The organism is Peptoclostridium litorale DSM 5388 (genome assembly GCF_900141635.1).
In the GTDB taxonomy this organism is placed as follows: Bacteria; Bacillota; Clostridia; order Peptostreptococcales; family Peptostreptococcaceae; genus Peptoclostridium; species Peptoclostridium litorale.
Genome location: NZ_FSRH01000005.1, coordinates 1 through 115,343 on the forward strand (window position 1 = coordinate 1; position 115,343 = coordinate 115,343).

The 115,343-nt window shown below is 41.3% G+C and carries 114 protein-coding genes and 1 riboswitch (1 of these 115 running past the window's edge); of the genes, 106 read left to right on the forward strand and 8 right to left on the reverse strand.

Going from position 1 to position 115,343, the window contains the following annotated elements; genetic code table 11:
• The 12 genes from BUQ87_RS05750 to BUQ87_RS05805 all read left to right on the forward strand — a co-directional run.
• On the forward strand, window positions 1-515 hold a 515-nt coding region (locus BUQ87_RS05750; protein WP_159434271.1), incomplete at its 5' end, for an NAD(P)/FAD-dependent oxidoreductase.
• 100 nt (window positions 516-615) lie between these two features.
• Window positions 616-933 carry a thioredoxin TrxA gene (trxA, locus tag BUQ87_RS05755; RefSeq protein WP_074210054.1) on the forward strand — a complete coding sequence of 106 codons (318 nt, stop codon included), beginning with the start codon at window positions 616-618 and terminating at the stop codon, window positions 931-933.
• A gap of 174 nt (window positions 934-1,107) precedes the next feature.
• Window positions 1,108-2,745 (forward strand): methyl-accepting chemotaxis protein, encoded by a 1,638-nt coding sequence (locus tag BUQ87_RS05760; RefSeq protein ID WP_052636167.1) that lies wholly within the window; start codon window positions 1,108-1,110, stop codon window positions 2,743-2,745.
• A 120-nt stretch (window positions 2,746-2,865) separates the two neighbouring features.
• A complete protein-coding gene (locus BUQ87_RS05765; protein WP_038265826.1) occupies window positions 2,866-3,954 on the forward strand; it encodes an HD-GYP domain-containing protein in 1,089 nt (362 codons plus the stop codon).
• A 200-nt stretch (window positions 3,955-4,154) separates the two neighbouring features.
• Window positions 4,155-5,405 (forward strand): UDP-N-acetylglucosamine 1-carboxyvinyltransferase, encoded by a 1,251-nt coding sequence (murA, locus tag BUQ87_RS05770; protein ID WP_038265828.1) that lies wholly within the window; start codon window positions 4,155-4,157, stop codon window positions 5,403-5,405.
• 331 nt (window positions 5,406-5,736) lie between these two features.
• Window positions 5,737-6,762 (forward strand): rod shape-determining protein, encoded by a 1,026-nt coding sequence (gene mreB / locus BUQ87_RS05775; RefSeq protein ID WP_038265830.1) that lies wholly within the window; start codon window positions 5,737-5,739, stop codon window positions 6,760-6,762.
• A gap of 132 nt (window positions 6,763-6,894) precedes the next feature.
• On the forward strand, window positions 6,895-7,965 hold the full coding sequence (locus BUQ87_RS05780; protein ID WP_038265834.1) for a flagellar hook-basal body protein: 1,071 nt from the start codon (window positions 6,895-6,897) through the stop codon (window positions 7,963-7,965).
• Window positions 7,966-7,993: 28 nt separating this feature from the next.
• Window positions 7,994-8,791 (forward strand): flagellar basal-body rod protein FlgG, encoded by a 798-nt coding sequence (flgG, locus tag BUQ87_RS05785; RefSeq protein WP_038265836.1) that lies wholly within the window; start codon window positions 7,994-7,996, stop codon window positions 8,789-8,791.
• Between the two features lie 28 nt (window positions 8,792-8,819).
• The gene (locus BUQ87_RS05790; RefSeq protein WP_038265838.1) at window positions 8,820-9,140 is read left to right on the forward strand and encodes a rod-binding protein; all 321 of its coding nucleotides are present in this window, start codon (window positions 8,820-8,822) and stop codon (window positions 9,138-9,140) included.
• A gap of 18 nt (window positions 9,141-9,158) precedes the next feature.
• Window positions 9,159-9,587: a 3-hydroxyacyl-ACP dehydratase FabZ gene (fabZ, locus tag BUQ87_RS05795; RefSeq protein WP_038265841.1), complete on the forward strand. Its 429-nt coding sequence runs from the start codon at window positions 9,159-9,161 to the stop codon at window positions 9,585-9,587.
• Window positions 9,588-9,706: 119 nt separating this feature from the next.
• Complete coding sequence (locus tag BUQ87_RS05800; RefSeq protein ID WP_159434272.1) at window positions 9,707-11,746, forward strand: phosphodiester glycosidase family protein; 2,040 nt, start codon at window positions 9,707-9,709, stop codon at window positions 11,744-11,746.
• Window positions 11,743-12,462: a tRNA 2-thiocytidine biosynthesis TtcA family protein gene (locus BUQ87_RS05805; RefSeq protein WP_242943786.1), complete on the forward strand. Its 720-nt coding sequence runs from the start codon at window positions 11,743-11,745 to the stop codon at window positions 12,460-12,462. The genes BUQ87_RS05800 and BUQ87_RS05805 overlap by 4 nt, the downstream gene beginning before the upstream one ends.
• 160 nt (window positions 12,463-12,622) lie before the next feature.
• Here the strand turns inward: BUQ87_RS05805 and metK are convergent, their stop codons facing one another.
• Together metK and BUQ87_RS05815 are read right to left on the reverse strand one after the other, a co-directional pair.
• Window positions 12,623-13,819 carry a methionine adenosyltransferase gene (gene metK, locus BUQ87_RS05810; protein ID WP_038265850.1) on the reverse strand — a complete coding sequence of 399 codons (1,197 nt, stop codon included), beginning with the start codon at window positions 13,817-13,819 and terminating at the stop codon, window positions 12,623-12,625.
• A gap of 110 nt (window positions 13,820-13,929) precedes the next feature.
• Window positions 13,930-14,035: riboswitch (SAM riboswitch) on the reverse strand.
• Window positions 14,036-14,190: 155 nt separating this feature from the next.
• Complete coding sequence (locus BUQ87_RS05815; RefSeq protein ID WP_038265853.1) at window positions 14,191-14,652, reverse strand: COG2426 family protein; 462 nt, start codon at window positions 14,650-14,652, stop codon at window positions 14,191-14,193.
• Between the two features lie 302 nt (window positions 14,653-14,954).
• Between BUQ87_RS05815 and BUQ87_RS05820 the strand changes: the two genes are divergently transcribed.
• The gene (locus BUQ87_RS05820; protein WP_038265856.1) at window positions 14,955-16,643 is read left to right on the forward strand and encodes a phospho-sugar mutase; all 1,689 of its coding nucleotides are present in this window, start codon (window positions 14,955-14,957) and stop codon (window positions 16,641-16,643) included.
• 68 nt (window positions 16,644-16,711) lie between these two features.
• Here BUQ87_RS05820 and BUQ87_RS15815 read toward each other — a convergent pair whose 3' ends face one another.
• Window positions 16,712-16,930, reverse strand: coding sequence for an aspartyl-phosphate phosphatase Spo0E family protein (locus BUQ87_RS15815; RefSeq protein WP_038265858.1), 219 nt, complete (start codon window positions 16,928-16,930; stop codon window positions 16,712-16,714).
• A 369-nt stretch (window positions 16,931-17,299) separates the two neighbouring features.
• Here BUQ87_RS15815 and recD2 point away from each other — a divergent pair, with 369 nt between their 5' ends.
• The 84 genes from recD2 to BUQ87_RS06240 all read left to right on the forward strand — a co-directional run bounded on the left by recD2 (window position 17,300) and on the right by BUQ87_RS06240 (window position 98,186).
• Window positions 17,300-19,531: an SF1B family DNA helicase RecD2 gene (gene recD2 / locus BUQ87_RS05830; RefSeq protein WP_038265862.1), complete on the forward strand. Its 2,232-nt coding sequence runs from the start codon at window positions 17,300-17,302 to the stop codon at window positions 19,529-19,531.
• 3 nt (window positions 19,532-19,534) lie between these two features.
• Window positions 19,535-20,278, forward strand: coding sequence for a ComF family protein (locus BUQ87_RS05835; RefSeq protein WP_038265864.1), 744 nt, complete (start codon window positions 19,535-19,537; stop codon window positions 20,276-20,278).
• A gap of 15 nt (window positions 20,279-20,293) precedes the next feature.
• On the forward strand, window positions 20,294-20,719 hold the full coding sequence (locus tag BUQ87_RS05840) for a hypothetical protein (RefSeq protein WP_038265868.1): 426 nt from the start codon (window positions 20,294-20,296) through the stop codon (window positions 20,717-20,719).
• A 68-nt stretch (window positions 20,720-20,787) separates the two neighbouring features.
• Window positions 20,788-21,072, forward strand: coding sequence for a flagellar biosynthesis anti-sigma factor FlgM (gene flgM / locus BUQ87_RS05845; RefSeq protein WP_038265871.1), 285 nt, complete (start codon window positions 20,788-20,790; stop codon window positions 21,070-21,072).
• On the forward strand, window positions 21,073-21,561 hold the full coding sequence (locus tag BUQ87_RS05850; protein WP_038265874.1) for a flagellar protein FlgN: 489 nt from the start codon (window positions 21,073-21,075) through the stop codon (window positions 21,559-21,561).
• Window positions 21,562-21,703: 142 nt separating this feature from the next.
• Complete coding sequence (flgK, locus tag BUQ87_RS05855) at window positions 21,704-23,365, forward strand: flagellar hook-associated protein FlgK (protein ID WP_038265876.1); 1,662 nt, start codon at window positions 21,704-21,706, stop codon at window positions 23,363-23,365.
• Between the two features lie 41 nt (window positions 23,366-23,406).
• Window positions 23,407-24,495, forward strand: coding sequence for a flagellar hook-associated protein FlgL (gene flgL / locus BUQ87_RS05860; RefSeq protein WP_038265879.1), 1,089 nt, complete (start codon window positions 23,407-23,409; stop codon window positions 24,493-24,495).
• Window positions 24,496-24,654: 159 nt separating this feature from the next.
• On the forward strand, window positions 24,655-25,080 hold the full coding sequence (fliW, locus tag BUQ87_RS05865; protein ID WP_038265883.1) for a flagellar assembly protein FliW: 426 nt from the start codon (window positions 24,655-24,657) through the stop codon (window positions 25,078-25,080).
• A 1-nt stretch (window position 25,081) separates the two neighbouring features.
• Window positions 25,082-25,306 carry a carbon storage regulator CsrA gene (csrA, locus tag BUQ87_RS05870; RefSeq protein ID WP_038265886.1) on the forward strand — a complete coding sequence of 75 codons (225 nt, stop codon included), beginning with the start codon at window positions 25,082-25,084 and terminating at the stop codon, window positions 25,304-25,306.
• 11 nt (window positions 25,307-25,317) lie between these two features.
• Entirely contained in the window at window positions 25,318-25,452 is a 135-nt protein-coding gene (locus BUQ87_RS15650) for a hypothetical protein (RefSeq protein ID WP_278309038.1), read from the forward strand.
• A gap of 165 nt (window positions 25,453-25,617) precedes the next feature.
• A complete protein-coding gene (locus BUQ87_RS15655; protein ID WP_038265888.1) occupies window positions 25,618-27,234 on the forward strand; it encodes a flagellin N-terminal helical domain-containing protein in 1,617 nt (538 codons plus the stop codon).
• 81 nt (window positions 27,235-27,315) lie between these two features.
• Entirely contained in the window at window positions 27,316-27,546 is a 231-nt protein-coding gene (locus BUQ87_RS05880) for a hypothetical protein (RefSeq protein ID WP_038265890.1), read from the forward strand.
• A gap of 19 nt (window positions 27,547-27,565) precedes the next feature.
• Window positions 27,566-29,407, forward strand: coding sequence for a motility associated factor glycosyltransferase family protein (locus BUQ87_RS05885; protein ID WP_038265892.1), 1,842 nt, complete (start codon window positions 27,566-27,568; stop codon window positions 29,405-29,407).
• A gap of 69 nt (window positions 29,408-29,476) precedes the next feature.
• Entirely contained in the window at window positions 29,477-30,145 is a 669-nt protein-coding gene (locus BUQ87_RS05890) for an SGNH/GDSL hydrolase family protein (protein WP_159434274.1), read from the forward strand.
• Window positions 30,146-30,181: 36 nt separating this feature from the next.
• Complete coding sequence (gene neuB / locus BUQ87_RS05895; protein ID WP_038265896.1) at window positions 30,182-31,180, forward strand: N-acetylneuraminate synthase; 999 nt, start codon at window positions 30,182-30,184, stop codon at window positions 31,178-31,180.
• The gene (gene neuC / locus BUQ87_RS05900) at window positions 31,177-32,346 is read left to right on the forward strand and encodes a UDP-N-acetylglucosamine 2-epimerase (protein ID WP_038265899.1); all 1,170 of its coding nucleotides are present in this window, start codon (window positions 31,177-31,179) and stop codon (window positions 32,344-32,346) included. The genes neuB and neuC overlap by 4 nt, the downstream gene beginning before the upstream one ends.
• A 68-nt stretch (window positions 32,347-32,414) precedes the next feature.
• Window positions 32,415-33,116, forward strand: a complete 702-nt coding sequence (locus BUQ87_RS05905; protein WP_038265902.1) for an acylneuraminate cytidylyltransferase family protein — start codon at window positions 32,415-32,417, stop codon at window positions 33,114-33,116.
• 17 nt (window positions 33,117-33,133) lie between these two features.
• Window positions 33,134-33,781 carry an acetyltransferase gene (locus tag BUQ87_RS05910; protein ID WP_038265904.1) on the forward strand — a complete coding sequence of 216 codons (648 nt, stop codon included), beginning with the start codon at window positions 33,134-33,136 and terminating at the stop codon, window positions 33,779-33,781.
• 52 nt (window positions 33,782-33,833) lie between these two features.
• On the forward strand, window positions 33,834-34,907 hold the full coding sequence (locus BUQ87_RS05915) for a nucleotidyltransferase family protein (RefSeq protein ID WP_038265908.1): 1,074 nt from the start codon (window positions 33,834-33,836) through the stop codon (window positions 34,905-34,907).
• On the forward strand, window positions 34,907-35,899 hold the full coding sequence (locus BUQ87_RS05920) for an NAD-dependent 4,6-dehydratase LegB (protein ID WP_038265912.1): 993 nt from the start codon (window positions 34,907-34,909) through the stop codon (window positions 35,897-35,899). Before BUQ87_RS05915 ends, BUQ87_RS05920 begins: the two co-directional genes overlap by 1 nt.
• Window positions 35,900-35,952: 53 nt before the next feature.
• Complete coding sequence (locus BUQ87_RS05925) at window positions 35,953-37,056, forward strand: LegC family aminotransferase (RefSeq protein WP_038265915.1); 1,104 nt, start codon at window positions 35,953-35,955, stop codon at window positions 37,054-37,056.
• 236 nt (window positions 37,057-37,292) lie between these two features.
• Window positions 37,293-37,655, forward strand: a complete 363-nt coding sequence (locus tag BUQ87_RS05930) for a flagellar protein FlaG (protein WP_038265918.1) — start codon at window positions 37,293-37,295, stop codon at window positions 37,653-37,655.
• A 24-nt stretch (window positions 37,656-37,679) separates the two neighbouring features.
• The gene (fliD, locus tag BUQ87_RS05935; RefSeq protein WP_038265920.1) at window positions 37,680-39,332 is read left to right on the forward strand and encodes a flagellar filament capping protein FliD; all 1,653 of its coding nucleotides are present in this window, start codon (window positions 37,680-37,682) and stop codon (window positions 39,330-39,332) included.
• Window positions 39,333-39,360: 28 nt separating this feature from the next.
• Entirely contained in the window at window positions 39,361-39,744 is a 384-nt protein-coding gene (gene fliS, locus BUQ87_RS05940) for a flagellar export chaperone FliS (protein ID WP_038265923.1), read from the forward strand.
• Between the two features lie 11 nt (window positions 39,745-39,755).
• Entirely contained in the window at window positions 39,756-40,247 is a 492-nt protein-coding gene (flgN, locus tag BUQ87_RS05945; RefSeq protein WP_038265926.1) for a flagellar export chaperone FlgN, read from the forward strand.
• A gap of 42 nt (window positions 40,248-40,289) precedes the next feature.
• A complete protein-coding gene (locus tag BUQ87_RS05950; RefSeq protein WP_074210055.1) occupies window positions 40,290-40,466 on the forward strand; it encodes a YjfB family protein in 177 nt (58 codons plus the stop codon).
• Between the two features lie 638 nt (window positions 40,467-41,104).
• Window positions 41,105-41,431, forward strand: a complete 327-nt coding sequence (locus tag BUQ87_RS05955) for a hypothetical protein (RefSeq protein WP_038265927.1) — start codon at window positions 41,105-41,107, stop codon at window positions 41,429-41,431.
• A gap of 1 nt (window position 41,432) precedes the next feature.
• Window positions 41,433-42,470 carry a V-type ATPase subunit gene (locus BUQ87_RS05960; RefSeq protein WP_038265930.1) on the forward strand — a complete coding sequence of 346 codons (1,038 nt, stop codon included), beginning with the start codon at window positions 41,433-41,435 and terminating at the stop codon, window positions 42,468-42,470.
• Between the two features lie 12 nt (window positions 42,471-42,482).
• Window positions 42,483-44,447, forward strand: coding sequence for a V-type ATP synthase subunit I (locus BUQ87_RS05965; RefSeq protein ID WP_038265933.1), 1,965 nt, complete (start codon window positions 42,483-42,485; stop codon window positions 44,445-44,447).
• Between the two features lie 93 nt (window positions 44,448-44,540).
• Complete coding sequence (locus BUQ87_RS05970) at window positions 44,541-44,966, forward strand: ATP synthase subunit C (protein WP_038265935.1); 426 nt, start codon at window positions 44,541-44,543, stop codon at window positions 44,964-44,966.
• A gap of 75 nt (window positions 44,967-45,041) precedes the next feature.
• Window positions 45,042-45,350: a V-type ATP synthase subunit F gene (locus BUQ87_RS05975; RefSeq protein WP_038265938.1), complete on the forward strand. Its 309-nt coding sequence runs from the start codon at window positions 45,042-45,044 to the stop codon at window positions 45,348-45,350.
• A 16-nt stretch (window positions 45,351-45,366) separates the two neighbouring features.
• Complete coding sequence (locus BUQ87_RS05980; protein WP_038265940.1) at window positions 45,367-46,011, forward strand: V-type ATP synthase subunit E; 645 nt, start codon at window positions 45,367-45,369, stop codon at window positions 46,009-46,011.
• 76 nt (window positions 46,012-46,087) lie between these two features.
• On the forward strand, window positions 46,088-47,842 hold the full coding sequence (locus BUQ87_RS05985; RefSeq protein ID WP_038266289.1) for a V-type ATP synthase subunit A: 1,755 nt from the start codon (window positions 46,088-46,090) through the stop codon (window positions 47,840-47,842).
• An 11-nt stretch (window positions 47,843-47,853) separates the two neighbouring features.
• Complete coding sequence (locus BUQ87_RS05990) at window positions 47,854-49,248, forward strand: V-type ATP synthase subunit B (protein WP_038265943.1); 1,395 nt, start codon at window positions 47,854-47,856, stop codon at window positions 49,246-49,248.
• 5 nt (window positions 49,249-49,253) lie between these two features.
• Window positions 49,254-49,865: a V-type ATP synthase subunit D gene (locus BUQ87_RS05995; RefSeq protein WP_200774446.1), complete on the forward strand. Its 612-nt coding sequence runs from the start codon at window positions 49,254-49,256 to the stop codon at window positions 49,863-49,865.
• Between the two features lie 121 nt (window positions 49,866-49,986).
• Window positions 49,987-50,517: a ribosome hibernation-promoting factor, HPF/YfiA family gene (hpf, locus tag BUQ87_RS06000; RefSeq protein WP_038265949.1), complete on the forward strand. Its 531-nt coding sequence runs from the start codon at window positions 49,987-49,989 to the stop codon at window positions 50,515-50,517.
• Window positions 50,518-50,649: 132 nt separating this feature from the next.
• The gene (gene galU / locus BUQ87_RS06005) at window positions 50,650-51,525 is read left to right on the forward strand and encodes a UTP--glucose-1-phosphate uridylyltransferase GalU (RefSeq protein ID WP_038265952.1); all 876 of its coding nucleotides are present in this window, start codon (window positions 50,650-50,652) and stop codon (window positions 51,523-51,525) included.
• A 4-nt stretch (window positions 51,526-51,529) separates the two neighbouring features.
• Window positions 51,530-51,733, forward strand: a complete 204-nt coding sequence (locus BUQ87_RS06010) for a hypothetical protein (protein ID WP_207647173.1) — start codon at window positions 51,530-51,532, stop codon at window positions 51,731-51,733.
• Complete coding sequence (locus BUQ87_RS06015) at window positions 51,723-52,850, forward strand: efflux RND transporter periplasmic adaptor subunit (protein WP_038265957.1); 1,128 nt, start codon at window positions 51,723-51,725, stop codon at window positions 52,848-52,850. Before BUQ87_RS06010 ends, BUQ87_RS06015 begins: the two co-directional genes overlap by 11 nt.
• On the forward strand, window positions 52,850-55,966 hold the full coding sequence (locus BUQ87_RS06020) for an efflux RND transporter permease subunit (protein WP_038265960.1): 3,117 nt from the start codon (window positions 52,850-52,852) through the stop codon (window positions 55,964-55,966). The genes BUQ87_RS06015 and BUQ87_RS06020 overlap by 1 nt, the downstream gene beginning before the upstream one ends.
• On the forward strand, window positions 55,967-57,130 hold the full coding sequence (locus BUQ87_RS06025; RefSeq protein ID WP_038265963.1) for a TolC family protein: 1,164 nt from the start codon (window positions 55,967-55,969) through the stop codon (window positions 57,128-57,130). It begins immediately after the preceding gene.
• Window positions 57,131-57,253: 123 nt separating this feature from the next.
• Window positions 57,254-59,212 carry an S-layer homology domain-containing protein gene (locus BUQ87_RS06030; protein ID WP_038265966.1) on the forward strand — a complete coding sequence of 653 codons (1,959 nt, stop codon included), beginning with the start codon at window positions 57,254-57,256 and terminating at the stop codon, window positions 59,210-59,212.
• A 131-nt stretch (window positions 59,213-59,343) separates the two neighbouring features.
• A complete protein-coding gene (locus BUQ87_RS06035; RefSeq protein ID WP_038265967.1) occupies window positions 59,344-59,826 on the forward strand; it encodes a MarR family winged helix-turn-helix transcriptional regulator in 483 nt (160 codons plus the stop codon).
• Window positions 59,827-59,840: 14 nt separating this feature from the next.
• Entirely contained in the window at window positions 59,841-61,319 is a 1,479-nt protein-coding gene (locus BUQ87_RS06040) for a TolC family protein (RefSeq protein WP_038265969.1), read from the forward strand.
• 217 nt (window positions 61,320-61,536) lie between these two features.
• Window positions 61,537-62,181 carry a fructose-6-phosphate aldolase gene (gene fsa / locus BUQ87_RS06045; RefSeq protein WP_038265972.1) on the forward strand — a complete coding sequence of 215 codons (645 nt, stop codon included), beginning with the start codon at window positions 61,537-61,539 and terminating at the stop codon, window positions 62,179-62,181.
• 181 nt (window positions 62,182-62,362) lie between these two features.
• On the forward strand, window positions 62,363-63,328 hold the full coding sequence (glpX, locus tag BUQ87_RS06050; RefSeq protein ID WP_038265974.1) for a class II fructose-bisphosphatase: 966 nt from the start codon (window positions 62,363-62,365) through the stop codon (window positions 63,326-63,328).
• A gap of 362 nt (window positions 63,329-63,690) precedes the next feature.
• Entirely contained in the window at window positions 63,691-65,025 is a 1,335-nt protein-coding gene (gene rho / locus BUQ87_RS06055; RefSeq protein WP_278309039.1) for a transcription termination factor Rho, read from the forward strand.
• 118 nt (window positions 65,026-65,143) lie between these two features.
• Complete coding sequence (gene rpmE, locus BUQ87_RS06060; RefSeq protein WP_038265976.1) at window positions 65,144-65,344, forward strand: 50S ribosomal protein L31; 201 nt, start codon at window positions 65,144-65,146, stop codon at window positions 65,342-65,344.
• Window positions 65,345-65,783: 439 nt separating this feature from the next.
• Window positions 65,784-67,100 (forward strand): branched-chain amino acid transport system II carrier protein, encoded by a 1,317-nt coding sequence (gene brnQ, locus BUQ87_RS06065; RefSeq protein WP_038265979.1) that lies wholly within the window; start codon window positions 65,784-65,786, stop codon window positions 67,098-67,100.
• Between the two features lie 71 nt (window positions 67,101-67,171).
• On the forward strand, window positions 67,172-67,420 hold the full coding sequence (locus tag BUQ87_RS06070; RefSeq protein WP_207647174.1) for a hypothetical protein: 249 nt from the start codon (window positions 67,172-67,174) through the stop codon (window positions 67,418-67,420).
• A 158-nt stretch (window positions 67,421-67,578) separates the two neighbouring features.
• On the forward strand, window positions 67,579-68,547 hold the full coding sequence (locus BUQ87_RS06075) for a DUF1385 domain-containing protein (protein ID WP_052636168.1): 969 nt from the start codon (window positions 67,579-67,581) through the stop codon (window positions 68,545-68,547).
• A complete protein-coding gene (gene prmC, locus BUQ87_RS06080; RefSeq protein WP_242943788.1) occupies window positions 68,528-69,388 on the forward strand; it encodes a peptide chain release factor N(5)-glutamine methyltransferase in 861 nt (286 codons plus the stop codon). Before BUQ87_RS06075 ends, prmC begins: the two co-directional genes overlap by 20 nt.
• Before the next feature lie 268 nt (window positions 69,389-69,656).
• On the forward strand, window positions 69,657-70,724 hold the full coding sequence (prfA, locus tag BUQ87_RS06085; RefSeq protein WP_038265989.1) for a peptide chain release factor 1: 1,068 nt from the start codon (window positions 69,657-69,659) through the stop codon (window positions 70,722-70,724).
• 57 nt (window positions 70,725-70,781) lie between these two features.
• Window positions 70,782-71,828, forward strand: coding sequence for an L-threonylcarbamoyladenylate synthase (locus BUQ87_RS06090; RefSeq protein WP_038265991.1), 1,047 nt, complete (start codon window positions 70,782-70,784; stop codon window positions 71,826-71,828).
• Between the two features lie 168 nt (window positions 71,829-71,996).
• Window positions 71,997-72,449 (forward strand): low molecular weight protein arginine phosphatase, encoded by a 453-nt coding sequence (locus BUQ87_RS06095; RefSeq protein WP_038265994.1) that lies wholly within the window; start codon window positions 71,997-71,999, stop codon window positions 72,447-72,449.
• A gap of 173 nt (window positions 72,450-72,622) precedes the next feature.
• Complete coding sequence (rpiB, locus tag BUQ87_RS06100) at window positions 72,623-73,072, forward strand: ribose 5-phosphate isomerase B (RefSeq protein ID WP_038265996.1); 450 nt, start codon at window positions 72,623-72,625, stop codon at window positions 73,070-73,072.
• 10 nt (window positions 73,073-73,082) lie between these two features.
• Complete coding sequence (gene upp / locus BUQ87_RS06105; protein WP_038265999.1) at window positions 73,083-73,712, forward strand: uracil phosphoribosyltransferase; 630 nt, start codon at window positions 73,083-73,085, stop codon at window positions 73,710-73,712.
• Window positions 73,713-73,879: 167 nt separating this feature from the next.
• Complete coding sequence (locus tag BUQ87_RS06110) at window positions 73,880-74,332, forward strand: deoxycytidylate deaminase (protein ID WP_074210056.1); 453 nt, start codon at window positions 73,880-73,882, stop codon at window positions 74,330-74,332.
• 26 nt (window positions 74,333-74,358) lie between these two features.
• Complete coding sequence (locus tag BUQ87_RS06115; protein ID WP_038266000.1) at window positions 74,359-75,408, forward strand: glycosyltransferase family 4 protein; 1,050 nt, start codon at window positions 74,359-74,361, stop codon at window positions 75,406-75,408.
• A gap of 4 nt (window positions 75,409-75,412) precedes the next feature.
• Entirely contained in the window at window positions 75,413-76,528 is a 1,116-nt protein-coding gene (gene wecB, locus BUQ87_RS06120) for a non-hydrolyzing UDP-N-acetylglucosamine 2-epimerase (RefSeq protein WP_143182421.1), read from the forward strand.
• Window positions 76,529-76,797: 269 nt separating this feature from the next.
• Window positions 76,798-77,046 (forward strand): AtpZ/AtpI family protein, encoded by a 249-nt coding sequence (locus tag BUQ87_RS06125; protein ID WP_038266004.1) that lies wholly within the window; start codon window positions 76,798-76,800, stop codon window positions 77,044-77,046.
• A gap of 26 nt (window positions 77,047-77,072) precedes the next feature.
• Window positions 77,073-77,441: an ATP synthase subunit I gene (locus BUQ87_RS06130; RefSeq protein ID WP_038266298.1), complete on the forward strand. Its 369-nt coding sequence runs from the start codon at window positions 77,073-77,075 to the stop codon at window positions 77,439-77,441.
• 184 nt (window positions 77,442-77,625) lie between these two features.
• Window positions 77,626-78,312, forward strand: a complete 687-nt coding sequence (gene atpB / locus BUQ87_RS06135) for a F0F1 ATP synthase subunit A (RefSeq protein WP_038266005.1) — start codon at window positions 77,626-77,628, stop codon at window positions 78,310-78,312.
• A 129-nt stretch (window positions 78,313-78,441) separates the two neighbouring features.
• Window positions 78,442-78,708 carry an ATP synthase F0 subunit C gene (atpE, locus tag BUQ87_RS06140; RefSeq protein WP_038266007.1) on the forward strand — a complete coding sequence of 89 codons (267 nt, stop codon included), beginning with the start codon at window positions 78,442-78,444 and terminating at the stop codon, window positions 78,706-78,708.
• A 254-nt stretch (window positions 78,709-78,962) separates the two neighbouring features.
• Window positions 78,963-79,472 carry a F0F1 ATP synthase subunit B gene (atpF, locus tag BUQ87_RS06145; RefSeq protein WP_038266009.1) on the forward strand — a complete coding sequence of 170 codons (510 nt, stop codon included), beginning with the start codon at window positions 78,963-78,965 and terminating at the stop codon, window positions 79,470-79,472.
• A complete protein-coding gene (locus BUQ87_RS06150) occupies window positions 79,460-80,002 on the forward strand; it encodes a F0F1 ATP synthase subunit delta (RefSeq protein ID WP_038266011.1) in 543 nt (180 codons plus the stop codon). Before atpF ends, BUQ87_RS06150 begins: the two co-directional genes overlap by 13 nt.
• Window positions 80,003-80,022: 20 nt before the next feature.
• Window positions 80,023-81,531, forward strand: a complete 1,509-nt coding sequence (atpA, locus tag BUQ87_RS06155) for a F0F1 ATP synthase subunit alpha (RefSeq protein ID WP_038266014.1) — start codon at window positions 80,023-80,025, stop codon at window positions 81,529-81,531.
• Between the two features lie 63 nt (window positions 81,532-81,594).
• Entirely contained in the window at window positions 81,595-82,452 is an 858-nt protein-coding gene (gene atpG / locus BUQ87_RS06160; protein WP_038266017.1) for an ATP synthase F1 subunit gamma, read from the forward strand.
• A gap of 44 nt (window positions 82,453-82,496) precedes the next feature.
• On the forward strand, window positions 82,497-83,891 hold the full coding sequence (gene atpD, locus BUQ87_RS06165; RefSeq protein ID WP_038266019.1) for a F0F1 ATP synthase subunit beta: 1,395 nt from the start codon (window positions 82,497-82,499) through the stop codon (window positions 83,889-83,891).
• 5 nt (window positions 83,892-83,896) lie between these two features.
• Entirely contained in the window at window positions 83,897-84,307 is a 411-nt protein-coding gene (locus BUQ87_RS06170; RefSeq protein ID WP_038266022.1) for a F0F1 ATP synthase subunit epsilon, read from the forward strand.
• A 216-nt stretch (window positions 84,308-84,523) separates the two neighbouring features.
• Window positions 84,524-85,090: a hypothetical protein gene (locus tag BUQ87_RS06175; protein WP_159434276.1), complete on the forward strand. Its 567-nt coding sequence runs from the start codon at window positions 84,524-84,526 to the stop codon at window positions 85,088-85,090.
• A 27-nt stretch (window positions 85,091-85,117) separates the two neighbouring features.
• On the forward strand, window positions 85,118-85,495 hold the full coding sequence (gene acpS / locus BUQ87_RS06180; RefSeq protein WP_242943790.1) for a holo-ACP synthase: 378 nt from the start codon (window positions 85,118-85,120) through the stop codon (window positions 85,493-85,495).
• A gap of 31 nt (window positions 85,496-85,526) precedes the next feature.
• Complete coding sequence (locus BUQ87_RS06185) at window positions 85,527-85,973, forward strand: CBS domain-containing protein (RefSeq protein ID WP_038266028.1); 447 nt, start codon at window positions 85,527-85,529, stop codon at window positions 85,971-85,973.
• A gap of 297 nt (window positions 85,974-86,270) precedes the next feature.
• Entirely contained in the window at window positions 86,271-87,428 is a 1,158-nt protein-coding gene (gene alr, locus BUQ87_RS06190) for an alanine racemase (protein WP_038266031.1), read from the forward strand.
• Window positions 87,429-87,461: 33 nt separating this feature from the next.
• A complete protein-coding gene (locus BUQ87_RS06195) occupies window positions 87,462-87,743 on the forward strand; it encodes a ribbon-helix-helix domain-containing protein (protein WP_038266033.1) in 282 nt (93 codons plus the stop codon).
• A complete protein-coding gene (locus BUQ87_RS06200; RefSeq protein WP_052636170.1) occupies window positions 87,715-88,095 on the forward strand; it encodes a type II toxin-antitoxin system PemK/MazF family toxin in 381 nt (126 codons plus the stop codon). Before BUQ87_RS06195 ends, BUQ87_RS06200 begins: the two co-directional genes overlap by 29 nt.
• 61 nt (window positions 88,096-88,156) lie before the next feature.
• Window positions 88,157-89,794 (forward strand): glycoside hydrolase family 26 protein, encoded by a 1,638-nt coding sequence (locus tag BUQ87_RS06205; protein ID WP_052636171.1) that lies wholly within the window; start codon window positions 88,157-88,159, stop codon window positions 89,792-89,794.
• A gap of 55 nt (window positions 89,795-89,849) precedes the next feature.
• Window positions 89,850-90,356: a hypothetical protein gene (locus BUQ87_RS06210; RefSeq protein ID WP_052636172.1), complete on the forward strand. Its 507-nt coding sequence runs from the start codon at window positions 89,850-89,852 to the stop codon at window positions 90,354-90,356.
• A gap of 112 nt (window positions 90,357-90,468) precedes the next feature.
• Complete coding sequence (locus tag BUQ87_RS06215) at window positions 90,469-92,535, forward strand: DUF5693 family protein (RefSeq protein WP_038266035.1); 2,067 nt, start codon at window positions 90,469-90,471, stop codon at window positions 92,533-92,535.
• A complete protein-coding gene (csaB, locus tag BUQ87_RS06220) occupies window positions 92,528-93,649 on the forward strand; it encodes a polysaccharide pyruvyl transferase CsaB (RefSeq protein WP_038266039.1) in 1,122 nt (373 codons plus the stop codon). Before BUQ87_RS06215 ends, csaB begins: the two co-directional genes overlap by 8 nt.
• A complete protein-coding gene (locus BUQ87_RS06225) occupies window positions 93,646-94,395 on the forward strand; it encodes a WecB/TagA/CpsF family glycosyltransferase (protein ID WP_038266042.1) in 750 nt (249 codons plus the stop codon). The genes csaB and BUQ87_RS06225 overlap by 4 nt, the downstream gene beginning before the upstream one ends.
• Window positions 94,396-94,444: 49 nt before the next feature.
• Window positions 94,445-95,272, forward strand: coding sequence for a transketolase (locus BUQ87_RS06230; RefSeq protein WP_038266046.1), 828 nt, complete (start codon window positions 94,445-94,447; stop codon window positions 95,270-95,272).
• Entirely contained in the window at window positions 95,265-96,200 is a 936-nt protein-coding gene (locus tag BUQ87_RS06235; RefSeq protein ID WP_038266047.1) for a transketolase family protein, read from the forward strand. Before BUQ87_RS06230 ends, BUQ87_RS06235 begins: the two co-directional genes overlap by 8 nt.
• A 207-nt stretch (window positions 96,201-96,407) precedes the next feature.
• Window positions 96,408-98,186, forward strand: a complete 1,779-nt coding sequence (locus BUQ87_RS06240; protein ID WP_038266049.1) for a methyl-accepting chemotaxis protein — start codon at window positions 96,408-96,410, stop codon at window positions 98,184-98,186.
• Between the two features lie 610 nt (window positions 98,187-98,796).
• Here BUQ87_RS06240 and BUQ87_RS06250 read toward each other — a convergent pair.
• Window positions 98,797-99,525: a 4Fe-4S binding protein gene (locus tag BUQ87_RS06250; protein ID WP_038266054.1), complete on the reverse strand. Its 729-nt coding sequence runs from the start codon at window positions 99,523-99,525 to the stop codon at window positions 98,797-98,799.
• Between the two features lie 195 nt (window positions 99,526-99,720).
• On the opposite strand from BUQ87_RS06250, the gene BUQ87_RS06255 reads away from it, so the two are divergent.
• Together BUQ87_RS06255 and BUQ87_RS06260 are read left to right on the forward strand one after the other, a co-directional pair.
• On the forward strand, window positions 99,721-100,401 hold the full coding sequence (locus BUQ87_RS06255) for a Crp/Fnr family transcriptional regulator (RefSeq protein WP_242943791.1): 681 nt from the start codon (window positions 99,721-99,723) through the stop codon (window positions 100,399-100,401).
• A 137-nt stretch (window positions 100,402-100,538) separates the two neighbouring features.
• Window positions 100,539-102,974, forward strand: a complete 2,436-nt coding sequence (locus tag BUQ87_RS06260; protein ID WP_052636173.1) for a Lon protease family protein — start codon at window positions 100,539-100,541, stop codon at window positions 102,972-102,974.
• A 76-nt stretch (window positions 102,975-103,050) separates the two neighbouring features.
• On the opposite strand, the gene BUQ87_RS06265 is transcribed toward BUQ87_RS06260, so the two are convergent.
• Both BUQ87_RS06265 and BUQ87_RS06270 read right to left on the reverse strand, forming a co-directional pair.
• Window positions 103,051-103,500 carry a universal stress protein gene (locus BUQ87_RS06265; RefSeq protein WP_038266059.1) on the reverse strand — a complete coding sequence of 150 codons (450 nt, stop codon included), beginning with the start codon at window positions 103,498-103,500 and terminating at the stop codon, window positions 103,051-103,053.
• 73 nt (window positions 103,501-103,573) lie between these two features.
• Entirely contained in the window at window positions 103,574-104,158 is a 585-nt protein-coding gene (locus BUQ87_RS06270) for a 5-formyltetrahydrofolate cyclo-ligase (protein WP_038266063.1), read from the reverse strand.
• Between the two features lie 213 nt (window positions 104,159-104,371).
• Between BUQ87_RS06270 and ftsE the strand changes: the two genes are divergently transcribed.
• The 4 genes from ftsE to BUQ87_RS06290 are packed head-to-tail and all read left to right on the forward strand — an operon-like array spanning window position 104,372 to window position 108,276.
• Entirely contained in the window at window positions 104,372-105,058 is a 687-nt protein-coding gene (gene ftsE / locus BUQ87_RS06275; RefSeq protein WP_038266064.1) for a cell division ATP-binding protein FtsE, read from the forward strand.
• A complete protein-coding gene (gene ftsX, locus BUQ87_RS06280) occupies window positions 105,048-105,938 on the forward strand; it encodes a permease-like cell division protein FtsX (protein ID WP_038266067.1) in 891 nt (296 codons plus the stop codon). The genes ftsE and ftsX overlap by 11 nt, the downstream gene beginning before the upstream one ends.
• A gap of 12 nt (window positions 105,939-105,950) precedes the next feature.
• Window positions 105,951-107,078, forward strand: a complete 1,128-nt coding sequence (locus tag BUQ87_RS06285; protein ID WP_038266070.1) for a murein hydrolase activator EnvC family protein — start codon at window positions 105,951-105,953, stop codon at window positions 107,076-107,078.
• Window positions 107,079-107,118: 40 nt separating this feature from the next.
• Complete coding sequence (locus BUQ87_RS06290; RefSeq protein ID WP_038266072.1) at window positions 107,119-108,276, forward strand: S41 family peptidase; 1,158 nt, start codon at window positions 107,119-107,121, stop codon at window positions 108,274-108,276.
• A 404-nt stretch (window positions 108,277-108,680) separates the two neighbouring features.
• On the opposite strand, the gene BUQ87_RS15150 is transcribed toward BUQ87_RS06290, so the two are convergent.
• Window positions 108,681-108,848, reverse strand: coding sequence for a hypothetical protein (locus BUQ87_RS15150; protein WP_159434277.1), 168 nt, complete (start codon window positions 108,846-108,848; stop codon window positions 108,681-108,683).
• 126 nt (window positions 108,849-108,974) lie between these two features.
• Window positions 108,975-109,499, reverse strand: a complete 525-nt coding sequence (locus tag BUQ87_RS06295; RefSeq protein ID WP_038266074.1) for a hypothetical protein — start codon at window positions 109,497-109,499, stop codon at window positions 108,975-108,977.
• A gap of 297 nt (window positions 109,500-109,796) precedes the next feature.
• On the opposite strand from BUQ87_RS06295, the gene uvrB reads away from it, so the two are divergent.
• The 3 genes from uvrB to BUQ87_RS06310 all read left to right on the forward strand — a co-directional run.
• On the forward strand, window positions 109,797-111,767 hold the full coding sequence (gene uvrB / locus BUQ87_RS06300) for an excinuclease ABC subunit UvrB (protein WP_038266077.1): 1,971 nt from the start codon (window positions 109,797-109,799) through the stop codon (window positions 111,765-111,767).
• A gap of 4 nt (window positions 111,768-111,771) precedes the next feature.
• The gene (gene uvrA / locus BUQ87_RS06305; RefSeq protein ID WP_038266079.1) at window positions 111,772-114,597 is read left to right on the forward strand and encodes an excinuclease ABC subunit UvrA; all 2,826 of its coding nucleotides are present in this window, start codon (window positions 111,772-111,774) and stop codon (window positions 114,595-114,597) included.
• 369 nt (window positions 114,598-114,966) lie between these two features.
• Window positions 114,967-115,343: the 5' portion of a sodium-dependent transporter gene (locus BUQ87_RS06310; protein ID WP_074210058.1), read on the forward strand. It continues 1,078 nt past the right edge of the window; 377 of the gene's 1,455 nt are visible here — the first part of the coding sequence; its start codon is at window positions 114,967-114,969; its stop codon lies off the right edge, out of view.

Consider the following 115,343-nt stretch of genomic DNA (forward strand, 5'->3'; position numbering starts at 1 on the left):
TGGAAGTGTTCGTAATAGGCGGAGGAGACACAGCAGTTGAAGAGGCTATGTTCCTTACAAAATTCGCTAGAAAAGTTACAATAGTTCACAGAAGAGCCGAGCTTAGAGCTGCTAAGTCTATACAAGAGAAGGCATTCAAAAACGAAAAGCTTAACTTCATGTGGAACACAGTAATAGAAGAAATAAAGGGAGACGGAATAGTAGAATCTGCAGTATTCAAAAACAGAGAAACTGGAGAAGTTACAGAGTTCGTTGCACCTGAAGAAGACGGCACTTTCGGAATATTCGTATTCATAGGATACGATCCAAAAAGCGCTCTTGTAGAAGGAAAGCTAGAGCTTGACGAGACAGGCTATATACCAACAGACGACAACATGAAGACTAACGTTGAAGGCGTATTTGCCGCTGGAGACATAAGAGTCAAGTCACTTAGACAGGTAGTTACAGCGACAGCTGACGGAGCTATAGCTGCAGTTCAAGCTGAGAAGTATATAGAAGAGCACTTCGCAGAGTAATCACTGCTGATTAAAAGACAAATAACAAAGATAATAATGGCCAGACCTCATGGGCTTGGCCGTTGCATAAATACAAAAGAAAAAAGGGAGATGACTGTAAATGTTAATGCTAGATAAAGATACTTTCAAAACTGAGGTTCTAGAGGGAACAGGATACGTACTAGTTGACTACTATAGCGATGGATGCGTACCATGCAAGGCTCTTATGCCAGCGGTAGAAGAGCTTTCGAAGAAATACGAAGGAAGAGTTGTGTTTGCAAAGCTCAACACAACAGGAGCAAGAAGACTTGCTATAAGCCAAAAGATACTAGGACTTCCTACACTGTCTCTATACAAGGATGGAGTAAAGGTGGATGAAGTTACTAAAGACGATGCAACAATAGAAAACATAGAGGCAATGGTAGAAAGAAACATATAGTAAATAACCAGTATTATTTATGTGTGTAAAAGGCTGAATCTCATAATTTGAAAATAAAAAAATACATTGAAAAACAGGGCAAAGACATGTCAAAACGGTCTTTGCTCTATTTTGTTTTAGTGGTATCATTGTTATGTATGGGGATTGGAAAATTTAAGGTAAGGGGTGTTTGTTTTGAAAAATGAAAAATTGAAAAAGGGGCTGATGACCACTGTAGTGATATCTGGCGCGATTTCATATCTAATTGGAGCATTGGCACTTAAAGAAGCTTCTCAGACCTCAAAAATCATTGTGGCGGCTCTTGGAATGGCTACAGGTTTTTTAGGATGGACATTATCGGAAATAAACACAAGGTCCTCCATAAAGCATATAGCAGACAGAATTCAAAAAATAGCTAATGGAGATCTCACACAGAAAATAGATATTGAGGACGGGGCTGCAAAAGAAATTTCAGAAAGTGTGAATGAGCTAATAGTAAAATTCAGGTTGCTTATAGCGCAGAGCCTTACAATAAATGACAAGATAATAGGATATACAGACAAAATAGGCGAGCAGGCCAATGCTGTTAATCAAGCATCAAGCGAAACGGCAGCTGCAATGAACGACGTCTCAAATGGAGTGACAGATCAGACCCATTCAATAGTAAGGGCGCAGGATAATTCAAGAGAGATAACAAGTGGGGCAAGAGCTGTTGGAGAAAAGACCAGGAAGGTCAAGATTGCTGCGGAAGAGATGGGAGCCATTGTAGATGAAAGCTCTGAAAAATTCAACCAGCTTGTATATAGGATGGATATTTCAGCAATGTCGAATCTCAAGCTTGCAGGAGACATAAAAGGTCTTGAATCAAAGGCATTTGACATACAAAACATAGCAGACACTGTAAATGAAATAAGTGAAAACACTAATCTTTTGGCTCTTAATGCGTCAATAGAAGCCGCAAGGGCAGGAGAAGCCGGCAAAGGATTTTCAGTAGTGGCTGAAGAAATAAGAAGACTTGCAGAGGACTCGTCAAGGCAGGCGGGAGAGATACAAAACATAGTAAACGAGATAAAAAGAGAAATATCGGATATAACGACAGGCATAGATGTGGAAGTTGAAAGCATAAACAAAAACATAGAATTTTCAAAGGAAACAAGCAGCGTGTTAAACTCAATGACGCAAAAGGCAAGGATTACAATACAAGAGGTTGAAGACATAGCAGATGGTGTGGAAAGTCAAGTTGAAAGGGTTTCGGAAATAGAAGGGATAATGGAAAGGATAAGTGCCGTATCCCAGGATACTACGGCTGCAACTGAAGAAATAGCGGCTACAATGGATGAACAGTCGATTTCGACGAATTATATATTCGAATCCATAAAAAGCCTTTCAGATATGAATATGGAGATGAAGGAATACATCAACGCATTCGTAAAGTCATATGGACTAAACTCGCAAAAGAAAAAGTATGTTCAAGATGGCACAAGGATTCTTCGCGAAATGGCCATGCAAAGGGAAGTTATAGGGATGGACTATGAAGAGGGAAGAAAATGTCTCCAGGAAAAGATGAAAATGCATAATCAGTTTGAAATGATTGCCATGATGGACAGCGGCGGGCTTAGGGTGGCGACTGCCCTGGACTATACGAAAGAGGAAACCTATGTCAACTTTGCACACAGGGAGTACCACAGGCAGGCTGTAAAAGGCGTTGAATATACATCTGAGCCGTATATATCTGTGGACAGCAACAATTACTGTATAGCAATAGCTGTTCCAGTCAAGGACAATACAGGAGATATAAAAGGTATTTTGATGGGAGATCTGACTCTGGGATAATGAGGCTTTAGAACTAAAAAAAAATATGTTGTAATATTCATTGTAAATTTAGCCGCTTGAAATTAAAATTATAAGGATAGGTCAATAAACAGGCAAACACAAGGGGAGGGTGGAATATTTATGCGATTTGTGCCAATGAATTCAGTAAGAAAAGGAGCAGTTATTGCAAAGCCGCTTATAGATTCGAATGGAAGCCTTCTTCTTAAGGAAGGAGTTATCCTTTCGGACCCTATAATACAAAAAATACAGGACAAAGGATATAAGTCCATATATGTAAAAGATGACTATTCTCAAGGGGACATAGAGGATGTAATCAAGCCGGAAATAAGGCGTAAAGTAACAAACAAAATAAAGGATACGTTTGAGTTTTTTGCCAAAAATCAAGGGAGGGAAACTCAAAATAGCGCTCAAATATACAAGAATCTGGATGAGCTTTATGATATGTCAAAGGCTATAGTTGATGATCTTTTCAACCAGAAGGATATAATGATAAGCATGGTTGACATAAAGAGCATGGACAATTATACATATTCACACAGTGTGAATGTGGCTGTACTGTCGCTTGTCATAGGAATTGCCGCACAGCTTACCAAAAATGAACTATATGAGATTACAATGGGCGCAATGCTCCATGACATAGGCAAGATATTCGTGCCAAAGGAAATACTCAACAAACCGGGAAAGCTTACAGACGAAGAATTTAAAATAATACAGCAGCATACTGTAAAAGGGTATGAGTATATATCTCAAAATTCGTCTATAAAGGCTACAACAAAGATAATAGCTTTGCAGCATCACTTGAATATGGATGGAAGCGGATATCCAAGTGGCAATAAGCTTTCTCAAATACATAAATTCTCCAGAATAGTCTCGATTGCAGACATATATGACGCTCTCACTTCGGACAGGAGCTACAGGAAGGCATTTGCTCCAAGTGAAGCAATAGAATATATAATGTCACTCGCATCAAGCAAATTGGATATTGACTATGTAAAGGTATTTGTAAAAAAGATAATACCTTATCCGGTTGGAACGATTGTAATGTTGAGCAATGGCGAAACGGCAGTAGTCAAAAAGCTAAATGAGGGATTTCCTATGAGGCCGGTGGTTGAGCTAATAATAAATGGGAAGCTTACGGATGAGAAGATTGACCTTATGGAAATGAACAACCAGGTAATAAAGGAAATTGTATATGAAATTTCGGGTTAAATCTGTAAAAAATATCAAAATAGTGATTGAGTTTTAATAGAGTCGATAATATAATAACTTATGTGCTAATAAGGAGCTATAGAAATGGTTTGGTAAAGTATGAGCCAATAAAATAGCAGTGAATTTAGCCAGTGGATTTGAAGCCCGGCTTTTAACGCCGAGTAGTTTGTTGATATTAACCTATGGAAGGGATGAATGGATTGCCTGAAATAATAGTGAGACAAAGCGGGCCTCTTGTTGGGCGCGTTAGAATAGATGGGGCAAAGAATGCGGTACTGCCCATAATGGCTGCTACATTGCTTGTGGACGGTAAATCGGTAATAGAAGATGTTCCGCAGCTAAGAGATGTATACGTAATGATAGATCTTTTAAAGACACTGGGGGCAGATGTCGAATTTGAAAACGGAATACTCCAGGTGGATGCCAGCGGAGTGGACAAATGGGATGCGCCATACGAGCTGGTAAGGAAAATGAGGGCATCTTTCCTTGTAATGGGACCGATACTTGCGAGATTTAAAAGAACCAGAGTTTCAATGCCGGGAGGGTGTGCAATAGGGACAAGACCCATAGACCTTCATCTAAAAGGATTTGAAGCACTCGGGGCAGATGTAAGCGTGGAACATGGAACGGTAGAGGCGTCGTGCAGCGCACTTTCAGGGGATAAGATATATCTGGACTTCCCATCTGTGGGAGCTACGGAAAACATAATAATGGCGGCTTCTATGGCTGAAGGTACGACAATACTTGAAAATGCTGCAGAGGAGCCTGAAATTGTCGACCTTGCGAATTTTTTAAACAGAATGGGTGCCAATGTCAAAGGTGCTGGAACGAACACGATTACAATAAAAGGAGTAAGCGCCCTTAAAGGGGTTACACACAGGGTTATTCCAGATAGGATTGAGGCCGGCACGTTCATGGTTGCAGCTGCTATTACAAAGGGAGACATAGAAATAGAAAATGTAGTCATAGAGCATTTGAAGCCGGCAATAGCAAAATTGAAAGAGGTTGGATGCACTATAATTGAAGGAGACGAATCAATAAGGGTTATAGGACCGAAAGAGACCTTGGCGACAACGATAAAAACCCTCCCACATCCGGGATTTCCAACTGACATGCAGGCCCAGTTTATGGCTCTTTTGAGCATGGCTAAGGGAACTTCCATAGTTACTGAAACTGTATTTGAAAACAGATTCATGCATGTAAATGAGCTCAGAAGGATGGGGGCAAACATAAGAATAGAGGGCAAAACGGCAATAGTCCAGGGCGTGGATTCTCTTGAAGGGGCAAATGTAGAAGCTACTGACCTTAGAGCGGGAGCTGCACTCATACTTGCGGGACTTTTGGCGAAGGGAGAAACAAGGATAGGCCAAATACACCATATCGAAAGAGGATATGTGAGCATAGAAAAAAAGATAACTCAGCTTGGAGGAAAAATAGAAAAGGTAATTTAACGTGGAAGCCGGGGAGAATGTCCCGGCTTCTATTTGTAATTATGTAAAATCTGATGAAATTCAGACCTGTTTAACTATAGATTGCAGGCATGCGTTGGTACAAGCGTCTGGACGTTCATGCCATAAAAAGGCTTTTGCTGAAGTTTCATATTACTCCAAAACTATATGGGACATAGGACTTACAGCCCCTAAAAAATCAATGTCACAAAGATTAAATAAAAATTAAAAAGCATTCATATGTTGGTGCTTAAGTGTATTTTTTTGTTATAATAGAGGTATGTGATTTTTATTAGTGTCAGTTTGATATTATGATGGGAGAGGTAGATTGATTATGAAATTTGCACCGGATATAGGCATAGATCTTGGCACGGCGTCAATACTTGTATATGTAAAGGGGAAGGGTATAGTTCTTAAAGAGCCTTCAGTTGTGGCCATTGATAAAAATACTAATACTGTGCTTGCAGTTGGAGAAGAGGCGAGAAAAATGCTTGGAAGGACTCCAGGCAACATAGTCGCGATAAGACCGCTTAAAGAGGGGGTCATATCAGACTATGACGTGACTGAAAAGATGCTTAAGTATTTCATATCGAAAGTACTTGGGAAGAGCAGCTTTTTCAGCCTATTCAAGCCTCAGATAATGGTGTGCGTACCATCGGGTGTGACAGAGGTTGAAAAGAGGGCTGTGATAGACGCTACAATGGAGGCTGGGGCCAGAAAGGTTTTCCTTATAGAAGAGCCTATAGCTGCTGCAATAGGTGCGGGGCTTGACATATCAAAGCCAAACGGCAACATGGTTGTGGACATAGGCGGAGGAACTGCCGACATAGCTGTAATATCGCTTGGAGGAGTAGTTGTAAGCACTTCGATAAAAATTGCAGGGGACAAATTCGATGAAGCGCTGGTTAAGTACATGAGGAAAAAATACAACTTGCTCATAGGAGAGAGAACCGCCGAGGACATAAAAATCCACATAGGCACAGCATATAAAAGAGACGCAGATGTGACCATGGATGTAAGGGGGCGAAACCTGGTTTCAGGTCTTCCTGAAAACGTGACGGTAAAGGCCATGGAGACATTCCATGCACTTGAGGAAAATGTAAACCAGATAGCTGATGCAGTTCATATGGTGCTTGAAAAGACGCCGCCGGAACTCTCTGCGGACATAAGTGACAAGGGGATAATAATGACAGGTGGAGGTTCTCTTCTTTGGGGGCTAGACAAGCTTATATCAAATAGAACCGGAATAAATGTACAAATAGCTGAAGATGCGGTGTCTTGCGTTGCAATGGGAACGGGAGAAGCCCTAAATTCCCTTCACCTCCTCAAAAGGAGCGGAGGCGTATCTAAAAAAAGGTAGATCAAAAACTTGATACCTGCGCCCTATAAAGAATTACCCGTTTATATCCGAAATTCAATATACGGAGTGATTTTGGGGAAATATGTATGGCGGGCTTCACAGTCCGCCAAATATTCATATGGAGTGGATTATATGTACAGGGGAATTTATACGGTTACATCTACAATGAGTACAAATCAGAGAAAGCTAGATGTTGTCTCGAATAACCTTGCAAACACAAATACAGCATCATTTAAAAAGGATGAACTTATAACAAAGGCATTTCCTGAAAAGCTGCTTAGCAAGATGAACGGAGTCTCATACAGCAACAACACAAGAGACAGTAATATAGGCGTGAAAAGAGACGGACAAGGGTTTATAGTGAATTGTCAGAGCAGCTTTTTTACTGTAGACGGGTCTCAGGGAAAAAGCTACAGCAGAGATATGAAGCTGGCGGCAGACGATCAGGGATATCTAAAGACATATTCACGAAGCATAGCCGGCAGAGTAGACACAAGCAGGGGATACTATGTCTTGGATTCAAACGGAAAGAGGATACAGGCGGGAGCCAATTTCCAAATAGACGGACAGGGAAATGTATCTTCAGGAGGGCAAAGTGTAGCAAATCTTCTGTTTACGCCTCAAAGAGGCGTGATAGGGACTGTAAACGGGGGAAAGAGCGTAGACTACATAAAAAGCAATTTCCGCCAAGGGGGGCTTCAGCAGACCAATAGGAATTTGGATGTTGCCATAAAGGGAAGCGGATTCTTCCAGGTGCAAACGGCAGATGGACAGACTAGGTATACACGTGAGGGCACTTTTAAAATAAGCGATGACGGAATGCTTGTTACAGACGAGGGTATGAGAGTTATGGCAAATGGCGGGCCGGTGCCTGTTGACGGCGAACTTAATATAAGAGAAAACGGAGACATATACATAGACGGCTCGTTTTTCGATACTTTAAGTGTTGCTGATGTGCGGAACCTGGACACACTTAGAAAGATAGGATATGGCACATATGAAGTGGAGCCGGGCCAGGATCCCAATATGGGTCAGTTTGAGGGAGAGCTTCTTCAAGGTTATATTGAAGGGTCTAATGTAAATCCTGTCAAAGAAATGATCGAGATGATAGACATTATGAGAAACTATGAAAGTGGACAGAAGGTCATAAAGGCGTATGACGATATAATGGCAAAAGCCGCCAATGAGATAGGCAAACTTTAACCTGAAACTGTAATGGGAGGTAGATGCAATGAGAGCACTTTGGTCAGCGGCTAGTGGAATGAAGGCTCAGCAGCTTAACATAGACAATATATCAAACAACCTTGCGAATGTTAATACCACTGGATACAAGAAGATGAGGGTTGAATTCAAAGATCTTCTATATGAAAACATAAAAGATGCAAGCATTGTAGACGGAGAGGGAAGTCCTGTAAATCTTCAGGTAGGCCACGGGGTAATGTACAGTGCCACAAGCAGGAATTTTGAAAATGGAGGATTCCAAAGCACTGAAAACGATACGGATTTCGCGCTTGACGGAAGGGGATTCTTTGTAGCACAAAACCCTGCAGGAGAAAGAATTTATACAAGAGACGGAAGCTTCAAGCTGGACGTGGATGGAGATACAAGAAGGCTTGTCACGTCTGAAGGATATTTTGTGCTTTCGGAGGATGACGACTACATAGAGTTTTCAGATACGGACAAGGATTTCACCGTTGATGAGATGGGAGCCATAAAGGTAAAGACTGAAGACGGAACAGTGGAGGATACGGGCCTTTCGCTTGCTGTTGTAGACTTTTTGAATCCTGACGGACTCGAGGCCGTAGGAGGAAACTTCCTCAAGGCTACGAACGCCTCAGGAGAGGAGATGCTGCTTGAAGGAGAGGAAAGGGACACCAAGATATATCAGGGATACCTTGAAAACTCCAATGTGCAGATAGTCGAGGAAATGATAAAGCTTATAACGGCTCAAAGGGCATACGATATAAATTCAAAGACAATACAGACTGCGGACGAAATGATGCAGACGGCAAACAGCGTTAAGAGGTAAAAACTAGACCTTGTGTGGAGGTGACTTTGTGAAGGTTAATTCCTATGGAATGGATATGGTCAACGCGGTTAAGTTGAATCAGAATGTTGAAAAAGACATAAAAGGCTCTGAGGACAAGGATCTTATGGATTCATGCGTAAAGCTTGAAGGGGAATTCATGAAAATAATGCTCAAGGAGATGAAAAAGACAATCCCGGATTCGGGGTTCATGCCGAAATCTGCTGGACATGACATAATGGATGACATGTACTATGAGACCATAGGAGAGGATGCCGCTCAAAATTCATCTATTGGTCTTGCTAAAATGATATACGACCAGTTTACAAGAAACAGGACAGACAAAGAATAAAAAAGGGGATAAATGCTGATGATAGATATAAGACAGATAAAAGATGTGATACCTCACAGATATCCATTTTTGCTTGTAGACAAGATAGTGGAGCTTGAGGAGGGGAAAAAAGCTGTTGGGATAAAAAATGTAACGATAAACGAGCCCTTTTTCCAGGGTCATTTCCCAAACTACCCTGTAATGCCTGGAGTGCTTATAGTTGAAGCAATGGCTCAGGTGGGCGCATATATAATGCTGTCGCTCGAAGGAAACGAAGGAAAGATAGGACTTTTCACGGGAATAGACGGAGTGAGATTCAAAAGGGAAGTGCTTCCAGGCGATACGCTCAGGATGGAAGTTGAATTCATAAAGGTAAGAAGGGGAATAGGAAAGGCCAAGGCAAGTGCATATGTAGGAGACGAGCTTGCATGCAGTGGAGAATTGATGTTTGCTATTGTAGAAAGATAAACCATGCTAGAGAGATGGTCTTGATAAGGACCTAAAACATAACGGGATGCCCCCTAATGCGTTTTGCGCATTGGGGGGCTTTAGTGATGTTTTTTAAATATTACCGGGAAGGTGAGAATATGAAGAGGACAGCTTGTATAGTATTGACTGTTTTCATGACCATGATGAGCATGCTTTCAGCCTATGCGCAAGGACCGTATGTCATAGATGAAAGGGAAAGAAAACAGACACTTGCAGAAGGGGTAGTGTATAAGAACATATTTAGGTTTACAGAAGAGGGAGTATACAATATAAACATAGTAGAAGCGGATATTTCAAATGAAAACGTGGGATTTGACATTATATTCAATGAAGATCAGGGTTTTAGCAAAAGGCAAAAACTCAGCAGCATGGTGACTAAAAGGGATGACGTACTTGCGGCCATAAACGGAGATTTTTTCAGCATGTCAAATCCGTCATTCTCGCTTGGAACAATGGTGCGGGATGGCAAGATACTTTCGAACCCACATTACGAGGAACAAAAATATGCGTCCATAATTGTAGACGATTCGAAAAACGTACTTTTTGAATACCTAAGCCCAAACATGAAAGCGGTCAACACTGCAAAAAATGTAGAAGTTCCAGTGGCTGCAGTTAACAAACCGAGCCAGTATTTTGCAAACATAGTGGCGCTTACAAGTGAATATGTCAAAAACTCACCAGGAGCAGACGATACATATTATGATGTGTGCGAGGTTGTAGTGGACTCGGGCATAGTAAGAGAAGTCAGATATGGACAGCCTCCAGTCGAAATACCTAAAAACGGATATGTATTGGTAGCAGGAGGCAACAACGGGGCGCTTCTTCGGGACAATTTCATACCGGGAGAATCGGTAGAGCTTTTGGCAAGCACGGGTCCTGATTACTCAAAAGTTAAGACGGCTATGGGTGCAGGTAGCGTAATAATAAGAGACGGGCAGCTCACCCAGCTTACCCAGAAGGTGCGTGGAAAGGCTCAAAGATCGGCAATAGGAATTACAAATGATGACAAGCTCGTAATGTTCACAGTCGACGGAAGGCTCGACAACTATGTTGGAATGGAGCCGGAAGATGTTGCAAGCTACATGCTGAGCATTGGGTGCAAAGATGCTGTAATACTTGACGGGGGAGGATCCACGGAGCTTATAGCAAACGACAGGATAAGAAACACCCTTGTAAACGGAACGGAAAGGGAAATACTCAATGCATTCGCGGTAAAGACCAGTGCAGAGCCTGGGGAATTCGACCATATGGAGATTCATGTGGACAAGAATTTAATGTATGTGGGAGAAAGCGCCCAAGTTGAAGTATGCTTTTTTGACAGGGACGACAATCCTGTTGCCATAGATGCATCAAGAGCTGACTTTGACCTGGACGGAATTGAGGGACGTTTTGAAGGCGGAAGGCTTATACCTTCAGAGGCAGGAAAGGGTACGATAGAGGTGTCGTACGAAGGTGAAACCGAAGAAATTGAAATAGAGGTCATTGAAAAAAGATCTTCAGATGAGCTCAATGTTGAAGACATAAGCCATGAGCAGCTTGACAAAGGCGTTACGCTGGCATTTTTGGGCAACATGGGGATATCGAAGAAAAGGCTTGTGGACAACCTTATAATTCAAAAATATGAAAAAGACATAAATAAACTTGAAGACCCTAGTATATTCATGATAGGAAATACAAATCAGGAGATGGAATCGGGTTTGTGGGACAAGGTTTTAAGCCCGGGTGGAATATACGGTTCAACGCATATTGATGATGAAATACTTGTAGTGTCGCTTGACAATTCAAACGGGGCGTTCTACAAGACTCAGGGACAGTGGCAGTTTTTGGAGGATTCTTTGAATTCCGATTACGACAACATAGTGGTTGTATTCAATTCAAAGGAGCAGCTCAGGTTTGACAAGGAAGCGGAACTTTTCAAGAAAAAGGTATATGAAAAGGCAAAGGACAAGAACATATACGTGGTATATAGGGGAAGTGGGTTTTCCCAGACTGTGGAAGGAAATGCGAGGTATATATCAATCCCTGATTACGGCGACCTGCACAAAGGAGACTATAAAAACGACTATAGATATCTGGTTATGAATATAAATGGAGACGATGTGAAGTACGGCTATATGAACATATTCAGGGGGGAATGACGAGCTTGAAAAGAGTAATGGGGGCAATGAGAAAAGCATGTGAAGACTACAATATGATAGAGGACGGCGATAAAATAGCAGTTGGATTTTCCGGAGGGAAGGACAGCGCAGCTCTTCTTTACGCACTTAAGCTATACCAGAGGTTTTCGCCTCAAAAATTCGAACTGGAGGCAATAACAGTAGATCCGGGGTTTAAGAATTTGAACCTTGATGAGGGCAGAAGGTTTATAGAGGGGCTTGGCATTCCATATACAGTTGTAAAGACTCACATAGCAGAAGTTGTGTTTGACATAAGGAAGGAGTCGAGCCCATGCGCTCTTTGCTCAAGGATGAGAAGGGGAGCCATATATGAGACGGCAAAGGAAAGAGGCATAACAAAGGTCGCATTCGGACACCATCTTGATGATGGAATAGCTACGCTTTTCATGAGCATGTTTTATGAGGGCAGGGTGTCTACGTTCAAACCTGTGACATATCTTTCGAGACAGGATATAACTATGATAAGACCGCTTATATACGCTACGGAAGACGCCATAAAGGCGGCGGTTGAAAACAACGACATACCTGTAATAAAAAGCCCGTGTCCGGCAGATGGCCATACCAAGAGGGAAGAGGCGAATGAATTTGTATCGATGTTTGCTTCGAAAATTCCGGACTTTAGAAAAAGGATGCTAAAGGCGCTTCAAAACAAGGAGCAGACACAGCTTTGGTTTTAAGGGCGTGCGAGTTATGAATCTTTTGGACGGATTTATAACTTCGGAATACCCTCTGTGGAGGTTTGATTTTCTATCTATTTGAGAACGTGAAAAGAGGAAGTCTTTAAAAGACTTCCTCTTTTCATTTATATAATCTATGCAGTTTGGACTATTATCAAGCTTATTTAGCCTCTCCGAAAGCATCAGCTCTAAGAGTGTCAGCCATGTCAGTCTTTTCCCATGTGAAGTCTGCGTCATTTCTTCCGAAGTGGCCGTATGCAGCAGTCTTTCTGAATATAGGTCTTCTAAGGTCAAGGTGCTTTATTATAGCTCCCGGTCTTAGGTCGAAGTGCTTTTCAACAAGATCTGATATTTCGTCGTCAGATATCTTTCCAGTTCCGAAAGTGTCAACAAGTATTGAAACAGGCTCTGCAACACCTATCGCGTATGCAAGCTGAACCTCGCACTTGTCGGCTATTCCAGCTGCAACTACGTTTTTAGCAACGTATCTTGATGCGTATGCAGCAGATCTGTCAACTTTAGTAGCGTCCTTTCCAGAGAAAGCCCCGCCGCCGTGTCTAGAGTATCCGCCGTAAGTGTCAACTATTATCTTTCTTCCAGTAAGACCTGCATCTCCTTGTGGTCCTCCGACAACGAATCTTCCAGTTGGATTTACAAGAATTCTTGTTTCGCTGTCCATAAGCTCCATAGGAACTATCTTGTTTATAACGTGCTGTATAAGGTCTTTTTCTATAGTCTTACGGTCAACCTCAGGGCCGTGCTGAGTAGATATCAGTATAGTGTCTATTCTCTTTGGCTTGTCGTTTTCATACTCTACTGTAACCTGAGTTTTTCCATCAGGTCTAAGGTACTCAAGAGTGCCGTTTTTTCTAACGTCAGAAAGCCTCTTTGCAAGCTTGTGTGAAAGAGATATTGGAAGAGGCATAAGCTCTTCAGTCTCGTTGCACGCAAATCCGAACATGATTCCCTGGTCTCCAGCTCCAAGAGCCTCAACGTCGTCAGTCATTGTTCCTTCCTTGCTTTCAAGCGCCTCGTCAACTCCCATTGCTATGTCAGAAGACTGCTCGTCTATTGAAGTAAGAACAGCGCAAGTGTCGCAGTCGAATCCGTATTTTGCTCTAGTGTATCCGATTTCTTCTATAGTGTTTCTAACTATTTTAGGTATGTCAACATATGCGTTAGTAGTTATTTCTCCGGCTACAAGCACAAGTCCTGTAGTAACTGTAGTTTCGCATGCAACCCTTGCATTAGGGTCTTTTTCTATTATGGCGTCAAGTATAGAGTCAGAAACCTGATCGCAAATTTTATCAGGATGTCCCTCAGTAACAGATTCAGATGTAAAAAGTCTTCTTGCCATTTAAATGTCCTCCTTTAAAAATAGTTCCAAAAGTTTATTGTAATAGTTCCTGGTTGGATTTTCAAAAATAAAGCCTCTTCGACAGTCGAAGAGGCATAGTTTATACACCAACCTCATCGTCCAGAAAAAAATTCTGTAGGAATTAGCACATTTCCAGCAAACGCTGGCTGTTGCCGGGTTTCATAGGGCCTGTCCCTCCACCTCTCTTGATAAGGCAATCAAGATAATTAGTTTGAAGTTTTGTATTTTCAGACTTCGAGTTTAATATTACTATTACTTAAATACTTTGTCAATAAAAAAATAAAAAAATTTTCACTTGCGTATATACAAAAATATATATCCGTTTTCTGGTGAGAAAACGGATATATATTTCATAGTAGTATTTGATGTGAAAGCATGAGCACTATAACGCCGGCGGCTATGTTTCCAAGCAGTATTGCCGGCAGTGCGCTTTTAAGCCTTATATCGAGAAGCGAGGCTACCATTGATCCGGTCCATGCGCCTGTTGTGGGAATGGGAATTGCCACGAGCATGAAGAGGCCAAGCAGCCTGTACTTTTTAATCCTTGCACTTTTGCGAAGAGCCCTGCTTTGAAGGTAATTTCCAAAGGGACCCAAAGTTTCGTATTTCTCAAGAAAAACTAGAATTTTTCTGAAAAACACTATTAAAAAAGGAGAAGGAAGAGTCGATCCCAGCACACATATTGAAAGAACCTTAAGCGGGGCAAATCCCCATGAGACTCCAAATGGGATAGCGCCCCTGAGCTCTAAGAAAGGAGTGGCGGAAATGATGGTTAAAATAAGCTCTTTTGGCAAAAAATATAAAAAATCCATAAAACCCTCCTTTTTAACATGTGTTTGCACTACAAATAAATTATACCCTAAAAAAAGGTGTACAATAATGGAAAAATTTGAAATACTATTGTTGTTGAATAGATAAAAATAAGGCAGCGCTAAAAAATTTATTTATAGTAAAGAGACTGTTTGTGGGTATTAATGATTATGTATGGCTGTAAAATGGCATAGGTGCAAGAGCCCATAGTATTGTAGCGAAAGAAGATATGACAGGGTTACCGGATAAACATTTAGAAAGAAAAAGACATAAAAAATAAAAATGAGAAAGAGGGAGAATTCACATGGACTACATGAAGGTTTATGAAGACTGGCTTAAAAACGAATATTTCGACGAAGAGGTCAGAAAAGATCTTATGCAAATAGCAGATGATGAGAAGGAGATAGAGGACAGGTTCTATAAGGACCTTGAATTTGGAACAGGGGGCCTTAGAGGAGTCATAGGAATAGGAACAAACAGGATAAACAAGTATACAGTAAGAAGGGCTACATATGGACTTGCGCAGCACATAATTGAAAAGGGCGACGAGGAAAAGGGATTAGTAATAGCCCATGACAACAGATTCAAGTCAAGGGATTTCACATTGGAAGCTGCGAGAACACTTGCGGCGTGCGGCATAAAGACTTACATATTTGACGGACTAAGACCTACCCCGCAGCTTTCATTTGCAGTAAGGAGCATGGGGGCTGCCGGGGGCATAGTTATAACTGCAAGCCATAATCCTCCTGAATATAATGGTTATAAGGCATATGGGGATGACGGAGCCCAGCTGAACGATAAAGAATCAAAGAAGGTAATAGAAAAGGTAAACGCCATAACGGATTACAGCAAGATACCCGTAATGAGCGAAAAAGAGGCTTTTGAAAAAGGGCTGATAGAAGTCCTTTCGGCTGATTTGGATGATGATTTCATAGAGGCTGTCAAAAAACAGTCGCTTTGTAAAGAAATAGTATGCGAGGTATCGGATGAACTAAAAATCGTGTACACACCGCTTCATGGAACTGGAAATGTACCGGTGAGAAGGGTGCTTAATGAAGCTGGCTTTAAAAACGTATTTGTGGTTGCGGGCCAGGAAGCGCCGGACCCGAATTTTTCTACTGTGGATTATCCAAATCCTGAAGATCCGGCGGCATTCGAGCTGGCAATAAATCTTGCAAATGAAAAGGATGCCGATATTATAATAGGAACAGATCCGGACTGTGACAGAGTAGGAGTTGTGGTGAAGGAGAAATTGGGGGAATACAGACTGCTTACGGGAAATCAAACTGGAGCTCTTCTTCTTCACTTCATATTGAAAGGGCTTAAGGATGCAGGAGAGCTTCCTGAGAATGCAGTGGTTGTAAAGACGATAGTGACCTCGAGAATGGGAGATGTAATAGCGGATTCTTTCGGCGTGGAGACTCTGGATACACTTACAGGGTTTAGATTTATTGCTGAAAAGATAAAGGAATTCGAGGAAAATGGGGGCAAGAATTTTATATATGGCTACGAGGAAAGCTACGGATACCTTGCAGGAAATCATGCAAGAGACAAGGATGCGGTTGTGGCATCAATGCTGGTAGCCCAAATGGCGGCATATTACTATTCGAAGGGAATGAACCTTGTAGATGCAATGCATGAGCTTTACAAGGAATATGGCTTCTTCAGCGATTCGCTTGAAAATGTTGTGCTCAAGGGAAGAGAAGGGGCTGAGAAGATACAGGGAATAATGAAGATGCTCAGGGAGAACCCACCTACTCAGGTTGGAGGGCTTGAAGTTGCAGGAATAAAGGATTACAGCAAGGGGGTTGAAGGATTCCCGAAATCAAATGTACTAGTGTTTGATCTCGAAAAAGATGCATGGTTTGCAGTGAGGCCTTCGGGAACAGAGCCAAAAATAAAATTCTATTTTGGTGTGAAAGGAAGCAGCGATGAAGAATCAAAGAAAGTAATGGAAGCTCTTAAAAAAGGCGTCATGGACAGTATAAAATAAGAAGTTTTATGGATGTTTGTGTGAATATAGTGGCGGTATGCATGTTTTAAACGTGTATGCCGCTATTTTTATTTACATCTGTCAAAAAGGCGGTTTTGATTGTCTATTGAGCAATTACAAGGGTGTCGGTTTTCGTATTGGATTATTAAACGGTCAAGCTTTCGGCTTAAGGCCAGCACATCATCTGCACAAAGGTCAGCATTATCGGGCTCAAGCATGGCATTTAGTTTTTCTCGGAACAGTTCGATTTTGTTTAAAAGGTTTTCATCAATGCGGTTTTTGCACATTTGACAAGCCTCCTTACTGGAATTGTTTTGGAAATAAAATGCAAAATATGACAAACCACATAATTTAAATCCAAAAAAGGTGAAAATATAGACCGGCAAGCATATAATAAATAATTATATTATAAAGAATATATAATTTCCATCTTTTTTGTTAAAAAATAACTTTTAAAGCTTGAATTGTAAAATTCGACATATATTCGGTTCTGAATCAAACATAACTAACTATTGAGATTATTGCAAAGGCAATATGCACTATTAATAATTTTAATGAATATGAGACTTCAAAATTCAAGCATGGGCGCATATCTGATATAATAACAATATAAGATTTGAAGGGAAAAGCCCTTACTTTAAGGAGATTGTTTATAAATGGCAATAGAAAATATACAGGGAACGGTATCAGAAATTATATTTCAAAACGAAGAAAATGGATATACGGTAGCCCGGATGAACACTGACGAGGGGGAGGTAACTGTCACAGGATGCCTTGCAACTGTCAAAATGGGTGAGACCATCAGGGTGAGTGGGGAATGGAAAAGCCATGAAATGTATGGGCTTCAGTTCAAAGCGGAAAGCTTCATGCCAGCAACGCCATCATCCGTATCGGGAATACTTGCATATTTATCGTCGGGGAGCATAAAGGGAATAGGGCCAAAGCTTGCGGAAAAAATAGTCCATACTTTCGGGGTGGAGACCCTTTTGGTTCTTCAAACAAGTCCCGAAAAGATAATGAAGGTCGATGGCATAGGGAAAAAAAAGGCCAAGAAGATAATGGAAAGCTTTGCCCAGGACAGGGAAATAAGAAACATAATGATGCAGCTTATACCATATGGAATAGGTTCCACATACTGTCTTAAGATATACAAAAAATACAGGGAAAAGGCCATGAACATAATAAGGGAGAATCCATACAGGATAGCCCAGGACATACCGGGAATAGGGTTTAAAACTGCCGACAGCATAGGTATGAAAATGGGGATAGACCCTCTTTCGAAAGGGCGCATAGAGCAGGGGATAATCCATTCCCTTAAAAACGGAGCGCTTTCAGGCCATTCGTATCTACCGCGGGAAGTGATGTGCAAAAAAGCATCAGAGCTACTGGGCGTATGTAAGAGTGCTATAGAAATGCAGGTTTATGAAATGGCTGCACAACAGCTCATACACATTGAAAATGGAGGAGACGACCAGAAGGTGTATCTGTTTCCATACTATATAGCTGAAAGCGGAGTGTGCAAAAAGCTTGTTCAAATTGCAAGTGCGGATATAGAGGAGCTTGAAATAGACATAAAGGATAGAATAGACAGCATAGAAAGGAAAAATTCAATAAGCCTTGCAAAAAAACAAAGGGAAGCCGTGGAAAAAGCTGCCATAGGCGGTATAACCATAATAACCGGAGGGCCTGGTACTGGAAAGACAACTACTATAAATTCCATAATAGAGCTGTTTGAAAGCGAGAAAATTAAAGTCAAGCTCGCAGCACCCACGGGAAGAGCGGCAAAGAGAATGAGCGAAGCCACTTCAAAAGAGGCTTTTACAATACACAGGCTCTTGGAGGTGGGATATTCGGCTGACGAGGAAGAGTCAGTGTTTTTAAAGGATGAGGACGAGCCCATAAGCTGCGACGCCCTAATAATAGACGAGGCTTCGATGATAGATGTAATACTGATGTATAACCTTTTAAAGGCGGTGAAGCCGGGAACAAGACTTGTAATAGTGGGGGATGTTGACCAGCTTCCACCTGTAGGAGCCGGAAATGTGCTTTCTGACATGATAGACTCGGGAGTGATAAGCACTGTGAAGCTTGACGAAGTGTTCAGGCAGGCAAAGGAGAGCATGATAGTGGTAAACGCCCACAGAATAAACAAGGGGGATCCGCCTGTTTTGAATAAAAAGGACAAGGACTTTTTCTTCATAGAGGCCCAGGGATCTTCTAAAAGCGCCCAGGAGATAGCCGGAATTGTGGGCAGCAGACTTCCGGCTTATTATGGGCTTGACCCGCTAAAGGACATACAGGTGCTCTCGCCGATGAGAAAAGGCGATGCCGGAGTGGGAAGTCTTAACCTCATACTCCAGGAAAGGCTCAATCCGCATTCTCATTTGAAGGAGCAGGACAAGATAGGAGGAAGGGTTTTCAGGGTGTGCGACAAGGTCATGCAGATAAAAAACAACTATGACAAGAAATGGGAAAGCGAAGACGGCAGCGAAAAGGGGCAGGGAGTATTTAACGGGGACATTGGGTATGTATACCATATTGACAAGGCCTCGAAGATTCTTTATATATTGTTTGATGATGTCAAAATTGCAAAATACGAATACAGCGAAACCGACGAAATAGACCACAGCTTTTGCACTACAGTTCACAAGAGCCAGGGGAGCGAATTTGAGGCTGTTGTGATGCCGCTTGTGTGGGCACCGCCCATGCTCATGACCAGAAATCTTCTATACACGGGCATAACAAGGGCGAAAAAACTCGTGGTGCTTGTAGGTGAGAAGAGATATTTAAATGAAATGATAAAAAACAACAGGATACAGGAAAGGTTTTCATCCATAAGGCAAAGGCTAGAGATGTTTTTCAGGGAAGGCATACTGGAAGGAGACTAGAAAATGGACTTCATCAGGTCTTTGGCGGATGCGGCGTTGGAACTTGTTTTTCCAAGCGGCATAAAGTGTATTTGCTGCGGAGAGCCAATACCAAAAGGAAATACTTATTCACTTTGCAAACACTGTTTTGACTCATTGAGATTCATAAAAAATGGATGTGAAAAATGCGGAAAGCCAATACCGGAAGAAATGCACGAAAGGCTTTGCAGCTCATGTATGGATGGAGCCGGAAGGCTTAATTTTGACAGGGCGGTTTGCTGCATGGAGTATGACGATCTGGTGCACAGGATGATATACGCTTTTAAATACGGCAAAAAGACATTCATGGGCAAATATCTGGCTGGGATAATAATGGACAAACTCGAGTACGAGCAGATGGATTTTGAAATTATAGTGCCGGTTCCACTTTCTAAAAAGAGGCTAAGGGCCAGAGGGTTCAACCAGGCGAAAATAATGGCGGATGAGCTTTCGAGGTTTTGCAAAAAACCATGTAAAGACATACTTGAAAGGACAAGGGATACCGATTTTCTTTCAGGGCTTTCAAGGTATGAGAGGAAAAAAGAATTAAAAGGTGTATTTACTTTGAATGAATATTCACATAATATTATTAGTAACAGAAATATTCTTGTTGTAGATGACATACTAACAACGGGATCGACTTCAAGTGAAATTGCAATTACGCTCAAGGAAGGCGGGGCGGAAGGTGTTTATGTAATATGTCTCGCCACTGGCAGAAACATATATTGATTTGGAGGGGAAATTATGGAACTGAAAAACTGCATCTCGTGCGGAAGGACGTTTGGAAGCGAATTTGGAGAAAATCTTTGTAAAAAATGCCGAAATGAGGCATACGAGAACGACTTCAAAAAAGTCAGGGAGTACCTATACGACAATCCGGGCTCGGACGTAAATGAGGTTTCTGCAGCCACGGGGGTTGAAAGAACTAAAATAATGCTCTATCTTAGAGAAGAAAGAATAGAGATAATAGAGGATGACAATCCGTTTTTAAAGTGCAGCAGATGCGGAAAGTCAATACATAAGGGCAAATACTGCGCATCGTGTGAGAATGAGCTTAAAAAGGAGCTTTCTGGGGCGCTCAGCTCCATGAAAAAGGAAAAAAGCCCAGAGCCAGAGCCTTCAAGTTCGAAAAAGCCTGCGATGCACGTTGACAGATTCAATAAAAAATAAAGACTAAAGAAAGACGCCTTTTTGACGATATAGAATACATAAGCATATCGTTACAGGAGGCGTTTTTTATGAAAATAAACGGATTTTCAAACATACAAAAAATAATGAAAACCTATGGGAAAAGCAGCACTGAGAATGTAAAGGGCAATAAAATAGAGAGCGACAAGATCGAAATATCGCAGGCGGGCAGGGACTATCAGTTCGCAATGGAAGCGATCGGGAAACTTCCTGAAATCAGAAGCGAAAAGGTCGAGGCCATAAAAGTGGACGTGCAAAGCGGAACATACAAAGTCGACAAGGAAAAGATCGCTCAAAATATATTCGAAAGCGCTGTTAAGGATGTGAAGCTTTAAATGGAGCATATAGAAAGGTTCATCCAGATACTCTCCAGGCAGCTCCACTTGAACAAGAGGCTGCTGGAACTGGCGAACGAGAAGAGGGAAGTGCTGCTTGGCGATGATGTGAAGAGGCTGAGCGAGATGATAATAGACGAGCAGGAAATGGTAAAGGAAATGATACTCCTTGAAAAGGAAAGAGCGTCTGAGGCGGCAAGAATAGGAAGAGGCGCAGGAATAAGAAAGGTCGAGGACATAAAGGAAATAGTAGGAAGGAAGTCTGTGGAAAAAATGCACGAGATTGAAGGCCTTGCAAATGAGCTTAGAAGAGTGCTTGAGGAGCTGGAAGAGAAAAACAGCACTAACCAGGCGCTAATGCAGTTTACGCTTGAATATATAGACCTCAATGTAAATATAATGACTGCGAAAAGGGAACCTTCAGGCTATTCAAAGGACAAAACGCTGCCGTTGCCAGGCGGCGGGGTAAGCTTTGACTCAAAATACTAAAATAAAATACGCCAGAGCGAACAGAGATGATGAACCACAGGGACGGTTTTCCGGTTGAAAAGCACAACCGTTAAGCCAGTCCCTGTGGTTTGCCAGGCACAGCAATAGGTTCCCTTTGGTGAAACACCGGGAGTGATAACAAATGAGATCGACTTTCTTTGGGTTTAATATAGCGAAATCGGGGCTTTTTTCCGCGCAAAGAGCCCTTGATATCACGGGACACAATATAGCGAACGCTGAAACACCGGGATACAGCAGGCAAAGGCTTGAACAGGTTCAGGAAACACCTATGAAACTTCCAAGCGGAATACTTGGAACAGGTGTTACAACGACATCGATAAGCCAGATACGAAATGAATTTTTGGACGGTAAATTCAGGTATGAAAATACAGTGTACGGGGAATCGTCATTCAGGTATCAGTCTCTTTCTGAAATAGAGGCCATAATGAACGAGCCGAGCGAGAGCGGGATAAGGTCTGTAATGGACGATTATTTTTCTTCACTTCAGGAGCTTTCGAAGGACCCATCCTCGCTTACGACAAGAGCGCTTGTCAGGGAAAGGGCAAATTCGCTTTCGTATTCTGTAAACCACATGTACAATCAGTTTGAAAAAATGGTAAGGGACTCTGACTTTGCGGTTAGAACCACTGTAGACCAGATAAATACATATGCCAGCGACATAGCCGACCTGAATGAGCAGATATTCAGAGCTGAAATTGGAGGACACAAGGCTAACGATCTTCGGGACAGAAGAAACCTTCTGATAGACGAGCTTTCGAACCTTGTAGGGGTTGAAGTTAAAGAGGTTTCAGTTGGAGCTGGTTCAGACGGGTTCGAGAGCAAAAAAGTCAACATACTGATAAATGGAACTGCCATAGTCTCGCACGACAAGGTTGTGAAGATAGAGGCAGATGAAAACATGGAGCACCCGGAGGGGTTTGAAGAGCTAAATGTCAAAAAACTTAAATTTTCAACGGGGGAGCCGTTTAATACGGATGCCATAAGCGGAAAGCTGAAGGCCCAAATAGACATGAGGGACAATGGCGAGGGCTCTGTGGAAAAGGGAATACCTTATTACATGCAAAAGCTCGATGAATTTGTAGCAACGTTTGCAGCAGAGACAAACATGGTTCACAGGGCTGGATACGGCCTCAACCAAATGGCTGAAACGGCTCCGGGAGAAGGACATGGAATAAACTTCTTCGAGGCGGAAGGCGCTGGGTATACTGTAGAAAAACTGGCATCATCTCCAATACAGGCGGACATCGACAAGGGAATGTCTGAAAAAGAGGCAATAAAAAAATGGGAGGAAGGCAACGAGGGATACACCCTGTTCAAGGATTCAAGCGGCGACATGTACAAGGTTACAAAGGTGAGCGCAAAGTCACTGAAGCTCTCACAGGCCATACAGGACGACCTTGACAACATGGCGGTTGCAGGCAAAAGTGACGAGGGGACTCCTCCGAAGGGGCTTGCAGGAGACAATTCAAACATACTATCTATGTCTGAACTGAGAAACAAGACAGAGATGTTTGCATGGGGCTCGCCGGATGATTTTGTCAAATCGCTGGTTTCGAACCTGGGGGTTGACGCCCAGGATGCAAAGAGGGTTGCAACCAACCAGGAGGTTCTGACGTCGGAAATCGGAAGACAGAAGATGTCGGTATCCGGAGTGTCTCTGGACGAGGAAATGTCCAACATGGTGAGGTTCCAGCACTCATACAATGCGGCGGCCAGAATGCTTACAACTGTAGATGAGATGATAGATGTTATTATAAACAGAATGGGAAGAGTAGGGCTGTAATAGAAGAACATATGAATTAAGATTATAAGGCGGTGAACATATTGAGGATAACAAACAGCATGATGGTGAGCAGAATGATGGGTAACATGAACTCGAATCTTAGAAGCATGGACAAGCTCAACAACGACCTTGCAAGCGGAGTCAAAATACACAGGCCTTCTGATGATCCTGTGCTTGTGGGAAGGTCTCTCAAGATACATACAGACATAGCGCAGACTGCTCAGTTTACGAGAAATGTTGACGATGCATATTCGTTTCTTGACAAGACGGAAACGTCACTAAAAGAGCTTAACAATGTAATGCACAGGGTGAGGGAGCTCACAGGCCAGGCGGCAAACGGAGTGCTCACAAAAGAGGACTCCCAGAAGATAGAATCAGAAATAAAGCAGCTGAAGGACCACATGACAAAGATAGGAAACGACACTTATGTTGGAAGGCACATATTCTCGGGATTCGCAACCGACAAGCCGTTTCTCGACAAGCAGGGAAGCATATCCAGCGAGTTCATATCCTCTGCTGACGGCAGCATAAAGACAAAGGGCCAGGACATAGAATATCAGGTCGGGGTTTCTGGAAAATCAACCGTGAACATAACAGGAGACCAGATATTCGGACCGGTAGAGACGGACAGGGTCAAATACGAGCCTGACGCCGGCGGAGACTACTACTGGAAGGAAAACCTGACACTCATGGGTAGCTACAAGATGAATGTTCCCCAGCTGGACAAGGACGGAAATGAGATCGACGTGGACGGAACGCTTGTGAAGGATACGGGGAAAGCCGGCGCCACAAAGGAGATAATGGTCCAGGGGACCATGGACAAGCTCATAGCGGCCATGGAAAAAGGAGACAGCGAAGCAATGTCGAATCTTCTCCAGGACATAGACGTGCACATGGACAATATAAACAAGCTCAGGGGAGACGTGGGAGCGAGGATGAACACAGTGGAGGTCATAAAGGACAGAGCTGAGACAATGAACCTTAACTTCGCAAAACTTCTTTCAGAGACCGAGGATACGGACATGGGCGAAGCTGTAATGAACCTTAGCATGAGAGAGGCTGTATACAAGGCTTCGCTTTCGACAGGGGCGAGGATAATACAGCCTACGCTCATAGATTTTCTGAGATAGGAGACTATCCGATTTTTGAATCCGTATTCATAATGTAGGTTTAAAGTTGTCAGTGTTTGGATAAAATAGTGCCGGAGATCTATTTAAAAGATTCGAAATAAAATGCCATATATAGTCATATGGCATTTTATTTTATATAAAGAAAGTCGAGGGGTCGAGATGAATATAAAAACTAGTAATTTCGGAGATATAGACATAGATGAAAAGGGAATAATAGCGTTTGATTCAGGCCTTCCGGGATTTGAGCAGCTCAAAAGATTTGTGCTGATTAAGGAAAGTGACATGGTGATAGACTGGCTTCAGTCGATTGACAGTGAAATAGCGTTTCCTCTGATAAACCCATTTTTGATAAAAGACGACTATGAATTTGAAATACCGCAGGCCGATATCGCAAGGCTTCAAATAGACGACATGGAAGACATAGCTGTTTATTCTGTGGTCACAATACCAGAAAATATAAAGGACATAAGAGCCAACCTTCAGGCCCCGGTGGTCATAAACACTAAAGAAAAGAAGGGCAAGCAGATAATACTTGGCGAGGAATACCCTATAAGATATGAGTTCTACCAGAAAGTGGGTGAGTAGCATGCTCGTGCTTTCAAGAAAAAAAGGCGAGAGTGTAATAATAGACGACAATATAGAAATCACAGTGATTGATGTGTCTGAAAACGGCAAGGTGAAGCTTGGAATAAACGCCCCCAAGAGCGTGTCCATACTTAGGAAAGAAGTGAAGAAGGCGGTTGAAAGTGAAAACAGGGAGGCTACAAGAAAAGTGGATATGGGTGCATTGAAGGGACTGAAGAGGCCTTAGTATATGTGGAAATGAATAAAGTAATGCCCGAGTTTACAATGTTAGATACAGGGGTTGAATTTGAAAAAAATTTCAAAAATATTTTATTAAAAACACTAAAGTTTTTAAATGCAGTGTACGATAAATTAGTTAGAAAAACAAAATGATAATGAACATGGGAAGCTAAATGGGCCCGGCTTTCCGCAAGTTGAAATTCAAAGTTTGTTTATACGGTTGCAAAGGAAGTGCTTAAACACAAAAGCAACTTCTATACATATAGAAGTTGAAATAAAAAGGCATGGATGCCGAAAAAATTCAAGGAGGAATATATTATGATAATCAACCACAATATGATGGCAATGAACACTCACCGTCAACTTGGAATCAATGCTAACAACGGATCTAAGTCTATAGAAAAGCTTTCTTCAGGACTTAGAATAAACAGAGCAGGAGACGACGCAGCTGGTCTTTCTATATCTGAAAAGATGAGAGGACAGATAAGAGGTCTTAACCAGGCATCGAGAAATGCTCAAGATGGTATATCGATGATACAAACAGCTGAAGGTGCTTTAAGCGAGACTGAGGCTATACTTCAAAGAATGAGAGAACTTTCGGTTCAGTCTGTCAATGGTACTAACACAGATGAAGACCGTTCAGCGATCCAGGACGAGGTTTCACAGCTAAAATCAGAGATAGACAGAATAGGAGAAACAACAGAGTTCAACACTCAAAAGCTGCTTAATGGAAGCCTTAAGTCAGCAGGAGGGGCAGTGGTTGGACAGGACACTACGACTGGCTCAGTTGTTGCTAAGCTTACAGCTGGTACTATCACAGGTGCTGCTACTATGAGTGCTGCTACATCACTACCGGCAGCAGGCGATTTCGTTGAAGAGACTTTAACAATCGACGGCACAGAAATAAAAGTTGACTGGGCATCGCTGACTACGGACGAGAAGGCTATCTTAACAGGTCCAAAGACAGACGCGGCCGCTAAAAATGCAGCAGCTGACTTGATCGAGCAAAAGATCAATGAGGCAATAGATGCATCAGGAAAGAACGTAGAGCATGTGGATGTCTATGTAGACTCTGCTAAAAAGATGGTTATAGAAAGCGGATCTAAGGGAATAGACTCTAAGATAGATGCGGGTGCAGCAGGAATTGTTAAAGCTATGCAGGATACATACGTATCTGCAGACGGAACATCAAAGTACAATGGAACTACTGTTGGGGCAAATTCAACTGCTGAACTGACTGTTGACGGCACGCTGTTGAAGTTTAGTTCTAATGCTGCTATAACTGGTGGAACTACAACAATGGCATCAGGAGCTTCAGTTATACAAAGTTCTATAAACCAAGCAATATCAAACTACAACACAGCTACTGGAAAGACTTCTGGTGAAGAGGGGTATGTTGAGAAGGTTACTGTAACGGCTTCGGATGACGGCCGTTTTGTTATAAACAGTGAATCAGGCCCAGTTACATTAAAGGACAATGCAGGCTCGACTACTGCGGCTGATTTAGGACTTGACCAGGCGCAGACAAGCGCTGCTGGAAATGGCGGAATGACTTATCAGATAGGCGCCAACAAAGGTCAGACAATGACATTTGGAGTTGACGACATGAGATCTGCCGCACTAGGAGTAGCCGGTGTCAATGTAAGCACTGCAGCTCAGGCAGAAAATGCAATAACAAGCATAGAAAAGGCTATAAGCTCTGTTTCTAAGCAAAGAAGCTCACTGGGTGCTGTTCAAAACAGACTAGAGCACACAATCAAAAACCTGGATACATCTGCAGAAAACCTACAGTCATCTGAATCAAGAATCAGAGACGTGGACATGGCTAAAGAAATGATGAACTTCAGCAAGAACAACATACTGCAGCAAGCGGCGCAGTCAATGCTTGCACAAGCTAATCAAGCACCTCAAGGAGTATTGTCTCTTCTAAGATAATAGTGTATGTATAGAGGTATTTATTATAAAAAGAGAGGTCTTATTAAGAGACCTCTCTTTTTTTAAAAGGAGAAGATGGATATGGGTGTAGTCGAAGAAACGGAAATCCTTATTAAGGGTATTTATAAGGGGAAGCTAAAAGATATCGACATTCGAATTATAAATTTGCTTCAAAATACCATGAATCAAAAAATTGAGGATCAATCAAGATTTTTAAATGTTATAAAAGAAATAGAAATAGCAATGATAAATAAAGACTATCAATATATATCTGATTTATTGAAGTTTGAAATGCTGTGCATAGTAAACTAAAAGACATAGGGTGATAAAAATGGATATATTTAATAAAAATCTCAATATATTAAAAAAAACGAGTAAGGCACTATATGACACTATTATCAAAGAAAAAGCTTTGTACAATGTTAAATTAGAGCCTTTCAGTGATGAATATAATTTTTTAGTTGAATATGAAAATAAAAAATGTTATATGCATAGCATTTATGATATAAATAATGAAATGAAGAACATATTTGGTGATATGGATGGAAAAGAAGAAATGGTTGTTTTGTTCGGAATTGGTGAGGGGCATGCGCTAAAATATATAAAAAACAATTATTCTAAAGTAAGCAATATTATAGTTATAGAACCTAGTCTGGCTATATTTAAAAACTTTGTTGGAAGACACGATTTGACAGATTATGTTTCAGGTTTGTCGATTTCTTTTTTAGTCAACAAATCTCCGGAATTTATAGGCGAAGAATTAGGAAAGTATATTAGTAAGGATAATATAAAAATTATTAGCCATGTAACGCATAGAACATTATTTGGAGAATATAGCTATAAAATGCTAAAAATAGCAAAAGACATAGTTACTATGAGGCTGGGAAATTATAATTTTGCTAGAAATATGAACAGGCAGTTAGTTATAAATTCATTAGTAAATATGGACTATGGTTATGTGAATGCAGATAAAATAAAAGAACTTTTAAAAGGCAAGCCGCTGATAGTAGTGGCGGCGGGTCCGTCACTGAATAAAAATATACATCTTTTAAAAGATATAAAAGATAAGGCGATAATAATAGCCGCAGGGACAGCTATGAAGATATTGGATTCTAAGGGCATAAAACCTCATTTTAGAATGGCTTTTGATGGACACCAAAATGAATTGAAAGTTTTTGAAGGCATTGATACAGAAGATGTACCTTTGATTTATTCAAATACGCTATATTATGATATTGCGCCGAACTATAAAGGTAAAAAAATATGTATGAACATTGTATCTAATCATTTTTCTAACTATATTAATAAAAAGCTGAATATTGATTATGAGGCTATAGAGTCAGGGCCTACTATTGTAATAGGTGCTATGGATATGGGAGTAGTATTTGGCAGTAGCAAAATTATTTTCTTGGGGCTTGACCTGGCTATCACTGAAAATGCGATGTATGCAAGCGGAGCAGGTGGAAATAGAGAAAAAGAGCATAATACGCATATAAACAAAGAGGATTTTGTGGAAGAAAAAGATATATACGGGAACAAAGTATATACTACTAAAGGTTTCCACATGAATAGACTAGGGATAGAGAAAGTGATAAAGGCAAATAAGAATGTTGAGTTTATAGATGCAACAGAAGGTGGATTAAAGAAAAAAGGTACAATTGTGAAGCCTTTTGAACAGGTGATAGAAGAGGATTTGAAAGAAAGATATGATTTTTCCAATATAGAAAATATAATAGATGTATCGGATGAGGAAAGAGTTGTTTATAGAAATGAAATTTCTTTGGTTATAGATGGTTTACTGGAAGAAATAAAAGAAATAGAAAAAATTAATGAGGAAAGAATTAAGCGTCTTAAAATAATCAACAAATATATAGAAAAAAGAATAAAAAACAATGCATCTCTGCATGAATTAAGGGAAATGAATGTTTATGAGAAACAGATGATGCAAATAGATCTGTATAAATACTTGGTTGAGCCGAGTTTAAGCTTTAAATTTGCAGCAATTGTAGATAAGTTTTCATATCATGGACAAGACAATATTGAAAAAGCAAGGTGCCAGGCAAAGAAATTCTTGGGCATTTCGGCTGAAATTATAATGTTTTTAGAATTGCTTGAAGATGGGTGTAAATTAAAAAAAGAGGACAGGCTATATGAGTTTTTAAAAAGCAATTAGCATAGCGTGAATTGAAAAATAAAAGACATTATAGGTGAAAATATGAAAATTCTTATTTATAGTGATTGTATGTCAATAGGACCCGCAAAGTTAGAAGAAAAACATAGATATGGCGGAATATTGAATGGTAGATATAGGAATATTGAAGTTTTAATTAAAGGGTATTCGGGACAGACCACGGATGAAGGCTGTGAAACAATAGAAGAAGCAAAGAAAGAAAACGCAGATATTGTAATACTCGGGTGGGGTGTAAATGATGCATTGCCGAGAGGACTGAAAAGAAAAACGAGGTCGAAGATTATTAGATCTATGTATAAGCTTCACCTTGGGGAAAAAATACGTCTCGCTATTAGAAAATTTTTCTTGAATCCCCTCGAGTACTTTACGCTTAAGTTGCGTAAACCTCATTTTTATATAGATATAGAAGATACAAAAAAAAATTTTTGCAATATTATAGAAGCGTTGAGGAAGTCTGGATGTAAAAAAATAATAGTTCTTTCAATAGCGCCAGTTTTGAATTATCGATTTATTAACGCCAATCAGAATATTAAAAAATACAATGATATAATAAGAAAAGCATGCGTGGAAAATGACGTAATTTTTGTTGACGTGTATTCAGCATTTGAAGAGCAGGGCATAAAGGAATGCTTAGATGAAGATTTGTTTCATTACGGGGAGCAGGGACACAGGATAGTCGCAGAAAAGGTTGAATATCACATAGATGAATTGTTGAAGTGACAATAAAAAATTTAAAATATTCAAGGTGGCGATAGTGTGGGAAAAACATTTATAATAGCCGAAGCTGGAGTTAACCATAATGGGAATTTAGAAATTGCGAAAAAATTAGTGGATGTAGCATGCGTGGCTGGAGTAGATGCGGTTAAATTTCAAACGTTTAAAGCAGAAAATTTGGTTTTGAAAAATGCGCAAAAAGCCGATTATCAAAAAAAAGCGACTGACTGCAAAGAAAGTCAGTTTGAAATGATAAAAAAATTAGAACTGAATTGCAAAGTACATGAAGAATTAATTGACTATTGCAAGTCAAAGGGGATTGAATTTTTGTCATCGCCATTCGACCTGGAAAGCATAGACCTTCTAGAAAAGTTGGGTATTGAAATCTTCAAAATACCCTCTGGAGAGATAACGAATTTGCCATACTTGAGAAAAATAGGAAAGATCCAAAAAAAGGTTATTTTATCAGCTGGCATGTCAACTCTCGGAGAGGTGGAGAAGGCCCTTAATATTTTAAGGGGAAATGGGACAGATGATATAGCTGTACTGCATTGCAACACTGAATATCCAACTCCTATGGAGGATGTCAATCTAAGAGCAATGAACACAATAAAAGATGCTTTCAAGGTGAAGGTTGGCTATTCGGACCATACATTAGGTATAGAAGTGCCCATAGCTGCGGTGGCAATGGGGGCTGAGATTATAGAAAAGCACTTTACGCTTGACAAGGTTATGGAAGGTCCAGACCATAAAGCGAGTCTGAATCCAAAAGAACTAAATGATATGGTTAAAGCCATCAGGAATATAGAAAAAGCTTTAGGAGATGGAATAAAAAAACCATCTAAATCAGAACTGAATAATATTAGCATTGCCAGAAAGAGCATTGTTACAAGTTGCAAAATAAAAAAAGGCGAAATGTTTACAGAGGGAAATTTAACCGTCAAGAGACCAGGTTATGGAGTTTCACCCATGAAATGGGATGATGTGATTGGAAAAATAGCAACGAGCGATTATGATGAGGATGAGATGGTAAAAATATGAAAAAAATATGTATAGTCACAGGAACCAGAGCAGAATATGGTCTTTTAAAGCCGTTGATATACAGGATATGCAAAGATGAAGAATTGAAACTGCAACTGATTGCTACGGGAATGCACCTATCACCTGAATTTGGACTCACTTATAAAGAAATAGAACAAGATGGATATGAAATAAATGAAAAAATTGAAATTTTATTGAGCGCAGACACACCTATAGGCATATCCAAATCCATGGGGCTTGCAATGATGAGCTTCACTGAAAGCTATGAGAGACTGAACCCAGATATGGTAGTGGTTTTAGGCGACAGATATGAAATATTTTGTGCGACAAGTTGTGCTATGATATCTAAAATACCTGTAGTTCATCTGCATGGAGGAGAAGCTACGGAAGGTGCAATAGATGAAGCCATGAGGCATGCTATAACTAAAATGAGCTATTTGCACTTCACTAGCACAGAGCAATACAGAAAAAGAGTCATACAGTTGGGAGAAAATCCATGTAGAGTTTTTAATGTAGGAGCAATAGGGCTAGAGAATATAAAAAATATAAAATTTTTATCAAAAGAAGAACTTGAAAACAGCATAGGGTTTGAATTTAATAAAAAAGTTGTACTTGTCACTTTTCATCCTGTTACGTTAGAGAAAAAAACATCAAAAGAACAATTCCAACATCTGCTAGATGCATTAAGTGAGATTGAAAATCTAAAGATTATATTTACAAAAGCAAATGCAGATGAGGATGGAAGAATAATTAATAAAATGATTGATAAATATGTTGAAGATAACAAGGAAAAATCCATATCATTTATTTCAATGGGCTCACTCAGATATTTAAGCGCTATGAAATATGCAGATGGAGTGATAGGAAATTCATCGAGTGGAATAATTGAAGCGCCAGAGTTTAATATCCCTACTGTTAATATTGGAGATAGGCAAAGAGGAAGGGTGCAAGCACAATCAATAATAAATTGTGAGCCAGAGAAAATGGATATTTTAAAATCCGTACAAAAGGCTTTATCTAAAGAGTTTAGGGATGAGATAAGATATGTTAAAGGTGTTTATGGAGATGGAAATGTATCTAATAAAATAATCGAGGAAATAAAAAAGCATTTAAGCAGCAGTGAAATAGAAATAAAAAAATGTTTTTATGATATAAATGTGGATTAAATGATTTTATTAACATAGCGATTGTTTATTTGTAATGTAAAACCATAATAATGTGAAAAGGTGATCTTATGGACAAGAATATACTGGCTATAATACCTGCTAGGGGAGGTTCTAAGCGCATACCTCAAAAAAATTTAAAGCTGTTAAAAGGAAAACCGTTAATAGCACATACAATAGAAGAATGCAAAAAAAGCAAATATATAGATAAAATAGTTGTATCCACCGAAGACTTAGAGATAGCTAGGATAAGTGAACTTTACGGGGCAGAAGTTCCGGTTTTAAGGCCGAACGAGCTTGCAGCAGATGAGATACTAGGAATAGATCCCATAATCCATATGATCAAATGGATTGAAGACAATGAGAATTACAAGGCGGATTATGTCATTTGCCTTCAATGTACTTCGCCGTTTAGAAGTGCAAAACACATAGATGAAGCCGTGAAAAAATTGCTTGAATCGGGACACGATTCAATTGTAAGCATAAGTGAGTGTCAAGAAAATCCGCATTGGATGAAGAAAATGGAAAATGGTATTATGAAGGATTTTATGGAAAACTCCAGATTTTATTCAAGAAGCCAGGAGCTGCCTAAAATATATAAGCTCAATGGAGCAATTTATATGGCTAAGACGGAAGTGATTCTTGAAAATAGGAACTGGTATACAGAAAATACAATTCCATATGTAATGGAGAAAATACATTCTTTAGATATAGACGAACCAATGGATTTTAAATTTGCTGAATTTTTAATGGGTTCGGATTTTGAATTTTAGAAAATGGAGGAAATGATTTGTCTAGACCTAAAATTATACTCATAGGTGGAGGAGGTCACTGCAAGGTAATTATATCCATGCTTAAAAAACTAAACAGTCATGAGATATATGGAATATCAGAAAAAAAAGAAAACTTAGGTAGAAAAATTCTTGGCATTACCATAAACACGACAGATGATGATATGGAAGACCTATTTAATGCAGGAGTAAAAAATGCAATCATAGCTATAGGGAGCATTGGGAATCCTCACGCCAGGATAAAGTTGTTTGAAAAGGTAGTTGATATAGGTTTTGATAGCCCGTCTATAATTTCACCGGATTCTGTAATTGCAGAGGATGTTATTATAAAAAAGGGGACGGTAGTGATGCCGGGAGCCATAATAAATGCAGGAACAGTCATAGGCAATAACTGTATAATAAATACGGGGGCGATAATAGATCACGACTGCGTGATAAATGACAATGTCCATATAGCCCCGGGGGTTACACTGAGTGGGGGAGTATCTGTTGGGCATAATTCCCATGTGGGAACAGGAGCTAATGTAATACAAGGTGTGTGTATAGGAAATAATGTATTGGTGGGTGCAGGAACATTAATTTTAAATGATATTGAAGATGATATGAAAGCCATAGGAGTACCTGCAAAAAGCATACCGAGGAAATGAAAATCATTAGGCAGAGAGTGAGACCATTTGGTTTAGGAGCTGAAGTCTATTTATGAACAAAAGAGAGAGCAAGAGTATAAACTGTATTGTATATGAGGGTCAAAGCATAAGGAAAGTCATGGAAGCTATAGATGCATCGACAAAGGGCATAGCAATAGTTGTTGATGGTGAAAACAGGCTATTAGGAACCATTACAGATGGAGACATAAGAAGAGCTATAATAAAAGGAATATCCATAGAGGAAAACGCAATAAAAATTATGAATAGAGACTGCGTATTTGTACACGAGGGATATTCAAATGTCTTTGTGGATAATATTTTTAAAGTGAAAAAAATAATGCAAATTCCAGTTTTGGATGAAAATATGAAAGTTTTAGATGTTTTGTTTTTTAATGAATTTTATTCCGAAACAGAAGAGAAAAGCAATTATGCAATTATAATGGCTGGAGGTCTTGGTACAAGATTGAAACCGCTTACTGAAGAGATTCCAAAGCCAATGCTTAAGGTAGGCGACAGGCCTATATTGGAAACAATTATAACTCAGCTCAGAGATTTCGGATATAAGAATATACTGATTTCGGTTAACTATAAATCACATATGATAGAAAACTATTTCCAAGACGGCAAGAATTTTGGAGTTGACATAGAATATATATATGAACCTAAAAAGTTGGGAACTGCTGGGGCGATAAAGCTTGTTCAAAAATATTTGGATAAAGATTTTTTTGTTGTGAATGGCGACATACTCACAAAGCTTAATTTTGAACATTTTATTAAATATCATGCGGAAAACAAAAACCATATAACAATAGCAAGTCGCAAATATGATATGCAAATACCATATGGGGTTTTGAATGTAAACGGGGACAGGGTGGAAAGCCTTGTAGAAAAACCTAAGATTGAAAAATTTGTAAGTGGCGGTATTTACTGTTTGAGTCCTAAGGTAATAGATTATATACCGGAAGATGAATATTATGATATAACGACTCTTATAGAAAAGGTAATAGATAAGGCTGAAAATGTGGGGAGCTTTCCGATTACGGAATATTGGATGGATATAGGTTATATTGAAGATTATAATAAGGCAAATAAAGACTATTTTGAAATATTTAGAGGTGGTAAATAGTGAATATACAGGGGAAAAGGGTTTTAGTTACAGGGGCAGAAGGATTTATAGGAAGCCACTTGACTGAAAGACTGATTGAACTGGGGGCAGAAGTGACAGCCATGGTTCAGTATAACTCATTTAACGGCTGGGGATGGATTGACACATTTGATGAAAGCATGAAAAAAGAGATTAATGTTTACACTGGAGACGTGAGAGAATATGACAATGTATCAAAGGTTGTAAAGGGACATGATGTAGTGCTTCACCTTGCAGCTTTAATTGCAATTCCATATTCATATCAATCGCCAATGGCTTATGTAAGAACGAATATAGAAGGAACTACAAATGTACTTGAAGCCTGCAAAGAATATGGTGTGGAAAAGATTGTCCATACGTCCACGAGCGAGACGTATGGAACGGCTTTATACGTGCCTATTGATGAAAAGCATCCGCTGCAGGGGCAGTCTCCTTATTCGGCATCCAAGATAGGGGCGGACAAAATTGCGGAAAGTTACCATAGAAGCTTCAACCTGCCTGTAGCTACAATAAGGCCTTTCAATACTTATGGTCCGAGACAATCGGCAAGAGCGGTAATACCGACTATAATATCGCAGATCATATCGGGAAAAAACCAAATAAAGCTAGGAAGCCTGTCGCCGACTAGAGACTTTAACTATGTGAAGGATACTGTGGAAGCATTCATTAAAATTGCAGAAAGCGACAAGACCATAGGAGAAGTCATTAATTCGGGGTCAAATGATGAAATAAGCATTGGAGAGTTGGTTAAGCTGATTATAAAAATCACGGGAAAAGATGTGGAAATTGTCTGTGATGAAGAACGAATAAGGCCGCAAAAAAGCGAAGTAAATAGACTGTGGGCAGACAACACTAAGATAAAACAGCGGACAGACTGGCTGCCTAGATATTCACTTGAGGAGGGTCTGACTGAGACTGCAAAGTGGATAGAGAAGAACATGCAGTATTTCAAGACTGATATTTATAATGTCTAATAATGCTTTGGCTAACTTATTAAAATTGATATGAATGAAAATGAGGAGAGAATATGATTCCTTTATGCATACCGGAAATAAGAGGAAATGAGTGGAAGTATATTAAAGAATGTTTGGATACAAACTGGGTATCATCTGTTGGAAGTTATGTAGACAGGTTTGAAATAGAATTTTCAAAATATGTAAATGCTAAAAAAGCAGTAGTAACTATGAATGGAACGGCAGCGCTGGACCTTGCTCTTAGAAGTTTGAGTATAGGGCCAGGAGACGAAGTGATCGTACCTTCGCTGACGTTCATATCACCGGTGAACACCATAAGGTATGTGGGAGCCACGCCTGTATTTGCGGATGTATGCAGGGGCACATTCGTCATGGACACAAATAAGATTGAAGAGCTTATAACACCAAAAACAAGGGCCATAATACCGGTTCACATTTATGGACATCCTGTTGATATGGACAAGTTGATGTCTATTGCAAAAAAGCACAACCTGTATGTAATCGAAGATGCAACTGAAAGCCTGGGATCCATGTATAGTGGGAAGGCGACGGGGACAATTGGCGATATAGGGTGCTTTAGCTTCAATGGGAACAAACTGATTACAACTGGAGCAGGAGGCATGCTGGTTACGAATGATGAAAAAACAGGTGAGAGAGCGAAATATTTAGCTACTCAAACAAAGACCATAACAGACAATGGTGCGATGTACCATGAAGAAGTAGGATATAATTATAGAATGCCAAATTTGCTTGCTGCAATGGGATGCGCGCAGCTTGAAAACATAGAAGAATATATAAGAATAAAAAGAGAAAATGCCAATATATACAATGAACTGCTAAAAGACTTGAAGGGAATAACCCTTCCAATCGAGAAATCAAATGTAAAAAACGTGCACTGGCTATATTCCATTGTTATAGAGGATGAACACGTTTTGACAAGAGACGAACTTATAAAAAAGCTGGGCGAAAATGGAGTACAGGCCAGACCGTTTTTTATGCCTGTACATAAAATGAAACCTTATGAGAATTGCAGGCATAGCGGAATGAAGATCACTGATGATTTGGCAAACAGAGGAATAAATCTGCCGAGTTCTGTAGGGCTTAAGAAAATAGAGATAGAACAAATATGTGACATCATAAGAAATGCTACTTTGTAATACGGTTTAAATGTCATTTGCATTTTGTACATGCTTTTAGTGAGATTGATTTTTGATTTGATTAAGTATAGAGATTTTATTAGGCTGGTCAATTGTGACATATCGAAAAAAGTCAAAATGTGTAGAAATTCAACTGTAATATACATAAATATAAGTGATTTCATTAAACTTTCATGAGGAAAATCCGATAAATATATTAGAATATATATTAATATGCATGGAGGCGGTGAAAGTTTATGAAACTGGATGGTTCGGCAGTAAACAGTAACATGACTTCTCAAAGGAGTGAGATTTCATATTCTGAGAAGGTTTCACCTGAAAAGGCGGATATGGTGGTACAGTCAAAGGGAAAAGAGCAACAGGCAGCATATCCAGGGGAAAGAAAACTTATAGAGGCTATAGAAAAAGCAAACCCAAACCTTATGGGTACAAATACAAATCTTGAATTTTCGATACATAAAGAGACAAAGCAGATAATGGTTAAGATAGTCGACGCTGAAACAGAAGAGGTTTTAAAGGAGATACCATCTGAAAAGGTACTCGATATGGTGGCTAATATGATAGAAAAATCGGGAGTATTCATAGACAAAAGGGGATAATTCAAAATAGAGGGGTGAAAAAGCATGAGTGCTATTAGATTTGGAGGAATAGCTTCGGGTCTCGATACTGAAAATATTGTAAAAGAGCTTATGAACGCCGAAAAAATGAAGGTGGATAAGCTCTATAGAAGCAAAACTACAAAGACTTGGACACAGGAAGCGTATAACACTGTAAACAAAGACACGGCGAACTTTATAGTAGAAGCCAGAAAAAGTTTGGGGCTTACAGGAACCACAAGTTATGGCACGTCACTTTCAAAGTCGTATGAGAGCTTTTCATGGGTTAAAAGCGCATCTTCTTCGAATAGCGATGTATTTACTGCTAAGGCTCAGGCATCGGCTCTTTCGGGCACACATACGCTAGAGGTGGAGCAACTTGCAACGGGCGTGAACAAGGCGAGTATTAAGGACATTGCAGAGGTGCATGGGCTGGACGATGTCACATCTTCAACAAAGCTCTCAGAACTTGGCATAGCTGCAGATGGAATTGTAACATTTGAAGGTGCTTCTGAAGATGTTTCGTATACTGCTGACACAACAATATCTGAGCTGGTTTCAAGTATAAATGCACTCAAGGATGCAGACGGAAATGCTCTTGGAATAAGAGCTACATTTGATGAAACATCGAACAGGCTGTTTCTTTCAGCGGAAGGCACTGGAAGTGATGCAAATATAAATATAACAGCAGATGATGGAAATCTTTTTACAGACCCGACTCCAGATGCAGATGTATTATTAGCTGATATGGGGAGCGTATTTGCTACGGAACTTACAGTAGGTGATTCATATGCTGGTCAAAATGCTATAATATCATTTGACGGAGCGGAAGGCATAGAGTATTCTTCAAACCAGTTTACCATAAATGGTATAGAGATAGATCTAAAGGCTGCGGATATAGGAACGCCCCATACAATAAAAGTAGACACTAATTTAGATGGAATAGTTGAAAAGCTTAATGAATTCGTAGAGTCGTACAACAGCCTCATAGATGGTCTCAACAGCAAACTCTCAGAAAAGAGCTACAGAGACTACCAGCCTCTTTCTGACGAGGAAAAAGCTGGAATGGACGAGGATACGATAAAGCTTTGGGAGGAAAAGGCTAAGTCGGGGCTTCTTCGAAACGACAGCACAGTAGACAGGATGATATCGAAAGTAAGGTCCGGGCTTTATGAAGAAGTCGATGGAGTTTCGGGCTCATTCAATGCGCTGTATGAAATTGGAATAACCACGGGCTCATATCAGGAAAAGGGCAAGCTTGAAATAGACGAGACAAAGCTAAGAACAAAAATTATGGAGGACCCGGACGGGGTCATGAACCTTTTGTTTAAGACATCCACTTCTGCTGACGATGATACAAAGAGAAGTGAAACGGGTATAATAAACAGGATGTTCGACGACATGACTACTGGCATGAAGGAGATAATCGACAAGGCCGGTGCAGGGGACAACGCAAGCCTTTACAGGAAAGTACAGTCTTCAATAATGATAGATTTTGTAACCGCAGGTTCAAAGAGCATGCTTGACAAGGACCTTCTCGACATTTCAAAGAGAATAGACAATGAAAACAGGAGAATGGCAAGTGTAGAAGAAAGATACTGGAGCAAGTTTACAGCGCTTGAAAAGGCCATGCAGGAAATGAATTCACAGAGCGGATGGCTTTCGCAGCAACTTGGCTAACAACATAACATGAAAGGCGGTAAGGTTTATGGCTATGGCAAATCCACATCTTAAATATCAGCAGCAGGCGGTTATGACGGCTCCGCCGGAAGAACTTACGCTTATGCTTTATGACGGATGCGTTAAGTTTTTGAGCAGGGCTGAAATAGGACTCGAGGACAACAACATTGAAATGATAAACAACAACCTTGTGAAGGCTCAAAACATAATAAGCGAGCTCAACTCGACCCTCAATATGGACTATGAGGTTTCAAAAGGGCTAAGACCGATATACAACTATCTGCATTCAAGGCTTCTCGATGCAAACATAAAAAAGGACAGGGCGATAGTCGAAGAGGTTAAGGGGTTTATAATAGAACTTAGAGATACTTGGAAAGAGGCAATGAAAATAGCAAGAAGAACCTCTAGATAGGTGGTATGCATATGGATTCCAAGAAGACTATAGCGAGCATTGTAGAGCTTTTGGCTCAAAAGAGGGCTTTGATGAGAAGTGTTTACGATATAACGAAAGAACAAAACGGACAGATGAAAAGGGAAAACATAGATGTATTTCTTGCCAACCTTAAAAAAAGGCAGCTGTTGATGGATGAAATAGATGTCATAGACGCCAAGTTTTACAGGTATTTCGTGCAGATGAAAAAACTCATGGGTGTGGACTCGCTTGACGATGTTGACACACTGAAGCATCCCGAGCTTAAAAGCCTCAAGGACGGAGTCAGAGAGATTCTGGAGCTGGTTAGGGAGATAAAAAGCATTGACGAGCAGAGCAGCTCTATGGCAAACGAGAGTATGGCAAGGCTCAAGGAGGACATGAAGGCTCTGCAGCAAAGAAAGCAAATGGGCAATAAGATTTCGAGCGGGTATGCGTCTACATACAGACATGCCCAGGGAGTATTCATAGACAACAAGAAATAGAATGAAACTTGATTTATAATAGGATAAGGGGGGCCAGCGGATATGGATATTGCTGCACTGTCAACGGTAATGAGTCATATGAAGATTCAGCAGGAGGCAAGCCTGAGCGTTACAAAAATGGCCATGGATACGGCCAAAGAGCAAATGAATGACATGGTAAAGACAATGGAGATGTCTGTGAATCCACATTTGGGAGGAAGCATAGACATAAAGCTATAGCAATGTGTCTGGAAGGAAAAGTGTTTGATATGGGTAACAACAGGTGAATATTTAGAGTTTAAATGGTGATGATCCTTGCAATTTGCAGGGGTCATTTTTTATTGAGGAATTCAGCTGTTTAATCGGAGTTATATGAATCAATGTTTGTATTTTTGATATACTTCCTGCAGTGTTTTGACAACTTTTAAAATTCGACAAACTCTTAAAAAACCAGGGGGATTTTTTTAACATCTTCTTAACAGAAAAATCCACAAGGCGATTGTTGGAATATAAGTTATTCACAGAATTGTCCACACTGTCCACAGGAAATGTGATTCTACCCGTCAAAGGGTGCATGGAAACATTTTTTTTGCAGTATACTTTGTGAATGGCTGCAGAGCTGTATTTTTGAATGATTTCATTCAATTTTTCAAAAAGATTGTTATTAAACCTGTTTTTTTCTTATCTTTAAATTTTTGATTTTAAAACTGTGGATAACAATGACTTATTTCTCTGAGAAACATAAATATTATAAAAGAGCACATCGCTTAATTGTGTTACGCGCGATGTTCGAGGGTAAATATAGTGAATAAGTTTGTAAATCAAAGACATGCGCTTGTCGATAAATATACTTTACATATTAAGGCGGTGTGAGAGATATGGAAGATATGGAGATTTTGAAAAGGATAATAGAAATAGATAGCAGGAGCAGTGAACTGGATGAGAAGACAAACAGGATAATGGACGAAAATGAGCGCAATATAAAAAAAGAGATAGAAGATATGGAGGAAGAGATCATAGGAACAGCAAGATCTGATGGGAAAAAGGAGATGGAAAGGCTTGTTGTTGAAGGGGAAAAAAAAGCCACGGAAATAGAAAAACAGTACGAGCAAATGGAAAGAGAGCTTCAAAAGAGGTTTGAGGAGGCAAAGGAAGATATAGAAAGGGAGATTTTTCACATGACATTTGTAAAAGGAGATGTGTAGATTGCCTAGCGTTCAAAAATATGCCGCTGTGAATACCAAGGCGAGGGCGCTCAAATCAAAGCTTTTGAGCGAGCAGGACTATAAAAACCTAATAGAGAAGAAAAGTGAAAAGGAGATAGTCGCCTATTTGAAGGAAAAGACGGGCTACAAGGAGGCACTCAAGGACATAGACCCAAATAACTATGAAAGGGACGACTTCGAGTTTGCCATAAGAAAGACAATACTACATGACTATGAAAAGATAACACATTTTCTTACAGGAGAGAGCAAGAAGGTGTTTAAAATACTCTCGCTGGTAAGATATGAGGTTGAAGACTTAAAGCTTATACTGAGGTCCATAAGCAGAGGGGAGGATCCAAAGCTAATGGCAAGGAGATTCCTTCATACAAAGAGCTATACAGGGGTAGCAAAGGACGAGCTTATAAGAGCGAAGACTATAGAGGATTTTGTGGAAAGGCTTCAGGGAACCATATACTACAGCCGGCTTAAAAGCCTTACTGCAGAGGACATGGAAAAAAGGCAATTCCACATGGAGATGAACATGGACTATGCTTATTTCAAGCTTTTATTTGACCACACTGAAAAGCTTGATCCATATGACAGGGACATACTTAAAAAGCAGCTTGGGATAAATGTAGACCTTCAAAATATGCAGTTCATATACAGGGCTGTTACATTTTACGATCTTTCACCGGTTGAAATATTCAACTATGCTCTTCCGTTTGGCTATTATTTCAAGGGAAACAGGCTTAAGAGGCTTTGTTCTGTAGGTACTCCGGAAAAATATATGGAAGAAATAAAGGGTACAATATATGCACCGCTTGTGGAGAGGGGAATAAGCGACATATATATGGAAAGAGCCATGTCGCAGGCCCTTTACGAGGACTATACTGCCACTGGGGATATGGATATTTCCCAGGTTATTGAGTACTACCACAGGGTGGAATTTGAAATGAGGGATATAATATCCATTACCGAGGCGGTAAGGTATGGAATTGAATTTTCAACAGCGAGAAAATACCTCATAAGAAGGATTTAAGGGGGGATTATTATGTCAGTAGAAAAAATGGATATGATGACTGTTGTAGGCCCTGTTGAATCCATGGATGGTGTGTTGAAAAGGATTGTACTTCTCGAAAAGGTGCACATAGACAGCTTCGCAAGAAGCACGGGGGAGATGAGCCTTACTCTGGAGATGATAGAAGGGGAGCAGGAAGGAATGTCTGCAATGGTGACTTCATACAGCGACCAACTCGACATGTCCGATCTCGAGAAAAAGCTGGATGTCATACTGAACAGGTTTGCAATCAGTCCTCTAGTAGACAAGTCTGTAGCCCGCGGGGACCATTCATTCAGGAGAAGCAGCATTGAAATAGACTGGATATATTCAAGGATAGAGCCCCTTCACAATGAGATAAAGGAGAGGGAGGAGCGTCTCCAGTCGCTTTTGGAATTCAAGGAAAACATAAAGTATATAACTGGCATGAACATACAAATCGAGCAGCTGAGAAACATGAGATACTTCAGCTACAGAGTCGGAACGCTTTCAAAGGATAAAAGGATCAAGCTGAAGGAAAGCTATGAAAGCATATCCGCGGCCATATTCCACATAGGAAGCAGCGAAATGGAGGAAGTGTACCTTGTTGTATACCCTTCAGACATAGAGGTTGAAACGTCGAATATTCTAAAGTCGCTGAACTTTCACGACATAGAAGTGCCTGTCCAAATATCGGGAAGGCCTGAAAAGGCACTTTCATCGTTAGACAACATGATAGGGAATCTGAACATGGAAATATTCAACCTCAACGAAGAGATGAAGACATTCAAACAGGAGTACGTGCAGGATGTAATAATTTCATACAATATGCTTCTGCTCCAAAGGCAGATGGAGAGAATAAAGATGAAAATGGCATATACGAAGAATTTTTTCATGCTTTCAGGATGGGTTCCATCCAGAGATAAAAAAGAGATACAGCGGTTAATTGAAGAGGCCGATCAAAGGTGCATAGTGACGTTCAAGGAAGGGTGTCAGCTCCAAAAACGGACAAGGCCTCCGACAAAGCTGAGGAACAACTGGCTTACAAAGCCGTTTGAAAACCTGGTGAAGCTTTACGGGGTCCCATCGTACGACGAGCTCGACCCGACATCGTTTCTCGGAATAACATACATGATGCTGTTTGGAGCCATGTTTGGAGACGTAGGCCAAGGCGGGGTGCTGCTTCTAGCGGGACTTTATATAATGAAAAAAAGCAGCAAACTCAGGGCGTATGCGGGAATACTTACGAGGCTGGGAATAAGTTCAATGGTGTTTGGTTTTTTGTACGGCAGCATATTCGGATTTGAACACATACTTCCCGCTCTTTTTATAAGGCCCATAGAAAACATAGACTTTGTGCTTTTGTCTTCTGTTGTTTTCGGGGTTGTACTTCTTCTTTTGAGTTTTGGATACAACATTGCAAACTCCATAAGGCAAAGGGACATAAAGGAAGGGGTATTTGGAAGGAATGGAGCAGTTGGCCTTATGTTTTACATACTCCTTCTCGTGACAATTGTCCAGTATTTTGTAGGGTTTGAAGTCGTAAACATAGCTTACGGAATTACAGCGGCGGCTGTTTTGATAATACTGATGGTGCTTAGAGAGCCTCTATCCAATCTGATAATGAAAAAAAGGCCCCTTTATGATGAGGGGGTTTCTGAGTACTACATTGAAAGTGGATTTGACATAGTAGAGACGCTGCTTAGCATGGTAAGCAATACAATATCCTTTATAAGGGTGGGAGCGTTTGCGCTAAACCATGTCGGGCTGTTTCTGGCATTTTTGACCATGGCAAGGCTTATAGGGAATGTCGCTGGAAGCGCCCTTGTAATAATAGTTGGAAATGTAATAATAATAGCACTTGAAGGGCTTATAGTGTTAATACAGGGATTAAGGCTTGAATACTACGAGCTTTTCAGCAAGTATTTCAAAGGAGAGGGAGTGGAATTCGCCCCTGTGAAGCTTGAAAAGGCCAAGTGATTCTGGCGGGTAGTATTTGTACGTGTATATGAGTAAATAGCGATCCCTGTGAAAAAGCAGGTAAAACATTTTGTGAACTGGAGGGGTAAATTTATGAAAACAATACTTTTTTTAAACGTTATGATAGTCATTGCAACTGTAGCTGCGGGTGCGTATATGGAGTTTTCAAAAAGGACTATTGAAAAGAAAAGGCTTAAATTTGCAGCAAGATGGAGCATGGGAGCCTTTTCATTGCTCATGCTTGCGGCAATAGGGCTGATGGTTCCAGACGTTATATTTGCAGCGGAAGCGGGAGCGGTCTCTTCTGCTTCGGGGCTTGGGTTCATAGCTGCTGCACTTTGTACAGGTCTTGCGACTATAGGCGCAGGATATGCTGTTGGAGCGGTTGGTTCGTCGGCTCTTGGAGCGGTATCGGAAGACCCGAGCATACTTGGAAAGACGCTGATATTTGTGGGTCTTGCCGAAGGGATAGCGATATACGGCCTTATAATATCGATACTAATACTCGGAAGGATATAGAGGCTGTTTGTTAAAGGATTTTATATTGTATTCAGAAGCTATGCGGCTGAATCGTTATACAAGGAGAAGATGATTATGAAGTCTTTTGTAATAAGCGATGACAAGGACACCTGGCTTGCTATGAGGCTTGCCGGAATAGACGGAATAATTGCAAGTGAAAAAAGGGAAATACTCAAGGGGATAGAATCGGCTATATCCGACAAGAATATAGGCATAATAATAATAACAGAGGCAGCTTCACAGAAAGTCAGCGAAAAGATATCAAGCCTAAAGCTCAGCCTTGAATACCCCCTTATAGTTGAAATTCCATCAAGGGAGGGAAGCCTAAGAAAGCCCGACTATATAACAAGCTATATAAAAGAATCCATAGGAATAAAGATATAGCATTGGAGTGAGAGATATGATTACACTTGAGGATAAACTGGAGCTTTTTACAAAGATGGTGTACGAAAAGCTGCACACGGATTCGGAGTGGAAGCTCAAGAAGATGAAAGAAGAAAATGAAAGGCGGCTTTTAGAGAAGAAGGCGCAGCTTACTCAGCAAGCTGAAGAAATATATGAAGACCTTTTGCAAAGGGGAGAACTTAAAAAGAGCGAAATCATATCCCAAGCCCAGACTAAGGGCAGGAAGAAGACGTTGCTCAAGCTAAATGAGTTTGTGGATATAATAGTCGGCGACATATATGCAATGGGAGGTGATTTTACAAAGGGGCAAGAATATGAGGATTTCTTGTATTCAAGGATCAGGCAGGCGTTTGATGAAATCCCTCCAAATGGAGGCGTTGTAATATACATCAGGGATGAAGACAGGCAAATGCATATGGGGATGATTGAAAAGGCAATAAAAGATTCGGGTGGCGATGTAGAAAGTGTAAAATTCGGGGAAATGCAGCCAGGGTGCATAGGCGGAGTGATAATGCAAGATGAGAATGGTTTTTTTAGAATAGACAGCTCTATAGCATCGATTATAGAGGAAAGTCGCGATATGGTAGGAAGGCTCGTATATGAATACCTCGGGGAAAAAGGTGATCTAAATGAACGATAGTGGATATAATCTAAGAAAAGCTCAAAAATGCAAGGGTTCATCTGTAGGGGGAGTCGGCAAAATAGCATCTGTAGGAATGGTAAATGGACCTGTTGTAAGGGGGGACTCTGTAGAGGGGTTCAAGGTCAGGGAGATGGTGATGGTTGGAAAGAAAAAGCTCCTTGCAGAGGTCATATCGATAGAAGGAGAACATGCGGTAATACAGGTTTATGAAGAAACTGAAGGGCTCAAAACAGGGGAGGAGATAGTCCCAACGGGAAAACCGCTCTCGCTGAAGCTCGGCCCGGGAATGATAGGCAACATATTCGATGGCATACAAAGGCCCCTTGAAAGGATGGAAGAGATTTCAGGCGGATTCATATCCGAGGGAATAGGCCTCATATCGATAGACCCGGACAAGGAGTGGGACGTTGAAATTGAAGTGTCCAAGGGAGATATCCTAAAGGGCGGGCAGATTTATGCGACTGTTCAGGAGACAAGCCTTATACAGCACAGGCTTATGGTGCCTCCGAAGGTGTCGGGAGAAGTGGTTGAAGTCAGGGAAAGTGGAAAATACAAGCTGGAAGATGAGGTGGTGATCTTAAGGGACGACTCTGGAGCAGAGCATGAACTGAGACTTTACCAGGAATGGGCTGTTAGGGACCCAAGACCTGTGGAATCAAGGATGACCATAAGCAAGCCTCTTGTGACGGGGCAGCGTGTGCTCGATATATTTTTTCCGTTGGGAAAGGGGGGAACGGCAGCGCTTCCAGGTGGATTTGGGACTGGAAAGACAATGACTCAGCACCAGCTTGCGAAGTGGTCAGATGCAGACATAATAGTCTATATAGGGTGCGGAGAGCGTGGAAACGAAATGACCGAAGTGCTTGAAGATTTTCCAAAGCTTATAGATCCAAAGAGCGGAAAGCCTCTCATGGAAAGGACAATACTCATAGCAAACACTTCCAACATGCCTGTTGCAGCTAGGGAGGCGAGCATATATACGGGTATAACTATGGCTGAATACTACAGGGATATGGGATATCATGTGGCGATAATGGCCGATTCCACATCCAGATGGGCTGAGGCCCTAAGGGAGATATCCGGAAGGCTCGAGGAGATGCCTGCAGAAGAAGGATACCCGGCATACCTGCCTTCGAGGCTTGCCCAGTTTTACGAGAGGGCTGGCTATGTAAGCAGCCTTTGCAAAAAAGAGGGCTCTGTCACCGTGATAGGGGCGGTATCACCTCCAGGAGGAGATTTTTCAGAGCCTGTTACGGAGAATACGAAGAGGTTTGTGAATGCATTTTTGGCCCTGGACAGGAACCTGGCATATGCAAGGCACTATCCGGCGATAAATTATTTAAACAGTTACAGCGGATATATAAAAATGCTATCTGACTGGATGAAGGACAATGTATCTGATAATATAATAGACCTTCGGGCGAAATTCCTTGATATATTGCACGAAGAGAAAAAATTAATGGAGATAGTCGAGCTTGTGGGGGAAGATGTTCTTCCGGATGGACAAAGGCTTACAATAGAGATCTCAAGACTTATAAAAAACGGGTTCTTGCAGCAAAACGCGCTTCACAAGGAGGATACATATGTCCCGCTTGAAAAGCAGTATCTTATGCTACAGACAATAGACATTCTTTACGAAAGGGCTAAGAAAGCGGTGAAAAGCGGAATAGCCATATCGCAGGTCAGAAACGACGCCATATTTTCAAGTGTCGTAAAGATGAAATACAATATTCCTAATGACGATTTTTCGGGCTTTAAAAAGCTCAAGGAAGACATAGATGCATTTTATGACGGACTGGAGAAAAAATACGAGGAATATGCAAAATAGGAGGGATGGCGTTGAAAAAGGAATATTTATTTTTAGACAAGATAGAGGGCCCTCTTATAATGCTTTCTGGTATAGAGGGCGTCTCATATGGAGAGATAATAGACATAATTGTCGATGGAAGTGAAAAGCGAAGCGGCAAAGTGGTGAAAATAGACAAAGATGTTGTAATAGCCCAGGTGTTTGAGGGAACCTCGGGGATATCCACGAGAAATTCAAGCGTGCACTTTACGGGAAATCCGCTGCAAATACCGCTTTCAAGGGAGGTGCTTGGAAGGGTTTTCGACGGAGTTGGAAGGCCCATTGACGGAGGGCCGGTAATATATACAAAGGAGCATTACAATGTCAATGGAAACCCTATAAACCCGGTGTCAAGGGAGTATCCCCGGAATTTCGTCCAGACAGGCATATCTGCGATAGACTGCCTTACGACTCTTATAAGGGGGCAAAAACTTCCCATATTTTCAGGAAACGGGCTTCCGCACAATGAACTTGCAGCCCAGATAGTAAAGCAGGCCAGGATAAGCGCGGATGTGCAGGAGAATTTCGCCATAATATTTGCGGCAATGGGCGTGAAGCATGACGATGCCGACTATTTCAAAAAGACATTCGAGCAGTCGGGAGCCCTTGAAAGGGTAGTCATGTTTATAAACCTTGCTGACGATCCTGTTGTGGAAAGGCTTTCTCTTCCAAGATGCGCACTTACAGCTGCCGAATACCTGGCGTTTGAAAAGGACATGCATATACTAGTGATACTTACGGACATTACAAGCTATTGCGAGGCTTTAAGGGAGATATCGTCTGCAAGGGAAGAGGTCCCTTCGAGAAAGGGATACCCGGGATATCTTTACAGCGACCTCGCGACGCTTTATGAAAGAGCTGGAATGATGAAGGGCAGGAAAGGCTCCATAACGCTTCTTCCGATACTGACAATGCCAAGCGACGACATAACCCATCCGGTGCCCGACCTCACAGGATATATAACCGAAGGGCAGGTTGTGCTTTCAAGAGACCTTTTCCAAAAGAATATATATCCGCCTATAAACGTTCTGCCTTCGCTTTCGAGGCTCATGAAAGACGGAATAGGAGAGGGGTATACGAGAGATGACCACGACGAGATAGCAAACCAGCTCTTTTCATCTTATTCAAGGGTACAGGAGGTACGGGCCCTCGCACAGATAATAGGCGAGGAGGATCTTTCGGAGATGGATCAAAGATATATGGAGTTTGGCAGAAAGTTTGAAAATACGTTTTTGTCGCAGCAGTTCAATGAAAACAGGGACATAGAGCAGACTCTGGACAAGGCTTGGGAGACGATATCTATACTGCCTCTTGACGAGCTTGACAGATTAAAGCCTGAAACGATTGGAAAATATCTTGGAGAATCAGGAAAAAGTGAAGGGAGCTGATGGCTTTGAATTTAAACATGGCCCCTACAAAATCCAATCTTATGAAGCTTAAAGGCTCTCTTGAATTTTCCCAAAAGGCGTTTGAACTCCTGGACAAAAAGAGGAATGTGCTTGTAAGGGAGATGATGGGGCTTGTCGAACGTTCAAAGGAAATACAGGAAGAGATGAGGGTTTCTTTTTCAGAGGCCTACAATGCTCTTGAGATTGTCAACATAACAATAGGCACTGAATATGTTGAAGAGCTGGCCCTTTCAGTCCAAAAGGACGAGGACTATGAAATACTGCTTCGAAGCGTAATGGGAGTTGAAATACCAAGCGTTAAATTTGAAGAAAAGCCGCTTTCGCCAAACTACGGCTTCTACAGGACCAACCCGGCGTTTGACATAGCAGTCACAAGGTTCAGGCGCCTTAGATACCTTATATACGAGCTCACCCAGGTTGAAAATTCGGTATACAGACTTGCAGTGGAGATAAAAAAGACCCAAAAGAGGGCCAATGCCCTTGAAAAAATACAAATACCAAGATACAAGGCGCAGGCGAAATACATTCAGGAGCTGCTTGAAGAAAAGGACAGGGAGGATTTTTTCAGGCTGAAAAGGGTGAAGAGCAAAAAATAATAAATGTTGGTTTCAAAACGCTTCGCTTGGGTAACTATAAGATATACACGATTTACAACTAAATATACATTATTTTAGTTCGAGCAATACACAATTTCAGTCACATAAGGGGGAAGTAATTATGAAAATAACAGTAAGCGGAAAAAACATACAAATAACAGACCCACTAAGATCTGCGGTAGAATCGAAGCTGGTTAGACTGGAAAAGTATTTTAATAAGGAAATAGAGGCCAAGGCCACTCTTAGCACACAAAAAAATCTTCAAAAAATAGAGGTTACAATACCGGTTAATGGAACAGTCCTCAGAGGAGAAGAAGTCCAAGAAGACCTTTATGCTGCTATAGACCTTGTCGTAGACAAGCTTTCAAGACAGCTTAGAAGATATAAGGAAAAGCTTAAGGACAAAGAGCACGAGACAATAAGATTTGAGAATATAGAGGGCTTCACTCAAATAGAAATGGAAGAAGCTCCTGAACACAGCATAGTCAGAAGAAAAAGAGTTGGGCTTAAGCCTATGATGGAGGAAGAGGCAGTAATGCAGATGGATCTTCTGGGGCACACTTTCTTTGTATTCCTTAATGCAGAGACAGACGAAACAAATGTGGTATATAAGCGTAAAGATGGAAATTATGGTATAATAGAACCTGAATAAGAATACTGACATTTTATAAAAAGAGTAGACTGGGGGAGAAAGCATATTGCTTCTCCCCTTTTTGGGTGCTTGGGAAGATATGCTCTTAGGTTGTACGTAGTATGGATAAAAGGTATACAGGGAGGAATTGATATGAACAAGGTGAGAAAAGCGGTTATTCCTGCGGCGGGTCTTGGGACGAGGTTTCTGCCGGCTACAAAGGCTCAGCCGAAGGAAATGATTCCAATAGTTGACAAGCCTACGCTTCAGTACATAATAGAAGAAGCAGTGAGTTCTGGAATAGAGGACATACTTATAATAACTGGAAGAAACAAAAAGTCCATAGAAGACCATTTCGACAAGTCTGTTGAGCTTGAGATGGAGCTTGAAAAAAAGGGGAAGGAAGAACTCCTGGATATGGTAAGGAGTATATCCCAAATGGCAAACATATACTATGTAAGGCAGAAAGAGCCGCTTGGGCTGGGGCATGCAGTTTATTGCGCCAAAAGCTTTGTGGGAGACGAGCCTTTTGCGGTCCTTTTGGGGGATGACATAGTGGATTCTAAGACTCCGTGCATAAGACAGCTGATGGAGGCATACGAAAAGTATGAGTCTTCAATACTCGGAGTTCAAAATGTGGCTATGGAAGATGTGAATAAATATGGTATAGTTCAGGGGCAGTCCGTGGGATCGGGGGTATACAGAGTCGAGGATCTTGTAGAAAAACCAAAAGCCTCAGAAGCCCCCTCGAATATTGCAATACTAGGCAGATACATAATAACACCGGCTATATTTGACATACTTGCCAGGACTCAAAGGGGCAAAGGTGGGGAGATACAGCTTACAGATGCACTCAAGGAGCTTTCGAAAAATGAGGATATGTATGCGTGCGTATTCGAAGGCAGAAGATATGACGTAGGAGACAAGATGGGGTATTTGGAGGCCACTATAGACTTTGCGCTCAAGGACGATAAGCTTGGGAAAAGACTTTTTGAGTACATGAAAAAAACTGTGGAGGAAAACGCATAAATTGTTGAAGTTTAATAAAAATTTAATATTTGTTTTAGCAAGTGTTAATAAAGGTGTATTATCATATAAAATAAGCAGAGATATAGATAATATTCATATGGATATTTCCCTGTCCAGGTTGACAAAATATGCCTTTGGACATAAAATTTTAATTGTAAAAACATCCGACCGGCGAGTCGGAAACGGGGGAATATATTATGAAAAATAAAAATGTCAGTTTGCTTTTAGTAATGACGATTGTATTATCTGTAGTTCTTTCAGGCTGCGGAAAGAAGGAAGAGATAAAGCCGCAGGAAAAACAGATAGCAGTCGAGGTTCAAACGGTATCGAAGAGAAATATAGAAGTTAAAACCGTGCTTTCGGGAAAAATACTTCCGGCAGAAGAAGCAAGTGTTTCGCCAAAAGTCTCAGGACAGATAGAAAATATATATGTGGAGATAGGCGATTATGTAAAAAAAGGAGACGTATTGTTTGCAATAGACAGCCAAAACTATCAGGCTCTGTTCAATCAAGCGCAGGCTTCATATTTTTCGGCTGAGTCTTCTTACTTGGCTGCGTCTGCAAGGATGGAAAATGCAAAGCTGAATCTGGACAGGAACAGAGAACTTTATGAAGCTGGTGCCATATCAAAGCAGCAGTATGAAAATATGCAGCTTCAGGCTCTGGACAGTGAACTGGAATCTGCAGGATACAGTGTTGAAAGCGCCAGGGCATCAATGGAAAACGCCAAAATTGCACTGGCAAATGCAGTTGTAAGGGCGCCTATATCGGGGAAGGTAGCAATGGTAAATGTGCAAACTGGCGACATGGCTTCGCCCGGAATTAATGCTGTTACAATAACAGATGCGTCGAGGGTTGAGATAGAAACGTCGGTTTCGGAAAATCTCATAAACAAGATAAGCACAGGAGAAAGTGTAGAAATAAGAATAGAATCGGCATCTACAAAGCCTATTAAAGGCAAGATAAGCGCACTTGCGCAGTCGACTACTAGTGAGACCATGACATATCCCATAAAGATAGAAATTGACAACAAAGACGGGATCATAAAACCGGGAATGTTTGCAGAGGTAGATGTTGTGACTGAAAGTCAAAAAGGTGTCACTGCAGTCCCATCAGAGGCTCTTGTTGTAAAAGACGGCATGGCAAAGGTGTTTGTGGTTGAAGATGGAGTTGCGATTTCAAAAGAGGTTGAAACGGGAATGGACGACGGCCAGTATGTCAAGGTTGAAAAAGGTATCTCACAGGGAGAGCAGGTTGTGGTGAAGGGCCAAAACTATATAGATGAAAACAGCAAGGTAACTATAAACGGACAGGAGGCGAAGTAATGAATCTGCCGAATATGTCCGTAAGAAGGCCTGTGACAACGCTCATGTTCATGCTCATAGCAATACTTATAGGAACCGTTTCACTTACAATGCTTCCGGTAGACCTTTATCCTGAGATAGAGGTTCCGGTCGCAATAGTGTCTGTGGACTACAGCGGTGTTGCACCTGAAGAAATGGAAACTCTTGTGACAAAGCCAATAGAACAGTCTGTGGCGACGGTGAGCGACCTTAAGGCGATTACATCCTATTCAAGAGAAGGCAATTCCATAGTCGTTGCAGAATTTGAGTATGGAACGGACATGGATTTTGCGGCCCTTGAAATGAGGGAAAAGGTGGACCTTGTAAAAGGGGCTCTGCCAGACGACTCGTCTAATCCACTTGTGCTGAAGATAGACCCGAATTCAACACCTGTGATACAAATAGGGGTTTCTGCCGACATGGAGATAGGCGAGCTGAAAAGGCTTGTCGAAGACGAAGTGCAGTCCAGGTTTGAAAGGATAGAAGGGGTCGCGTCGGTAGCTGTGTCCGGAGGAGAGGACGAAGAGGTCAAGATAGAACTTAATCCGGAAAAGCTATACGGATACGGACTTTCCATAGGGGACATACAGTCGATTCTAAGATCTGAAAACCTGAACCTTCCAGGCGGAAACATAAAAAATGGAGAAAAAGAGCTGCTTGTAAGGACTACAGGTGAATTTAAAAGCATCGATGAGATAAGGGATCTTCCGGTAGTACTTGAGGGATCACAAGTCATAAGGCTCTCCGATGTTGCCCGTATAGAGCGGGGATATAAGGAAAGGGACAGCATATCCAGGCTCAACGGCAAAAACAGCATAGGAATATCAATTACAAAGCAGTCCGTTGCAAACACAGTAAAAGTGGCGGAAAATGTGCTGAGCGAGCTTTCAAGCGTAAAAGGCGATTTTGAAGACATAGAGTTTGTAATAGGCTTTGACCAGTCTGAATTCATAAACAAGTCCATATCCAATGTAACCCAAAATGCGATATTTGGAGGGGCTTTGGCAGTGGTTGTGCTGTTTTTATTCCTGAGGAATATAAGGTCGACTCTTATAGTTGGAACGGCCATACCAATATCAATAATATCAACGTTTGCACTGATGTTCTTCGGCGGACTGACAATAAACCTCATATCGCTTGGAGGGCTTGCGCTTGGAATAGGCATGCTTGTTGACAACTCCATAGTAGTACTCGAGAATATATACAGGTTCAGGGAGGAGGGAAAAGGAAAGGCTGACTCTGCGGTAGAGGGTGCAAAAGAGGTTTCGATGGCCGTATTTGCATCCACAATGACCACAATAGCAGTATTTCTTCCAATAGTATTCGTAAAGGGATTCACGGCGATAGTGTTCAAGCAGCTTTCGTTTGCGGTAGTGTTTTCCCTTTTGGCATCTCTTGTAGTGGCGCTTACAATAGTTCCTATGCTCTCGTCTCAAATTCTTGAGATAGGGGAGAGGAAGCAAAGGATTCACAAGGGGATCAGCCTTGGACGACTCCTTGACATGTTTACCAGATTTATAGAATTTCTGGACTCAATATATGGCAGAGTGCTCCACTTCGTACTTGGCCACAGAAAGACCACGGTTGCGATAGCTGTAGGAACGTTCCTGTCGTCTATTGTGCTTGTGGGAATGGTCGGAGGAGAGTTCTTCCCGGCGGAGGACGAGGGCCAGTTTACAGTCGCAATAGAGATGCCTTTTGGAACCAGCATAGAGGATTCGGATGAAGTGGTCACAAAGGTCGAGGAGATAGTGAAGAACATACCTGAAAAGGAGAAGGTATTTTCAAGCGTGGGATCTTCAGGCGAGTTTTCAAGAAGCGCAGCCAACCAGTCTTCCGTAAGCGTAATGCTTGTAGACCAAAAGGACAGAAAGCGCTCTACTAAGGAAATAGTAAATGAAGTGAGAAAAGACATTGAAGGCATTGCAGGGGCGAAAATAAGTGTTGCGGAAAGCTCTTCAATGGGCGGAGGGGGACCCCAAAGAGCGGCAATAGAGCTTGAAATAAAAGGGGACGATCTTGAAATTCTAAAGACGCTTGGACAGGATTTTGTAGACATTATAAAAAGTGTACCTGGAACGGCAGAGGTTACAAACGATACGGAAGAAGGAGATCCAGAGGTCAGAATACATGTGGACAGAAAAAAGGCTTCATATTACGACATAACGGCACATGATGTTGCAAATACCGTGGATGCGGCCATAGACGGAGTCAAGGCCACTACGTTCAAGACCGGCGGAGATGAGATAGACGTCACAATTTCAATGGATGACAGGGTTAAAGAGTCAATTGAAAACATGAAGCAAATACTCATAAGCTCAAACAAGGGCGATACCGTTGCTCTTGGGCAGATAGTCCATATAGAGTATGGAAACTCACCTACACAAATTGCAAGAGTCAACCAGACTAGGACGGTAACTGTGGGCTCGCAGCTCGGCGGAAGGGACCTCAAGTCTGTGACAGACGACATAAAGAAAAAACTTGAGCAGTATCCCCTGCCTTCGGGCTACAGCTACGAATTCAAAGGACAGCAGCAGGACATGGCAGAGGCGTTTTCAAGTCTTGGGCTTGCGCTGATACTTTCCATAATAATAGTATATATGATACTTGCATCGCAGTTTGAATCACTGATACATCCGCTTACTGTAATGCTGTCGGTTCCGTTTGCACTCTCAGGGGGATTCATAGGACTGTTCATTACAGGAAGGGCGCTTTCAGTGCCTGCGCTGATAGGGGTAATAATGCTGGCGGGTATAGTTGTAAACAACGCTATAGTGCTTGTCGATTATATAAACCAGCTTAGAAAGCGGGGAATGGAAAGAAGGGACGCCATAGTAAAGGCTGGATTTACAAGATTCAGGCCCATACTGATGACAACACTTACAACGGTTCTCGGACTGCTCCCACTGGCTCTTGGGCTGGGCGAGGGGGCGGCTACTCAGGCGCCTATGGCAACGGTTGTAATAGGAGGACTGACGTTTTCGACGCTTTTAACACTGGTATTCATACCTGTTGTATATACGATATTTGACGATGGCATAAATAGGGCAAGGCTGTTTAAAATGAAATTCAGGAAAAAGGAGAAAGAGGTGCATTAGATGGAAATATCTAGAGGTGTAAAAAGAGGTGCAATGGGAGTTCTTGCCGCATTTTTGATACTTGCATCGAGCATATTCACATATGCCGAGGATGGCACGGATTCTAAAACAGTACAGACGGCAGAGAAAACTGATGATTCAAAGGTTGTACTGCTGTCGATTGAGGACGCCATAGAAGAGGCTATAAAAAATTCCGATGCAGTGGAGATATCAAATCTCGAACTTGAGACGAAAACAATAGAGTTGAAAGAGGCCAAAAATAACGAAAAAAACTATAGGGATAGTGATTATTCGCCAGGGACGGTACAGGGAATTCAGCTGGGCAGTAAGTTTTTTTCCACGGCTGCGGATTATGCTCTTGAAGAAGAAGCCATAAAGCAGAAAAAGACTGTGGAAGACATAAAGTATAGCACTACAAATGCATATTACGGAGTACTCAATGCAAAGAGCGCGCTAGATGCGGCTATAGACAATCTTGACAATTCAAAGAGAAGCCATGAGATAGTCTCTAAGAAATATGAGCTTGGAGTTGTCTCGAAATCAGATCTTTTAATAGCACAGTATTCTCTTGACGAGGCAGTTGCATCCATGGAAAATGCCCAAAATTTCTATAAGAATGCAACAATGGCGCTGGACATGATAATAGGAAGGCCGCTTGATACGGAGCTTGAGCTTACAAGCACATACGCCAAGGAAGGCTTTAGTGCAGACATCAAAACGGATATCCAAACTGCCTATGATTCAAGGCTTGACGTTAAGCAGATGCAGCATGGATATGAGCTTGCGAAGCTGGACTTTGAAACCAATTCTGTGAAATATACTTCAAATACATTTGTATACAAAAAGAAGGAACTTGCTGCGAAAAAGGCAGAACAATCGCTTGACGACCTTAAGCTTAATGTAGAGTTCGACATAAAGCAAAAATACAATGAGATAACGACTAAAAAGAGGAACATTGAAATCAAAAATGCTGCTTTGGAAAAGGCAAAAGAGGCTCTAAGGCTTACGGAACTTTCATATGACGCAGGTTACAAGACAATACTTGATGTGAGAGAGGCAAGGAATACTCTTTATTATGCACAGCTTGGGTATGACAGCGAGGTTTCACAGTACAACCTGTCGATAATAGATTACAACAAGGCAGTAAATATAGGCGGGAACTAAGACTCATTTAAGGGGGAGCTGCGGCTTCTCCTTTTATTTTGGAAAGAAAAGACTTATAATATAACTGTGAGTATAATCCATGTCGTCAGTAGGTGGCGAGTGACATATCAAGGAGGCATAAATATGAGTCAGTGGGTCAAAAAGGGAATAGCTATACTTATAGCAGTGATATTTGTAGTAACGAGCATACAGTTTTCATTCGGGGCAGAAAAATTCACGGACATGTCAACACACTGGTCAAAGCAATATGTGGATGAGATGGTTGGAAAGGGCATACTTTCAGGATATCCAGATGGGAAATTCAAGCCTGAAGAAGCCATAACCAGAATGCAGGCGCTGGTTGCGATATCAAGAATGTTTGAGCAGTCAGAGGTGGACAGCATATACAATTCAAACAAGAGCAAATACGAGAGCGACTTTAAAGAATATTCCATTCCGACATGGGCTCAAAAACCCCTTGTATTTTGCATTGAAAAGGAGATATTCCTTAGAAATTTTATGGACAACGGTAAATTGACAAGCTCATTCAGCATTTTGGTCAAAAATGGGAAAGAATCCCCTGCGCAGAGGTGGGAGGTGGCCATATACATAGGAAAGGCACTCGGATACAGCGACAAGGGCAAGGTTTATGTACTTGATTTTGAAGATGTAAAAGACATACCGTCAAGTGCAGTGCCGTATATAGGAGCGCTTGTTGAAAAGAAAATAATAAGCGGACAGACTAAATATCCAAGCGACAAGCTTATGTTCAACCCATACGGGGCTGTAAAAAGAGGGGAAATGGCAAAGATACTGAAGCTTTCGAATGACATAATATCAAAGAAAGGGTCATCCTCTAATTCTTCAAATGAAAGCAGCGGCAGTGATGCTTCAAATTCATCAGATGCAAGCAAAGACAATGAGGCTGATACTTCTGATGATGCCATAATGACCATAAGTGGAGAGGTTTATTCGGTAACACAAGCTAGCGGAGATACTCTTCTTATGATCGAGACTTCAAAAGGGACAAAGCTTTCATTTAAAAACAATACTGGCAGCGTAGTTGTGAAGCTTGGAGAAAAAAAGGCAAGTGTGTCTGATATTGCAAAAGGCGATAATGTAAAAATAAGAGTATCGGGAGACAAGCTTGTATCTGTAGACATAGAGGAAAGAGAAGAGAGCGTTGAAGGGTATTTTGTAAAGGCGTATTTCAATTTAGGGACTGACGGACTTAGCAGGACTTTCATACAGGTCAAGGACGGCAAAAATACAAGGGAGTTTGCAATAGACGGCAGCAGCGATATCGAAATAGACGGAAAGGATTCAAGCGTATACGACATACAGGAAGAAGACAGGGTAGAGGTCGAAATTGAAAATGGAGTTGTTGACAGCCTCAAGGCGTTTTCGAAGTCTGGAAGGCTGACTGGATTCGTAAAAGAAGTAAATGCAAGCAAAGACTACATGATACTAGTTGACGAGGATGACGATGACAAGGAATATAAATTTGATATAGACGATGATGTGGATGTTAAGCGGAATAACGACAAAAGCGGAACTCTTTCAGACATTAGGGTCGGAGACAAAGTTGAAATAGAGCTTGAATATTCTGTTATAGTGGAAATAGATGCAGAGAGTGTATCTAAAGATGTTGAGGGTATAATAAAAGAGATAATAATATCGAGTGAGCCTAAAATAACAATACTCGATAAGAATGACAAGCTCAAAACATACAGGGTTTCGCCTGACTTTGAGGTGGAAATAGACAACGACAGTGCAGGGCTTTACGATTTGAGGCTTAATTACGAGGCCAAGCTTGAGCTTGAAACAGACCTGGTGACAAAAATCGAATGTGATGACGAAATAATGGTATCGACAATCACGGGAGAAATAGAAGATGTCGACACCGGAGACAATATAATAAGGATAAGGGACAATAGGACTAACAAGTCTGTATATGTAAGATACAAATCAAGCACAACGATGGAAAACTACAATGGAAAAAGCATGGATGAAGATGATTTTGACGAAGATGATATAATATCAGTAATAGGTGAAGACAAGCTAGGCTCTATAAGCGCAGACAGGATAATAAAGATCCAGTAAACTTAATGGAGTAGTCTGAATATTAAAATCGGATTGCAATGCCTCGTGCAAGCGAGGCATTGCTTAATTCTGAATGGTAAACATATTTACAAAACTGCTATGTACAAAAATATATATTATGGAGGAATGATATGAACAAAAAAGGACTTTCGGATTTTCTTGAGGCATACAATTTCATAGAGGACATATCGGGAAAAAACATAGTAAACATAATAAAGACTACAGAAATAATAAGGCATGTATATGATGAGCTTTTTTCAAAATATGGAATATCGGAGCCCAAGTTCAGGGTACTTCTCATACTTAGCATTGAAGAAGATGGAATGGCTCTTTGTGACATAGGAAAGAGAATGCTTGTAACAAGAGCAAATATGACGGGGCTTGTAGACAGGATGGTAAAAGAAGGTCTGGTTGAAAAGAAAGTAAACCCTGAGGACAAGAGATCCATAAAAGCATACCTTACACCGAAGGGGATAGACCTGTTTGAAAGCGTAAAGGACAAACATATTGAATTCAGCGAAAAGATGACCCGATCTCTCAGTGAAGAGGAAAAGAAGCAGTTGTCACATCTTTTACAAAAGCTTCAAAGAGGAATAGTGGATTCTTTTGAATAAAGGAGGTGCCAGATTTGAAGAGCAAGGTTGCGACAATGGTTTTAGCGGCAGCATTATTTAGCTGCCAGACGGCTGAATATCCTGCATATGCAAAGGATATGATAAATATGCAAGAAAGTTTGAACGAGGAATCTCTCGCAGATATTCAAAAAAAAGAAGATAAGGTATTTGTGATGAGTTTGGAGAAAGCCGTAGAAATTGCAATGGAAAACAATATGGATATTAAGGCGCTCGAAGTTGATAAGAAAAGCGCACAGCTGCAAAGGGAGATAGCCGAGCGTGCAGAGAGAAAGATAAGGGACGGGGATAAAGACCTTTCAGATGCGAGGGAGCAGTTGCACTCGATTGAAAGCATTGCTGGTGCAATTCCGGATGGGGTAACGCTGGGAGAGCTTTCGCAGGACAAAAGGGTAAAGCAGCTCCTTGAAGAGCACCCCGAGCTTTCGGGTTTGGACAAAAAAGCTCTTGAAGAAAATGTCATAGAGCCTGCGAAGGATTCAATAGACTCAGGAAGCATGAAGATAGACTCGGGGGTCCAAAGCATAAACGACTCAATAAAGGACAAGCTGGATATTTCGACAAGCGCTTATTTGTCAATGAATTCGGCAACCGACGTGCTTACGACAATGGCACAGCTTCAAGACGAGGTGACAAGTGCGGGATATGAAGTGGCAAAGAAAAAGGTAGCTCTTTTGGTTAGAAAAAACTACTATGATGCGATAAAGGCACAAAAGATGGAGATGCTTAAAAAAGTAGCTCTGGAAAGGGCTAAAAGGCAGTATGAAATAGCCAAAGCCTCATATGAAGAGGGAATGAGGGCGAGGGATGATCTTTTGCTTGCCAAAATACAGATGAACCTTTTTGAAGTGGAATTTCAAAAATCACAGATGGAAAGAAAAAATGCATATACAGAGCTTAAAAAAGTAGTGAACACAGGATTTGAAAATGACATAAGGCTTGTGGAGGATTTTCAGGCAGAGCCGGATGAAGTCATGGACTTGGAAAGCGGAATAATGCAAGGGCTTCAAAAGAGAATTGAGATTAAAAAATGCGCAGCACAGTATGTAGTGGACAAGATGAATTACGAAATGGTGGCCAAGGGTTATCCGGAAAACACTTATCAAAACAAGGAAGCCAAAGCGGCAATGGAAAAGTCGGCTGTGGAGCTTGAAAAGATGCAGATAGAAGTTGAAAGTGAAATAAGGCAGTCATATGAGACTTTTGTTTCGGCAAGGAATATGATTTCTTATACAAAGGGAATTGAAGAGGATGCTCAAAAAGCCCTTGAAATCGCACAGCTCAGGTATGAGGAAGGATATGGAATTGAAAGCGCAGCGCTTAAATCCGAAGGACTTTCGGATTTTGCGGGAACAATAGTCGAGGTGACATCGGCACAGGAAAGGCTTGCAAAGGTTGAAGAAACTGTAGTACATATTATATTCAGCTATAATATGGCAAGGGATAAATATCTTACGGATATAGGAACTTACTAGAGCCGTAGAATATTTTGAACTGAAATGGATGATTGAAAGCCGGATTCCTTTGCAAAAAAGGAGACCGGCTTTTGCATTAGCCATGGAATTATGAAATTACAGGTGTTTTCGAATATTATTTCTTGTAAAAATAATATTTTGGGTATATAATCAACGGAATACCTAAAAATAAAAATATATAAAGAGATTAAAACAGGGAGAATGGGAGGAAAATAGTATGAAATTTTTTGTTGATACTGCTAATGTGGACGAAATAAGGGAGATTCACTCGTGGGGAGTTGTGGACGGAGTTACAACAAATCCATCGCTAGTGGCAAAAGAGGGAAGAAATTTTGAAGAGGTAATAGCTGAGATAACTTCAATAGTAGATGGACCGGTTTCGGCAGAGGTCATATCACTTGAGGCTCAGGGGATGATAAAAGAGGCCAGAGAGCTTTCTAAAATACATGAAAATGTAGTGGTTAAAATACCTATGACTGACGAGGGACTCAAAGCGGTAAGTGTGGTTTCAAAGGAAGGCATAAAGACTAATGTCACACTTGTATTTTCTCCAAATCAAGCCCTGTTAGCGGCAAAGGCCGGAGCCGCATATGTAAGTCCTTTTGTGGGAAGGCTTGACGATATTGGGAATACGGGAATGGAAGTGGTGAGAAAAATAGTCGACATATTCGACATATATGGAATTGAAACACAGGTTATAACTGCAAGTGTAAGGCATGCAGACCACGTCACAGAAGCGGCGCTTGCGGGATCGCATGTTGCAACTGTTCCATACGCAGTATTTAAAAAGATGCTTGGACACCCGCTTACAAACATAGGAATAGAAACATTTCTTTCTGACTGGGAAAAAGCTTCAAAATAAAAACCGCATTATACGTTAAATGTTATATCCCAATACAAAATATCTGCTATAATATTATGTGTGAGTGTGCATAAATATGATGCTGAAAGCCTGTGATACGCTGAAAATGCTGAAAAGAGATGTGTATATCGGCATATTCGAGCATAAAGGCTGAAATAATAAATGATTGGGAGTGGTCAATTTGAATAAAAACCTTGGAATAAACCTCATAAGGGTGACAGAGGCGGCAGCTCTGGGTGCTGCGAAATATTTCGGCAAAGGCGATAAAAACATAGCCGACCAAGCTGCAGTTGACAGAATGAGAAGAATGTTTGACACAATGGACATAGACGGAGTTGTAGTTATAGGAGAAGGTGAACTTGATGAAGCTCCTATGCTGTATATAGGCGAAGAAATAGGCATGAGGAGAGAAGGAAGCCTTAAAGTCGACATAGCGGTTGATCCTGTAGATGGGACTACATGTGTTGCAAAGGGGCTTCCGGGGGCAATCGCCGTAGTTGCTATGGGACCAAGGGGTTCCCTTCTTCATGCTCCAGATATGTATATGGATAAAATAGCCGTAGGGCCAAAGGGAAAAGGCATAGTCCATTTGGATCTTCCTGTAAAGGAAAACATAAAGCGATTTGCGCAGGCCAGCGGAAAGGCGATCGACGAGATAACAGTTACAACAATAGACAGGGAAAGAAGCCATGGAATAATAACAGAGTGCAGAGACATAGGCTGCAGGGTGAGGCTTTTTGATTCAGGAGATATTGAGGCGGCAATAGCTACTTGTTTTGAAGATACAGGTATAGACATGATGATGTGCATAGGGGGGGCTCCTGAAGGAGTCATATCTGCGGCTGCCCTCAAATGCCTTGGAGGAGATTTCCAGGGAAGGCTGATGCCTTATACTGAAGAAGAGAGGCTAAGATGCATCGATATGGGTCAAAGTGCGGAAAAACTACTTACTATGGAAGACCTTGCGGCAGGAGATGAGCTGTATTTTGCCGCTACGGGAATATCAGACGGAAGCCTTATAAAGGGAGTCACTTACAGCTCGGGAATGGCAAAAACACATTCTGTTGTCATGAGAAGCTCAACTGGAACGATAAGGTTCATAGAGGCAATACACAAAATGGACAAAAAGCCGAATTATGCAAAATAGTCAAAACAGCCCCGCAAATGCCGGGGCTGAACTTTATTTTTGCATATTTTTGAAAATAGAACTGATATTATAAAGAATGTATGTTATAATGTACTAATGAAATTTAAAAACTATATCTATATATGCTTTTCTTACTCTTATCTGTATTAAAAATCCGTATGATATTCCAATTGTAAGTATGAATTTGTTAAAAATATATTTTTGGTGTTGGGAAATCGCTGTAAAAATACTGGGGTATTTTTACATAAAAACAAAGAAATAGAAAACTGCGGAGCGAAATTGTCATGATTTAATTTTGTGGCGGTCGCTGATTAATATAAAGACGTATCAGAATCGATTGAAAATTCATGGAGGTGTGATTTTTGCAAAAAGATGAACTTATGGAAAAAAAACTGTCCGATATAAGAGAAACTGCGAAAGAAATTGGAATAAAGTCTATAACTAAATACAAGAAAGAAGAACTCATAGATCTGATAATAGTGGAAAAAGATAAAGCACGGGACATTGAGAAAAAGGAAGAACAAAAGGTTAAAGAGGTAAAGATGCTTCCAGACAAGCTCGTAGATGAGATAAAGGACGAGGAAACTGTAAATATAGCGGAAGGTGTTCTTGAGATACTCCCGGATGGCTATGGTTTTTTAAGGGGCTCAAACTATCTTTCTACAAATAGCGATGTGTATATCTCTCCGTCACAGATAAGAAGATTCAACATGAAAACAGGAGATAAGATAACTGGAATAACAAGGCCGCCAAAGAGCGGTGAAAAATTCAGGGCGCTTCTCTACGTGAAAAAGGTAAATGAAGAAAACCCCGAAAATGCAGTGAAAAGGCCTTCGTTTGACAGGCTCACCCCAATATACCCTGAGGAGAGAATAACTCTTGAAATTGAATCCACGCAGCTGTCGACGAGGCTTATAGACCTTATAGCTCCCCTGGGAAAAGGGCAAAGAGGACTCATAGTCGCACCTCCTAAAGCTGGAAAGACTAGCCTGTTGAAAAATGTGGCAAACAGCCTCTCTAAAAATTTTCCGGAAACAGAGCTCATAGTGCTGCTCATAGATGAAAGGCCTGAAGAGGTCACAGACATGCAAGAGTCGATAAGAGGAGATGTGATATACTCAACATTTGACGAACTCCCATCACACCACATAAAGGTTGCGGAAATGGTTCTAAACAGGGCGAAAAGACTTGTAGAACACGGAAGGGACGTTGTAATACTGCTCGACAGCATCACAAGACTTGCGAGGGCATACAACCTGACAGTACCGCCAACGGGAAGAACCCTTTCTGGAGGCCTTGATCCGGGAGCCCTTCACGGCCCTAAGCGATTTTTCGGAGCGGCAAGGAACATAAGGGAGGGAGGATCTCTTACGATACTTGCGACAGCTCTTGTGGAGACTGGCTCGAGAATGGATGATGTGATATTTGAAGAATTCAAGGGAACGGGAAATATGGAGATACATCTGGACAGAAGGCTCGCAGAAAAAAGAATATTCCCTGCCATAGACATATACAAATCGGGAACTAGAAGGGAAGAACTTCTTCTTTCGCAAGACGAACTCGGAGCTGTATGGAAAATAAGAAGGGCCATGAGCAGTTCATCTCCTCAGGAAGTGACTGAAAACATAATCAGCCTGCTTGTGAAGACTAAAAACAACAAGGAATTTGTAGACCAGGTAAATAAGAATATAATTTAAAATTTACTTGCCAGCACCGCCTTGTTGTGATAGAATAAAGAAGTTGAATGTGAACATGTTTATTTTCCTATAAGGGAATAATATATGGAACAGGAATATTGAGAAAGAGGTGAATCTGATGAAACAAGGTATACATCCTAACTATGAGATAGTTAAAGTGCATTGTGCTTGCGGAAATACTTTCGACGCGGGTTCTACTAAAGAAGAACTTAAAGTGGAAATCTGTTCAGAGTGCCATCCTTTCTTCACAGGGAAAAGTAAAGCTGTTGAAAAAGGTGGAAGAGTCGAAAGATTCAAGAAGAAATTCAATATGGACTAGTCAAAACAAAAGACAAAGAGGACCTTTATGGGTCCTCTTTTTGCATTGAGTTAGAATGGGGCATGGTTAATGAAATAACAAAAAGAAGTAATAAAAGAGCAATTGATTAATTTTCTATTATTTTAAAAAAATTAGAATTTTTTAATTATTAGGACAAAAAGTAAAAAGGTTTTCCCGGTTTTTTATCTGTGCTATAATGAATCACGAAGTTTGATTTGTTTGAAAAATCCTAAAATAATGAAATGTCTCGTTATTTTTGAAATGCTAACAATTTCAAAAAAAGACAAACAGTTTCAAAAAAAGTAAGACATTTTAGCAAAATTTTAACCATAATTACATAATGGGACTAAAGGCAAACAGGTCAAACGTGACAAAGGCATCGTTTAGGAATAATTCATCAGTATTAACTAATCGAGATAGGACATCGGGAGGTAGAAAAATGAAGAAAATGAATCAAAACAAAGACTGCTTGGTAGTGGGTCTTGCTCTTTTTGCAATGTTTTTTGGAGCTGGAAATCTTATATTCCCACCTGCGCTTGGTCTTGCATCAGGAAAAAGCTGGCTTGCGTGTATGGTAGGTTTTTTCCTTACAGGTATAGGAATGCCTATGCTTGGAGTTTTAGCTGTTTCAAAGGCTGGAGGAACTGTTGACCACCTTGCGAGTAAAGTCAACCCGACATTCAGTAAGATACTTGGAACTGTAGTAATACTTGCCATAGGGCCTCTTCTTGCAATACCAAGAACAGGAGCTACGGTTTATGAAATGGGAGTAAGACCTATGCTTCCAAATGCTAATCCAGTAACCCTTTCAATAATAGTTTCAATAATATATTTTGCAATAACACTATTCTTTGTAATAAAGCCATCGGGAATAATAGACAAGATAGGAAAAATACTTACACCTATACTTCTCCTTATAGTTGGGCTTATAATAGTTAAGGGAGTAATGTCTCCGGTGGGAACAGCAGTTGACACTGGAATAGGAAATCCGTTTTCAAAAGGTTTCACAGAAGGATACCAGACAATGGACGCTCTTGCATCAATAGTGTTTGGCGGAATAATAATGCTTTCCCTTGCAGAAAAAGGGTATACGAACAAGGAAGACCAAATAAAGCTTACTATGAAGGCAGGTCTCGTGGCTGGGCTAGGGCTTGCGTTTGTATACGGAGGACTTCTATACCTTGGATCCACTGTAAGTGGAGTTTACCCTGCAGATGTTGAAAGAACAGGTCTTATAGTTGGGATGACTGAAAAGATACTTGGAAACGCCGGAAAAATGGGTATAAGCGTTGCGGTTTCAGTAGCATGTCTTACTACATCAATAGGACTTACAGCTACAGTGGGAAATTATTTCGAAGAACTTACAAATGGAAAACTTTCGTACAGAGTGATAGTAATAGGAACTGTAATATTCAGTGCCGTGTTTGCAAATGTCGGAGTTGAGCAGATAGTCAAGCTTGCAGTGCCTCTTCTAGTGACGGTATATCCTGTTGCCATAGTGCTTATACTAATGAGCATATTCGACAACTTTATCAAAAATAAGAGGGCGTATCTTGGAGCTGTATACGGAGCGCTATTTGTCAGCCTGTTTGACGGACTTTCGGCGATAGGAGTGAACACTGCATTTGTAGGAAAGACGATAAACATGCTTCCTTTTGCAGGGGCTGGTTTTGCTTGGCTCCTTCCAGCTGCGGTTGGAGCATTTATAACTACTGTTATGATAAAAGGCACAGAGGAAAGCAGTTCGGTTCAGTAGTCAAACGTGTACGGCTCATGTAGCCGGTGAATTGAAAGGACTTTCAGATGAATTTTTACACATCGGAGTCATTGGGACCAAGATTTGTAATATTCCATTATTTCATAAAATGGTATATAGAAAGATTTGGGTTCCTGGCATATGTGGTGACAGTTGTTGGAAGCGTTATGGCACTTTTTACATATTCCATAATGCTTAACATCCAAAGAGGTGAAAAAGACAGAGTGATGATGATAGCACTTCTGGCTGTAATAGTGGTAGGAGGGCTTATAGGGCTTGGAATAGACATGTCCCATGGATACTACACTGTCATAAAATAAAAAATACAAAGGCGGAGCCGTATGGAGCTGCCTTTGTATTTTTGTTTTGGGACATATGTATAAAAATGGTTTACGATTTGCCTCTTATTTTTGCTATAATGGTATAGCGAAGATAAATATCTGAAGATATGAGTAGCATATACCAAGGAGCTGAGTTGATGAAAAAGTGTAGCGTAGGCGGTCAGGCGGTAATAGAAGGGGTAATGATGAAAAACGCCGACAGGCTGGCTGTGGCAGTAAGGAAATCGGATGGAGAAATAGAACTGGAAAAAAGGAATATCTCAAGTTGGATAAAAAGGAAAGGTGTAGACAAGCTGCCATTTTTAAGAGGTGTATTTGTACTTTTGGATTCAATGGTGGAAGGCATAAAGGCCCTTAATTTTTCGGCTGAGTTTTTCGAAGACGAGGAAGATGGCAGCGAGCCCGGAAAAATAGACAAGTTCATTGAAAACATGTTTGGAGACAAGGCATCTGACGTTATGATATATGTATCTGTGGCGATATCGATAGTTCTTACGGTGCTTCTTTTCATAATGCTGCCCACATTCATAGGAGGGCTTTTAAAGAATGCTACGGATAATGTTGTCCTTTTAAACCTCAGCGAGGGACTTTTGAGGGTTTGCATATTTGCAGGATATGTATATGCAATATCATTCAATGAAGATATAAGAAGAGTGTATGAATACCATGGAGCTGAGCACAAGAGCATACATTGCTATGAGAGTGGCCAGGAGCTTACTCCTGAAAACGCGGCGAAGTTCACTACTATACATCCAAGGTGCGGTACAAATTTCATGTTCGTGGTGCTTATAATATCAATGCTTCTTTTTTCGCTGTTTGGCTGGCCGTCTCCTCTTGAAAGGGTGCTTTACAGGCTTATACTGCTTCCTGTGGTATCGGGGATATCATATGAGATAATAAGGCTTGCGGGGAAATATGACACTCCGCTGCTAAAGCCGCTGATATGGCCGGGGCTAATGATGCAAAAGATTACGACAAGAGAGCCTGATATTTCCCAGCTTGAAGTTGCAATAAGCGCACTTAAGGCGGTAGTTGAAACTGAAGAGATTGCCGGGGAGTCTGAGGATATGATTGTTGACACGGCAGGTGAGATACTTGAAAATTAGAGACATTATAAAAAGCTCGATAGAACAGATAAGAGACATATCGTCCACTCCGCTTCTGGATAGCGAGCTTATGGCAGCAAAGGCTCTTGACAGGGACAGGCTTTACGTTATAATCCACATGGATGAGCAGCTGGAAGAAGAAACGGCAGAAAGAATACAGGCCATGGTGGAAGAGAGAAAAAACGGAAGGCCGCTCCAGTATATAACAGGGCATCAGGAGTTCATGGGGCTGGACTTTTATGTGAGCGAAGGGGTTTTAATACCAAGGCCTGATACCGAGGTGCTTGTGGAAAAAGTCATAGAGCTTGCAAGCGAGTTTGGGTCACCCAAAATACTAGACATAGGGTGCGGATCCGGGGCTATAAGCGTATCACTTGCAAAATATGTGGAAAGCTCAAAAGTTTGGAGTCTCGACATATCTAAAAGAGCACTTGAAATAGGCAGAAAAAATGCTACGGACAATGGGGTGGCAGACAGAATTGAATTCATAGAATCTGATCTTTTTCAAAAACTAGAAGGGACGGATATTGAATTTGAAATAATAGTCTCAAACCCGCCCTATATAAGAAGAGCCGACATAGAGGATCTTCATGTGCAGGTTAAGGATTACGAACCCGCAGGAGCGCTTGACGGGGGAATAGACGGTCTTGATTTTTACAGAAAAATAGTAGAACGCGGCAGACTGTACCTCATATCAGGGGGATACATGGCGTTTGAAGTCGGGCACGATCAGGCAGCAGAGGTTGCACTGATAATGGAAAATTCAAGTTCATTTGAAAATATATCCATATACAAGGACCTTCCAGGTATAGACAGAGTTGTAATAGGAAAAAAAATATGATATAATGATTATGTCGAAAAATGGAAAATTATAACAAGACATAAAGAGATATAGGTGTTGAAATTTAACTTCATATGATATATATTTAAAAAGGTATTTAAATTTAAAAGGATGTATATAAATATGATATTTGTTTTTTTGTAGCGTATGCATGTTGTGAGATTATACTTTATCCGACAAAATAGAATATTAAATAGAACGCTAATATGAAATTTATAATATACAGGTTTGTGCTGTGGCACAGGAATTATTAGGAAGGTGGAAGCAAATGTTTGATAAACTGGAGTTTATTGAAGAAAAATATGAAGATCTGACATTTAAGATATCGGACCCAAACATAATAAATGATCAAAGTGTATGGCAAAAGTACATGAAAGAACATGCGGAGATAGAGCCGATAGTGATGAAGTACAGGGAATACAAGAAGGTAAATGAAGGAATAAGAGAAGCCAAGGAGATCATAGAGGAATCTTCCGACGAAGAGTTTAGAGACCTCGCTAAAATGGAGCTGTCAGAGCTTGAGGAGTCTATGGAAGAAATACAGTCGGAGCTTAAGCTTCTGCTGATACCTAAGGACCCTAACGATGAAAAGAACGTAATAGTTGAAATAAGAGCCGGTGCAGGTGGGGACGAGGCTGCGATATTTGCTGCGAACCTTTTCAGAATGTACTCTATGTACTCGGAAAAAAGACGCTGGAAGACAGAGGTAATGTCGATGAATGCAACAGGTGTCGGCGGATATAAAGAGGTAGTGTTCATGGTCAAGGGTAAGGGTGCTTACTCAAGACTTAAATACGAATCTGGGGTTCACAGGGTGCAAAGAATACCTGATACTGAATCAAATGGAAGAATACACACGTCTACTGCTACAGTGGCGGTTCTTCCGGAAGTTGAAGACGTTGAAGTACAGGTGAATCAAAATGACTTGAAGGTCGACGTGTTCAGGGCTTCAGGAAACGGTGGACAGTGTGTAAATACAACAGACTCGGCTGTAAGGATGACGCATATTCCTACGGGCATAGTTGTTTCGATGCAGGATGAAAAATCCCAGCTTAAAAACAAGGAAAAAGCCCTTAAGATACTAAAGGCTAAGATATACGAGCAAGAGCTTGAAAAGCAAAATAGTGAAATTGCACAAGAGAGAAAAAGCCAGGTAGGAACTGGAGACAGATCTGAAAGGATAAGAACTTACAATTATCCTCAAGGAAGGATAAGCGACCACAGAATAAACCTTACTCTGTACAAGCTTGATTCATTCATAAACGGAGATATTGATGAAATGCTGGATGCTCTAATAACTACAGATCAGGCTGAAAAGCTTAAAATGGTTGAATAATCTAAAAGAGCCCTTCAGGGCTCTTTTTCATCTATCTATAAAAAAGAGGCGATGGATATGAAAAATACAATTATAAAAGAAATAGACAGTACAAATATAGACGTTGAAGCGATTGAATTATATGCGGGCATGATAAAGGATGGCAAGACTGTAATATTTCCGACTGAAACGGTGTATGGACTTGGAGCCAACGCGCTTGACGAATCTGCCGCCATGAACATATATTCTGCAAAGGGAAGGCCTTCTGACAATCCGCTTATAGTTCACATTTGCGATATGAATGGACTTGAAGAGATAGCAAGTGGAATAAGCGACAAGGCTAGGCTTATAATAGATAATTTCTGGCCAGGGCCCATAACTCTCATATTCTCAAAGAAGAGCTGCGTACCGTATGCAACTACGGGAGGGCTCGAGACTGTGGCCGTAAGGATGCCATCACATCCGGTGGCAAGGGAGCTTATAAGGCTTTCAGGAGTACCAATAGCAGCTCCTTCCGCAAATATATCTGGTAAGCCGTCTCCTACGAGGCAGGAACATATAATATGCGACATGGATGGAAGGGTAGACGGGATAATACTCGGTGGAGCGTGTGATGTGGGGCTTGAATCTACAGTTATAGACATAAGGGGCGAAGTGCCTGTAGTGCTAAGGCCGGGAGGCATAACTACAGAACAGCTAGAAGATCTTGTAGGAAGGGTTGACATCGACCCGGCCCTTGAAATGCCGGATGAAAATATAACGCCTATGTCTCCCGGAATGAAGTATAAGCACTATTCGCCTGATGCACAAGTGTATGTTGTGAGCGGTGAAAAAGATGCCTTGGCAGAAAAAATAAATGGGCTTTGCATAAAAAACAGGGATGAAGGCCTTAAGACGGGAGTAATATGCATGAAAGAGGATATTCCTGCTTATAGAGGATGTGAGATTTTAAGCCTTGGAATTAGCATGGAAGACGCCGCAAACAACCTGTTCGACGCCCTTATAGAGATGGACAAGAGAAAGGTTGACATTGTATATGCCCAGTCATTTGAGGAAACAGGTATAGGAAAGGCCATTATGAACAGGCTTTTAAAATCTGCAGGGTACAGGATAATAAATGCATAATATAATTATAGAAATTTCAAATGCCGCTACTAGTAGCGGCATTTGAAATTTCAGATAAATTGTTAATAAACAAATTAAAAATTTAAGAATATGTATATTCACATAGTCTATATAAGGGTAAAATAAGAAAGAGAAATCATGAAGTATTTGAAAAGAGGTGCATAAGGGATGAATATATTGTTTATATGTACTGGAAACACATGCAGAAGTCCAATGGCAGAGTTTTTTTTGAAAACAATTATTAAAGACTCTGAACATGACTTGGATATAGGTGTGCATTCTGCCGGAATAGCAACCGTTGACGGACTCTCTGCTACTGACAATGCCGTTGCAGCCATGAAAGAATATGGGATAGACATATCTTCGCACAGGAGCAAGGTGGCGAGTGAAAAGCTGCTTTGCAGTGCGAATCTCATACTTACAATGAGCAGGGTGCATAAGGATGCTATACTTACTTTGCCAAAATACAGGGGCAAAAAAATATATACGCTTAAAGAATTCTTGGGCTGTGATGATATGGATGTGAATGACCCGTTTGGCCTCAGTCTTGAAATTTACAAGAAAACTGCAGAAGAGATAAGGGTTCTCGTTGAAAAGCTATTTGAAGTGATTCGAAATTAGGCTATAACTTAAAAAAAATTGCAAAAACTCATTTAAATTCAAAAAAAACATTTAAATTCTATTTAAATATAGTATAATATACAAGGTTAAAGACTTTTAAAATGAAAATTTTTGCAAATAGCTGCACATTCAGGGCGGTGAATTTGCATTTGATAAGTTCGGGGGTGAATATATTGAATATAGCAGTTGCAAGTGATCATGGCGGATATAGCTTGAAAGAGGAAATCAAAAGGCATCTTGAAGGCATGGGAATAAGCGTAATAGACTTTGGAACTGACGGTGAGGCTTCTGTGGACTATCCTGATTTCGGAGAAGCTGCTGCAAAGGCGGTTGCAAGTGGAAATGCCGACAAGGGAATAATATGCTGCGGTACGGGGATAGGAATATCTCTTGCTGCAAACAAGGTGGCTGGAATAAGATGTGCTGTAGTATCTGACACGTATTCTGCAAGGATGTCAAGAGCGCATAATAATGCAAACATGCTTTCTCTTGGAGAAAGAGTGGTAGGGAAAGGTCTTGCACTTGAAATAGTCGACGTATGGCTTAAGACGGAATTTGAAGGTGGAAGACACGAAAGAAGAGTTGAAAAGATAATGCAAATAGAAAAAGGATTGGAAAAATAGGAGGGTTTTTATGTCTAAGGTTATAGAAGTTAATCATCCGCTGATACAGCACAAGATAACGCTTATAAGAGATAAACATACAGGTTCTAAGGATTTCAGACAACTTGTAAAAGAGGTTTCAATGCTTCTTGGATATGAAATAACAAGAGATCTTCCTCTTGAAGAAGTTGAAATAGAAACTCCTATAATGAAAACAAAGAGCAAAATGCTTTCAGGTAAAAAGCTTGGAATAATACCTATACTTAGAGCGGGTCTTGGAATGGTTGACGGAATACTTGAGCTTATACCTGCGGCGAAGGTTGGACACATAGGACTTTACAGGGATCCTGAGACATTAAAGCCGGTTGAGTACTACTGCAAGCTTCCAGCAGACGTAGGAGAGAGAGAGCTTATAGTAGTTGACCCTATGCTTGCAACTGGAGGGTCTGCAGCGGCTGCAATAAACTTCCTCAAGGACAGAGGTGCTACAAACATAAAGCTTGTAAACCTTATAGCTTCGCCAGAGGGAATAGCAGAAGTTCAAAAAATGCACCCGGATGTTGACATATACGTGGCTTCTATAGATGAAAAGCTAAACGACCATGGATACATAGTTCCAGGTCTTGGAGACGCGGGAGACAGACTTTACGGAACAAAATAGTTCTTTATTTAGGCGGCAGAGTTATCTGCCGCCTTGCTTATGTCAAAATTTATTAAGAAAGCCTTAAATATTGTTACAGTAGTGCTACAAGTTGTCCATATGTCTTGTATATTTTAATAAAAGGGTATAGAATGAAAAATGACAAAGTTTTTTAAGGAGGGGCCGGAGTGGAGAGACCTTCATGGGACGAGTATTTTATGGAAATAGCACATGTAGTGAAAAAAAGATCTACGTGTCTAAGACGCCAGGTGGGCGCAATAATAGTAAGGGACAAGCAGATACTTTCTACGGGTTACAATGGAGCGCCAAAAGGCCTTAAGCACTGCCTGGACATAGGTTGCAAGAGGCAGCAACTCGGCATAAAATCAGGGGAGAGACATGAGCTTTGCAGAGCTATACATGCGGAGCAAAATGCCATAGTGCAGGCTGCACACAATGGAATAAGCATAAAGGATTCAACTATATATTGCACTACAATGCCATGTGTGCTTTGTGCGAAAATGATAATAAATGCAGGCATAAATAGAATAGTGTTTGAAGGTGAATACCCTGATGAATTTTCAATGGGCATATTGAAAGAGGCGGGAATAGAAATGATTAAATTCGATAAAGAATTTTAACATAACAATAAATTGGGGGGACATTAATGGAACTTTCAGAAACTTTAAAGATGCTACTCTCTTTTATGGTGGCGTTTGTAATATCATATGTATCCACACCGCATGTTATAAAGCTTGCGCACAGGCTTGGGGCGATAGATGTCCCAAAGGACAACAGGAGGGTTCACAAAACGCCTATACCAAGACTTGGAGGAATAAGCATATACTGCGGTTTTTTGGCGGCATCGCTTGCATTCGTCCAGATGAGCCCAAAGCTTGCAGCTGTAATAATAGGATCTTTAATAATAGTGGGAATAGGGATAGTCGACGACATAAAGCCTGTAAGCCCCAAAGTCAAGTTTTCAGCTCAAATACTTGCAGCTGTAATAGTTATGGCTTTTGGAGTGAGGATAGAGTGGCTTACAAATCCATTTGACAGAGTCGATGGAATGGCATACATAGGGATTTTAGGATATCCGCTTACGCTTTTGTGGATAGTGGGAGCTACAAATACTGTAAACCTGATAGATGGACTTGATGGTTTGGCAGCTGGGGTTTCTGCAATAGCAGCAGTTACACTTACATTTGTCGCGTTTATAAACGGTCAGTATACTGCAGCTATTCTCCTCATGGCTATTGCAGGTGGAGCACTTGGATTTTTGCCTTATAATTTCAATCCGGCAAAGATATTCATGGGGGATACGGGATCGCTGCTGCTCGGATTCATACTGGCTGTAGTATCTGTTGAAGGTGTTATGAAATCCGCGGCGGCGCTTGCAGTTGCAATACCTGTACTTGCTATGGGATTTCCAATATTCGATACCACATTTGCCATAATAAGAAGGGCTGCAAACGGAAGGTCGATAGTGCAGGCGGACAAGGGGCATCTCCACCACAGGCTTTTAAGCAGGGGACTTTCACAAAAACAGACGGTGCTGTTTTTGTATGGGATAAGCATAGTGCTTGGAGCAAGCGCCGTAACTATATGCGAGGTAAGCCTTCAGGAATCCATGCTGGTAATATCGGGAGTTGCACTTCTTTTATATTACGGCATAGTGAAGCTTAAGTTACTTTCGCTTGATGATGAGATAGAATAGGATGATAAATATGAAAAAGATAATGACTGTATTTGGAACCAGGCCCGAAGCCATAAAAATGGCTCCACTGGTTAAAGAACTTCAATCAAATGGACAGTTTGACGTGAAGGTATGTGTCACAGCGCAGCACAGGCAGATGCTGGACATGGTGCTACAGCTGTTTGACATAAAGCCGGATTATGACCTTGACATAATGCAGCATGGACAGACAATAACCGACATCACAAACAGGGTGCTGAAAGGCATGGAGTCCGTGCTTCAGCAGGAAAGACCTGACATGCTTCTTGTTCACGGAGACACTACTACGACGTTTGCTTCAGCTCTTGCGGCATTTTATGCAAAAGTGCCTGTAGGTCATGTGGAGGCAGGACTTAGAAGCAATAATAAATATTCACCCTATCCGGAAGAAATGAACAGAAGGATCACGAGTTCAATAGCCGAGCTTCATTTTGCGCCTACCGTGGGGAATGTTGAAAATCTTTTGGCTGAAAATGTAGCCAAAAGCAGTATATCAGTAACGGGAAACACGGTAATAGATGCCCTTTTATCTGTAGTAAAAGAAGACTACAGATTTGGAAACGAGCTTGACGAAATAGACTACAATAACAAAAAAGTGGTTCTTTTGACGTGCCACAGAAGAGAAAACTGGGGCGAGCCCATGAAGAGTATATTCAGGGCTGTTAAAAGGCTTGTGAACGAAAATGAAGAGGTGGAAGTTGTATTTCCTATGCACCTGAACCCGACAGTCAGGGATATTGCCAGGGAAATACTTGGAGGAGACAGAAGGATACACCTCATAGAACCTCTTGACTATGAGCCATTTGCAAATATAATGGGCAAAAGCTATATAATAATGACTGATTCAGGCGGGATACAAGAAGAAGCTCCAGCACTTGGAAAGCCGGTAATAGTTATGAGAACTGAAACTGAAAGACCTGAAGCTGTACAGGCGGGCACTGTCAAAGTGGCCGGAGTGGAAGAAGAGTCTGTATATGAGGCTGCTTCTGAATTAATAAACAGCGAACTTGAATATTTAAAAATGGCCAGAGCTGTGAATCCATATGGAGATGGTACGGCTTGTCAAAAAATAAACACCGAGCTGCTGAAATATTTTAAATAGACAGATAAATCAATCTCGATTGACATTTTTAAAACATATTATGTCAGTCGAGATTTTTTTAAAAGTAACAGAAAAATGGCTTGAAAACCAAAAAAAGATGAAAAACTATCCATTTTGTGATAGAATTTTTAAGTGGTCATTTTATATGTATAAAAAAATAAAATTTTAGGTTTTGAAAAAAAAGCGTTTTCATTGTATAATATAAAAGGAATTGGTTAAATTTTAAACTTAAACAGGGCATGCCAATAAAAATTATGGAGAGTTGCAATATGAAAAATGGTAAAACTAATTGGGTAAAGGCCCTTGAAAACTTGAGTTTAATATCGCAGTTGGGAATATCTATGGTTACTCCAATATTGGTGATGATTTGGATAGGAAATTACCTGGACAAAAAATTTGACAAGTCTCCGCTGTTTCTATTTATATTTATAGTAATCGGAGTGGCATCATCATTCATGAACATGTACAAGCTGGTCATGAGGGATAAAAAAGATGATGAGAGGGATAAAAAAGACTAGGACGTGATATACAATTGGATAACACTATGGACATAACCAAAAGAATAGTAAAATGTGTATTAGTTGTAGACCTTATAATAATAGGAATACTCTTTGCAACATATACATACAGCAAGGCGATGCTTTTGGGGCTGCTGCTTGGAAGCGTGTTTTCAGTAATAAATTTCAGGCTGCTTGCAATAACAATTGAAAAAGTCGTGGAAATGGATCCCGGAAGAGCCCAGATACATGCGGGTACAAGATATACAATAAGGCTTGTGATAACTGCGGCAGTGCTTATACTAGCGCTTAAGGCCCCGTACATAGACTTCATAGGTGCGATTATAGGACTTTTCCTTACGAAGATAGCTTCACTCTATGTGGGAATCAGAAGCAGACACAGCAGCATGGAATAGCGCTTTAAATTTTTTAAATTTTTAAATTGTTTTTAAATAATACTTTTCAGATATATGGATTTTGCACTTTGTATTTTAAATACAAAACAATGCTTTTCAATATTCACTTTTTAATCTTGTTTACCTTTTTAATTTTATTTACAAAATACAATAAAACAAAATGAAAGATGAAAGGAGGTTAGTCATGAACGGACCTAAGATTATGTTTCATATAGGTGGGATAGGAATAAGTGAGACTATAACAACAACCTGGCTTATAATGCTTGTACTTATAACATTTGCCTATGTAGGAACAAGAAAGCTTGAAAAGGTGCCAGGCAAGCTTCAAAACTTTGTTGAACTTTTAGTCGATGCATTTTACGGCATGGTTGAGCAGACTATGGGTAAGCACAACCTTGGATACACACCTTACATAGGAACGTTGTTCCTGCTGTTTATGCTTGCGAATCTTGTGGGATTGCTAGGGCTTAGAGCCCCTACTGCAGACCTGAACACAACTCTTGCAATGGCTCTTGTGACATTTGTACTAGTGCAGGCGCAGGGTTTGAGAACAAAAGGTGTAGGTGGATACTTCAAAGGTTATTTAGAGCCGCTTCCAGCGCTGCTACCGCTTAACCTTATAGGTGAGCTTGCAAACCCGGTGTCGCTTAGTTTCCGTCTCTTTGGTAACATAGCCGGAGGTATGGTTATAACAAGCCTGCTGTATGGATTCCTGGCTTGGGTGAGTACAGGCCTTGTTGGACTCCCAATACCAATATTCCAAGTTGGTATACCAGCAGTTCTAAGTATATACTTCGACTTGTTCACTGGAGTGCTGCAGGCATTCATATTCACAATGCTTACAATGGTTTTCGTAGCAATGGCGGAATAATTGATGCATTAAATTTTATGTCAATCTGATTTTCAAATGTAGAGAACCATAAAAACGCTTTTAAATTTTAAAAAAATTTAAAAATAAAAAACTAAAATATTTCAAAAGAAAAAAGGGAGGAAATTTAAAATGGAAGCAATCACAGGTAAGGCTTTAATACTAGCTTGTTCAGCAATAGGTGCAGGTCTAGCGATGATAGCAGGTATAGGACCTGGTATAGGACAGGGATTCGCTGCAGGTAAAGGTGCAGAGGCAGTTGGAAGACAGCCAGAAGCTCAGGCAGACGTAGTTAGAACAATGCTACTTGGTGCGGCAGTTGCAGAGTCAACAGGTATATACGGTCTAGTTGTTGCACTTATACTTCTATTTGCAAACCCACTACTAAACCTACTATAAGATTAAAAAATTAAATGCCCATAGGACTACATAAATCATTCAAAAGCTGCTTAGTAGACAGTTTGCATGTGCAGGGAGCTGTGTCCGCTTGGGTGTTTCAAAAAAACAAGTAAGAGGTTTTTTTGAAACACCTGGCGCGGCTCCCTTGATATTCACTGGGAGATGAAAAACATCTCCTTGATTTAAGTAGATTGACTTTATGGGTAAGAGCTATACGCTCTATTTAGCATGGTTATGCGGAAAGGAGGAAGAGCATGGACTTCAAAAGTTTTATAGGGATAGACATAGAGCTTGTATTCCAATGGATAAACACTCTGATATTATTTCTTATAATGAAAAAGCTTCTTTTCAAACCGGTTTCAGGTTTCATGCAAAAGAGAAGAGATGAAATAGCTAATTCATTCAAAGAGGCTGAAGAGGCAGAAGTAAGAGCTAATGAAATGAGAAAAGAATACGAGCTTAAAATAGAAAAAGCTAAGGCAGAGGCTAGAGAGATAGTGCAGGACGCTTCTCACAAGGCTCAAGGCAAGGCTGATGAAATAGTTAAGGATGCTCGTGAAGAGGCAAACAGGCTTATGGACAAGGCTCAGATTGAAATAGCTAGAGAAAAGCAAAAAGTGCTTAACGAGCTTAAAGATGAGATATCAAACATGGCAGTGCTTGCAGCTTCTAAGGTAATAAGCAAGGACATAGACAAGAACGATCATGAAAAACTTATACATGACTTTATACAAGAGGTAGGGGAAGCTCAATGGCAGAACTAGTTGCTAAAAGATATGCGAATGCCCTGTTTGAAGTAGGAGTCGAAGACAACACCTTAGACACTTTTGTAGAAGAGTTTGGTGCACTGATTGGTATTCTTAAGGAAAACGAAAACTTTTTCAATGCGCTTAAGACTCCCCTTATACCAAGGGGAGAGAAGAAGGAGCTTCTTGAAAATGTTTTTAAGGGCAAGATAAACCAGCAGCTGCTTAACTTCATAAAAGTTCTTATAGACAAGGACAGAGTGAGCGTTATAGAGCTGATAAATGTTGAGTTTAAAAAGCTTTCGAATGAACACAAGAATGCCGCAGATGCAATTGCGGTTACAGCGATACCTCTTACACCAGAGAATATGGAAGCCCTAAAAGAGACGCTTTCTAAGATGACTGGAAAAAATGTCGAAATAACAAATGTTATAGACGAAGAGGTTATGGGTGGAATTCTTGTAAAGATAGGAAACGAAGAGATAGACGGAACTGTAAAAGGGCGTCTTGGAAAGCTTAAAGAAGAATTACACCAAATAATAGCATAATAGGAGGTCGGTGAAATCTCATGAATCTAAGGCCTGAAGAAATCAGCTCGATTATAAAAGAGCAGATCAAGAGATATGAGGGTAAAATAGAACTTAAAGATGTCGGCAGCGTAATAAGCGTTGGTGACGGTATAGCAAGGGTTCACGGTCTAGAAAAATGTATGGCCGGAGAGCTTCTTGAATTCCCAGGGGAAGTTTTCGCAATGGCGCTTAACCTTGAGGAAGACTCGGTAGGAGCCGTGCTTCTTGGTTCTGACGAACATATAAAAGAAGGCGACACTGTAAAGAGTACGGGAAGAATAGTTGAGGTTCCAGTAGGAGACGCTATGCTGGGAAGAGTTGTAAACGCTCTTGGACAGCCTATAGACGGCAAGGGACCTATAAAGTCTGACAAGTTCAGACCGGTTGAGAGAGTTGCATCTGGTATAATAGCTAGAAAATCTGTTCACGAGCCGCTTCAAACAGGTATAAAGTCTATAGACTCTATGATACCTGTAGGAAGAGGACAAAGAGAGCTTATAATAGGCGACAGACAGACTGGTAAGACTACTATAGCCATAGATACAATACTAAACCAGAAAAATACAGACGTTAAATGTATATACGTTGCAATAGGACAAAAGAGATCGACTGTTGCTCAGATAGTTGACACTCTTGAGAAAAACGGCGCTATGGACTATACAACAGTAGTTGCGGCTACAGCGTCAGAGCTTGCACCGCTTCAGTTCCTTGCTCCATACGCAGGATGTACAATAGGAGAGGAATTCATGGAGAACGGACAGCACGTTCTTATAATATACGATGACCTTTCTAAGCACGCGGTTGCTTACCGTTCGATGTCACTTCTACTTAGAAGACCACCGGGTCGTGAGGCGTATCCTGGAGACGTATTCTATCTTCACTCAAGACTTCTTGAGAGAGCTGCAAAGCTTTCAGACGAGCTTGGCGGAGGATCTATTACAGCACTTCCTATAATAGAAACTCAGGCTGGAGACGTTTCGGCTTATATACCTACAAACGTTATATCTATAACTGACGGACAGATATTCCTTGAGTCGGAGCTGTTCAATGCAGGTATAAGACCGGCGGTTAACCCAGGGGTATCGGTATCAAGGGTTGGAGGTAGTGCTCAGATAAAGGCGATGAAGAAGGTTTCAGGATCGCTAAAACTTATGTACGCACAGTACAGAGAGCTTCAGGCGTTCGCACAGTTCGGCTCGGACCTTGACAAGGATACTCAGGAAAGACTTGCTCAGGGAGAGAGAATAGTTGAGGTTCTAAAGCAGGGCGAGAGTGCTCCTATACCAGCTGAAAATCAGGTAATGATAATATACGCTGTTACAAACAATCATCTTAAAGAGATAGCTGTTGACAAGGTAACTGCGTTTGAAGTTGAGTTCTTCAAGTTCATGGACGAGAGCTATCCTGAAGTAGGACAGACCATACGTGAGACAGGAAAACTTGAAGGTGAAATGGAAGATAAGTTAAAGGCTGCAATAACGGAATTCAAAAAGTCCTTTAACGCTTAATAATAAATTGGGCAGTTTGACTTGTAATGTCTGACTCTCGCCCGATTTGACGGAGGGTGAAATATGGGCGTTGGAATGAAGGATATAAAAAGACGTATAAAAAGCGTCTCGAATACAAAGCAGATAACCAAAGCCATGGAGCTTGTATCCTCAGCCAAGTTAAGAAGGGCAAAGGATGCTGTTGTCCAGTCAAGACCTTACTTCGAAACCCTTTATGACACAATAAAGGAAATAGCTGTAGGTACAAAGGGAATAAAAAATGTTTATTTGGAGCAAAGAGACGTTAAAAATAGATGTTATATAGTTCTTGCTGGAGACAGGGGTCTTTGTGGAGGATATAACTCAAACGCACTTAAAGCTGCGGTTGCGCACATGGACGGCAAAAAGGAAAAAGTCGTTACAATAGGTAAAAAATCAGGGGATTTTTTCTCTAAAAGAGGTTATGATGTTTTAGAAAGCTATACAGGAATATCTGAAAAGCCTGAGTATTCTCACGGCCAGGATGTTGCTGCAAAGGTAATGGAACTGTACAGCAAGGGTGAAGTTGACGAAGTATATCTTGTATATACATACTTTGCATCTGCGCTTGTTCAAGAGCCTAGAGCGGTAAAGCTTCTTCCTCTTTCTTTTGAAAGCGAAGATGCACCTGAAGATAAAAAGGGAAAGGGAGTAATGAACTACGAGCCTTCAGAGGAAGAAGTTCTAAACTACCTTGTTCCAAAATTCATAGGCGGAATAGTGTATGGAGGACTAGTGGAGTCTTCAGCATCTGAGCAGGGTGCAAGAAGGATGGCCATGGAGTCTGCCACAGGAAATGCCGAAGATATGATTGGAAAGCTTGATCTTCTGTACAACAGAGCTAGACAGGCTTCCATAACTCAAGAACTTTCAGAGATTGTTGCCGGAGCAAGTGCTATATAATAAGCACTTGCGGCAATACGCTCTTAACTAAGGAGGTATAAAGGATGCCACAAAATAATGTGGGTAAAGTAGTACAGATAATCGGACCTGTACTTGACATAAAGTTTGATCCGGAAAACTTGCCAGAACTCCTGAATGCGATTGAAATACAGCATGGAGAAGGAAAAGTAGTTGTCGAAGTTGCATTGCATACAGGTAACGACACAGTAAGATGTATAGCGATGAGCTCTACAGACGGACTTGTAAGAGGTATGGACGCTGTAGACACTGGAAGGGCAATAGCCGTTCCAGTAGGAAAGGCCACTCAGGGAAGAATATTCAATGTCATTGGAGAGCCAGTTGACAACAAGCCACAGGTTGATGCAGAAAAATGGCCAATACACAGAGCCGCTCCTTCTTTTGAAGAGCAGGAAGCTTCAACAGAGATACTTGAGACGGGTATAAAGGTCGTTGACCTTATAGCGCCTTACGCAAAGGGTGGTAAGATAGGTCTGTTTGGAGGAGCCGGAGTTGGTAAGACGGTTCTTATAATGGAGCTTATAAACAACATCGCCAAAGAGCACGGTGGAATATCTGTATTCGCAGGTGTTGGAGAGAGAACAAGGGAAGGAAACGACCTTTACAACGAGATGATAGAGTCTGGCGTTATAGACAAGACAGTTCTTGTTTACGGCCAGATGAACGAGCCGCCTGGAGCGAGGATGAGAGTTGCGCTTTCAGGACTTACAATGGCGGAGTACTTCAGAGACCAAGAGGGACAGGACGTTCTTCTGTTCGTCGACAACATATTCCGTTTCACTCAGGCAGGATCAGAGGTTTCAGCGCTTCTTGGACGTATGCCTTCAGCGGTTGGATACCAGCCTACACTGGCAACTGAGATGGGTGCCCTTCAGGAGAGGATAACTTCTACTAAGAAAGGATCTATCACATCAGTTCAGGCAGTATACGTTCCAGCGGACGACCTTACTGACCCAGCGCCAGCGACTACGTTTGCACACCTTGACGCTACAACGGTTCTTGCAAGAGAGATAGCATCTCTTGGTATATACCCAGCGGTTGACCCTCTTGATTCATCATCAAGAATACTTGACCCTAAGGTAGTTGGAAAAGAGCACTATGATACTGCACGTGCGGTTCAGGCTGTTCTTCAAAGATACAAAGAGCTTCAGGATATCATAGCAATACTTGGTATGGACGAGCTTTCTGACGAAGACAAGCTTACTGTTGCTCGTGCAAGAAAAATACAAAGATTCCTGTCTCAGCCATTCCACGTTGCTGAGCAGTTTACAGGTATGGCAGGAAAATATGTTCCACTGAAGGAAACTATAAGGGCGTTCAATGAAATACTTGACGGTAAGCATGACGATCTTCCAGAGTCAGCATTCCTATATGTTGGAACAATAGAAGAGGCAGTTGAAAAAGCTAAGAAGGGAGAGTAGATATAATGGCTTCAGTATTCAAACTGGAGATAGTTGCTCCCGATAAAAAGTTTTACGACGACGAGGCGGAAATGGTCATAGTAAGGACAAAGGAAGGGGACGTTGGTATACTTAAAGACCACGTTGACTACGTTGCTCCTGTTGACATCGGAGTTGTAAAGATAAAAAAAGGCGGAAACTTTAAAGAAGCAGCTATAGCAGGAGGCTTCGTAAAGGTAGGCAAGGAAAAGGTGACAATTCTTACTGATGCGGCAGAATGGCCTTCAGATATAGACCTAGACAGGGCTGAAATGGCTAAAAAGGCTGCAGAAGAAGAACTTAAGCAAGGGCCAAAAGACGAGACTTACGTTTTGTTTGCAGAAACTAAGCTCAAGAGGGCTCTTAACAGGATAAAGGTTGCCGAAAAAAAAGACTAGATTCACAAATTGATAAGAAATGATGAAAAGGACAGGGATAACCCTGTCCTTTTCTGGTATATTAAACAAAAAGGACCATATTTTATTGATGATTCATATGGTATTATTAAATAAAATGGTCTGGGTGCAATATTGTATTAGAGAAAGACTGAGAAAAGGAGCATGTGCATGCTGTTAGGAAGAAAAAGAGTCAATTTTAATATTTCTGAAAAAGTATTGAAGAAAAACAAAATACCGGTACTCCTTGAGCACGAGCCATGGAAAAGATGCTATTCCATATCGAGAAGCAGGGAAATGGAAAAATGGTACGGGAATCTTCTTGAGCTTGTAAAGGAAAACAGCCAGGTCAAAAAATCACTGTCTCAGATGCAGACTCAAAAAAGGACTGTAATGGCAAAAATAGTACTCCTTTCGAGAGAACTCAATGAAAACTCAAATGGAAACGCTCATGATGAACTCGATAGCGCAAAAGAGGAAATTGAAATGCTTAATGGAAAGATTGACTATTCTTATGAAAGGCTGGAACAGCTGCCTGGAGAGATAGAAAATGCAAACATGGAGCTTTTGAAAAGCACTATAAAGCATGTCTATGAGAACATAGCTGCGGACGAAGGAAAGCTGAAAAAAGTTAATGAAACCATAGAAGATAAGCGGGCGGAGCTGGACATGTTGAGAAAGGAACGGGACGAACTGAGCGTGAAGGTGGATTCTATGTATTCGTTTATGCACAATACAGTGGGAAGCAAGGAAATGGAAAAGCTGGACAGGAAATTTTTCAAATAGAGGAGCAAAAGATTCATGCACACCATAATGGGTATAGGTATAGATATAGTTGAAACAGATAGAATAAAGCGGGCTATCGGCAAAAATTCAAATTTCTTAAAAAGGGTTTTTTCGGATGCGGAAATTGAATACTTTAATCAAAAGGCACTAAGCACCGAAAGCATTGCAGGTGGTTTTGCCGCAAAAGAGGCTGTGTCAAAAGCCTTAGGAACGGGGATAAGAAAGCTGTCTTTTAAAGACATAGAGATAAGCCGCGACTCCCTGGGTAAGCCCGTCGTATGCATGAGCGGAAGGCTGCGTGATATTTGCATGGAGGCTGGAATAGACGATATAATGGTATCAATTTCCCACTCGAAATCATATGCTGTGGCAAATGCAATTGCAGTGAAGAACTCAAAACTATAGGTAGCTTGAAAATAGAAAATGGGGGGATACTATGAAAGCAGCAGATATAATGACAAGCGATGTGATTTCTGTAAAAAGGGAGACACCCATAAAGGAAATAGCTCAGATATTTATAAACAATAAAATCGGCGGAGTTCCTGTTGTGGATGATGACGGCAAGGTAGTAGGCATAATATCTGAAACGGATCTTGTGAAAAAGGAAAAGAATGTCCATATACCATCTTATATCGCAATACTGCAGGGAATAGTATTTTTGGAGAGTTTTAAGAAATTCGAGGAAGACATAAAAAAAATAGCTGCATACAAGGCTGAAGACATAATGACTCCAAACGTGATTACAGTCAGGGAAGATGATGACATGGAGCTTGTAGCCAATATAATGCTTGAAAAGGGAATCAACAGGGTTCCTGTGACAGATGAACAAAAAAGGCTAAAGGGCATGATATGCAGATATGACATAATAAAAGCTGTATTTTAATCTAAAAGACAGAGCATAGGCGAAATGCGGATGCTCTGATTTTTTATTTGAGCTAAATGTATATGTGCGGATGGAATTAGGGGTGGATTTTAATGTACGAAAAAAAATCATTGGATTTTTGTGGATTATAGGTTGAAAAATAGGGACTGAATATTTAGAATATTAAGTGAAGACGGTTTGATTTTTGTCAAAGATAACACAAGCTGTACTTGGGGAAACACAACAATATTTCAAAATAACAGGAGCCAAACAACATAAATGGTGTTTGGCAATCATGAAAAGGGGGATATATAAATTATGAAGTATACAAGCAGACCTTGGGCGGAGATTAATCTTGATAACTTGAGGGAAAACTTTAAAAACATTAAAGGTCTAACAAAGGAAGGTACTAAGACGTGTGGCGTAATAAAAGCCAATGCCTATGGACATGGTTCTATCCAGGTTGCACAGACTCTTGTGGAGGAAGGCGCCGATTATCTTGCAGTCGCAAATGTGAATGAGGCTCTAGAGCTTAGGGCTGCAGACATAAGCGTGCCAATAATGTGCCTTGGATACATGCCGGAAATTACATATGAAGATGCCATTTCAAACGACATAGACCTCACTATGTATTCGGTTGAATCGGCAAAAAAACTAAATAGCGAAGCGGTAAGGCTGGGAAGAAAGGCGAAGATACATATTAAAATCGACACAGGTATGTCGAGACTTGGATTTCAGGTTGAAGAAGAAACAATAGATGCAATAGAGGAGATATCAAAGCTTGAAAACATTGAAATAGTGGGCCTGTTCACTCATTTTGCAAAAGCGGATGAAAAGGACAAGACATTTACCCAAAAGCAGTATGAAGGCTACATGCATATAGCAAACGGGGTTGAAGCTAGAGGAATAAAAATACCTATAAAGCATGTGTGCAATAGTGCGGCTACTATGGACATACCTGAATACCACATGGATATGGTAAGGCCAGGGATAATACTCTACGGGCATTATCCATCCGACGAAGTTATGAAGGAGAGGCTTCCGCTAAAACCTGTAATGACTCTGAAGACTTCAATATCCCACATAAAGGATTTGGAAGCTGGAAGGGGAATTGGATACGGACTCAAATATGTTACAGATCATATGACAAAGATAGCTACTATGCCAATAGGATATGCAGATGGATTCACAAGGATGCTCAGTGCAAAAGTGAGTGTCAAAGTCAATGGGGATATAGTACCTGTTGTGGGAAACATTTGTATGGACCAAGCGATGCTAAATATTGACGGGGTAGAGGCAAATGTAGGCGATGAAGTCATAATATTTGGAGAAGATGAGGACGTAAGAGCTGAAAGACTTGCAAATGCTCTTGGTACAATAAACTATGAAATAGTTTGCATGGTTGCTAGGAGGATTCCAAGGGTATATATGGCGGAAAATAAAGTTTTACATGTGGTAGATTATTTGGTAAAATAGACTAGTAATCGTTAGATGAGGAGGCGGTTTTGATTGTCTGGTTCTAGTCAGAAGATCACTGTCAGTTTACCAAGCAAACTAGTAGAAGAAATAGATGAAGTGATAAGATTTGAGATGAAAGATTTTTCGGATTTTATGAATGAAGCCGCCAGATTTTATCTTCTCAGGCAAAGACAAAGGCTCAAAATAAAAAACGAGATGATAGCGGGATATAGTGAAATGGCCAGCATCAACCTTACCCTTGCTGAAATGGGATTGGCAGTCGACATGTCTTCCTTGATGACCTATGAAGGGAAGATGTCTAAAGGTGAATAACGAGGAAATAAAAAGAGGAGATATTTATTATGCTGACCTCAGCCCTGTTGTGGGTTCAGAACAGGGGGGGGTTAGACCCGTTCTTGTGGTTCAAAATGATATAGGTAACAAATACAGTCCTACGATTATAATAGCGGCAATAACAGCAAAGATAGACAAGGCAAAGCTCCCTACTCATGTTGAGATAAGAGCAAACGAATACGGTCTTGTTAAGAATTCGGTTGTGCTGCTGGAGCAAATAAGAACTATAGACAAAAAAAGACTCAGGGAAAAGATAGGGAGCTTCGATCGAAAGATGATGAACAAGGTGGACGAAGCACTGCAGATAAGCCTGGGATTGATAGAAATATAGTGAGTCTTGAAAAAGACTCACTTTTGTATTTTCTCAAAATACTGCAAATGGAGTGATTGAATTGAAAAGGTGGCTTTTAGGCATACTTGCATTTACATTGGCGTGGATTCAAGCTTTTGAATGCGGACCAATATCATATGCATACGAAGAAGGAGTGCAAACTGAGACTCAAATAGGGATTCAAGAGCAGACAGATCCGAACCAGTTTGTGTCCTATCCGGCAGGACTTGGGATTATAGTACCTGGAATTCTTTCAATTGAAGAATCTCCGTCTGACGAAGCGATAAGGTTTTATGGGCCTGACGGAAGCAGCATATACATATATAGCCAGGATATAAAAGAAACTTCAGCTAGGGAGTACATAAACTACAGTAACAAGCAGATAAACAATTCAAGGGGCAGCTTCAGGCCCGTATATGAAAAAGACATAAAGCTTTCAAATGGTGTTAGAGCAGTTGAATTCATGTATGAAAGAGACAAAATAGACAATATAGAGAACGACAAGAATGCATATTTTGAAATAAATTCGATTTACCCAAATGAAAGCAGGGTTCTTACGTTCTGGCTTAAAACAGACTCGGACAACCTGGAATACTACAAGAGTCTATTGAACGATATGGCTTCAAGTGCGTGGGTGTTTGAAAAAGCAAAAGCAGACTATGCGGTTTCCTATGAGGACAAAGATATAGACATAAAGGGCGAAAATATAAGACTAAAGATAGGAAGGCAGAGGATGCTTTGGGGTATAATGCATCCCCACAATCTTGACGGGTCTGACTATACGTCAAATCTTAAGCCGTTTGAAGAGGAAATGGGCAGGAAGTTTGAATTTCTCATGACATATTCGGATTTTGAACATGATGTCAATTTGGACGAAGTTGAGGATGTGTATGAGGATGGCAGGGTGATAATGCTAACATGGCAGCCGTGGACCTACATAGACAAGACCCAAAATGAGAATCTTGAAAGCGAAAGTACAGTACTTATACCAGAGATAATAAAGGGAAGCTATGACGAGTATATAAGAAAATGGGCAAGGGACATAAAGAGCATAGGCAATCCGGTTTTTGTGAGATTTGCAAACGAGATGAACGGGGACTGGGACGCATGGTGCGCATGGTATTTCGGAAAGGATACTGAGCTTTACAACGAGGCGTGGAAGCATCTTTGGAACATATTCAAGGAGGAGGGCGCCGATAATGCGTTGTTTGTATGGAATCCACACGACAGATCGTATCCGGACTTTGTATGGAACAACTCACACATGTACTATCCTGGAGATGAATACGTCGATTGGGTAGGCCTTACAGGGTATAACAATGGGACTTCGTTTAATGGAGACAGCTGGAGGGAATTTGGCGAGATATACTATCCGCTTTACAACGACTATATGAAGCATTACAGTGAAAAGCCATTTATGATAACTGAGTTTTCATGTAATGAAGACGGCGGGGACAAGGCAAAGTGGATAAATGACGGCTTCAATGAATTTGCAAATATGCCCAATATAAAAATAGCCGTATGGTTCAACCAGGTGGATACGAAGTGGCAGTATAATATAGATTCATCTAAAAGATCGTATAGGGCATTCCAAAATTCAGTAAACAAGAACCCTCATTTTTCCATGAAGAGCGTATTCGAGCTTTCGGAAAGGAAAACTACCGAAGATGCGATTGATTTAATATGGAAAAACCATTAAGCAGAATTGACTGATATGAAATGAAAATCGGAATTGCCAAAGAGGGGAGCATGTTATGTTTGGAAATGCCAAGTTTAAATTGCTTACAAAGATACTTTATGTAACAGCTGCTGTAGCCGGAGCGGGAATTGTGGCTTTTGGAGCCGGATTTGAGCCTGGGTCTGAAGGCGATCCTGTGGTTACAAAATCATACGTGGACAAACAGATTGAGGACTGGGGCATAAATATAGAGACTAAGATAAGTGACATATATTCAAAGATGGCCAGCGGTGAGAGTTCTTCAAGTGATCCTGTGCAGAAGGAACTTCAAATAGTAGAGGTCGAAGCGGGCAAAAGCGCAGTATTTGCTTCGGGTGCACAGGTTATACTAAGAGGCGGAACGGGAAGCATAATAGACAGCCCACAGGGTGGAATAGTTGACATTACGCAGGGCGTAGATCTTAGAGCCGGGTACGACGTTCCAGCAAACCATCTTCTGATGATTCCCAGGGATGACGGAAGGGGAATAAGGGCTGTTACAAAATGCATATTAATGGTTACGGGAGAATACGAAATTAAATAGGCCAATAAGAAATATCAAGGCTGAATTTGTTATCAATGGGGGTATAAATACCCCCATTTTTATTGTATAATTAAAGAGTTTGGTTCATGCTTATTATGAAAGGATGATACATATGCTTAAAATCAGAAAACACTTGGCGATATTCCTTATAATAGGAATGATTTGTTCGGGAATTTTGCTGCAGGGACGAATCAGTGCTGAAAAAAATTACAAGAATGTGGACATTGTGCTCGACTACGAACAGGTGCTAAATATGGCGGCTGAATCAAACGAGCATGATGCAGAGTATTTCTTAAAAGAGTTCAAAAAGCTTGGAGTTGCATCGGTAGGAATTGTAGAGACTACCCTGGATTCTCTTGCTGAAAATGTAGATGTGGACGTAAGGCTTGAGGGATATGATATCATAGTGGATTCGAAAGACCAGGATATACTCCAGTTTGTAAAGAACGGCTATGAGAAAAAGCTAGGGAAAGACAGCTTTGAGATTGTAGATGAGGACACTCTGAAAATACTGGGGAATAGATCAGACTACATATTTGATGAAACGTATGTAAAGGATAACGAGGGCAATACTATAGGACTTAAAAAGATAGCTCAGGGAACCAAAAAGCAGTTCATAGGGCTTGGATACCTTAAGTCTGATATAGACCTCATAAAAAAGGCAGGGCTTGAAGTGGTGCCAAGGCCTCTTTACACTTCAGAGTATGAAGATGAAAAGAGTATAGACTTTTATTTTGACTTCTTGGATGAAAATAGAATAGAGCCCGGAGTCATGATATTTGCAGGAAAAGAGGTGCTCGGGGGAGCGGACAATGTTGAGCGCCTTGCAAATGAGATGAAGTCAAGGGGCATAATGCCTGGAATGATAGAAAACAGCGTCCAAAGGGAGCATCTTGAGCAGGACGGCATGGAACAGCTCGTACAGAAACTGGACTACAATGCCACAAGGGTATTCAATCTTTGGGAGTACCTTCAAAAGAGATTCGACTACCAAATACCTTTCCACAGAAGCGGACAGGAGGTCATGAACTCAATATACAGGGCTGTTACTGAAAGGAACATAAGGGTCGTATATTTCAAGCCTTTCATCGATGGAAAGGACAGATATGTAACCGATATGGAAATATACGGGGCGAGATTTGCAGAGCTTGAAAAGAGGCTGAGCAGGCATAAAATCAGCATAGATCCTGTACAGCCTATGAATACAAATTATCCAAACAGGCTGATGCAGATGGGCGTTGCGGCAGGAATTGTAGCAGCCGGATTTGTATTGCTTGAGAACATGGTAAGGTCAAGGGAAAAGCTATTTACAATACTGTTTGGAGTTGCGGCTTCTGGTACAGTTGCCATATTCGCATCGGGTATGGCGACCGACATGGCGGCAAAGGTATTTGCCCTGCTGGCGTCAATAATACTGCCTTCTGTGGCGATGTTTGCGGGACTCAACATGGTCAAAAAGATATTGGCAGCGCCAAAGCGTGAAAAGATAAGGACAAAGGACATAGTGGTCGAAAGCGCCATACTGCTTGTGATAATGTCGGCAATATCTCTTGTGGGTGCAATGTTTGAGACTTCGCTTCTTTCTCATTCAAAATACCTTCTGGAAATGGACATATTCAGGGGAGTCAAGATTTCACAGGTGGGCCCTATAGGCATTACAGTGCTTATATGGATGGCCATATTCGGATACAAGAGAGCGCAGGATAGAAACACAATTTCAAAAGACGAGATATTGAGGCTTTTGAACGAAAACATAAAGGTATGGCATGTCGTGCTTGCAGGCGCACTGGGAGCATTTGCAATAGTCTATATAGCCAGAATGGGCCATGAAACTTCTATACAGCCGTCTTCACTTGAAATACTGTCAAGAAACACGCTTGAATACGTACTGAAGGCTAGGCCTAGAACAAAGGCAATAACAATTGCACATCCGGCAATGCTCATGCTGGTATATATGGCATACAGAAAGAAGGAATGGCTTGTACTGCCTATTTCACTTGCAGTGTCAATAGGCCAGGGCAATATAGTGAATACATTCTCGCACATTAGGACTCCACTGTACATGTCGCTGTACAGATCCATATACGAAATAGCAATAGGGGTATTGGTGGGGGCTGTAATTGTAGGAATTGTAAATGTGATTTGGAATCTAATTGAGAGGAGATATAAAAATGCATAGAGTGCTTGTCTCCGGTTATTACGGATTCAACAATGTCGGAGACGAAGCTATATTGAAGGCCCTGATAGAGGGACTAAGGCAGACTGAGAGTGAATGTGACATAGTGGTGCTCTCCCAGCATCCGAGATTCACTGCTCAAAAGCACAATGTGCGCTCAGCAAGACGGATGAACGTATTCAGGCTCTTGTGGGAGATAATGAGGTGCGATGTCCTGATAAGCGGTGGAGGCTCACTTTTTCAGGATGTCACATCCAAAAGGTCGATACTGTACTACCTTTCAATAATATATATTGCAAAGCTGATGAACAAGAAGGTCATGGTGTATTCACAGGGAATAGGGCCAGTTATAAAGCATTCAAACAGAAAATTTTTAAAAAAGGTTCTGGGCAGAGTGGACCTCATAAACGTAAGGGACGAAAAATCCCAAAAAGAGCTTTGGGATATGGGGGTACAAAAGGACATACTTGTAACAGCGGATTCAGTATTTGGGATGAAAAAACCGAGCGGTGCAAAAGGAGCCTTAGTGCTGGATAAAATGGGGATACCTAAAGGCAAAAAACTTGTAGGGATGTCCGTAAGACCATGGAATAAGGGCATTGATATAAAGCGTGAATTTTCAAGCCTGTGCGAAGCTGTGGCTAATGAGATGGACTGTGAGATAGTACTCATGCCATTCCATTTTTATTCGGATCTTGCTATAATGGAGAGCATATATGAGTCGCTCGACAGCAGTACAAAAAAAAGAGTGCATCTTTTAAAGGAGTACCTTTATGTTGAGGACTATCTTTCGCTAGTGTCCAACATGGATGTATTCGTAGGGATGAGACTACACGGACTCATATTCTCGGTTCTTATGGGTGTACCTGCGGTAGCTGTGTCATATGACCCTAAAATAGACAGCTTTATGGCATCGATAGGCAAAAAAACCGCAGCTAGTGTTTTTAATTTTAATTTTAATGATATAATAGATGAGATAAAACATATATTTTCAAATATCGACAGTGAAAGAGAATATATAAAAGAAAAGACGACTATGCTTTCAAAGCAGGTCAAAATCCATAATGAGGCTTTAAATGAACTTTTAAAATCAGCAGCTCAGGGGTGGAAAAGTTGAGTAAATTGAACATTTTGGGCGTGCCCATTGATAGAGTTGACATGAACAGCGCTTTGTCGAAAATAGTAGAGCATATGGAAAACGGGGATAAATGCGTAGTATGCACTCCTAACAGCGAAATAGTCATGCAGGCACAAGACAACAAGGAGCTTTGGGATTTTATAAACGGAGCAGATCTTGTGGTCCCCGATGGAATAGGGCTTGTTGCCGCATCTAGAATAATTGGAAAACCCCTCAAGGAAAGGGTCACCGGCATAGACCTTATGGAGAGGGTGCTGTGGTATTGTGATATGAACAAGAAGGACGTGTTCATAATGGGAGGAAAGCCCGGAGTTGCACAAATGGCAGCAGAAAACATATCGTGCAAATACCCTGACATTCACTTTTGCGGCACAAATCACGGATATTTCAAGGGGCTTCATGTGGGATGTGAAGGCCATGAAGAGGAAATGGCGGTTATAGACCATATAAACAGTGCAAGGCCGGATGTGCTCTTTGTAGCGCTTGGAGCTCCAAAGCAGGAGCTTTGGATAAAAAAATATGCGAACATGCTCAATGCAAATGTGATAATGGGCGTTGGAGGAAGTACTGATGTATACGCCGGAGAAGTCAAAAGGGCTCCTCAGGTATATCAAAATCTAGGGATTGAGTGGCTTTACAGGCTTATAAAAGAGCCGTGGAGATACAAAAGGATGATGGCTCTTCCAAAATTCGTGGTTGAAGTTATTAAAAGAGGAGAAAACTAGCCTTAGGCTGAGTTTATATAGAAAGAGTTTAATTGGGAGGTTTTACTTGATGAGAAATCATAAGGAGCTAAGAAGTGTAGCCGCAAAGGTCAGAAAGAACATAATAAGCATGCTTCACCAGTCTGGGTCTGGACACCCGGGCGGTTCTCTTTCAGCGGTTGAAATAGTTACGGCTCTATACTTTGATGAAATGAATGTGGACCCTGCAGATCCTAAAAAGGAAAACAGGGACAGGTTCGTACTTTCAAAAGGACACGCGGCGCCTGTGGTATACAGCGTGCTTGCTGAAAAGGGATTCTTTGACAAGTGCGAACTTTTGAAGCTTAGACAGGTGGACTCAATGCTTCAGGGACACCCTGACATGAAAGGGACTCCGGGAATAGAGATGTCTACGGGTTCACTTGGACAGGGATTTTCTGCAGCTTGTGGAATGGCCATGGCTTCTAAAATGGAAGGATCTCCATGGAGAGTATATGCACTTTTAGGCGATGGAGAGGTTCAGGAAGGCTTAGTTTGGGAGGCTGCAATGAGTGCGGCTCACTACAAGCTGGACAACATTGTTGCCTTTCTAGACAATAACGGGCTTCAAATAGACGGAAAAAATGAAGAAGTGCTTGGAGTTGATCCGCTTGGAGAGAAGTTTACCGCATTCGGATGGAATGTAATAGAAATAGACGGACATGATTTTGATCAGATATTCACAGCGCTTGACACTGCAAAGGCTACAGCAGGAAAGCCTACTATGATACTGTCAAAGACTATAAAGGGCAAGGGTGTGTCATTCATGGAAAATCAGGCAGGATGGCATGGCCAGGCTCCTAATGATGAACAAAAAGAGATAGCTTTAAGAGATTTGGGAGGAGAATGCAATGAGTAAAATAGCTACAAGAGAAGCGTACGGAAAGGCGCTTGTGGAACTTGGAAAAAGCAATCCTAAAGTTGTAGTTCTTGATGCGGACCTTTCAAAGTCTACAAAGACTGCGGACTTTAAATCTGAATTTCCAAGCAGATTTTTTAACATGGGAATAGCAGAGGCGAACCTTATGGGAGCGTCTGCAGGACTTGCGGCGTCAGGAAAAATACCTTTTGCATCGACATTCGCAGTGTTTGCTGCAGGAAGGGCATTTGAGATAATAAGAAACTCAATATGCTATCCGAAGCTGAATGTCAAGATATGTGCGACTCACGCTGGAATAACTGTTGGAGAGGACGGAGCTTCTCACCAGGCTCTTGAAGACATAGCAATAATGAGATCTCTTCCAAATATGAGCGTTATAGTACCTGCGGATGCAGAGGAGACTAAAAAGGCCATATTCAGCATAGCTGAATACAATGGTCCTGTTTATACAAGACTGGGAAGATCAGGAGTTCCAGTGCTGTTTGACGAAGATTATGAGTTTGTACTTGGAAAAGGAGTTCAGCTTGCAGGCGGATCGGACGTTTCTATAATAGCATGTGGAATAATGGTTGCTGAATCTCTTAAGGCAAGTGAAATGCTTGCACAGGAGGGAATAAGCGCAAGGGTTATAAACATGTCGTCTATAAAGCCTATAGACAAGGACTTGATAGTAAAGGCTGCTGCTGAAACAGGAGCGATAGTAACTGCTGAAGAGCACAATGTAATAGGAGGGCTTGGAAGCGCAGTTGCCGAGGTTGTATCTCAGGAAAAGCCTGTTCCAATGAAAATGGTTGGAGTAAATGACACTTTCGGAGAATCTGGAAAGCCGGCACACCTTCTTGAAAAATACGGACTTACTGCACAAGAAATAGTAAAGGCTGCAAAGGATGTACTGAAAAAGAAATAGACTATGAGTTCAATTGAATAAATGGCTGTAAGCCACATGGAGTTTTTGATAATGCCTGTGAGATTCACTGTGAAATACGTGGATTTTGCAGGCATTATTTGCATTTCGACAAAAACCGCAAAACATACAAATTATACAAAAAACACTTAAAAAATCTCGAAATTTGTCGATAACATTATTAGACATATGTGAAAGGGGTTTTTGACCATGAAGAAGATAAGCAGCAAGGTAATAGGCCTGACGGTTATAATTTCAATACTGACAGCACTAGTCATAGGCGGCACGGGAATACACTACATGACCAAAATGAACAGCAATATGATTGAAACGTTTAGGAATACGTCTTATGATGAATACGACAAAATGGTAAAGGAACAGGTGGAAACTGCTGTAAGCATGCTTGGCGGCGTATATGAAAGATACCAAAGGGGCGAAATCTCTTTGGAAGAGGCAAAAACGCAGGGAGCAGATATGGTCCGCAGCATGAGATATGGAGCAGAAGGATATTTTTGGGTTGACACAAAGGATGGGGTCAATGTTGTTTTGCTTGGGAAAGAAGATGTAGAGGGAACCAACAGGATGGGCCTTAAGGATGTGAACGACAAGCCTATAATACAGGAGATAATATCAAACGGATTGAAAGAAGGCGGCGGATATACAGATTACTGGTTCCCCAAAAGCGGAGAGCAGGAGGCGTATCCAAAGCGTGCCTACAGCAAGTCGTTTGAGCCTTTTGGTTGGGTAGTGGGAACTGGAAATTATATAGATGACATAGAGAAGTTCATACAGGAAAAGGAAGAAGCAATCAAAAAAGAGATAAGCAAGAGCATAAGGATTTCAGTAATTCTATCTCTGGCTGTAGTGGCGTTTGGAGTGATGCTGTCACTATATTTTGCAAAGAAGATAACAAAGCCTATTTTAGAAGTGACAAAGCTTGTAGACAAAACGGCGAATCTGGACTTATCGGATAATGAAGATATTGAAAAACTGCTTAATTATAAGGATGAAACAGGTATAATAGCCAGATCTGTAATCAATCTTAGGAAAGAGCTGAGCGAAATAATAAATGTGCTCAAGGGCAATTCAGGAGAAGTACTCCAGTATTCAAATGGAATATCCAATTCAACAAATGAAATAGTGGATGGAATAGAGGCAGTCAATGTGGCAATAGAAGAATTGGCACAAGGGGCCACGGAGCAGGCAAATGACGTCCAAACCGGAGTTATAAAGCTTCAGAAGCTCTCTGAAGAGATAAACATTTCGGTGAAGGAATCAGAGGAGGTCAAAAAGAATTCCAATGAGTCAAAAACGGTTAGCCATCAGGGGATAAAGGCCATGGAAGCGCTTGTGGACAAGTTTAAAGAGAGCACTGATTCGAATGACGAAATAGCAAAGAACATAAATGTGCTTGCAGACAAGTCCATTTCCATAGGAGAAATTGTAACAACAATAGAAGCTATATCTGGGCAGACTAATCTTTTGGCGCTAAATGCCGCCATAGAGGCTGCTAGGGCCGGAGAAAGCGGAAGAGGATTTGCGGTCGTCGCTGATGAGATAAGAAAGCTGGCAGAAGAGACGGGACAGTCCACTAAAAGGATAAATGGCATGATAGAAGAAATTCAAAATGAAGTGAGAAAAGTAAAATCCAATATGGACAGAGGAGAAGCTATAAACAGGGATGCGGCAGAATCTATGAGTGAGGCGGAGAGGGCCTTCATGAAAATAGAATCTGTTATAGAAGACATGCTTGAAAAGGCAGACAGTCTGGTAGACCATATAAGCGTTGTAAATGATGAAAGAAATGATGTCTTAAGATCCATGGAAGGCATATCAGCTGTAACTGAAGAATCGGCGGCATCGACAGAAGAGGTTTCGGCTTCAATGGAAGAGCAAAGCTCAATAATGCAAACCATTGCGGACACTGCACAAAGCCTGAAGTCCGTAGTAGACAGATTGGACGAAGTCATAAACAGATTTAATATGTAGAGATGTGAAGTGTATGAGCTCAAATAGTAAATTATATGCAATTAATCTGTTTTTGGCCAATTTGAAGGTTTTTGCAGAGTATGAATACTCTGTGTGGTTTTTATTTAACAAATTCAGATTGTATTTAGAGCTCGTATCAGTTGATATCAAGCGAATACCTCTTGAACAGGTAAATGTTCAAGGGGTATTCGGGGATACTTTGATAAAAATTTATAAAATAAAATATGGAGTTGGAGTTTGAATTACAGGGCACAGGGTATATAATTAATGAAAGATAAACAATAGTTATAAGGATGAAAGGACAGGCTGTGAGGCCTAAACAAGTAGCATCTTAAAAATAAAACCCAATCAAGGGGGGACAAGAATACCTTGAGATAAGAAAAGTGTAAGTATCCGTGTAAGCTTCAAATCACAAAGGAGTGATGCGGGATAAGAAACTTGGAAGAACCATCGGAAAACAAAACTGAATATGAAACAAGGTATCATGCTTATAACTGTTGAACCAGGCTATCACTCGTAAAGAAGAGAAATAGCCTGGCTTTCTTTTTTTTGTGTAAAGCTGCGGATTGAAAAAGCGTGCAAACATCATATTTGCACGCCCTTTTCACGATTAAATTCTATTTCCGTCTACGGATATGGTTATTTCGCTGTATGGAACAATCTTTTGGGAGCACAGAATTGCCTGTTTTACTGAAGCGATTATGCCAGAGCAGCATGGAACTTCCATTCTCACAACGGTTATGCTCTTTATGTCGTTGCCTGAAAATATTTCAGTAAGCTTTTCTTCATAATATTTGTTGTCGTCCAGCTTAGGGCAGCCTATAAGTGTTATCCTTCCCTTTATGAACTCCTCGTGGAAGTTCGCATATGCATATGCAGTACAGTCTGCAGCTATCAGTATGTCAGCGCCATCTAGATAGTCAGCCTGGGGATTTACGAGCTTTATCTGTACTGGCCACTGGCCGAGCTGAGATTTTGGATTTTCTGAAGAAGCGCATTGTGAAGACTTTAGCTGTACGGGAGCGCTATTTTTTTCTATTTTCTTTGCCATGGTTCCAGGGCATCCGCAGGGAATAGGCTTTATTTTAGCCTCCTCGGCTTTTTTCCTCTGTAGCTCTTTTACCGCATCGTCATCGTATGGATCGGCTTCTCTCTCAATCATTTTTATTGCATTTGTAGGACATGCAGGAAGGCAGTCGCCGAGTCCGTCGCAGTATTTGTCGTGGATAAGAGCTGCCTTTCCGTCGATCATCTGAATTGCACCTTCATGGCAGGCGCTTGCACAAAGTCCGCATCCGTTGCAAAGATCTCTGTCTATTTCTATTATATTTCTTTTCATATATAATCATCCTCTCTATGACACTGGGTGTTTGTCGGTTTCTATGATTTTATTATAGAGTTAGTATATAATAAAATATGTAACTTTGGTTACGAAATATCGAAAATTTAGCCTGGATTTAAAAAATTATGGAGATATTAAGGCAGCACACTGAAATATGTTTTATCCATTTAAAATATCATGGGAGGGATTTCGTTGGAAAAAAAATATCTGATGTACATTTCAAAAAGCATACTCTTCAAGGGATTTAAGCCGGAGGAAATAGAAAGGGCGCTTGGGGCTGTAAATTACAGCATAAGGAATTTTTCAAAGGGAGAAGTCATAGCAATAGAGGGAGACCAGTGCAACCGTATAGGAATAGTTATGGATGGCGAGATTGCAGTCCAGAAAGTCTATTTTTCAGGAAAAGTCGTAAACCTTACAAAGCTTTCAAAAGGGGACATATTCGGCGAGGTAGTGGTGTTTTCAAATCACGGGCAGTATCCGGCGACAATAGTTTCTCAAAAAAAGTCGGCTGTACTCTTCATATCAAGGGGAAACATAATAGGTCTTTGCAGAGAGGATGACAAGTTTCTACAAAATTTCATGAATCTGCTTTCAAACAAGATACTAATGCTGAACAAAAAAGTTGAAAACCTGTCACTCAAAACCATAAGGCAAAAAATATGCAGATTCATAATAGAAGAATACAAGAGGCAGGAAAAAAAGCGCCTAAAGATTCTAACAACCAGGAATGACATGGCTGAAAGCTTTGGAATACCGAGGCCTTCGCTTTCGAGAGAGCTTGTCAACATGAGGGAAGAAGGGCTTATCTCATTTGGAAAAGGGTATATGGAAATACTGGATATAGAGGCCATAGAGGAGTTTCTGATGTGAAAATGCCGCTAAAAGAGCAGCCCGGACAACATCAAACAGATTAAAACATGCCCATGTTTTTGAAACATCTTTTATAAATGTCAAAATGGGGTAAAAGATAACTAATGCTATAATTTGTTATAAGTGGGGGTGTTTAAATGGTAGATTTAAAAAAGTGGGAGCTTAATAAAGATGAATTAAAGTACAGTTGCGAGCTGGAAAAATACGAGTTTGAGACTACGAAGGACCTTGAGCCGCTGAGGGGGATAATAGGACAAAACAGGGCGGCGGAGGCGCTGAGGTTCGGGCTTAAAATGAAAAAAAACGGATACAATGTATATGTTGCAGGCCTTAGCGGAACAGGAAGAACCAGCTATACAAAATCACTTGTGCAAAAGGTGGCTTCGACCCAAAAGGAAAAGAACATAAGGGACTGGGTGTATGTATACAATTTCAACTCTGCAGACGAGCCTACGGCGCTGTCTTTCGAGGCTGGAGTGGCAAAGCAGTTTAAAAGGGATGTCGAGGTTACAATAGACAAGCTCATGGACGAGGTTCCTAAAATATTTTCATCAAGGGAATATGAAATAAGAAGCGCAGAGATAGTCCAAAGATATGAAAGGATAAGCAAGAACATACTCATTGAATTGAACGAGTTTGCAAGAACAAAGGGATTTATATTCCAGCAGACGAACCAGGGTCTCTTTAGCATACCGCTTAAAAGCGACGGCACGCCTATGAGCGACGAAGAATACAAGGATCTTACAGAGGAGGACTATGAAACGATAAGGGCCAAGTCAAGCCAGGTGAACAAGGAGATAAACGACTACCTGAACAGGATAAGGGCGCTTGAAGGACAGTTCAGGGAGAGCCTTGAAGAGCTGGACAGAAGAACTGGCGACAGCATAGCGAGCTTTTTCATAGAAGTGCTCATAGAAGATTACGGCAAGGATGAAAAGGTGCTTTCGTACCTTAAGGAAGTTAAAAATGACATAATAGAAAACATTCACAAGTTCAAGGAAAGCAAGACACAGGAGCAGCCGAACCCTCTATTTATGATGCAGCAAAAGGACGACGGAAGATTTTTCATGAGGTACCAGGTGAATCTTTTCATAGACAACAGCGGCAGGGAGGATCTGCCTATAGTGAACGAGATAAATCCGACATACTACAACCTCACCGGAATGATAGAGTATAAAAATGAAATGGGGGCTATGACCACCAATTTCATGCAGCTCAAGCCCGGGGCGCTGCACAAGGCAAACGGAGGATTTCTTATACTGGATGTAAAGGATGTTTTTTCACATCCTTTTGCATGGGATGCGCTAAAACGTGCGTTAAGGACAAATTCAATAACAATGGAGACGCTTAACAAGCAGTATGGATACATAGTGACTTCTACTCTCAAGCCCGATCCTATAGATCTAGATCTCAAAGTCATACTGATAGGAGACTACAGGACTTACAGCATACTGTACGCATATGACGAGGAGTTCAGGAAGCAGTTCAGGATAATGGCTGATTTTGACGTTGAGTTCAAGAGGAATGAAGAAAATGTAATAAAACTAGCAAGGTTCATAAGAAGCCACTGCGAGGAGGTAGGAATAAAGCACTTCGACAAGGGTGCGGTCGAGAAGGTGGTCGAGTACAGCTCAAGGCTTGCAGACGACAAGAAAAAGCTGAGCGCAAGGTTCAACCAGATTGTTGAAATACTTTACGAAGCTGATGCATACAGCAATGATGAAAATGAATATGTCACAGCAACGGACGTGGCAAAGGCCATAGAGGGAAAAAGGTACAGAAACAGCAAATACGAGGAAAAGCTCAACGAACTGTTTGAAGAAGGAACTCTGCTGATAGACATAGAAGGTGAAAAAATAGGCCAGATAAACGGGCTTACGGTTATGGGAAGTGGGGAGTACAGCTTTGGAAAGCCTGCCAGAATGACTGCGTCCACATACAAGGGAAAGGCCGGAATAATAAACATAGAAAGGGAGGTAAGGCACAGCGGAAGCATACACGACAAGGGTGTGCTCATACTCAGCGGCTATTTGGGCGAAAGATATGGAAAGGAAAAGCCTATATCGCTTGCAACTTCAATCACTTTCGAGCAAACATATTCCCATATAGACGGAGACAGCGCATCGAGCACAGAGCTCTATGTTATAATATCAAGCATAGCACAGATTCCAATAAAGCAGTATATAGCTGTAACTGGCTCAATAAGCCAAAAGGGAGAGATACAGCCTATAGGTGGAGTCAATGAAAAGATAGAGGGCTTCTTTGACGTATGCAAGATAAAGGGGCTTACGGGAAGCCACGGCGTAATGATCCCAAAGACAAACGTCAAAAACCTGATGATAAAGGACGAGATAATAGATGCTGTTGAAAATGGTTTATTCCACATATATGCAATAGAGAATGTGAGCGAGGGTATTGAAATACTTACGGGGCTTACTATGGATGAAATTGACAGCAGGGTAAGGGAAAGGCTTGAAAAGTCTTCTGAAGATGAAGACAAAAAAGACAAAGGAGATAATGAAGAGAGTAAAGACAATGATAAAAAGGATAAAAACGGCGGCGATAAGAATTAACAAAAGACTCCAAAAGATTGTGAGATATAGCATATGTGAAAAAGACATCCGCTAAGCGGATGTCTTTTTTGCTGAATTATCGGATTATCAGAACCGGTACGTTTGAATAATGGACAACCTTGTCTGTGGTGCTTCCGAGGGTGAACCTCTTGGCGGCGCCCATGCCATGAGTGCACATCACTATCATGTCAAAGTACTCAAGCCTGCTCACGTCGAGTATGACTTCGGCAGGATGTCCAAAACCTATCAATACGTTCACCTCTATATTGTTGCTCTTGAAAAACGTAACAGCCTTGCGAATAGACTCCAGGTATATCTTGCCATGAGTGCGATTTTGTATGCTTGTGTCTTTGTAGGAACATGAATCCAAACTCATATAAGATGTTTCGACGGTGCCTGGAAGATAGCCCTTTTGGACATTCAGTATATAGATTTCGCATCTGCCGAGAGTCTGAATATGTTCGATAACATATTCGAAGGCCTTGAAGCAGTAGTCCGATCCGTCATATGGAAGTAGGATTTTCAAAATACCACCCCTTTCTATGGGTTATATATAATTTATACCAAAATGAAAAAGGGTTAACCGGATAGCATGCATATTATATGGAGCGATTACTTATTATCCTATTTTCAGTCACTATATAATCCAGTATAATGTCGTGATCATCGCAAGGTATGAAGTCATATACCTGGAGTTCAAATGCAACGCCTATTGTAACGAGGCTGTTGTTTTGTATGGAATGGATGAACCTGTCATAAAAACCGGCGCCATATCCCATTCTGCATCCATTTTCGCCAAAAGCCACCCCGGGCACTATCACGATATCTATAGAATCCTTGTCGAATGGTCTTGTGAACTCTTTTTTTGGTTCTTTTACCCCGTAGGTGGAAACGGCAAGTTCGGCATCAGGGTCTTTTAATAGCGAGGGTATGAGTTTTCTGCCTTTTATTACGGATATGGGAACTATTGCATTTTTACCGGAGTCTATTATGTGGCGGATGAGCCTGTCTGTCTTGACTTCGTTTTTAAAATCAACATAAAGCATTATGTTTTGTGCTTTTTTGAACTCATTCATTGAGACCAATGCGTTAAAAATTGAATCTGATTTTTTGCATACTGCCCTGTCAGGCATATTGCTTCTTTCGGACAGGGCATTTTTTCTAAAGCTTGATTTATCAATCATAAGTAGCCTCCCATATTCATAGTTATTCATAGTGATTGAAGACATGCACAGTTTATTGGTATAATATAGTTGGTGCACGGATAAAAAATTTTAAAAGTTTATAGTAATTTAATATTAATGGTGTAAAATAGGTTTAGCGCAATGAATAAATGTATTTCAGTATAGGATAATATAGTTGATGTAAAAATGCAATATTTACGGGAGTGATATTGATTGATAAAATTTAGAAACGTTGTTAAGGAATACAAGAACGGGAAGCAGGCCCTTTCAGGAGTTACAATAGACATAAAAAAGGGCGATTTCGCATTTCTTGTAGGGTCTTCAGGGGCAGGAAAGTCTACATTTATAAAGCTCCTTTTAAAAGAGCAGGAGGCAAGCTCAGGAAGCATTCTGATTGACGGTCAGGACATAACCAGAATTTCAAAACGAAAAACACCCCTTCTGAGAAGGAATATGGGTGTGGTATTTCAGGACTTCAGGCTTCTACAGGACAAAACTGTATATGAGAATGTAGCTTTTGCAATGGAAATAACCGGCCACAAGAGCAAGGACATCAGAAGAAAGGTGCCTTTCATACTGGGAATGGTGGGTCTTAGCGCAAAGGCCAAGTCGTATCCGGGAGAACTCTCGGGCGGGGAGCAGCAGAGGGTGAGTATTGCCCGGGCAATAATAAACAAGCCGTCACTGCTCATAGCAGACGAGCCTACTGGAAACCTGGACCCTAAAAACGCATGGGATATAATGAGGCTGTTAAAGGACATAAATAGAAGAGGCACTACTGTTCTTGTAGCTACACATGCCCAAGAACTTGTTGACGAGATGAAGCAAAGGGTAATACAGCTTGACGACGGAGTGGTTGTCAGGGATGAGGAAAGGGGTAGTTACAAGAATGCTAGGTAGCGTTTTTTATAACTTAAAAGAAGGATCAAAGGGCGTTTGGAGAAACAGGCCCATGGCACTTGCATCGGTAAGTTCAGTGGGGGCGTCTCTTTTCATACTGGGCATAATAATAGTGCTTGTGCTCAACATAAACAATTTTACGCTTGTAATGCAGAGCAAGTTTGACAAGATACAGATGTTTCTTGAAGACGACTTGGGCTCTGAAGAGATATACAACATGAAAAAAGAGATCGAAAAAATGGAAGGCGTAAAGGAGGCTCAGTTCGAGTCTAAAAAAGACGCGTTTGAAAAATTCAAGGTCAGATGGGGCGATGATGCATATCTGCTTGAAGGTCTTGAAAGCTCGCTTCAAAACTCATTCATAGTCCATCTGGACAGCCTTGAGTCTGCGGACGGCGTGTACGCGAAGATCAAGGACATGGGCGGAGTGGAAGATGTAAAATACTACAAGGACGTAATAGAAAAGATGATAAGGATATCAAACTGGATAAGGACACTAGGGCTGACGCTCATAGTTCTTCTTTCGTCTGTATCCCTGTTTGTAATATCTAACACCATAAAAATAGCGCTCTATGCAAGACGGAAAGAGATAAACATAATGAAGTATGTCGGGGCGACAAACTGGTTCATAAGGGGCCCTTTCCTTGTGGAGGGAGTAATACTTGGAGCTTTTGGATCGGTGATATCGCTCGGGCTAATAAGCTTTTCGTACAATTACGTCTACAACAAGATTACAAGTGACAGCTACTGGGCCATGGTAAGCAACATGCTTTCGCTGGACGAGATATTCAAAAGTCTTCTCATAATATTTCTGGTGATGGGCATAGGGATAGGAATGCTCGGGAGCTTGATATCGCTTAGAAAACATCTTGAAGTATAGGAGGGGTAGAACTTGAAAAAGAGCAAATGGATAGCCATAATAGTGTGCATTGCGCTGGCCATGTCGAGCATAGCTTCATTTGCGGTTTCTGTCAATGACTACAAGAAAAAGCTGGACAATGTAAAAAAGGACAAGAGCAAGGCCCAGCAGGAGCTCAAACAGAACAAGCAGGAGCAAAAGAATGTTGTAGACAAGATAGAGGATCTTGAGGAAGAAATAAGGCAAAAGGAAACCGAGATAAATGACCTCTTTTCAAAGATAACCCAGACAAAGGGTGACATAGATGTAAAAAGACAGGAGATAGAAAAGCTCAAGGCACTTATAGAAAAGCAGAAAAAGCTGCTTGAAAAGAGGCTGAGGGTAATGTACAAGACCTCGAATGTAGAATACATGGAAATACTACTTAGTTCAAATGACATATCAGAGCTTATGACAAACCTTGAGATGATAAAAAACATAGTGGCATACGACAAGGAGCTGATAGGAAACCTCAAAAACGACAGGGAAAAGGTGGAAAGGGCAAAAGAGGATCTTGAAGACAAGGAAAGGCAGCTTGTAGCATTCCAGCAGAAGGCGGAGGCTAAAAAGACCCAGCTTGCGGTGTCGAAGGGGCAGCAGGAGATATACAAAAAAGAACTTGTGGAGAACGCCAAGGAGATTGAAGCTCAAATAGACGGGTTCAACAAGTATGCAAACCAGCTTCAGTCGGAGATAGCAAAGCTCCAGTCAAAGGGAACCACATACGGCGGAGGGATCATGGCTTGGCCGGCACCTGGGAACAGCAGAATCACTTCTCCATATGGAAACAGATACCACCCCATACTAAAAAGGAATAAATTCCACTCGGGCATAGACATAGCTGCGGGTACGGGAAGCTCCATAGTTGCGGCAAATGATGGAACCGTTATATCTGCAGGGTGGAACGGGGGCTACGGAAATCTTGTATCAATTGACCACGGGGGCGGAATAGTCACTGTGTACGCCCACAATTCGAAGCTTCTGGTAAGCCGGGGAGACAAGGTCAAAAGGGGACAGGTCATAGCCAAGGCCGGCTCCACGGGAATGTCGACGGGACCTCACCTTCACTTCGAGGTCAGGAAAAATGGAAGCACTACAAACCCTGTAAGCTGGGTGAAGTAACAGGCTTATTGTGAAAAGGCAATTTTGAAGGGAGAAATTGATGATATCAAATAAAAAAGCGGCATTAGGTGCGGTAGTGGTTGCGGTAATAGCATCCCTTTTTACGCTCAATGCGGGCATTATGATGGGAAAGGTTGCAATAGTGCCTGTAGACAAATATGGTCAGTATAAAAAATTTGAAAAGCTGCTGGCGTTAAAGCAGGAGATAGAAGGGAATTTTTATCAGGAGTCAGATGAAGACAAGCTCATTGAAGGGGCCATAAATGGAATGTTTGAAGGCCTGGAGGACCCATATTCAGACTATATGACGGAGTCTGAGTTCAACGAACTCATTGAATACACAAAGGGTAGCTTTGGAGGAATAGGCGTATATGTGGCTCCGGGGGAAGACGGGCTTATAACCGTGGTATCGCCAATAGAGGATACGCCGGGAGACAGAGCCGGAATAAAGGCGGGAGACAAGATAGTAGGAGTGAACGGGGAGTCATTCACAGCCAAGGAGCTTGACAAGGCGGTTGGAAAGATGAGAGGCGAACCGGGAACTGCTGTCACGCTCACAATATTCAGGGAAGGCATGGCTGAGCCTTTCGATATCGACATAGTAAGAGAGGAAATAAGAGTCAAGACGGTAAAGTCAGAGGTCAAAGACGGCGACATCGGCTACATCAGAATAACCACATTTGACGAGAAGACTGCGGGAGAATTCAAGGCGAACCTTGAGGATTTGAAAGACAAGGGCATAAAAGGCCTTGTAATAGACCTTAGGGGAAATCCAGGAGGGCTTTTGGACCAGTGCCATGAAATTGCTGATGAAATACTCGGAAAAGGCACCGTTGTATACACGAGGGACAGAAGTGGAGAAGAGGAATACCTGAGGTCAGACGAGGAAAGAAAGCTTTCAATGCCTATGGCGGTGCTTGTAAACGGCGGGTCTGCATCTGCATCTGAGATACTAAGCGGGGCCATAAGGGACAACAAGGCAGGTGTGCTCATAGGCGAGACCACATTTGGAAAAGGGCTTGTCCAAAGGGTTTACCCTCTAAAGGACGGCACAGGGTACAAGTTGACAACCGCCCAGTATTTCACGCCTTCCGGGGAATATATAAACAAGAAGGGCATAAAGCCCGACATAGAGGTTGAGGACGAGCAGGAGCAGCTTGACAAGGCGCTTGAGTATGTAAAAGGCAAGATCAAATAAGGCTAAGGGATAAAAGTTGTGAAATACAAATAAAGGCCTGTATAAGGATAATAAATAATTGAAATGGAAAAGAGAGTCTTTGATGGACTCTCTTTTTTATTGGAGTGAAGTATATTCAGGGTTAATGTGGTTTATGCATTATTGCCCGTAGGCCTCTGGGGGATAAACCTGCCGTAAGTCTTGCGTTTTGAGATTTCTATAATCTCATTCAGCTGGCAGCCGGGAAAGGTTTGAAACTCGCTTCGCTCAGGCAGTCAAACTTTCCAGCGGCTCCGGCGCTGAATTTCGATTAGAAATCTTGCAAAACTCCATAAAAACGGCCGGGCCATCGCACGCAGAGGCTTTTTGAATGGGTTACCAAAGGGAATATAAAAGATACATTATATACGAATATAGAGAACTGCTTATTCTGATTTTTCATTCATTTCAGCCAAAATATCCTCGATTTTGTAGATTTTATCGTCTATATTTTTGAATTTTTGAGGCACTTTGAATATGACATAGTAAAAAACATATAAAATGGCGATAAGAAGCACGGTGTTAACTAACTGGAAAATCAATTCTAAATCCATAAGTATATCCTCCTAAATAAAAATTATGATTTGCAGCACACTAACTGCCATGCAGTATAAGAATGCTGCAAATTGATTATTGTGTTAAATATTATGCATTGCAAGAATGAATTGCTATATTCATTCCTAACACGACATTGTTGTTATCGGAATCTCATTTCCGTCTTTGTCATAGATTCTTATTGTCGTATTGTCATCTGCAATGGGCACTGCAATAGCAAATGGCTTACCCGGTTCTAAAGTATAGATCAACTCTTGCTTTTGACTGTCTTCAGAAACACATTCTATTCTCGCCGCATTTACCTTGTTGATTGAAACGATAGCAATGGAATTGCCATAGTTAAATGCTTGAATACCTTTGGAAATATCTATGCTACTTCCACCTGAATGAAAAAAATATCCAAATGAAAAACCCTCTCTGTTTAAATAAATGGAGTATGTGAAATCATTTGAATCTTCTTTGTAAAACAGAAGTACCCCAAGGGTGTCGGTTACAGATTTGGAGACCTGCCAACTATCATCTATTTTCTGGGATTTACGAGCGTTACGTTCAAGATTGTTTTTGGTCACTCCTATTATGGAAAAATTTAAACAAGCGAAAATGACTAGCAGCAATAAACATATGGTAGAAATAATATAAGTTTTTTTCAAGCCGTTACCCCCTGTTGCCAATAGTAGTATATATATGCCTCACATGCCAAATGATACTCTTTGAGGAAAATAAAGTCAATAGACATGTGAGACTTACATCCGATCATCCACCAGAGCCCAGACGCAGGAGTATGAATATTAGGAGCGCTATATTTATTGGGGTGTTGCAAAGACAAGACACATGTACGCATATGCTGCAAAATTAATTTTTTACATAATATTGCATTAAAAAATTCAAAAAGATATAATGATATATAGTGATGAAGGAACGTTTGTTTGCAAAATGGAGGTGCAGCCATGGACTTTAAGATAGTATCGGATTTCAGGCCGACGGGTGACCAGCCCCAGGCCATAGAGGAGATAAGCACGGCCATAGAAAGCGGAGAGAAGTACTCGACACTAATAGGAGCGACAGGCTCTGGAAAGACATTCACTATGGCAAACATAATACAGAGGGTCAAAAAGCCCACTATTGTAATGGCCCACAACAAGACCCTAGCGGCGCAGCTCTACAGCGAATTCAAGGAGTTCTTCCCTGAAAACGCAGTGGAGTATTTCGTGAGCTACTACGACTACTACCAGCCCGAGGCGTATGTAGTGCAGTCGGACACCTATATAGAGAAGGACTCGGCCATAAACGACGAGATAGACAAGCTCAGGCACTCGGCGACATCCGCCGTGCTTGAGAGAAGAGACGTCATAATAGTGTCTTCAGTGTCGTGCATATACGGCCTTGGAGACCCTGACGAATACAAGGAGCAGATGCTTTCCTTAAGGCCTGGAATGACAAGGGACAGGGACGACGTAATAAGAAAGCTTGTCCAGATACAGTACGAGAGAAACGACGTGGACTTTACGCGGGGAACCTTCAGGGTCAGGGGAGACGTAATAGAGGTATTCTCCGCGAGCGACGACGAGAAGGCGATAAGGATAGAGTTTTTCGGAGACGAGATAGACAGGATAACCGAGATAGACTATATAACCGGCAAGACGGTGGGCCAGAGGAGCCACGCTTCGATATTCCCGGCATCCCACTATGTCACAAGCCGTGAAAAGCTGAATGTGGCCATAGAGGCTATAGAAAAGGAACTTGAAGAGAGGGTGGCCTATTTCACGGAAAATGGCATGCTGCTTGAGGCCCAGAGGATAGAGCAAAAGACGAGGTACGACGTCGAGATGCTAAGGGAGATAGGCACTTGCAAGGGAATAGAGAACTATTCAAGGCACCTGACTGGAAGAAAAGCGGGAGACAGGCCGTTTACCCTGCTTGACTTTTTCCCGGACGACTTCCTAATAATAGCGGACGAGTCCCACGTGATGATGCCCCAGCTGAGGGCGATGTACGGGGGCGACAGGTCGAGAAAGACATCCCTTATAGACTACGGCTTCAGGCTGCCTTCTGCATTCGACAACAGGCCGCTTGAATTCGAGGAGTTCGAGGGAATGGTAAGCCAGATGATTTTCGTGTCTGCCACCCCTTCGAAATATGAGATTGAAAAATCTTCGTGCATAGCCCAGCAGATAATAAGGCCTACGGGGCTTGTGGACCCTAATGTGGAGATAAGGCCTACAGACGGGCAGATAGACGACCTTCTCGGCGAGATAGACAAGAGGGTTCAGATAAAGGAAAGGGTTCTTGTGACTACGCTTACAAAGAGGATGGCGGAGGACCTTACGGACTATTTGAGCAGCGCCGGTGTAAAGGTGACATACATGCACTCTGATGTCGAAACGCTTGAGAGGATAAAGATAATAAGGGACCTTCGAAGCGGAGTATTTGACGTGCTGGTGGGGATAAACCTTCTTAGGGAAGGGCTAGACATTCCGGAGGTTTCACTTGTTTCTATACTCGATGCCGACAAGGAGGGCTTCCTGAGGTCCGAGACATCGCTCATACAGACCATAGGAAGGGCGGCGAGAAATGCAAACGGAAGGGTCATAATGTACGCCGACAAGATAACCCAGTCCATGGAAAGGGCGATAAGCGAGACGAACAGAAGACGTGCAATCCAGGAGGAGTACAACGAGGAGCATGGAATAATCCCGACAACCATAAAGAAGGGCATAAGGGATGTAATAGAGGCCACAAGCGTTGCAGAAGAGGAGCAGGGCTATATGGGCGTGGAGAGCATGTCTGAGGAGATGCCTCTTGAGGACATGATACACGAGCTCAAGCTTCTCATGATGGAGGCTGCCGAAACACTCCAGTTTGAAAAGGCAGCGCAGCTTCGTGACAAGATAGCAGAGCTTGAGAAAAAGAAGAGGTGAAGATGTGAAGAATGAAAAAATAGTAATAAGGGGAGCAAAGGAGCACAACCTTAAAAATATAGATATTGAAATACCGAGAAACAAGCTTGTAGTGTTTACAGGGCTTTCGGGTTCTGGAAAGTCATCACTTGCATTCGATACGATATATGCCGAGGGGCAAAGGCGATATGTCGAGAGCCTTTCCGCATATGCGAGGCAGTTTCTGGGACAGATGGAAAAGCCGGATGTTGAGTATATAGAGGGCCTTTCGCCGGCCATATCAATAGATCAAAAGACCACATCCAAAAATCCAAGGTCGACAGTGGGCACGGTCACCGAGATATACGACTACTTCAGGCTTCTGTTCGCGAGAATAGGGGAGCCCCACTGCCCTGTCTGCAAAAAGAAGATAAGCCAGATGACAATAGAGCAGATAGCGGACAAGGTCATGGAGCTTGGCGAAGGAACCAGGATACAGCTAATGTCTCCGGTGGTCAGGGGGAAAAAGGGAAGGCACGAAAAAACACTCGACACAATAAAAAAAGAAGGATTTGTAAGAGTCAGGGTCGACGGCCATGTGTATGACATCGGCGAAGACATAGAGCTGGACAAGAACAAGAAGCACAACATAGAAGTAGTGGTGGACAGGATAGTTGTAAAAGAGGGCCTAGACAGCAGGCTGTACGATTCAATAGAAACCTGCGTGAAGCTTTCGGACGGGCTTGTCGTAGTGGACGTGGTGGGAGACGAGGAGATAATGCTCTCCACAAAATTCGCCTGCATAGAACACGGAATAGGAATAGAAGACCTCTCGCCGAGGATGTTTTCGTTCAACTCGCCTTTCGGGGCCTGCGAGCAGTGCAACGGACTGGGATTCATGAAAAAGGTGGATCCAAAGCTTGTAGTGCCGAACGAGGACCTTTCGATAAGGCAGGGGGCCGTCGCGGCTTGGGCTTCAAGTGGGGCAGGATCAGAAGACACATATTATTTCAAGATGATGGGAAGCCTTGCCAAGCACTACGGGCAGTCGCTGGATGCACCGTTCAGGGAGCTTGACAAGAAATTTGTAAACAAGCTGCTTTACGGGGATGACATCGTGCTGAGCTTTGATTTTGAAAGCCAGTACGGCGGCAGGAGGACATACAGCTCCAAATTCGAAGGCGTGATAAACAACCTTGAGAGAAGATATCTGGAGACGTCTTCAGACTATATAAGGCAGAAGATAGAGGAGTACATGGGCGAAAACCCATGCCCGAAATGCAAGGGCGACAGGCTGAAGGATGAAAGCCTTTCGGTGCTTGTGGACGGAATGAACATAGCTCAGCTTACGGACATGTCCATAGCCCTTTTGACTGAAACGATAGAGGGGCTAAAGCTCACTGAAATGCAAAAACTCATAGGAAAGGACATAATAAAGGAGATAAGGGAGAGGCTGCATTTTTTAAAGGATGTGGGACTTGAATACCTTACTCTCTCGAGAAGCGCCGGAACTCTTTCTGGCGGGGAGTCACAAAGGATAAGGCTTGCAACCCAGATAGGGTCTTCTCTTGTGGGAGTGCTTTATGTGCTTGACGAGCCGAGCATAGGGCTTCACCAAAGGGATAACGACAGGCTGCTTTCGACCCTTCGAAGGCTCACGGACATAGGCAATACGCTCATAGTGGTGGAGCACGACGAGGACACCATAAATGCCGCAGACTTCATAGTGGACATAGGGCCGGGGGCAGGAGTTCATGGAGGAGAGATTGTGGCAACAGGAAGCATAGATGATATAAAAAACGAAGAAAGATCCATAACGGGCAAGTACCTGAGCGGAAAGCTGAAGGTGGAATTGCCGAAGGAGAGAAGGGCTGGAAACGGAAGCAGCCTAGTTGTCAAGGGAGCCAGGGAGAACAACCTGAAGAACATAGACGTGGAGCTGCCTCTTGGCGTGTTTACATGCATCACCGGGGTTTCAGGCTCTGGCAAGAGCTCTCTCGTAAACGAGATACTATACAAGGGAGCTGCTTCTAAGATTCAAAGGCTGAAAAGCAGGCCGGGAGACCACGACGCGATACTGGGGCTTGAGCACATAGACAAGGTTATAGACATAGACCAGTCCCCAATAGGAAGGACGCCAAGGTCCAACCCCGCGACGTACACGGGGGTGTTCGACCACATAAGGGACATTTTTGCATCGACTCCAGAGGCCAAGGCGAGGGGATACAACAAGGGCAGGTTCAGCTTCAACCTTAAGGGCGGAAGATGCGAGGCCTGCAAAGGAGACGGAATAATAAAAATAGAGATGCACTTTCTTCCCGACGTGTACGTGCCGTGCGAGGTCTGCAAGGGGAAAAGGTATAACAGGGAGACACTCCAGGTCAAATACAAGGACAAGACGATTTCAGAGGTTCTTGACATGAATGTCGAAGAGGCGCTGCAGTTTTTTGAAAACATTCCTGCAATAAAGAAAAAGCTCCAGACGCTCATGGACGTGGGCCTTGGATATATAAAACTCGGTCAGCCTTCAACACAGCTTTCTGGAGGAGAGGCCCAAAGGATTAAGCTTTCATCAGAGCTCAGCAAGAGATCTACGGGAAAGACGCTCTATATACTTGACGAGCCTACAACAGGACTTCACATGGCCGACGTGGACAGACTCATAGAGATGCTCCACAAGCTTGTTGAAGGCGGAAACAGCGTAATGGTGATAGAGCACAATCTCGATGTGATAAAGACTGCGGATCACATAGTGGACCTTGGACCGGAAGGCGGGGACAAGGGGGGATATGTAATAGCGAAGGGGACTCCGGAAGACATAGCAAATACGGATGCGTCGTACACTGGAAGCTTCTTGAAAAAATATCTATAAAAATAAAAACGATTGGTTAATACCTACAATACATTTTGTTGAATTTTATATTGCTGCGAAGCTATACAGTCGGATTGTTAAAAAATAAATATGAATGAAAAGCAGCCGGCACTTGCGTGTCGGCTGCTTTTTGTAGAAAAATACAACTGAAATCAATGGACGTATTGCCATTGGAATGAGAACAGGAGTTTCAAAAAAACAGCTTAAATAGCATAAAATGGATTTTAAAAAAACATGGACACAGCTATTGACTAGGGCATTAAGAGTGTATATAATATCCCGTATACACCATGGCGCCGTGTATAGACTAAATTTTCAGATTTTTTGAATTTTTTCGACTTATTACTTTACAGCATATGGAGGACAGAGATGAATAGGGATAATTTTGGATCTAAGCTGGGAATATTGGCAGCAGCGGCAGGATCGGCAATAGGACTGGGAAACATATGGAAATTCCCGTACATAACGGGGCAAAACGGGGGAGCGGCTTTTATACTGGTATATCTTTTTTGCATAGCACTTATAGGACTCCCTGTCATGATTGCAGAGTTTTCACTTGGAAGAAATACTCAGACAAACGCAATGGGCTCGTTCAAGAAGATTGCAAATGGCAGCAAATGGAGCTGTTCTGGATACCTCGCTGTTGCGACGGCATTCATAATACTTTCATTTTACGCTATTATAGCCGGATGGGTTTTTGCATACATAGCAAGGGCGTTCAGCGGAAAGCTCATAGGAGTTGCACC

Bases quoted from the DNA above. Each gene is read 5' to 3' on its own strand.
- BUQ87_RS05885 (WP_038265892.1), top strand. From the start codon at position 27,566: ATGGATATATTTAATAAAAATCTCAATATATTAAAAAAAACGAGTAAG.
- BUQ87_RS06260 (WP_052636173.1), top strand. From the start codon at position 100,539: ATGGTAGATTTAAAAAAGTGGGAGCTTAATAAAGATGAATTAAAGTAC.
- BUQ87_RS06200 (WP_052636170.1), top strand. From the start codon at position 87,715: ATGAAGGGAAGATGTCTAAAGGTGAATAACGAGGAAATAAAAAGAGGA.
- BUQ87_RS06230 (WP_038266046.1), top strand. From the start codon at position 94,445: ATGAGAAATCATAAGGAGCTAAGAAGTGTAGCCGCAAAGGTCAGAAAG.
- BUQ87_RS05805 (WP_242943786.1), top strand. From the start codon at position 11,743: ATGACGAGCTTGAAAAGAGTAATGGGGGCAATGAGAAAAGCATGTGAA.
- BUQ87_RS05835 (WP_038265864.1), top strand. From the start codon at position 19,535: ATGGACTTCATCAGGTCTTTGGCGGATGCGGCGTTGGAACTTGTTTTT.
- hpf (WP_038265949.1), top strand. From the start codon at position 49,987: ATGAAAATAACAGTAAGCGGAAAAAACATACAAATAACAGACCCACTA.
- rpmE (WP_038265976.1), top strand. From the start codon at position 65,144: ATGAAACAAGGTATACATCCTAACTATGAGATAGTTAAAGTGCATTGT.
- galU (WP_038265952.1), top strand. From the start codon at position 50,650: ATGAACAAGGTGAGAAAAGCGGTTATTCCTGCGGCGGGTCTTGGGACG.
- atpF (WP_038266009.1), top strand. From the start codon at position 78,963: ATGGACTTCAAAAGTTTTATAGGGATAGACATAGAGCTTGTATTCCAA.
- BUQ87_RS05765 (WP_038265826.1), top strand. From the start codon at position 2,866: ATGCGATTTGTGCCAATGAATTCAGTAAGAAAAGGAGCAGTTATTGCA.
- csrA (WP_038265886.1), top strand. From the start codon at position 25,082: ATGCTCGTGCTTTCAAGAAAAAAAGGCGAGAGTGTAATAATAGACGAC.
- BUQ87_RS05815 (WP_038265853.1), bottom strand. From the start codon at position 14,652: ATGGATTTTTTATATTTTTTGCCAAAAGAGCTTATTTTAACCATCATT.
- metK (WP_038265850.1), bottom strand. From the start codon at position 13,819: ATGGCAAGAAGACTTTTTACATCTGAATCTGTTACTGAGGGACATCCT.
- BUQ87_RS06020 (WP_038265960.1), top strand. From the start codon at position 52,850: ATGAATCTGCCGAATATGTCCGTAAGAAGGCCTGTGACAACGCTCATG.
- BUQ87_RS05880 (WP_038265890.1), top strand. From the start codon at position 27,316: ATGGGTGTAGTCGAAGAAACGGAAATCCTTATTAAGGGTATTTATAAG.
- BUQ87_RS06150 (WP_038266011.1), top strand. From the start codon at position 79,460: ATGGCAGAACTAGTTGCTAAAAGATATGCGAATGCCCTGTTTGAAGTA.
- BUQ87_RS05820 (WP_038265856.1), top strand. From the start codon at position 14,955: ATGGACTACATGAAGGTTTATGAAGACTGGCTTAAAAACGAATATTTC.
- trxA (WP_074210054.1), top strand. From the start codon at position 616: ATGTTAATGCTAGATAAAGATACTTTCAAAACTGAGGTTCTAGAGGGA.
- BUQ87_RS06075 (WP_052636168.1), top strand. From the start codon at position 67,579: ATGAAAAAGTGTAGCGTAGGCGGTCAGGCGGTAATAGAAGGGGTAATG.
- BUQ87_RS06115 (WP_038266000.1), top strand. From the start codon at position 74,359: ATGGAACTTTCAGAAACTTTAAAGATGCTACTCTCTTTTATGGTGGCG.
- prfA (WP_038265989.1), top strand. From the start codon at position 69,657: ATGTTTGATAAACTGGAGTTTATTGAAGAAAAATATGAAGATCTGACA.
- recD2 (WP_038265862.1), top strand. From the start codon at position 17,300: ATGGCAATAGAAAATATACAGGGAACGGTATCAGAAATTATATTTCAA.
- BUQ87_RS05925 (WP_038265915.1), top strand. From the start codon at position 35,953: ATGATTCCTTTATGCATACCGGAAATAAGAGGAAATGAGTGGAAGTAT.
- BUQ87_RS05905 (WP_038265902.1), top strand. From the start codon at position 32,415: ATGGACAAGAATATACTGGCTATAATACCTGCTAGGGGAGGTTCTAAG.
- flgK (WP_038265876.1), top strand. From the start codon at position 21,704: ATGAGATCGACTTTCTTTGGGTTTAATATAGCGAAATCGGGGCTTTTT.
- BUQ87_RS06030 (WP_038265966.1), top strand. From the start codon at position 57,254: ATGAGTCAGTGGGTCAAAAAGGGAATAGCTATACTTATAGCAGTGATA.
- BUQ87_RS06095 (WP_038265994.1), top strand. From the start codon at position 71,997: ATGAATATATTGTTTATATGTACTGGAAACACATGCAGAAGTCCAATG.
- BUQ87_RS06025 (WP_038265963.1), top strand. From the start codon at position 55,967: ATGGAAATATCTAGAGGTGTAAAAAGAGGTGCAATGGGAGTTCTTGCC.
- flgN (WP_038265926.1), top strand. From the start codon at position 39,756: ATGGATTCCAAGAAGACTATAGCGAGCATTGTAGAGCTTTTGGCTCAA.
- acpS (WP_242943790.1), top strand. From the start codon at position 85,118: ATGGGTATAGGTATAGATATAGTTGAAACAGATAGAATAAAGCGGGCT.
- BUQ87_RS06270 (WP_038266063.1), bottom strand. From the start codon at position 104,158: ATGATTGATAAATCAAGCTTTAGAAAAAATGCCCTGTCCGAAAGAAGC.
- BUQ87_RS05985 (WP_038266289.1), top strand. From the start codon at position 46,088: ATGGTAAATGGACCTGTTGTAAGGGGGGACTCTGTAGAGGGGTTCAAG.
- BUQ87_RS06250 (WP_038266054.1), bottom strand. From the start codon at position 99,525: ATGAAAAGAAATATAATAGAAATAGACAGAGATCTTTGCAACGGATGC.
- BUQ87_RS05850 (WP_038265874.1), top strand. From the start codon at position 21,073: ATGGAGCATATAGAAAGGTTCATCCAGATACTCTCCAGGCAGCTCCAC.
- upp (WP_038265999.1), top strand. From the start codon at position 73,083: ATGTCTAAGGTTATAGAAGTTAATCATCCGCTGATACAGCACAAGATA.
- BUQ87_RS05840 (WP_038265868.1), top strand. From the start codon at position 20,294: ATGGAACTGAAAAACTGCATCTCGTGCGGAAGGACGTTTGGAAGCGAA.
- BUQ87_RS15150 (WP_159434277.1), bottom strand. From the start codon at position 108,848: ATGGATTTAGAATTGATTTTCCAGTTAGTTAACACCGTGCTTCTTATC.
- atpE (WP_038266007.1), top strand. From the start codon at position 78,442: ATGGAAGCAATCACAGGTAAGGCTTTAATACTAGCTTGTTCAGCAATA.
- uvrB (WP_038266077.1), top strand. From the start codon at position 109,797: ATGGACTTTAAGATAGTATCGGATTTCAGGCCGACGGGTGACCAGCCC.
- BUQ87_RS05955 (WP_038265927.1), top strand. From the start codon at position 41,105: ATGGAAGATATGGAGATTTTGAAAAGGATAATAGAAATAGATAGCAGG.
- BUQ87_RS05915 (WP_038265908.1), top strand. From the start codon at position 33,834: ATGAACAAAAGAGAGAGCAAGAGTATAAACTGTATTGTATATGAGGGT.
- fabZ (WP_038265841.1), top strand. From the start codon at position 9,159: ATGATAGATATAAGACAGATAAAAGATGTGATACCTCACAGATATCCA.
- BUQ87_RS15650 (WP_278309038.1), top strand. From the start codon at position 25,318: ATGAATAAAGTAATGCCCGAGTTTACAATGTTAGATACAGGGGTTGAA.
- ftsX (WP_038266067.1), top strand. From the start codon at position 105,048: ATGCTAGGTAGCGTTTTTTATAACTTAAAAGAAGGATCAAAGGGCGTT.
- BUQ87_RS06130 (WP_038266298.1), top strand. From the start codon at position 77,073: ATGGACATAACCAAAAGAATAGTAAAATGTGTATTAGTTGTAGACCTT.
- flgG (WP_038265836.1), top strand. From the start codon at position 7,994: ATGAGAGCACTTTGGTCAGCGGCTAGTGGAATGAAGGCTCAGCAGCTT.
- BUQ87_RS06170 (WP_038266022.1), top strand. From the start codon at position 83,897: ATGGCTTCAGTATTCAAACTGGAGATAGTTGCTCCCGATAAAAAGTTT.
- BUQ87_RS15655 (WP_038265888.1), top strand. From the start codon at position 25,618: ATGATAATCAACCACAATATGATGGCAATGAACACTCACCGTCAACTT.
- BUQ87_RS05975 (WP_038265938.1), top strand. From the start codon at position 45,042: ATGAAGTCTTTTGTAATAAGCGATGACAAGGACACCTGGCTTGCTATG.
- BUQ87_RS05930 (WP_038265918.1), top strand. From the start codon at position 37,293: ATGAAACTGGATGGTTCGGCAGTAAACAGTAACATGACTTCTCAAAGG.
- fliS (WP_038265923.1), top strand. From the start codon at position 39,361: ATGGCTATGGCAAATCCACATCTTAAATATCAGCAGCAGGCGGTTATG.
- BUQ87_RS06125 (WP_038266004.1), top strand. From the start codon at position 76,798: ATGAAAAATGGTAAAACTAATTGGGTAAAGGCCCTTGAAAACTTGAGT.
- BUQ87_RS06215 (WP_038266035.1), top strand. From the start codon at position 90,469: ATGCTTAAAATCAGAAAACACTTGGCGATATTCCTTATAATAGGAATG.
- atpB (WP_038266005.1), top strand. From the start codon at position 77,626: ATGAACGGACCTAAGATTATGTTTCATATAGGTGGGATAGGAATAAGT.
- neuC (WP_038265899.1), top strand. From the start codon at position 31,177: ATGAAAAAAATATGTATAGTCACAGGAACCAGAGCAGAATATGGTCTT.
- BUQ87_RS05965 (WP_038265933.1), top strand. From the start codon at position 42,483: ATGTCAGTAGAAAAAATGGATATGATGACTGTTGTAGGCCCTGTTGAA.
- fsa (WP_038265972.1), top strand. From the start codon at position 61,537: ATGAAATTTTTTGTTGATACTGCTAATGTGGACGAAATAAGGGAGATT.
- BUQ87_RS06185 (WP_038266028.1), top strand. From the start codon at position 85,527: ATGAAAGCAGCAGATATAATGACAAGCGATGTGATTTCTGTAAAAAGG.
- atpG (WP_038266017.1), top strand. From the start codon at position 81,595: ATGGGCGTTGGAATGAAGGATATAAAAAGACGTATAAAAAGCGTCTCG.
- BUQ87_RS05970 (WP_038265935.1), top strand. From the start codon at position 44,541: ATGAAAACAATACTTTTTTTAAACGTTATGATAGTCATTGCAACTGTA.
- BUQ87_RS06090 (WP_038265991.1), top strand. From the start codon at position 70,782: ATGAAAAATACAATTATAAAAGAAATAGACAGTACAAATATAGACGTT.
- BUQ87_RS06290 (WP_038266072.1), top strand. From the start codon at position 107,119: ATGATATCAAATAAAAAAGCGGCATTAGGTGCGGTAGTGGTTGCGGTA.
- BUQ87_RS06015 (WP_038265957.1), top strand. From the start codon at position 51,723: ATGAAAAATAAAAATGTCAGTTTGCTTTTAGTAATGACGATTGTATTA.
- fliW (WP_038265883.1), top strand. From the start codon at position 24,655: ATGAATATAAAAACTAGTAATTTCGGAGATATAGACATAGATGAAAAG.
- BUQ87_RS06035 (WP_038265967.1), top strand. From the start codon at position 59,344: ATGAACAAAAAAGGACTTTCGGATTTTCTTGAGGCATACAATTTCATA.
- alr (WP_038266031.1), top strand. From the start codon at position 86,271: ATGAAGTATACAAGCAGACCTTGGGCGGAGATTAATCTTGATAACTTG.
- atpD (WP_038266019.1), top strand. From the start codon at position 82,497: ATGCCACAAAATAATGTGGGTAAAGTAGTACAGATAATCGGACCTGTA.
- BUQ87_RS05890 (WP_159434274.1), top strand. From the start codon at position 29,477: ATGTCAATAGGACCCGCAAAGTTAGAAGAAAAACATAGATATGGCGGA.
- BUQ87_RS05980 (WP_038265940.1), top strand. From the start codon at position 45,367: ATGATTACACTTGAGGATAAACTGGAGCTTTTTACAAAGATGGTGTAC.
- BUQ87_RS06240 (WP_038266049.1), top strand. From the start codon at position 96,408: ATGAAGAAGATAAGCAGCAAGGTAATAGGCCTGACGGTTATAATTTCA.
- BUQ87_RS15815 (WP_038265858.1), bottom strand. From the start codon at position 16,930: ATGTGCAAAAACCGCATTGATGAAAACCTTTTAAACAAAATCGAACTG.
- flgM (WP_038265871.1), top strand. From the start codon at position 20,788: ATGAAAATAAACGGATTTTCAAACATACAAAAAATAATGAAAACCTAT.
- BUQ87_RS06235 (WP_038266047.1), top strand. From the start codon at position 95,265: ATGAGTAAAATAGCTACAAGAGAAGCGTACGGAAAGGCGCTTGTGGAA.
- BUQ87_RS06210 (WP_052636172.1), top strand. From the start codon at position 89,850: ATGTTTGGAAATGCCAAGTTTAAATTGCTTACAAAGATACTTTATGTA.
- fliD (WP_038265920.1), top strand. From the start codon at position 37,680: ATGAGTGCTATTAGATTTGGAGGAATAGCTTCGGGTCTCGATACTGAA.
- mreB (WP_038265830.1), top strand. From the start codon at position 5,737: ATGAAATTTGCACCGGATATAGGCATAGATCTTGGCACGGCGTCAATA.
- brnQ (WP_038265979.1), top strand. From the start codon at position 65,784: ATGAAGAAAATGAATCAAAACAAAGACTGCTTGGTAGTGGGTCTTGCT.
- BUQ87_RS05950 (WP_074210055.1), top strand. From the start codon at position 40,290: ATGGATATTGCTGCACTGTCAACGGTAATGAGTCATATGAAGATTCAG.
- BUQ87_RS05780 (WP_038265834.1), top strand. From the start codon at position 6,895: ATGTACAGGGGAATTTATACGGTTACATCTACAATGAGTACAAATCAG.
- csaB (WP_038266039.1), top strand. From the start codon at position 92,528: ATGCATAGAGTGCTTGTCTCCGGTTATTACGGATTCAACAATGTCGGA.
- BUQ87_RS05800 (WP_159434272.1), top strand. From the start codon at position 9,707: ATGAAGAGGACAGCTTGTATAGTATTGACTGTTTTCATGACCATGATG.
- atpA (WP_038266014.1), top strand. From the start codon at position 80,023: ATGAATCTAAGGCCTGAAGAAATCAGCTCGATTATAAAAGAGCAGATC.